Origin of the sequence: Undibacterium sp. GrIS 1.8 (genome assembly GCF_040544445.1) — a bacterium.
In the GTDB taxonomy this organism is placed as follows: Bacteria; Pseudomonadota; Gammaproteobacteria; order Burkholderiales; family Burkholderiaceae_D; genus Undibacterium.
In genome coordinates this window covers 1-115343 of record NZ_JBEONQ010000009.1, presented here as the reverse complement: position 1 = coordinate 115343, position 115343 = coordinate 1, and the positions used below count along the sequence as shown (strand labels likewise).

The window sequence follows — 115343 nt, the reverse complement described above, 5'->3', positions numbered from 1 at the left end:
TCTTTCAGCATCGTACCCAGCGTTACACCACGGGACAAGTGCGAACGGTATTTGACCCATTCAAAAAACTGGCTAGGGTCGTTTTCCAGCACGCCGCTGTTCAAGTGTTGCTGCATATCCAGCCAGGTTGCGTTTTGGGTCTCCCATACCTCGGTGGTCAGCGTGCCACGAACGGCGCGGGCGTTTTCGCGCGCTTCGGTCAGACAGGCTGCGATGGACGATGGATTGTCCGGGTCGCGCACCATAAAATCGAGGACGTCTTTCGCATTGAGTACACCGTATTTTTTATCAAATGCGGACTGCAATTCCGAAATGCCCAGCATCGCACGCCAGCCTTGCTCTGCACTCTCAATTGATTGCGGGAGCATCGATGTTTGAATATTCACATCCAGCATACGGGCAGTATTTTCGGCGCGTTCTGTATAGCGTGCCATCCAGAATAAGTGATCAGCGGTGCGGCTCAGCATAAATTTTCTCCAGCGCGGCAAGTTATTTGGGCATTCGATCGGACTTGATCCGGTCTGATATCAGCAAACGGATGAGGAAACTATTTTTCTAGTATCCAGGTATCTTTTGTCCCGCCACCCTGCGATGAGTTAACCACCAGCGAACCTTCTTGTAAGGCCACACGGGTCAAACCGCCAGGCACCATTGAGATGGTTTTTCCGGACAACACAAAAGGACGTAAATCAATATGGCGCGGCGCGATGCCACTCTCAACATAAGTCGGACAAGCTGATAATGCCAGCGTCGGTTGTGCGATATAGCCGTCAGGTTTGGCGAGCAGACGCTGGCGGAAATCTTCAATTTGCGCTTTGGTCGATGCAGGTCCTACCAGCATACCGTAGCCACCTGCGCCATGTACTTCTTTAACAACCAACTCAGGTAAATGCGCTAAGGTATAGGCTAAATCTTCGGGTTTGCGACATTGGTAAGTCGGGACATTATTCAGGATCGGTTGCTCAGCCAGATAGAACTTAATCATGTCCGGTACAAAAGGATAAATCGATTTATCATCTGCCACACCGGTGCCGATTGCGTTTGCTAGGGTCACGCGACCAGCGCGATACACCGACAACAAACCAGGCACACCAAGCGACGAATCCGGACGGAAGGCCAGCGGATCGAGGAAGTCATCATCCACCCGGCGATAAATCACATCGACGCGTTTAGGTCCGCGTGTGGTGCGCATAAATACTGCGTTATCGTTGACGAATAAATCTTTACCTTCTACCAGTTCCACGCCCATCTGCTGCGCTAAAAATGCATGTTCAAAATAGGCGGAGTTATACATCCCTGGTGTCATCACGACGATCGTCGGGTCATTCACGCCGACCGGTGCAACCGAACGTAAATTATCCAGCAACATATCAGGGTAATGATCTACCGGCGCAATTTTGTTACGGGCAAATAATTCCGGGAAAAGTCGCATCATCATCTTGCGATCTTCCAGCATGTAGGACACGCCAGACGGTACCCGCAGATTATCTTCCAGCACATAAAACTCACCGGCACCGGCGCGTACAATATCGACACCTGCGATATGGGCATAGATATCCGAGGCAACCGAAATACCTTGCATCTCTGGCCGATATTGCGCATTTTTATAAATTTGTTCAGCGGGAATAATGCCCGCCTTGATGATGTTTTGATCGTGATAAATATCATGAATAAACATATTCAAGGCTTTGACGCGCTGTACTAGACCAGTCTGTAAATGTGACCATTCGCTAGCAGGAATAATGCGGGGAATAATGTCAAAGGGGATCAGGCGTTCGGTGCCGGCATCGTCGCCATACACTGCAAAGGTAATGCCGACGCGACGGAATGTCAGATCAGCTTCTGCACGCTTACGTTGTATAGTCTCTGGAGATTGCTGCTTTAACCAGGTATTAAATTCGCGGTAGTGATCACGGATGTGATTTTCTATATTTGCTGCCGAGCCAGCTGCTGAGCTTGCTGACTCTACGCCATCAGCAGCCATTTCATTAAAAAATTTTGCCATGATGTGGTTTCGCTGTTATTTGAGTTTTACTATAGTTTTAGTTTCTACTATCAAGAACTATGCCAGTGTATTTTTGGCATTGCAAAACATACTTCAGGTTACGTCGTCTTTGGATCAAACCTAGATCAAACATCAGGGGCACGAATATAATCAATCAAGTCCACAGTGCGAGGATCTGGTGCAGGTGTCATTAGGCTGATCAGTACCATGCTGATGATTCCTGCCGGCACACCAAATACCCCGGCCGAAATCGGAGCGATATGCCACCATTGATTTAATACACTACCACCGAATAGTGGATGTGTGTTGAGCATGTAATAAACACACACAATAAAACCGACGCTGATACCTACAATGGCACCTTGTTGGTTCGCACGTTTCCAAAAGATGCCCAATACCAGTGCAGGAAACAGGGTAGATGCTGCCAGTGAAAATGCCGCACCGACTAACGATAAAATATCTGCAGGCTTAAGTGATGCCACATAAGCAGCGACTAGCGCCACCACCAATAATAGTAGTTTAGAAATAGTCACCCGCTTTTGCGTCGACGCATTGGGGTCAACAATTTTGTAATAAATATCGTGCGACAGCGAATTAGAAATTGTCAGCAGCAAACCGTCCGCAGTCGATAAAGCGGCTGCCAGACCACCTGCGGCAACCAGGCCGGAAATGACATAAGGCAAACCTGCAATCTCAGGTGTCGCGAGCACGACGATGTCACCATCAATCGCAATCTCTGCAAGCTGGACAATGCCATCGTGGTTGATATCAGTAATATTCACCAGCGGATTAAGTTTGTCGATGCTGGCCCAATAGGTGACCCATGATGGCAATTTAGAAAATTCGGTACCGACCAGTGAGGTATAAATATCGTACTTCACTAAAATCGCTAGAGCAGGGATCGTGATGTACAACAGCATGATAAAAAATAGTGACCAGAAGACCGACTCACGGCTCTCCCGCACTGACGGCGTCGTGTAGTAACGGATTAGCACATGGGGCAAAGCCGCAGTACCCATCATCAGGCAAAATACCAAGGCCAAAAAATTATTACGCTTGATGTCAGATTCGTTTTTGTCTTTTGCGGCATACGGCATGTAAGTAGTGACGCTGGGTTCTGCGCGTGCCAGATTGTTATTCTTGGCATCAGTCCATCGCAGCTGCGCCTCTTGCGGTGTTTTAGGATAATTGCTTAATACCCGCGCTGCTGCTTTGATTTCGATCAGTGAGGCATTGCCAGATTTAAGCTCATCTAGCTGGTGTTGTAATTCCAACCGTCCCTCTTCCCATGACGCAGGCAGATGCTGGATTTTTTGCTGGAACACCTCAGCACGTTGTTTAAAAATAGCCCGGACTTCTTGTTCTTTGGGATCACTAGCAAACAGCTTTTCTTTAACGCTTAATTGCGACAGTTTGGAACCGTAGGCAATTTGCGGGATCGGCATCTGGGTCTGTGTTTGAGCATGCTTTGCTGATAACCATGTGACCGGAATCATGTACGCAATAATGATGATGATGTATTGCGCAACCTGGGTCCATGTCACTGCCCGCATACCACCCAAAAAAGAGCAGACCAGAATACTTGCCAGACCTAAAAAAATGCCTATAGAAAAATCCACACCGGTAAAGCGCGAGGTGATTAAACCAACACCATAAATCTGGGCGACGACGTAGGTGAATGAAATAAAGATCGTCGCAATTACGGCTAGGACGCGCACGATATTGCTACCATTCGCGCCGGCATAACGGGTGCCTAAAAAATCCGCAATACTGTACTGCCCAAATTTGCGTATATAAGGTGCGATTAACAACGCAACCAAACAAAAACCACCGGTCCAGCCAATGATGTAGGCAAGACCATCAAAGCCCTGTAAATACAAGCCACCCGCAAGACTTAAAAAACTAGCTGCCGACATCCAGTCTGCCGCCGTTGCCATGCCATTAAAAACAGCCGGTACACGCCGGCCAGCGACATAGTATTCAGAAATATCCGAGGTGCGGCTCATGACGCCAATACCAGCGTAAATCACGATGGTAGAGAACATGAACAGATAACCTATCCAGGCACGGGGTACGCCTTCTTTTTCCAGTACCGCAAGGCTGATCAAAAATATGATGAACAGCAGCGTGTACCAGGCGTAATAGCGTGTTAGTCGCTTAGAAAATCCAGCCTGTGCCATTAGTGGCTGTCCTTTATTTGAGATAAATCAGGATTTTTTGCTGAAATTTCGGAGTGGTAAGCGTCTTCAACTTTACGCATCCACAGTGAGAAAACAGCCAGTAAAGCGACATAAAATAAAGTTAAGCCTTGCGCTGCCATATAAAAAGAAAATGGCCATCCAAAAAAAGTGTAGGCAGATAATTCTCTGGCAAAAAAGAGAATGCCAAAAGTCAAAAAAAACCAGCTCATCAACAAAAATGCAGTCAGGTATCTGGTACGCCTCCAGTGAGTAGCCGCAGTAGTTTTTGATTTGTTCAGCGGACTGATACTTTTATCAGTTTCCATTTCAAGGCTTTCAGGTCTTGGAGTCTAAATATTATTTGCGGATTATTTCTAAAATTTAGCTAGTATTAAGATATTTGGTATTAAGCTAGCTAATATCTCCAAGCAAACTGGCATGTGGATTCATCTGAAATGACACCCGGAATATGCAGCCTGGATAATGCGGATTTTGATTGCGTGGATTCGCCATAATGTCGATAGGCGCATTATGTTGCTGAGCAATTTCGCGTACGATAGAAAGCCCTAATCCACTGCCTTGTACATTGTTATCCAGAATACGATAGAAGCGTTCAAACACATGCTCATGTTCTGATACCGGAATCCCAGGCCCATTGTCTTCTACTTCCAATATCGCCAGCGCCTGCTCTTCACTCACCCGGATTCTGACGGTGACGCTTAAACCTTTTGGTGTATAGCGAATCGCGTTATCAATCAGATTGCTTAATAACTCGCGCAGCATCAGCGGACTGCCAAATATAAAAACAGGAAAATCTGGTTGCTCTAATCCCAGATCAACTTCATAAGAGAACGAGGTCTGTATCCAGTCATGTACGGTGCTGCGTACCAGCTCACAGAGCTCAATCGACTCTAAGGGTTTGGTGGCTGGCGTTTGATTTTCTGCCCTTGCTAAAGTCAGCAGTTGATTGATCAGGCGGGTAGCCGCCTCCGAACTTTTAGCTAGCTGCAAAAGTGAGCGATGGATTTCTGTCTGATCGGTCTGGCGCAAGGCTAATTCAGATTGCATGCGCATACCCGCCAGCGGAGTTTTCATCTGATGTGCTGCATCAGCGATAAAGCGTTTTTGGATGACGATAGTTTGTGCTAAACGTTCTAACATCTCATTGAGTGAGCGCACTAGAGGCGTGATTTCTTCCGGTACGTGGCGTGAGTCTATCGGGCTAAGATCGTCGGGCCGCCTGGCGCGTATTCTATGTTGTAATTCGGCTAGCGGCGATAGTCCGCGACTCAAAGCAAACCAGACTAAGGCAAGTGCTATCGGCAAAATAATAAATTGCGGCAGGATCACGCCTTTGATAATTTCATTTGCAAGTACGGCGCGTTTTTCTAAGGTCTCCGCAACTTGCACTAAGACTAGTTGGGATTCTTGTACTTGGCTTGAAGGTAGTGCTGCTTGCCCAGATTTATCTCCCGAATGATCTACTGAATTTCCAGTTAGTTTCGCGGCTACTTTCGCACTGATTTCTTTGTTAACTTTGTTCAGATTGATGTAGCTATATGCGACCCGAATATCGATGCCGTGTAAGTACTCATTTCTGATTTGTACGGTGCCCGGGGTAGGGCGGTCGTCTTCGGCTGGCACGGGCAAATCTTTATCGCCATCGATCAGATCGCCTTTGCTATTTTTGATCTGGAAATAAATACTATCCAAATCATCTGCCCGCAAAATGTCGCGGGCAGGGTTAGATAATTGCGTGACGACTTTGCCATCGACTTCTTTGACTTGCTGTGACAGCACCAGCACATTGTCTTCCAGCGCCCGGTCAAACGGTTGATTAGCAATCGATTTGGCGACCAGATACGTGATGGCGATGCTCATAGGCCAGAGCAATAACAGCGGTGCCAGCATCCAATCGAGAATTTCGCCAAATAGCGAGCGCTGGATTTTTTCTGGTGGTTGGCTGTGACTATTGGTATCGGCGTTTTTGCTGCCATGCTCACGAGCAATATGCTCCGGCGCTTGCGATGTCATCGCTACTTTTGCGCCGTCGTCATCCATCATGCTTGATCGTTAGTTGGTGTGGTGGTGGCAGTGGGGTTCGTCGAGGCAGCGACAAAAAACTTCTCCAGACAATATCCCAAGCCGCGTACTGTGGCGATGCGCACACCATCGATTTCAATTTTTTTTCTTAAGCGGTGGACGTAAACTTCAATCGCGTTATTACTGACTTCTTCGCCCCACTCGCACAGGTGATCTACCAACTGTTCTTTAGAGACTAATCTGCCTGTTCTTTGCAATAAGACTTCTAACAAACCCAGCTCCCGTGCAGACAAATCCAGCATTTGCTCATGGATGTAGGCAATTCTACCGACCTGGTCATAAGTCAACGGTCCGTGTTTGATCACGGTAGGGCCGCCACCGGCGCCGCGTCTGGTTAATGCTCTTACTCGGGCTTCCAGTTCTGATAAGGCAAAGGGCTTTGCCATGTAATCATCTGCACCCAGATCCAAGCCTTTGACGCGTTGTTCAATGGAGTCCGCGGCCGTTAAGATTAGCACCGGCAAATGGGAATTACGCGCACGCAAACGTCGCAATACTTCTAGCCCGCTGAGTCGTGGCAGACCTAAATCCAGTATCAGCAAATCAAAATCTTGGGTCGTTAAAGCCGTATCCGCTTCTTCGCCATTGGCGACACAATCGGTGGCATAGCCAGACTGCCTGAGCGAACGAGTCAGTCCGTCGGCAAGTACGCTGTCATCTTCGGCGAGCAATATGCGCATGGGGTATTTTCTTATAGTGTTTGTCTCTCAGCTTAGTTTATTGCGTTTAGCGGACTTTGTCACAGCAAGATGCGTGGTCTGCTGTGACAAGCTCTAAATGAATGGTTGCGGTCTCTTCTCGATACCAAAATGCGACAATTTGACGTAAGTCCGATTGGTATTCTTTCCGGAGATGAGCTGTTTACCGATGCGATTGAAAAATCTTGTCGAATTCGCCACCATCATCAAAATGCTTTTTCTGCGCATTTTTCCAGCCACCGAAAACTTCATCTACGGTAAACAAGGTAATTGGTTTAAACGACGTCGCATATTTTTTTGCAGCGATCGCCGAGCGAGGGCGCAAGAAATGCTTGGCGATAATATCTTGACCTGCTTCCGAGTATAAGAATTGCAGGTAAGCCGTTGCTTGCTTACGGATATTTTTCTTGTCCACGACTTTATCAACAACCGCAACGGGCGATTCCGCCAGAATAGATGAGCTTGGATAGACCACTTCAAAATTATCGCCAAACTCATTGCGTACTAGCTGTACTTCATTCTCAAATGTCACCAGCACATCGCCGATTTCACGTTGGGTGAACGTAGTAGTGGCGCCGCGTCCGCCACCATCAAGTACCGGTACGTTTTTAAAGAGTTTGGAAACAAAATCACGCGCCTGCGCCTCAGTACCGCCTTTTTTAATCACAGAACCCCATGCCGCCAGATAGGAATAACTACCATTGCCTGAGGTCTTAGGATTAGGAATAATGACTTTCAAACCTGGTTTGATCAAATCATCCCAGCCAGCAATTTTTTTAGGATTACCTTTGCGTACCAGATATACCATGGTGGAATAAAACGGCGCTGCGTTATTCGGAAAACGTTTTGCCCAATCAGCGGCAACTACACCTTGGTCGGCCAGGAAATCAATGTCATTAGCCTGATTCATGGTAACGACAGACGCCTCCAGACCATCGGCTACCGAACGCGCCTGTTTGCTGGAGCCGCCGTGTGATTGGTTGACGGTAATGGTTTCGCCTGTAGTTTTTTTCCACTCAGCGATAAAAGCTGGGTTGATCTCTTTAAACAACTCGCGTGTAACGTCATAAGACACGTTAAGCAATACAGTATCGGCGTGAGCAGCAGGTGCCGCCATGAAGATCGATCCCAATAACATTGCATTTGCCAGCAAAGGACGCACTGTGCGCTTCAGCACTGTTGAGTGAAATAGTGCAAAAGGGAGTTTGTTAGCTTGATGAATGGACATACATTTTCCTTCGTAAAAAAACTGAACTCATGAGAAAGACGATTTATTCTTAGGTATTCAATGAATATACTCCCATTAAGTATATTTAAGTTGTCCTTATAAAGTCTAGATAATAGGCATTATTTTGTTAATTTATAGGGGAGTATATTAAATTTTTTAATTTTCAGTACTTAATCGAGGTGGCTGACTTTCCTAGGCTTGTCCTAAGTCTCACTTCGCTGGCTTCCAGTTCCATACCTTATCACTGACCTTGATAGTTTTGGGAATCAGCTTTAATTGCGTGAAGATATCTGCCACGCGTTGCTGGTTGGCGATGACTTCTGGCGTGATCTTTTCATGCCAGATAAGTAATTGACCCAAGAACAAATCGACTTTTTCCATATGCGTAAAAGTCATATTAAAACGCGAAACTATTCGTTCTCCTTTCATTCTGTCCGATTTACTCTTCACTTCTCGAAAAATAATTTAGTTCAAGGACTGTAGATGAAACTGCCGCGCATCAATTCTCTTAAAAAGCTTGTTTTAGTAAGTTCATTGTCAATCGTTGCTGCTGCTGGAGCTCTTTCTGGTGTTGCACATGCTGCTGATGTTACTTTGCTCAATGTCTCTTACGATCCTACCCGTGAGCTGTATCAGGATGTGAATCAGGCATTTGCCAAGCAATGGAAAGCCAAGACTGGCGACAACGTCAGTATCAAACAATCGCATGGCGGTTCTGGCAAACAAGCTCGTGCGGTCATTGATGGTCTGGATGCTGATGTGGTGACACTGGCACTGGCCTATGACACCGATGCGATTGCAGCCACAGGTTTGCTGGACAAAGCATGGCAAAAACGCCTGCAACACAATAGCTCGCCATACACCTCGACGATTGTTTTTCTGGTACGCAAAGGTAACCCAAAGGGAATTAAAGACTGGGCCGATATTATTAAGCCGGGCGTCTCGGTCATCACACCTAATCCTAAAACTTCTGGTGGTGCACGCTGGAGCTATTTGGCCGCATGGGGTTATGCTCTGAAGCAGCCGGGCGGTAGCGAAGTCACAGCAAAAGAGTATGTATCTAAAGTCTTTAAGAATGTTCCTGTCTTAGATTCTGGTGCGCGCGGATCAACCGTCACATTTGCAGAACGCGGTATTGGTGATGTGCTACTGGCTTGGGAAAACGAAGCTTATCTGGCGCTTAAAGAATTTGGCGCAGATAAGTTTGAAATCATTACGCCGTCAATCAGTGTCCTGGCAGAACCACCAGTTGCCGTGGTCGATAAAGTTGTCGACAAACGGGGCACGCGTAAAGTTGCTGAAGCGTATCTGAGCTATTTGTACACGGAAGAAGCACAAGAAATTATTGCTAAAAACTACTACCGTCCAACATCAGAAAAAGCAGCACAAAGATATGCCAGCAATTTTGCCAAGATCAAGTTGTTCAATATTGATGACACTTTTGGTGGATGGACTAAAGCACAAAAAACACACTTTGCTGATGGCGGTATATTCGACCAGATCTATCAACCGAGTAAAAAGTAATTACGTTGAATTGACGCAAAATGATAGCCAACGTAGCGATAGATTTTTATCCGGTTCGATCATTTTTCGTCTGTTCCAAATTCACATCAGCAGACTGAAAAAGAGCATTTCATCATGACCATTTTATTACTCTCAGGCAGCCCATCTACACCTTCACGTTCCAGTCGCCTATTGCATTTTGTCGGCGATAAGTTGAGTGAGCTTGGTCATCATGTGATTCATATTTCATTGCGTGATTTACCTGCGCAGGCTTTGCTGCATGCAGATTTTAAAAATTCTGAACTGGCAGCGATTCGTCAGCAGATTGCAGAGGCAGATGCCGTCGTCGTGGCAACGCCAGTTTATAAAGCCGCCTACAGCGGTTTACTGAAATTATTTTTAGATATGCTGCCACAAGACGGGTTAAAAGATAAGCTGGTCTTGCCCATCGCGACCGGTGGTTGCCAGTCACATATGCTGGCACTCGATTATGCCTTGCGTCCGGTACTGGCAGCCCTAGATGCCAAGCATATTCTGCCCAGCGTTTATGCCACAGATGCTCAGATTGTATGGTCCGAGCAAGACGGTTTAAGACTCGATCCTGCTATCGAAAAACGTCTGCATATTGGCATACATCAATTGAATGAGGGATTGGCATTAAGTGAATTCAATCGCCTGAAATCTGCCACGGCTTTGCCATTAGCGCCTGTCGCAACTACCGCAGTTGCAACTACCGAAGTTGTAACTCATACCGCTGATCTCAATCGCAGTCATGCAGCAGAAAAGGTGTCCTGTACGGCTTAGTTTTTGATGGCTAAGCATCGTTCTTAGCGCGCCACTTGATTCATGTTGTAGTTATTTAGATGTTACCTATGCCGCTATAGATACTGCGGCAGGGATCATTACATCTCAACCCAGACAAACTAGAAAATATCATGAGTAAAGATCAAAAAAATCAGCATCAGCAGTTGTCAGTAATCTCAGTATTATCCGGTGGGCAGCAGGTAAAACGTCGTTCCCTGACGGCGTTATCAGCAGCAATTGCTGGCGTCATGGTTGGCGGTTCATTCAGCGTATTTCCCTCATTGGCTTCGGCTCAGGCGAAAACGGTATTACGTATCGGTTATCAAAAATACGGCACGTTGACCTTGTTAAAAGGGACGGGCGCATTGGATACCCGTTTGGCGGCACAAGGTATCGACGTTAAATGGACTGAATTTCCGGCAGGACCGCAATTGCTGGAAGGTTTGAATGTCGGCAGTATTGATTTTGGTACCGTGGGCGAAGCGCCACCGATTTTTGCTCAGGCTGCGGGAGCTGATTTGCTGTATGTCGGTAACGAACCGCCAGCGCCAGGTAGCGAAGCCGTGATCGTACCGAAAAATTCTCCATTAAAAACCGCAGCCGATCTCAAGGGGAAAAAGATCGTATTGAACAAAGGTTCCAATGTGCATTATCTGCTGGTCAAAGTGCTGGAGAAAGCTGGTATTGCCTACAAAGATATTGAAGTGATTTACCTGGCACCAGCCGATGCCCGCGCTGCCTTTGAGCGTGGCAGCGTCGATGCCTGGGTGATATGGGACCCATTTTTAGCTGCGGCGCAAAAGCAATTGGATGCCCGTATTTTGGTCGATGGCAAAGGTATCGTCAGCAATCACCAATTTTATTTAGCCGCCCGTCCGTACGCGCAAAAGCATCCTGATATTTTACGTATCGTCCTAGAAGAAATTGCTAAAGTCGATGAGTGGGGCAGTAAAAATCTGAAAGAAGTCACTGCCGTACTGACGGCACAATTGGGTTTAGACGCTTCTATTGTTGATCTGGCGACCAAGCGTTTTAGTTTTGGCGTCAAGCCGATTTCAGAGCAAGTCATTAAAGAACAACAAAGTATTGCAGACGTCTTTTTTGATCTGAAGTTGATTCCTAAAAAGATCAGCATTAAAGATGTCGTCTGGTTGTCACCTGGCACGAAGTAATCCATATCAGCTCAATCAAGATTAACAATGTCGCACTCAGATTTTCATACTAAAAATTCGTTAATGAAGTCGTCAATATTTTCAAGGATTTATCATGAGCTTTAATGTATTTTGGTTTATTCCCACTCATGGCGATAGCCGTTATTTAGGTACGGCCAAAGGTGCACGCCAGATCAATTATGACTATCTGCGTCAGATTGCGGTTGCTGCCGATACGCAGGGTTATGACGGTGTTTTGTTACCGACAGGACGTTCTTGCGAAGACGCCTGGGTAGTCGCTTCCAGCTTAATTGGCGCGACAAAAAATCTTAAATTTTTAGTAGCGATCCGTCCCGGTCTGAGTTCCCCTGGCTTATCAGTCCGTATGGCATCCACCTTTGATCGTTTATCAAATGGACGCTTGCTGATCAACGTAGTAACTGGCGGTGATCAGGGCGAATTAGAGGCCGATGGCTTGTGGGCAGATCACTCTGAGCGTTATGAAATCACTGACGAGTTTTTGCGGGTCTGGCGCGGCTCTTTAGCGGGCGAGGGCGCAGACGGTGCTAGCGGCGGTTTTGATTTTGATGGAAAACATATTAAGGTCAAAGGTGCAAAAACCTTGTATCCGCCGGTGCAAAAACCTTATCCGCCGCTGTACTTCGGTGGCTCGTCTGAGGCCGCGCACGAGCTGGCAGCCGAGCAGGTCGATGTATATCTGACCTGGGGTGAACCACCGGCAGCCGTCGCCGAAAAAATCAGGGACATGCGTGCACGCGCCGCCAAATATGGCCGTACTTTGCGCTTTGGTATCCGCTTGCATGTGATTGTGCGCGAGACCAATGACGCCGCATGGAAAGCCGCAGAAGAATTGATCAGTCATGTAGATGATGCGGTAATTGCCCGCGCGCAGGCCGCTTTTGCCAAAATGGATTCGGTCGGTCAGCAGCGCATGACTGCCTTGCACGGCGGTAAGCGAGACAAGCTGGAAGTCTCCCCTAACTTGTGGGCAGGCGTGGGTCTGGTACGCGGTGGAGCCGGCACCGCATTGGTGGGCGACTCAGAAACGGTTGCAGCCCGCATGCAGGAATACGCCGATTTAGGGATTGATACCTTCATCCTGTCTGGGTATCCGCATTTGGAAGAATCTTACCGTTTTGCCGAGTTGGTATTCCCACTGATTGGTAAAGCGCCGACTGCGGAAATCAGTACGTTGACCGGGCCTTTTGGCGAGATTATTGCCAATAGTATTGAGCCCAAAGTCTCGCAAAGTTAGATAGATGTTAGAGAGAAACTATGGAGCCCTTCATCACCGAAGCGTCAGATCAGATCGTTTTTGCCAGTAGCAGGCAATCTCGGCTACCTCTGCAAGCACAGACCAATAATGCCTTGGCAGGCAGTGGATTGGGTTTGCAACTAAGTAAGTATATGAAAGCAGTTGCCGCTTCGTCCTTGGGTTCATTATTACCTTGGGCAGTGCCCGTGTTCTTGATCGGCCTCTGGCAATTTGCGGCGCAGGTTGGCTGGTTATCCAGCCGGATTTTGCCTGAGCCTTGGGCAGTTGCAAAAGCCTTTTGGACGCTGGCGATTTCTGGTGATTTGTGGCTGCATACCAAGACCAGTTTGTGGCGTGCAACTTCTGGATTTATCATCGGAGGTGGTCTGGGTTTATTGCTGGGTTTGCTGACAGGCAGCTTTAAAATTGCTGAGACTTTGCTGGATACGACTTTACAAATGATACGCAATATCCCAGCACTGGCCTTGATTCCGCTAGTGATTTTATGGTTTGGGATAGAAGAAAGCGCCAAGTTATTTTTAGTATCGATCGGCGTGTTCTTTCCGATTTATTTAAATACTTTTCACGGCATACGCTCGGTTGATAAAGGTTTGATCGAGATGGCGCAAAGCTACGGCCTGTCTGGCTGGCCGCTGTATCGTGATGTGATTCTGCCGGGTGCGCTGCCCTCCATTTTGGTTGGGGTACGGTTTTCACTCGGTCTGGTATGGGTCTTATTAATCGTGGCAGAAACTATTTCTGCGCAAGCTGGGATAGGTTATATGACCATGAATGCACGTGAATTTTTACAAACAGATGTGGTACTGGTCGGGATACTTTTATATGCCTTGCTGGGTAAGCTGGCAGATGTGTTGTCCCGCGCCTTAGAACATCATTGGTTGCGCTGGCATCCCGGTTATCAAAGGAAAACATGATGAATCGCTACGCATTAATTCCTGGCTATACCCCAGAAAATACGTCGCCAGAGCATGCGGGTTTGAGTAATACAGCTCCTACAAGCAAGAACTTGGTTACGAATAGTGTCCACAATATTAGCGCGTTGAAGAAGGAACTCAAGGAGGAACTGGATAGAGACTGGAGCAACGCTGCCGCTGCGCAATGGCCTGATGAAAAACTATTGTCAGATCCATCCGGCACACCGGAGCTGCAAGAAGCTCAAGCCAAAGGCGCGGCAATACAACTGCGCGGTATTAAAAAAGTGTATGGCGAAAGACAAGTATTAAAAGCGCTGAACCTAGATGTAAAAGCGGGAGAATTTGTCGCCGTGATTGGTCGCAGTGGTTGTGGCAAGAGCACTTTGTTGCGCCTGATTGCGGGTTTAGAAAAGACAGACGGCGGTGAGATCAGTTTTAATCAGGGGCAAAAAAAGCCAGAGACCCGCGTGATGTTTCAAGATTCCCGCCTGCTGCCGTGGAAAAATGTACTCAGCAACGTAGCGCTGGGTCTGGAAAAAAGCAAGGGTGCGCTAGCCGCAAAAAATGCGCTGGAAAAAGTCGCATTGTCGGAACGTGCGACAGAATGGCCATCCGTGTTGTCTGGCGGTCAGCGTCAGCGCGTTGCCTTAGCACGCGCCTTGGTACACGAGCCAGAGTTGTTGCTGTTGGACGAACCCTTAGGCGCGCTGGACGCATTAACCCGCATCGAGATGCAAAGTCTGATTGAAGAATTATGGTTGCAGCGTGGCTTTACCGCTTTGCTGGTCACGCATGATGTGCAAGAGGCGATCGCCTTGGCTGATCGGGTGATTTTGATTGAAGACGGTCAGATCACCTTGGATGAACGGGTGAGTTTTGCCAGGCCACGGGCACGCGGTAATCCAGCTTTTGCCGAATTAGAAGAGCGGATTTTAAAACGGGTTTTACGTCATCCTGCATCTGTATTAGATGGGGAGCCGGACAACACAGCAGGTGATGTTTCTTTACTGCGCACAGTCAGTCAGGTGACTTGGGCGATTTAGATACTGGTAGTAGGTATTTTAAATTGTCCAGGTATTATCTGGACAATCGGGTGATTTTTATAATTTAACGGGGGAGTATCCTCTTATTCATCTTCATAGGAGTTATGATGAGTATTCAGGCAATCAATGTACGTAATCAATTTCGCGGCAAAATCAAGGCGATTATCGAAGGGTCCGTGGTCTCAGAAGTCGATGTGGAAACCCCGGCAGGGATTGTGACTTCTGTCATCACCACCCGCTCAATCAAAGATTTGGGCCTGGTCATCGGCACGGAAGTGGTCGCGCTGGTGAAGGCGACCGAGGTATCCATCGCTAAGTTATAAGTTCTTTTTGCGTCAAACACAAAAGCCCAGGCGTCTGTCAACAGATGCGTGGGCTTTTGATTTTGGCTTACTATCATTGTTGGTGAGGTCAGCTTCTGGCGCCGGTAGTATTGCAATAATTCAAAACGAAACTAAAAATATCCGCATACTTTTCCATTGCATATTTACGGTTGGTGGCGAAGTGGCCAGAGTCGTAATCTACTCGCAGCAAGATCGGTGTGCTCGCTGCGTTGGCTTCTTGCAAGCGTGCTGCAAATTTACCGATTTGCCATGGCTCGACGCGTAAATCATTTGCGCCTGTGAGTAATAAGGTGGCTGGATATTTGACCCCATCGCGCACCGCATGATACGAATCCATCGCTAGTAGCGCGTGGAACTCGTCTTCTTTTTTTACGGTGCCAAACTCGGCATCATTGCCCGGACCATTGGAGGTCAGTTCAAACCGTAAGGTATTGAATGCGCCAACTTCTCCGATGGCAGCGCCAAAGAGATCAGGTCGTTCCGTCATTGCTCGTCCCACCATGATCCCACCAGCTGAGGTGCCCCACAGCGCGACCTGTTTTATCGAGGTCCATTTCTCTTTGATCAAAAATTCTGCGACATCAATCGCATCCCGCCAGGTATTAGGCTTGGTCGCTTTTTGTCCGGCACGATGCCAGTCATCACCAAGCTCGCCACCGCCGCGCACATGGGCATATACGACGAGCCCGCCAGCATCTAATAAAGACAGTATTGAACTGTTATAGCCAGGATCCAGAATAGAGCCGTAAGAACCATAGGCGATCAACAGCACAGGCCGGTGACTATCGCGTTGCGTATCTTTGCGCGACAAAATCTCTACCGGTACTTTTGTGCCATCTCTGACGCTGACCGAGGTGCGGGTGGTGAGAAAATTCTTGGTGCTGTAGGGCGGCGCTTTGACCAGTTCTACAATGGTAGATGTGAGCATCTTTCCATCCAGATGATAGGACGTTGCTGGCGTTGTCAAATCATCGATCAGATACCAGAGACCGGTATGGTCAGGATTAGTCGCCAGACTCCATACCGAACCTTGCATCGGCATGTTGATTTTATCGAGTTTGCCCTTGGCGGAGAGTCGCATCAATCCACTGACACCATGTTCAAAGGTGCGGACATAGACGCCATCTTTTGCAGTGACAAATTCGTTGATGACGAAGCTGCCTTGGCTGATCACTTTGGTACTAGCGTCGATCTTGCCGTTTTGGGCGGAGAGTTTATACATCTCACCGCGATCAGCCCGTCCGTTGGCGAGAACATAGATATCGTCGCCAACAAGTTTGGCTTGTAGTACGCCATCTTTGCGGTTGGCGACTTTGCGCCATGCTGGTGACCCCTTCAACAAATCATCGTAGCGGCACACGTAGAGCGAGGCGATTTCATTGCCGTTACAAACATGGCTAGCCAGAACCCATTTGCTATGTGGTGCACTTGCCAGATGCGGCTGGTCATCTTCAATTTCTTCAAAATCTGGCCCTTCGCCGCTACGGAATAATTCAACATCCTTGCCTGCTTGTTTGCCTGCTTGATCGATACGATGCAGCCAGCAACTGCCGCCTTTGCCAAATTCTAGCGTACCGGGAACTGCATCAGCTCTCAGACGGTAATAGAAAAATCCCTTGCTATCGGCAGTCCAGCCAGTCCCGCGTGAAAAGATGCGGCTCACTTCTGTGGTGTCGCCCGTACTGACGTTGAGTATATAGCTGGTGGTTATTTCTGAGCCACCCTCAGAGACGCCATACGCCACATAATCGCCGCTTGGCGAGGGCATCGCATAATCCATAGTACGCGTGGGTTTTCCGGCTTCTACACCGACGGAGGGATCAAAGAGCAAACGCTCTTTGCCTCCGCCATCTCTGACAAACAGCGCGATTACTTGCGATCCTATAACCCGCTTCGAGACAAATAATTTATCGCCGGCGGATTGTATAAAGCCCAGCGTGTCCACTGCTTTGGTATAGGTCTCTAGCGACTTCATGAATGAGGCTTTGGCTGGCAAGGCTTCTAATGCGACTCGGGTGTAATTATTTTGCTCTTTAAGCCAGGTAGTCCATTCAGTGCTTGCAGGTTTTTGTTCCATCCAGCGGTAGGGATCAACAATTTGCATGCCCCAATAGGTATCGGTGACCGGTTCTTTTTTTGCAATCGGTGCCATCGCCAGCATGGCTTTGCCCGCACTGCTATCGGCAGCGAATGTTTTGCCCGAGACAAATAACAGACTGACCGCGGCGCTCAGCAGCGTGCGTCGTTTAAAGGAGGGGGAGTTTTCCACTGTGTTCATGCGTTTTCCTCAAAAAATTGAAAAGAACAATTGAAAAAATGAGTCTGCTTAGGTGTGTTGAAACCAAAACGGGAGGACACAAACCACAACACATGGAACCAGAATTGCCACCCTTAAATCCCAGCGATGCTTCACTGAGTCATTTAATTTGTTAAATATGTTGCAACTAAAAGAGTTTATCAAGCGTCTTTTAATGTATTGATTCATCGAACAAAATGATGTTCTTCGGAGCAAGCTTTGAATGCTCTCGCGTAAATGAAGTTGATGCTGGCAGGGAAGAATTGAGGAACAAAGATGCATGCAAATTAACGCGTTGCCAGATTCTATTAATTAATACTGCATAGGAGTATTTTAAATTATCCATATATTAATTGGACAATGAGCATTTTTTTATGAAAATTAGGGGGAGTATACGAAATAGTGCTCCCTTTGATCGAATCCGTGATGGCGATGAGACTGTTCGCCGGATGGCGTTCGGCTTAGCTTGCCGTTCTTGCCAATTGTCTTGGATGTTGTTGTTTTTTTGTAATTGGTTGGCATGCTCATCGTTGTTCGCCAAACGATGAGTCGCAAGCTAGCAACGGGATGGGGTAATCGAAAGACGCAGTTCGACAATGGCATGAAAAAAAATGACGATGCATCGTTCGTCTTTGCGATTCGCTTACAATCCGCACATTGCTAGCAATCTGACTAGCTGCCTAATCTGCCGCAAACATTTTAAGAAAATATGAAAGTTCTGTTAGTCGAAGACGATCCTATGATTGGCGAAAATATCCAGATCGCGATGGAAGGTGAGGCGATTTTGGTGGATTGGCTGACCGATGGTGCCGCCGCAGAAAACGCCTTACATCAGCACGCCTACGATGCCTTGCTACTCGATCTGAGTTTGCCCTCACGTGATGGCATGGACATTTTGCGTCAACTGCGTTCCCGCGGAGATGCGATCCCCGTGCTGGTGATGACAGCACGAGATACCGTCCCGCAGCGTGTGTTAGGTTTGCATAACGGTGCCGATGATTATCTGGTCAAGCCGTTTGATCTGGATGAGCTGATCGCACGCTTACATGCGCTGGTGCGCCGTGCCCGCGGACGGGTTGAACCTCTTTACCAACATGGCGATGTGCTGATCAATGCGATTACCAAAGAGGTTAGCAATAGCCAGGGACAAGTGATTTTGTCTTCGCGGGAGTGGGCTATTCTTGATGCGCTGATCACCAGACCCGGTGCGATTTTATCCCGTGGTCAGTTGGAAGAACGTTTGTTTGGCTGGTCGGGCGAGGTAGAAAGTAACGCGGTGGAAGTGTATATCCATGGTCTGCGTAAAAAGCTCGGTCAAAAATTTATCGTCAACGTGCGTGGTGTCGGCTATATGCTGGAGAAAAGCCAATGACGCCGATCAACACCGTCAAAGTGACGCGTTTGTCGTCCGTATTCCGCTCGTTTCAGTCATTTAGTACTTTTCGATCATTAAGGGTACGTCTGATTTTGTTATTTGGCGTTGCGATTTTTTTGGCTGCCGCGCTACAATTTGCGACGTCATTTCAGGCGGCGATGCGGCAGGCGAACAAACTATTTGATTACCACATGCAGCAAATGGCGCTGGCCTTGCAAGACAGAGATTTTGATGAGGCGCAGTGGCATACGATGCCCGGGATCGAAAGTAATAGTTTTGATTTTGTCGTACAAGTCTGGTCCGATAAAGGCGTGCGTGTCTATCAATCGCACACCTATCGTTTTTTGCCAAAGCAAGCGCCGCTGGGCTATTCCACCGTCACACTGGAAAATGGTGAGTAGCGGATTTATGCGGCACGAGCAGATAATCATGTCGTCCAAATTGCCCAAAAAATTGATGCACGCCGCAACCGCGCTTTGTCCTTGGTCACCAGCTCGCTGTGGCCGATTATTCCGGTATCGCTGTTATTGTTTGTCGCGGCTTGGTGGTTGGTGACCGCGGCACTCGCGCCGCTGAACCGGATCGGATTAGAGTTGGCTAACCGAAATGCCGATTCGATAGAGCCGGTATCCGATACCGGGGTGCCAGAAGAAGTATCTCTGCTAGTAACCGAACTAAATTCTTTGCTGGCGCGCATGCTACAGGCATTGCAATCGCAGCAGCGATTTGTGGCAGATGCCGCGCATGAATTGCGTTCGCCTATCACGGCGCTGCGCTTGCAAGTACAAACTCTGTCACGTTCAAAAGACGATATTGCGATTTCGCAAGCAGTGGGGCGCTTACTGGGCGGCGTCGATCGCGCCTCCCGATTGGTGGAGCAATTGCTGGCGCTAGCAAGGCAAGATCCGTCTTCTCAGAATGGCGAGTTGAGCAGGATTGCATTGACTTCTTGCGTTGAGCAGGCGATCTCAGACCTCGGCCCATTCGCGTTGTCTCGCCATATCCAATTGCATAGCAACACGCTAGTGGATTCTGGATCAAACTCAGAACCGGATATTGATATTTGGGGCAATGCCGATAGCCTGCGCATTATGATTTGTAATCTACTGGATAATGCTATCCGCTATATTCCTGAATCTGGACAAGTACAACTTGATATCCTAGCCACGGCGAATAAAGTCACACTGACTATCCAGGACTCTGGCAGCGGTATCCGACCGGAAGAACGTACTAGAATCTTTGATCGATTTTATCGTGTGCCTGGTACCTCACCCAGCGGTAGCGGATTAGGATTAGCGATTGCTAAAACGATTGTAGACCGACATAAAGCGACGATCAGCTTGGCAGATTCTAAGCTTGGTGGTTTGTCTGTGCAGATCGACTTTCCCGCATTGCCTGACTGAGATTGCTCGTCGTATCATCAATCTTTTTTTAAAAAATCGCCTGCATTTAAGTTTCGCCTAAGTCTTTTATTGGATCATTGGCGGTCTTTAAAGATGATACCGGTTGTTCAACAGCGCAAAAGATCAGCGCTTGAGCAAGGTATTCAAACTTTAAATTCATCCAAACACTACTAATTCAAACTGACTTTCAGAGGAAATTTACATGCGCGCTATTGCCACCTTCACCACTATCGTCTCTGGTGCTGTTCTTTTAGCAGCGTGCAGCTCACCAGTCAAAGTCGCTGACAAACCTGCAGAACCCGTTGCCGCAACACCAAAACCAACCGCTCCAGACACGCGCACCGTAGCAACGGTCGTCGCACCGACAGTCGATCCTTTAAACGATCCAAACAATATTTTGTCGAAACGCAGCGTCTATTTTGATTTTGATAAATACACAGTCAAGCCAGAATTTAGCGGCGTGGTTGATGCACACTCCAAGTATGTTGCGAGCAGTAAAACCCGGAAAATTCTGATCCAGGGAAATACCGATGAGCGCGGCGGCAGCGAATACAACCTCGCATTGGGACAAAAACGTGCAGAGGCAGTTCGCAAAGCGATGGCGTTGCTGGGAACGCCAGAAGCCCAAATGGAAGCAGTATCCTACGGTAAAGAAAAGCCTAAAGCGACTGGCAATGATGAGGCATCCTGGGCAGAAAATCGCCGTGCTGATATTGTCTACACTGCAAAATAAGTCGTGAGTAGTTGGTGATTTGTAACACTACGTTCGACAGTTGAATTTACAACTCTTTCTGCATTAAACTAACCGGAAAATCTCACAAAGGTTTTCCGGTTAGGCTCTGACCAGAGCTTTAGTAATTTTCAGATGTAATTCTTCAGATGACAATCTCCTAAATGAATAATTTGATTTCGCTGCGCGTCATTTCCTCACTCGTATTTCTCTTCTCCGTACAGTTCACCAGCTTAGCTAGCTTTGCAAACGCTGCGAACTCCCATAGCAAAGACGCCAGCACACTGCCATTTGGCTCGCAACATGCGATCGTGGTGGAGGATGGCACTGGCCGGATTTTGCTAGAAAAAAATTCCAAAGATATCGTCCCGATTGCCTCTTTAACCAAGCTAATGACGGCAATGGTCGTGCTGGATAGTAAGCCCAATATGGATGAGAAAATCTCCATAGAACTTGCCGATGTCGATATGCTTAAACACAGTTCTTCTCATGTACCCGTCGGTGCCAAGCTTGCCAGAAGCGATGTCTTGCAACTGGCGCTGATGTCGTCCGACAATCGTGCCGCCGCATCGCTTGCCCGCACTTATCCTGGCGGCACTACTGCGTTTGCCGCGGCGGTCAAAGCAAAAATTAAAGTCTTAGGCATGACCAACACGGTGATTAATGAGCCTACAGGACTCTCGCCGGGCAATACCTCTACTGCCGCAGATTTGATCAAAATGGCAGTAGCCGCTTCCCGTTACCCAGAGATTGCCGATATCACGACAGACCAATCTGATTTGATCAAAATCAACGGACGTAACGTCAATTTCCACAATACCAATCGTCTGGTTGGCAGCAAAGGCTGGGATATTCTCTTGTCTAAAACCGGCTTTACTAATGAGGCAGGCAATTGCCTGATCATGCGATTTAAGCTTGCCGGTAAAAAGGCGACCTTAGTGTTGCTGAACGCCAGAGCCAGTTCTTCCCGCTTTTTAGACGCCTTAAATATCCGCCGGTTTTTAGCAAAACATCCTGATGCACAGCCTGTCGTTATGTCTGCCGAGGCAATTGTCCCGCCGCTCCGATAGTACCTTTGGTGCGCCGTTGGCGCACCTGATAGAAAATATCGGTTAAATATACTCCCCATTATTTTTCTTAAATATGCCTGACTGTCCAATGATTATATGGACAATCTAAATATACTCATGTCGAGTATATTGATGGCAAAGTCTGATTTCTCGTTGCAACCCCCTGTTTACCTATCTTCCTGAATGGCCGCCCCGTGCATTTATGCAAATCTGTAGCGGCTTACGTCCATGTACTTTCTGCAAAAGAGTGCTATTTTCCAAGAACAACTTTTGCTTAAATTTTCGGTTCTGAATTCAGTCACAATTGTATTTTCCGTGCGGCAACAATTGCACAAGCCAAACTGCTTGATAAATATATTCGGACTTCAAATATGATGCTTCGTGGCATGCTGTATGCTAGTTTGCATCAGTCCTGACTTAAGTAGTTCGATGTTCTTTCTTGCAAAGAGGAAATCAAATGAAGCTAGCTAATATTAAAATCGGAGTGAAGTTGGGTGCCTTGTCTGGCATTCTTCTTTTGGCGGTGGTGAGTATTGGTATCGGTGGTCAAAGCGCACTGAGCCTTAGCAGTACGACCAATATTGCGAACATGCACAGAGACAATGTGCTGACGCAAACCGTGAATACCGCCAGAAAAGCTCAGGTCGAATTTAAGAAGCAAGTGCAAGAATGGAAAAATCTGCTACTACGCGGCAATGATCCCGCCAACTTCACCAAATATTCCGAAGCTTTTGTAAAGCAAAGTGAAGTGACGCAAACTAATCTTCAGCAATTGAAGAAGCTATTCTCTCAACTCGATTTAGATACCAAGATGGTGGATGAGGCGCTGACTACGCACCAGGAACTTCAGGGGAAATACCTTGATGCACTTAAAAAATACGATCAGGCCGATCAAAATAGTGCGCATATCGTCGATACCTTGGTCAATGGTATGGACAGACCGCCAACCCAAAAAATTGATGGCATCGTAGATTTTATTTTGGCGAAGGCGGATAGCCTGGTCGCAGAATCAGAAAAAGATGCTCAGGCACGTTATCAGTTTTCTTCCCGCTTACTCTGGAGTGGTATTTTGCTCGCCTTGGTGTTGGGCGGCACGATTACCTATTGGCTAATACGTGGCATCACCAGACCACTGCTCCAGGCAGTCAATATGGCGCAAACCGCAGCATCGGGTGATCTCACTTCAAAAATCACCGTCAACGGTACGGACGAAATTGGTCTATTAATGAAGTCCCTCAAAGAAATGAACCAGAGTCTGTCGAATATCGTCAACGAGGTACGCGGTGGTACTGATGCCATTCATGAGGCATCCTCAGAAATCGCTACCGGTAATCTGGATTTATCTGCACGAACAGAGGCACAGGCCGGATCGGTAGAAGAGACAGCATCTTCTATGGAGGAGCTCACTTACAATGTCCGGCAAAATGCCGGCAATGCGAGTGAAGCTAGTCGCATGGCAATTGTCGCGTCTGAAGTCGCCTCCAAAGGTGGATCAGTAGTCAGCCAGGTGATCGAGATGATGGCGTCGATTAACGAATCTTCCAAAAAGATTGTGGATATTATCGGCGTCATTGATGGCATCGCTTTTCAAACCAATATCCTCGCTTTAAATGCCGCAGTAGAGGCTGCCAGAGCTGGTGAGCAAGGACGCGGCTTTGCGGTGGTCGCATCCGAGGTACGCAATCTGGCGCAGCGTTCTGCCAGTGCTGCCAAAGAAATTAAAACCTTGATTAACGATTCTGTCAGCAAGGTAGAGGCGGGCGCTGTGCTGGTAAATCAGGCGGGTAATACGATGGTAGAAGTAGTCGAGAGCGTTAAACGCGTCAGCGATGTTTTGATCACAATCAACTCGACCAATCATGAGCAAAATACCGAGATCGAGCAAATCAGTCAGGCGATTAGTCAGATGGATAATGTCACCCAACAGAATGCAGCTCTAGTCGAACAAGCAGCGGCAGCGACCGAATCCTTGCAAGAGCAGGCGCAGCATTTAACTGCAGTGGTCAGTGTGTTTGTGACACATAAAAATACGAATCAGGCACCGGCAGCAAAGCGTATTGGGTCAAATCTAAAATTGATTCCAAGCTGATAAAAGATGGTTGTCTGGCGATTTATGTTTAGTTTTGTCAGTCATAAAGTAGTTCAAAAAAACAGGATTGTCTTTATTTTAGAATGCTTCGAAGCGCATCAGTCTGATGCGCCTGATTTTTATCTACCGACAGCGGCAGTATGTCTCACAACCCCGCTGCATCCTGTTAAGCTTTACATCCCTTAACTCTAACAATAAAAATTTCTATGATTGATTATCGTGAAATCACATTTCGACTCTTATCTGCTGTGCTTGTCGGTTGCATCATCGGGCTAGATCGCAATTTACATGGCAAGCCAACCGGGATTAAAACACTAGGTCTGGTGGCGCTAGGTGCATCGCTATTAACCATGGCGAGTATGGATTTTTCGCTCTCGCAAGGAAAATACGATCCATCCGCGGTGAGCCGCGTGATTCAGGGTGTAATTACTGGTGTCGGTTTTTTGGGCGCTGGCGTGATCATTCATGAAGCAGGAAATGATAGAGTTCGCGGACTGACGACTGCTGCATCTATTTGGGTGACTGCCGCACTGGGAATTGTATGCGGCATGGGATCATGGCAAATTGCTGGTGTAGCGATGATTATTGTGTTGATGCTATTTTTGATCGGCCGCCCATTAGAAAGAATGTTGCATCAAAAATGGCTGGATAAAAGTGTGGAAGAAAAAGCGGCAATCACGCGTCACGAAGAATAAATTTAAAATCAAATTCGCCAGCTCAATGATGAGTGCTTATTATTGAGTGGTAGCTTGAGCTAGACGCAAAGAGTGAATTTCCAAGATTCGTTCAATATATCGAGCGACAATAAAAACCGAGTAGCCAGTATCCTCGGCATCGAATTTAAGTTCAGTGAAGCTCTTCGAGAGTTCGTATCGTCTGATGACCTGCATGAGCCTGAACTCATCAAACAGTATCGTCAGAGCTGCAATTGCACACCCGGCAGGAAATGGTATCGAGCTCGCTTTGTCGTTTAATCCGTCGCTTCCGCCAGAGGCAGTAGGCAAGCAGCTTTTGAAACTTGTCGTATTTGCTGACCAGGCATAGGTTCACTTGGTTGGGCGTAGAAAGAAGTGACTATCTTTCGTTTACATGGAGAAGTAATATTTTTTACCTTAGTCAATTAAAACAGTAAGAAATTATCAAGGGGAATTATGACTACGTGGGAATACAAAATTGTTTCAATACATGCGAAACGTAGCTTTTGGACGGGGCAATTTGACTTGAAAGTGGTTGAGGATAAATTAAATTCCATGGGGCAGCAAGGCTGGGAATTGGTGAATATGGAGGGACTCAGTATGCGACATGCTATATCGCCCGTTTTGACGTTCAGGCGCGCGATATAGAGAGATGCCGATATAACCATTTGCGTGAGTGTTTCATTTGAGTAAAACTAGCAGTATTTGGCGCTTCCCGAGAGCTTCTTCCAGACCAATTTAGAGCTGAAGCCACAGCCTACCTGACGCAATCTGGCAGATGAAGTATATGCTACTGCGCTTATCTAGTACTTGCTTTTAATTATCAGCACTCAAAATCACCAGCATCATACGCTTTGCAATAAGTTTGCCAATCTTGATTGACTTGCGCAGCTGCTCCTTGCGCCAGAGTCAGCATTTGCTTACTCCATTTTTTCTGTTGTCCAAAGGCAATTAATTCATCTGCAATAGCAGAGCCTTGTCTGCCGGAACTACGCAAATGTGCCGATGCCACCAGCCCGCCCATGATCTTGATGACGTCTTGAATCTCCTGCATGGATGTTTTAGCTTTAGCTAGCGCGACCCGGTCTTCTGTCGGTAGCAAGGCACGTAGGATATAGGACTGCTTGCCGATATTTACTGGCTGTAGGAATGCCATAGAGACAGCTTGCATACGGCGCTGTAATGTAACGGTGCGCTCTGCGTCACTTTTCCACACTGGTTGTAATTTACTCAGTGCGCCTAAACAGGGAACCAATGAAGAAGGCAGTGCTTGTTTGAGGTCGAGTAAATAATTATTATCAGGACTTCCTTTACCTTGTACCAACAGAATATAGCGGTCTACGCCCAAGCTGCCAGTACCAGCAATGCGTTTGGCGACATCAATCACTTTAAAGAATTTTTTGTCCGTTTGTTTTTCTGCAAAAGCGGCCATCCATTCAAGAATCCGTTTACGCTGTTTGGGTGTTAGCGCTAGGGCGTGTACGCTATCAATAATCAGTTTCCGTTTTTTACCGACTAGGACACTGCGTTTGTTTAAAAAATCAGTACGTAGCCGATGTTTTACGCTATCTAGTAGCTGGTACACCATCCCACTAGTGTTATCGCGTTCCACCCAATAGCTCTTGCCATTAGCGAGCGCTATACGATAGGACTCGAGAAATATCTTACATAACGCAGTGGCATCGCTCGTCGCTACGCTGAGCGTAGGTGCTGCAATCAAAATGCTGGTAAGGGCACGAATTAAATCCCATGTGAGCGGTGCTAATGCAGCTTCGTCGAAGTCATTAATATCAAAATAAGCGAGCCGGTTATCACCTTTGTAGCTACCAAAATTTTCTAGATGCAGGTCGCCGCAACACCAGGTTAAAGGCGCTTGCTGTAATAATTTATGTTTAGGAAGCCGTGCATAGAATAGATGGCAGGTACCACGCAAAAAAACAAAAGGATCTTGGCGCATATTGTGATACTTCATTGTCAAGCGCTCGGAATCACGACCTGCGTTGAAGTTAAGAATGTTATCGACGATATTTTGCATAAGATTTTAATTATTTATAATGAATATTTTTGCAATCATATCGCATGACTTAATTCTCAAAATAGAAAACTTAATATTTGTTACGAAAAAAAGCCGCTCAGTGATGTGCTGAACGGCTTTTAAGGATATTGCATTTCGCCAGCCTTGCTGGCAGATGGTTGAAGCTTTATGCAGTCGCCGCACTCTTACGGCGGTATAGCACAAGTGTAGCAACTAAACCGCAAATGGCAGCAAATGTCATCCACAAACCTGGTGCCGCTTTGTCGCCAGTGACCTCAATCGCCCAAGTGGCGATGGCGGGTGTAAAGCCACCAAAAATGGCGGTCGCTAAACTATAAGCAAACGAGAAGCCAACGGTACGCACATCAACTGGCATCACTTCGGTTAAGGCCACGACCATTGCACCGTTATAACTGGCATATAAGAAGGAGAGCCACAACTCAACGATCAACATACGGTCAAAACTTGGTGCAGCTACCAGCCAATATATGGTTGGATAGGCAGTCAGGATAGTTAATGCAGTGAAGAAAACTAGTAGAGGACGACGACCAACCCGATCAGATAATGCGCCCATAATAGGCAGCCAGATGAAGTTGGAAATACCGACACAGAAAGTCACTACCAGGCTATCTTTGGTGGTTAATTTCAGGACAGTTTTACCAAAGGTCGGTGTGTAGACCGTGATCAGATAAAACGATACTGTCGTCATTGATACCAGCATCATACCTGCGACGATGATGCCCCAGTTTTTCTTCATGGATTGGAAAATCTGCGCTGTCGTCGGACGATGTTTACGAGCCAGAAATTCTGTCGTCTCTTGTAAAGAACGACGGATCAAAAAGATAAACGGTACGATCATGCAGCCAATCGCAAATGGAATACGCCATCCCCAATCAGCCACTTCCGTTGGTGACAGCCAATGGTTTAAACCATAGCCCAGCGCGGCTGCCAGGATAATTGCTACTTGCTGACTGGCGGATTGCCAACTGACATAAAAACCCTTATGTCCTGGCGTTGCCATCTCGGACAAATAGACCGATACGCCGCCCAGCTCTACACCAGCGGAAAAGCCTTGCAGCAAGCGACCGATCAAGACCAGGATCGGTGCGAGTATGCCGATGGTGGCGTAGCCCGGTACAAAGGCAATTAATACCGTACCCGACGCCATGATGGCGAGAGTAGTGATAAGACCTTTGCGACGACCAATTCTATCGACATAGGCGCCCAGAATGATCGCGCCTAGCGGACGCATTAAAAATCCTGCGCCAAATGTCATAAAGGTAAACATCAGCGAGCTGAAGTCATCTGCCGCCGGGAAGAAAGTCTTGGAAATATAGGTGGCGTAAAAGCCGAACAGGAAGAAATCAAACATCTCCAGAAAGTTGCCGCTAGTGACGCGGAAAACCATCCCGAGCTGCGATTGGCGTGGTGCTGCTGTCTCCATTTGCTGTCCCTTTAAGAGTAAAACTATTTTATTGTTGGCAAAGGATAAACCGGTATGCCAACTGTTATTTTAGCGATTGACTCTGCTACTGTATTAGCTATTAACTCAGCCAATAAGTGAGCTTTTATGTCAACGCTCTGCGAAGAATTACGCTTCGCATTCCCCTAGATCCTTGTCCAGAGTGATAAGCGGCAATTATAGCTGAGCGACTATTGCCCAGTGTGTCAGAAAGTAGTAAGTGAAAACCCGTAGCAATGGGGGCAACCATTATTACCGGGCACTTTTAAAAAACGATACCTTAGCGCAACGCGACTGGATTTTTAGAAGTTCCGATAAGTCCTAACTTAAGCCCTTTTGTGTTCGGTAGCAGACATACATGTAGCTACGCCACTCTTATCATCAGCTCTTCTGGCTATAGAGACATCGCATATTGCCTCTGCGCAGGTAATCAAGTTTTAGTGCAGATGTAATGTAAGTCCAGCGCAAATTCAACACAACATCAATGGAGTCCGCCTTGCTAAGACGAATTTTACTTTCTCTGGTAGCGACCATGATTGTCGCTGGTTTATGTGTTTATGGCGCATTCTGGCGGCCTTCTCTGGCAGCTACTCCGGTTCCCGCAGCCAACAGTTTTTCTCCGCAGTTAGTAGAAAAAGGTGCAGTGCTGGCAGGTCTAGGCAATTGTGCGTCTTGCCATACGGCCAAAGGCGGCAAAGCATTTGCGGGTGGTTACGGCCTGGCAACACCATTCGGCACAATTTATTCCAGTAACATCACGCCAGACCCGGCTACCGGGATTGGTAGCTGGTCGCAAGAGGCATTTAAGCGTGCTATGCATGAAGGCGTGCGTGCTGATGGCGCGCATTTGTTCCCCGCTTTCCCCTATACCCATTTCACCACGATCACGGATGAAGACGTGACTGCGCTGTATGCGTATTTGATGACCCGCCCGCCGGTTGTCGCTCCGGCCATTGCCAATACCGTGCCGTTCCCTCTCAGCTGGCGCCCGCTGCAAGCTGGCTGGAAGCTGTTGTATTTTAAAAAAGCCAGTTACGAAACTGAAGTCGGTAAAAGCGTTGATTGGAATCGTGGCCGCTACTTGTCTGAAGGCGTTGCTCATTGCGCCGCCTGCCATACGCCACGCAACAAGTTGGGTGCGGAGATAAAAAATTCACCCTACCTTGGTGCCAATATTGACGCATGGTTTGCACCTGCTTTAACTGCTGCCAATACCGCGCCTTTACCCTGGACTGAGGATGAGATTTATACCTACTTACGCAGCGGCATGACTGCTTTGCACGGCACTGCATCAGGTCCGATGGCAGGGGTTATTTATGACGGTCTGGCCAAAGCGCCGGACAGTGACATCCGCGCGATGGCGATTTATTTTGCGGACATGAATGGCAGTGCTCCCGATGCCAAACAGTCTAAATTGCTTAGTCTTGATACGATCAAATCGGAAGCTACGCTCGCAAAAATCATGTCAAAGTCGTCGCAAGTCGGTGGTCAATACAATGACCATGGAGCTAATTTATATCTTGCCGCCTGTGCCTCATGTCACTCCAACAGCAACGGCAAACCAGCCACTATCCGTCCAGAGCTTGGTCTGAATAGTGCATTGACCGCGGCGGAGCCGACCAATCTGATACAGGTAATTTTGCATGGCATCGCTAAGCGTGAGGCGCAGCCCAGTCTGGTCATGCCAGGTTTTGCCGCAACTATGAGCGATGACGATATCGCGCAAATTGCAAGCTATTTACGCCGTAGCCGCACCGAACTTGCGCCTTGGCCTGCGGTAGATGTGACGGTAGCAAAGCTACGTAAATCTTCAAAATCTGAATAAATGTTGCTTAGCGAGTTTTCTATCAACTTTAGTCACTAAATTTTTAATCATCTTTTACAACGAACCTATTTCGTGGAACGAGACCAGCATGAATAAATTGACCGTCAATGGTAAATCCGTCACCGTCGATGTTGATCCAGCGACGCCTTTGCTCTGGGTGATCCGGGATGAAATCGGTTTAAAAGGGACCAAGTTTGGTTGCGGTATAGGCATGTGTGGCGCCTGCACGGTGCATCTGGATGGCCGCGCTATTCGCTCTTGTATTACACCAGTCAGCGCCGTGACGGATGCGCAGATCACGACGATAGAAGGGCTGGGTGCGGGCTTGGGTGGAAGTGCCGGCTCCGGTGCAGACGGTCAGCATCCGCTGCAAATCGCATGGATAGCGACTCAGGCACCGCAGTGCGGTTATTGCCAGTCAGGACAAATTATGCAGGCGGCGACTTTATTAAAAGACTATCCGCACCCGACCGACGCCAATATTGACGCAGTAATGAGTGGCAATTTATGCCGCTGCATGGCGTATGTGAGGATTCGTAAAGCGATCAAGCTGGCTGCCGAAGGTACGCAAAGTACGAGTGTGCAAGAGACAAAACAGGAGCAGACCCATGCTTAATAAGTTACCCAAGGCTCTGTCCAATAAAGCGCAAGCAGACAATCAGCAAATATCTCTGCAGCGTCGCAGCTTTATGATCACCGCCGCCGGCGCTGGATTTACCCTGGCGTTTTTGCGGGCTGACATGTCATTTGCTGATACTGACTTGGCGGCTACAACGGGTACAAAATCTATTCTGCCGATGTTTGATCCCACCATCTGGTTTGAAATGGATCGTGATGGTCTGGTCACTGTGAATATCGCTAAGGCAGAAATGGGTCAGCATGTCGGTACCGCATTAGCGCGTATCGTCGCCGAAGAATTGGAAGTCAGCTGGGATGCCATCCGCTTACATTATGTAGACAGCGATCCTAAATGGGGCACCATGGTCACCGGTGGTAGCTGGTCGGTCTGGCAAAGTTTTGAGGCACTCAGCCGTGCCGGTGCCGCTGGTAGAATTGCGCTGATCGAAGAGGGCGCTAAACTCATGGGCGCGTCAGTAGATGCCTGTGAAGCACGCGACGGTGTTGTGCGTGCCGGTAGCAAGACGATATCGTATGCCGACATCATTCGCAAAGGCAATCTCAGTCGCAAATATTCACCAGAGCAACTCAAAGCCATCGTCCTTAAAACACCCGAGCAAAGGCGCTTGATTGGTCATGCTGATCTGACATTGCAAGCAATCGATATCCCCGCCAAAACCAATGGCAGTGCAGTGTACGGAATTGATGCTGTGATCGAGGGCATGGTCTACGCCAGACCGCGTTTGCCGCCTACACGCAATGGCTCCAAGGTCGTATCGATAGATGATTCTGCCGCTAAAGCGATCAAAGGGTATATCAAATCGATCGCATTAGACGATCCGTCAGACACGGTGCCTGGCTGGGTCATGGTGTTTGCTGATTCTTTTAGCGCTGCTAATCGCGCGGCAGAATTAGTCAATATTAAATGGAGCGCCGGTGCCGCTGCCACCGTATCAGAAGACGACATCATCGCGCATGGCACTAAGCTGATTGCCGATAAAGCAGTTGGTACGCTGGTCGTTGCTGATGGCGGTGTTGAAGATGCTTTTTCTAAAGCCAAGCAAACGCTGGAGCAAGATTACACCACCAGTACCGTGCTGCATTTTCAGTTAGAACCGGTCAACGCGGTCGCTCTATTTAAAGATGGCGTCTGGCATATTCATACCGGCAACCAGTGGCAATCGCTGATACTTCCAACTCTAGCTAAGGCACTCGGTGTGGCCGAAACCTCGGTCATATTGCATACCTATTTGTTAGGCGGCGGCTTTGGTCGTCGCTTAAATGGCGACTACGCCGTACCTGCTGCGCTGGCTGCTAAAGCGATAGGGCGTCCCGTCAAAATGCTTTGTACCCGCGCTGATGATGCTCGTTTTGATTCGCCCCGCTCGGCATCAATTCAGCATGTGCGGATGGCGTTTGGCGAGAATAATGCCGTGACAGCGATGGAGCATCATGCCTGCGCTGGTTGGCCTACACAGGTGATGATTCCCGCATTTTTAGCCAAGGGAAAAGATGGCAAACCTTACGATCCGTTTTCTATCTCTGGTGCTGATCATTGGTATACCGTTGGGGCGCATCGGGTACGGGCGATTTCCAATGATCTGGCGAACAGCACGTTTCGCCCGGGCTGGTTGCGATCAGTGGGACCTGGCTGGACTAACTGGGCGGTAGAGAGTTTTATGGACGAGGCAGCGCAGCTGATCAAGGCCGATCCGCTGACATTCAGATTATCGATGCTGGACGCCAAAGGGATCAACGCGGGCAGCGCACCGAACGCCGTTGGCGGTGCAGCGCGCTTGGCCAATGTACTTAAACGTGCTGCCGAAAAAGCGGGCTGGGGATCGGCAATGCCGCCGGATACCGGATTGGGCATCGCCAGCACCTTTGGGCAAGAGCGCGACATGCCAACCTGGACTGCGTGTGTAGCACGCGTCAAAGTAGACCGTAAAACAGGTATGGTCAAGGTGGAGAAACTCGTCATGGTGATTGACGCTGGCACCATCATTCATCCAGATGGCGCGCTGGCACAGGCAGAGGGTGGCGCTTTGTGGGGTGTGAGCATGGCATTACACGAGGGCACGACTTTTGTGAATGGTGAAGTCCGGGACACGAATTTAAATTCTTACACGCCTCTGCGGATGGCAGATGTCCCGGAGATGGAGTTTGAATTTGTCAGCAGTACAGAGACCGCAACTGGCATGGGCGAGCCACCGACAACGGTGGTGGCTCCCGCGATTGGCAATGCAATTTTTGCGGCGGTTGGCGTCAGAATGCGGCATTTACCGATGCGGGCAGAGGCGATTTTGGCGGCTTTGGGTAAAAAAGTTTAGGTAGCCAATTTTATTGTCTGGCACCCAGATAGCATGGCTTTTTTTGGGGTGAAACCTGAGAAATGACTAATGTGTTGAATATACTCCCCGGAAAATTTTTAAAATATGCCGTATTGTCCAATGATTATTTGGACGATTAAAATATACATATAGGGAGTATATTTATGGAGAAATTGATCAATGGCCGTTGAATCGGCTTGAATTACGCTACAAAGTAGCGTTGTCAATCGCTCTCAGTCAGCCTCAGGCGAACTGACATAATGGAATTCTGCCATCAAGCCGGACAAACTCCCTCGCTTGATCGGCACGGCAACTTGTCCTGGTGCTTGCAGTTCAAGCGCGGTTGGATGTGCCGACGCAAGATCATTCCCAGCGCTATCCAGCCATGTCATCAGCGACTCATCACTGACTGGTTGACCGTTCAGTTTGATCCATTCCAGGCAGCTTGCCATATCTCTGTCATCAACTTGCGCCAGCAGCTGATCTGCCGCTAGCAAAAATAATGTCCCTTGCTGACTCAGATAGGCGTGCTGTAAATGAGTCAGCGGCTCGCCGGTGTGCAAGACCAAACCTTGCGGCGTTACTCTGGCGATATACGGCGTTGCTTCCAGATCCAGATAGACCCGTTGCGGACCGTTTTGAAAATACCAGCGACCTTGCTCATCATGCTGATAATTACGATTGATAAAACCGAGCAAGGCAGCGTTGACGATCTTATCGCCTGGCAAATGCTGCGCTTGCGCGCGCTCATCCCGCATGCGCCAGTGGCCACGCGCATCCAAGGCCAGCCAGCCGAAGCAATGCGGTACATTCGGCCATTTTTGTAATGCGGCTTTGACGATGTCATCCATGAGCTACCTTCAAAATTCTAACGACCCCGTTCAAAGAAATGCAATATTTTTTCTGGCAGCCAATGCAAACTGCCAGGTGGTTTGCCCACTGCAAAGCCGACATGGCCACCATGTTTAGGGTAGTCTAGCGTAACATGTGACGAGGCCTTGTGCGGTAAATGGTGACCAGGTAAAAACGGGTCATTCAGCGCATTCATCACTAGTGTCGGTACACGGATATCGGGCAATACATGTTTGGCGCTGGCGCGATTCCAGTAGTCGTCGGTATCCAGATAGCCATGCAAAGGTGCGGTGACCACGTTATCGAATTCATATAAATTTTTGGCAGCAAGCAGCGCGTTGCGATTGAATAAGCCTGGAAACTGGTCCAGTTTTTTCAGACACTTTGGCTTCAGTGTTTTTAAAAACATCCGCGTGTACAGCATATTAAAACCGCTGGATAAAGACGCGCCGCCTTGCGCCAGATCCAACGGTGCTGAGATCGACACAGCAGCATCGACAATTGCCGCCTGATCCGGTGATTCACCCAGCCAGCGCAGCAAGGCGTTACCGCCTAGCGAGACACCGGCGGCGTAGAATTTACCACCGGGATGTTGCGTGCTATAGGCTGCTTGCAGACGTTGAATTACCCAGGCAATTTCTTGCGCATCGCCAGAGTGATAAAAGCGTGGCGCTTGATTTAATTCGCCAGAGCAGCCGCGAAAATGCGGCACCGCGCCGGACCAGCCCCGTTCTTTAACCAGTGCCATCAGCGCCCGTGCGTAGTGGCTGTCGCTAGAGCCTTCGAGGCCGTGGAACAGCACGACAAACGGCTGTCCGGCCTGACCGTCAACAAAGTCCACATCGATAAAATCACCATCAGGCGTGTCCCAGCGCTCGCGCCGGAAATCGACTTTGGGTTTGTTGATGTACAGGGCAGGGTAGATGGTTTGTAAGTGGCCGGACGGCAGCCATTTTGGAGCGTTGTACTTCATGTGTTTAGGTTTAGCCTGACTGATACAAAAATTTGATGTTCCCTTTAATGCAGCACGCTTGCTTTAAATAAATCTAAAGGTGCTTTTCCCGAGGCAACCGAGGCATGGTGTGCAGTAATCCGCCAGCCACGCGGGGTTTTGACATACACGTTGGTGGCTAAAATATGCACGTCCGGTGCAACATCATTATGTTGCTGCACGTTCTCGATAATATTGTGTACCGCTGTCAGCATATTGTGCGAGGCATGCAATTGGGCTGGACGGATGTGCACGCTGCCGCGCTCAAAAATCGCTTCCCAAGATGTGCGTATTGCCGCATGCCCGATCAATCTGGGGCCACCGGGATGGATGCAGACGATTTCCTCATCCTCCGCCCACAATGCCATCAAGGCATCCAGATCAGCGCGACTGATTGCGTCATAAAAGGCGCTTTCAATCTCGTCGGCACTTCCGTTCAATTGCTTTTTAGCTGGCATGATGGATTCTGTTTGAGGTTGTCGGCGAGGATGATGATAAATGATACTGGATAGGGGTATGTGGAAAAAATATCATATTGTTCAATCATTCTATGGAGTATTGAGCTATCAATGCCTATACTCCCTGATTTTCATATTAATGCGCTTTTAAAACAGTGCCCGGCGCTAATTTATATTGGGTGCCGCAATAAGAGCAAGTCGCTGAGCCACCATGGGATAAATCCAGATAAACCCGTGGGTGGGAGGACCATAAGGGCATCGCCGGATTTGGGCAGTGCGCAGGTAAATCCTTGGCTTGTAATTCGACGACAGCGGCTGGGGTTTTAGTTGGGGATGTGGTTGCAGACATAAAATTCTCCTGAGGTAAGACTTACACAAAAATGCTCCAGCTGCGTTGCAGCGACGGGTTTTAGTTACTTAGGGTACTAAAGTACTGCCTTTGTCGCTGCGCCTTGCCGGGACAATTTTATGCAAGTCTTTTAAATATACAAACTATGCAAAGTCCCATGATTTTAACGGATTGCGGCGTCTGTGCCTTGCGGTTTTTAGAAGTTTCCCCTTCGATGGCGGAAGTGATTTAGCGATTGCTGTCAGCATTGATTGGCTATCGTCGTTAAAATAAGTACCTTTTCTGATTTTTCAAAGCCCTCCATGAGTTTTCAATCTAAGCAACACGCCTTCCGCGAGGGACTTAAAATCGGCGTGCCAAGTTTGTTTGGGATTGGTGCATGGGGTTTGGTGGTGGGCGTTGCCATGATCAAAGCGGGTTTAACCGTGCCACAAGCTATTGGCATGACGCTGCTGGTGTTTGCCGGTTCTGCGCAACTCGCGTCTTTGCCTTTGATCGCTGTGCATGCACCCATCTGGGTTATTTTCGCCACGGCCTTGGTTGTTAATCTGCGATTTGTGATTTTTTCTGCGATTCTGGCACCACATTTCTCTCGCTTGCCTTTGCGGGTGCGCGCTTATCTGGGTTATTTTTCCGGTGACGTGTCGGTGGCATTTTTTATGCTGCGCTTTCCCCATTCTGATGTTCAGGAAGAAGTATCGTCTGAGCAATCAGTGGTGACACTTGAAAACAAGCTCGCCTATCTAAAGGGTCTGATCATGCCAAACTGGTCGGCATGGCAAATCGGGTCGCTGATCGGTATTTTACTGGGTAGTCAGGTGCCGATGAGCTGGGGATTGGGCTTTGCCGGTACGCTGGCAATCCTGTGCATTATGTTACCGCTGGTGATGAATAAGGCTGCCCTGGCAGGTGTGGTCGTGGCTAGTGTGGTTGCCTTGGTAAGCGTTAATTTTCCTTACAAGCTGGGACTGCTGATCGCCGTCATTGTGGGGATGATCACTGCCATGGTGGTGGAAGAGTGGCTGGAAACAATGCATAAGATTGATGCTAAGACTGACACTAAGACGGAAATTCAGACTGAAATTCAGCCCAAGACCGCCGCGCAATCTGTTGCCACCAACGAGGAGAAACGATGAGCGACCTTGAAATCTGGCTGGTTATTTTTGCATTGGCTGTTGCGACTTTTATTGCCCGCAGTACGTTTTGGCTGGTCGGGCATCACATTAATTTGCCAAAACGGGTACAAGAAGCCTTACGTTATGCGCCTGCCTGCGCCTTGGCAGCGATCATTGTGCCGGATGTGTTGCTTAGCAACGGCCAGTTATCGTTTGCGCTCGATAACCCTAAATTAATCGCTGCCATCGCCGCAGGTGGTTTCTTTCTGGTTAAACGAAATATGTTACTAACGATTTTCTTTGGGATGGCGGTGTACACCTATGTACGATTGGGATTGTGATTTTAATAGGACTTACGCAAAAATGCCCCAGCCGCGTTGCAGCGACAATTTTGCGTAAGCCCTATTTAATTGCAAATTTGCAATAAAGTGCACTAATTCCAGCTAAAAACGGTGTAGTCGGCGACGGGTGTTTGGTAGAATACGGGACTTAGATTTTTCTCCCACCTCTTTCATTCGCCAACTCCATGCAATTTAATCGACTCAGCGACCTGATCGCCGCCAATCAACTCCAGGGCAAACGTGTATTTATTCGGGCGGATCTCAATGTGCCGCAGGATGATCATGGCAACATCACAGAAGATACGCGTATTCGCGCCTCGGTTCCGGCGATACAACAAGCCTTAAAAGCCGGTGCAGCAGTGATGGTGACTTCGCATTTAGGACGTCCAACGGAAGGGGAGTTCAAACCTGCTGACAGTCTGGCACCGGTTGCCGTGCGTTTATCCGAGCTGCTGGGTGTGACTGTCGAGCTGAAACAAAATTGGTTGGATGGCGTGGATGTCGCGGCAGGACAAATCGTTTTGCTGGAAAATTGCCGCGTCAATCTAGGTGAAAAAAAGAACGACGATGCGCTGGCGCAAAAAATGGCAGCGTTGTGCGATGTCTATGTGAATGACGCGTTCGGCACTGCCCATCGCGCAGAAGCGACGACACACGGTATTGCAAAATACGCCAAAGTCGCTTGTGCTGGCCCTTTGTTGTCCGCTGAGCTAGACGCATTGGGTAAAGCGCTAGGTCATCCTGCACGTCCTCTGGTGGCAATCGTCGCGGGTTCTAAAGTCTCTAGCAAACTCACGATACTCAAATCGCTGGCGGACAAAGTTGACAACCTGATCGTCGGTGGAGGCATTGCTAATACTTTCATGCTGGCAGCTGGTTTAAAGATCGGCAAATCACTGGCAGAAGCGGATCTGGTGGATGAAGCCAAAGCCATTATCGATATGATGGCAAAACGCGGCGCATCGGTGCCTATTCCTACCGATGTTGTTTGCGCTAAAGAATTTTCTCCGACGGCTATTGCTACCGTTAAGTCCGTCAATGACGTTGAGGACGATGACATGATTCTGGATATTGGTCCAGTCACTTCTGCCTTACTGGCGGCGCAAATCAAACAAGCTGGCACCATCGTCTGGAACGGTCCGGTCGGCGTATTTGAGTTTGATCAGTTTGGTAACGGCACCAAAGTGCTGGCGCAGGCGATTGCAGACTCTAAGGGCTTTTCCATCGCTGGCGGTGGCGACACTTTGGCCGCGATTGCAAAATATCAGATCACAGACAAAATTGGTTATATCTCTACTGGCGGCGGTGCTTTCCTCGAATTTTTGGAAGGTAAAACCTTGCCAGCGGTCGATATTTTATTGCAACGAGCAGCAAAGTAATCAAATTAAGCAAGATGATCAAGTTGTAAGGCAAGGTAAAAAACTAAAAACCGATATCAATATCAGGAGACCAGATGGCACGCGGAACCAAGATTGTTGCAACGATAGGCCCAGCTTCCAGTGATTTGGCGACACTCAAGCGCATGCTGCAAGCGGGTGTCAATGTAGTACGTCTGAATTTTTCGCATGGCAAGGCGCAAGATCACATTGATCGCGCGACTCTGGTGCGCCAGGCCGCGACAGAGTGCGGTCGTGAGATCGCCATCATGGCGGATCTGCAAGGTCCAAAAATCCGTATCGGTAAGTTTGAAAACAGCAAAATTGAGATCGCTAACGGCGACAAGTTTATTTTGGATGCCGATTGTGGCATGGGTAATCAAGAGCGCGTTGGTCTCGATTACAAAGCCTTGCCACGTGACGTCAAGCCAGGCGACGTGTTGTTGCTCAATGATGGTCTGATCGTTTTAATCGTCGATAAAATTATTGGTAATGAAATTCACACGATTACTAAAATTGGTGGTGAGCTATCCAATAACAAAGGTATCAATCGCCAGGGCGGTGGTTTAACTGCCCCTGCTTTGACTGCCAAAGATATGGAAGATATTAAGACCGCGATGTCGTTTCGGGCAGACTACATTGCCGTGTCCTTTCCTAAAAACGCGACTGATATGGAAATGGCGCGCCAGTTATCTAATATTGCTGGTGAGGCTTATGGTCATAAGCCGATGATGATCGCTAAGATCGAACGCGCAGAAGCGATCCCGTTATTGCAGGAAATTCTCGACTCATCCGATGGCATCATGGTAGCGCGCGGCGATCTGGCAGTAGAAGTAGGTAATGCAGCTGTGCCTGCCCTGCAAAAACGCATGATCAAAATGGCGCGTGCTTCTAACAAATTAGCCATCACCGCAACACAGATGATGGAGTCGATGATTTTTAATGCGGTACCTACTCGTGCAGAAGTATCCGATGTCGCTAATGCCGTGTTGGATGGCACGGATGCTGTGATGACTTCCGCAGAGACCGCATCTGGTAAATATCCGGTAGAAACAGTCGAGGCAATGGCAGCGATTTGTGTCGAGGCGGAAAAATTCCAGGAGTGCAAACTGGATGCAGATTTTTTGAATCAGACCTTTACCCGGATTGATCAGTCTATCGCTTACGGTGCCTTATTCACCGCATATCACTTACGCGTAAAAGCGATTGTGGCGCTGACTGAATCCGGCTCCACCGCGCTGTGGATGAGTCGTCACAATATTGATATTCCTTTATTTGCACTGACGCCGAGTATCGCGACTCAGCGCAAAGTAGCTTTATATCGTAATGTAGAAACCTATACTTTGCCGCATTCAAGCGACCGCGAAGCCGTATTGAAATCGGCAGAAACTATCTTGCTGCAAAACGGCATCGTCACCAAAGGTGACATGATCGTTGTTACCTGGGGCGAGCCTATGGGGCAGGTTGGCGGAACCAATGCACTGAAAATCGTCAAAGTCGGAGATCATTAATTCTCGAATTAATTCTCTGTCAGCTTGAATGATTTTTTAATGCGGCATTGAGGTTTTTAATTCGAGGTTTTTAATTCTATATTTTTAATTCAAGATTTTTAATCGTACTCTGGAGTAAATTATGCCACTCGTATCTATGCGCCAATTGCTGGATCACGCCGCTGAAAATGGCTACGGCTTACCAGCATTTAATGTCAATAATCTGGAGCAAGTCACTGCCATCATGCAAGCAGCTGATGAAGTCGGCGCGCCCGTTATTATGCAAGCCTCCGCCGGTGCGCGTAAATATGCTGGCGAAGCTTTTCTGCGCCATCTGATCGAAGCTGCGGTAGAAGCGTATCCGCACATCCCGGTAGTGATGCATCAAGATCATGGCCAGTCGCCAGCAATTTGTATGGCAGCGATTAAATCGGGCTTTACATCGGTGATGATGGACGGTTCATTGATGGAAGACGGCAAGAGCGTTGCCAGCTACGAATATAACGTCGAAGTCTCGCGTGAAGTCGTCAAATTCTCGCACTCAATTGGCGTCACGGTAGAAGCAGAACTGGGCGTACTCGGCTCACTGGAAACCATGATGGGCGACAAAGAAGATGGCCACGGAGCCGACGGTAAAATGACCCGTGAACAATTGCTGACTGACGTCGATCAGGCCGCTGATTTCGTCAAGCAAACACAATGCGACGCATTGGCAATTGCAATCGGTACCTCACACGGTGCGTACAAATTTTCTCGTAAGCCTACCGGTGATATTCTGGCAATTGACCGCATCAAAGAAATCCACGCACGTATTCCGAATACCCATCTGGTAATGCACGGCTCCTCTTCAGTGCCACAAGAACTGCTGGAAGAAATTCGCCAGTTTGGTGGCGATATGAAAGAAACCTACGGCGTACCAGTAGAAGAAATCGTGATCGGTATCCAGCATGGCGTGCGTAAAATCAATATTGATACCGACATCCGTTTAGCAATGACCGGCGCAATCCGTCGTTATTTGTTTGAGAATCCAGGCAAGTTCGATCCGCGCGACTATCTTAAGCCAGCACGCGAAGCCGCTAAACTGGTCTGCAAAGCGCGTTATTTGTCATTTGGCTGCGAAGGTCAGGCAGCAAAGATCAAGCCTATGCCTTTGGAAAAAATTGCTGAACAATACAAAAAAGGTAGCCTGGCTCAGTTGGTTAAATAAGCCGGTAACTACTTAAGCAAAATCAGTGCAGCAAATCAGTAAATTAATTTGAAAAAGACGGGGCGCACAGTGCGCCCTGCGTACTTTTAAAAAGTAAATATTATGACGACGCAAATCAATTCCACTCTGCATTCCTTACCGCTGCTAGGCCGCGGGAAAGTCCGTGACAACTACGCTGTCGGCGACGACAAACTCCTGATCGTCACTAGCGATCGTTTGTCCGCGTTTGATGTGATCATGAATGAACCGATTCCTGAGAAAGGTCGCGTACTCAATCAGATGGCCAATTTCTGGTTTGAAAAACTCGGACATATCGTGCCAAATCATCTGACTGGTATTGCGCCGGAAAGCGTTGTCGCTGCTGAAGAAGTGGAGCAAGTGCGTGGTCGTGCGGTCGTGGCAAAACGCCTGAAACCCATCATGGTAGAAGCGGTTGTGCGCGGCTACATTATCGGTTCTGGCTGGAAAGATTATCAGGATACCGGTGCGATCTGCGGCATCACACTTCCAGCAGGTTTGCCACAGGCAGCAAAATTGCCTGCACCAATTTTTACCCCAGCGGCAAAAGCAGAAATGGGTGAGCATGATGAGAACATCAGCTACGCCAAAACAGAAGAGCTGATCGGTAAAGAACTCGCCGCAAAAATCCGCGACATCAGTATTCAGTTGTACACCGAGGCCGCAGAATATGCTGCTTCTCGTGGCATCATCATTGCGGATACCAAGTTTGAATTTGGTCTGGACGACGGCGGCGTGTTGCATTTGATGGATGAGGTTTTGACCGCAGATTCGTCCCGTTTCTGGCCAGCAGATTCGTACGCGACTGGTATATCACCACCGTCATTTGACAAGCAATTTGTGCGCGACTATCTGGAAACGATTACGAGTTGGAAAAAGACAGCGCCAGCACCAGCCCTGCCAGAAGCCGTCATTGCTAAGACTGCCGCAAAGTATCGTGAGGCACTGGAACGTCTGACTGGCGAAACGTTGAAGGCCTAATCATGAATCAATCAAGTAACGAGTCAACATCGCAATCATTGTCGATATCTCCGATCATCGGTATCGTCATGGGCTCTTCCTCCGATTGGGATGTGATGCAACATGCCGTCGCTGTTCTGAAAGAGTTTGGCATCCCTTATGAAGCGCAGGTCGTCTCTGCGCATCGCATGCCGGATGAGATGTTTGCCTATGCAGAAACTGCCAGAGCACGCGGGCTGCGCGCCATCATCGCCGGTGCTGGTGGTGCGGCACATTTGCCTGGCATGATCGCTGCAAAAACTATCGTCCCAGTGTTGGGTGTGCCTGTGCCATCAAAATATCTGCGCGGTGAAGATTCTTTGCTGTCGATTGTGCAAATGCCAAAAGGGATTCCGGTAGCGACGTTTGCCATTGGTGAAGCGGGTGCTGCTAACGCCGCACTGGCAGCGATTGCTATGTTGGCGACAACCGATGGAGATTTAGCACAAAAGCTGTTGGATTTTCGCCTGAAGCAAACACAAGTAGCACGTGACATGGTGTTGCCTGCTTAGTGTGTTTGTATGTGTTTGTATGAGTTGGTGTGGGTTGGTGTGGGTTGGTATAAGTTTATATTTGATGCGCCCGAGGCTAAATCACAGCGAAGTAATATTCAATTCATAATGCGAAATTAAAGGATTCGTCATTCCATTGCAGGCTGGAATCCAGCGAGGTACAGATGCAAAAAGATCAGACCAGATGCTGAATTTTACTATTGCGCGGACGATGAAGCCAGCAAGCTTTTTTTGCCTTTAAATAATACTCCCATAGTGTATTTTTAATTGTCTAGAGAATCACTGGACAGTCAGCCATATTTTGTAAATTTGGTGGGGAGTATATGATGCTTTGCATGGTTTCTCGCCAAATTATCGGATGTCGTGATGTGGTTGATCATCGCTTTGTTGCTACGCCGTAGTGCGAGTTTGTGTACTCTTTGTGTGCTGCTTGTGCGCACCTTTAATCCTGTTTTGACATTCAAATTCCGTTTTAGATTACGTTTTATATTTGCCTAACATCATGACTATCGATACCCAAACAACTCCGCGCCATCCCCTGTTACCGAACACCGAGCAAAGCTGTCTTGGCATTTTAGGTGGTGGGCAACTCGGGCGCATGTTTGCGCATGCCGCACAAACCATGGGCTATCAGGTCGCCGTATTGGAGCCAGAAGCGGGTTGTCCAGCGGGTCAGGTCGCCGAGCATCATATCCAGGCTGCGTATGACGACCCCGCCGGTCTAGCCGCATTACGCAAGCTGACCGGTGCAGTCACGACTGAGTTTGAAAACGTCCCTGCCAATAGTTTGACGATGCTGGCGCAAGACGGTTTCGTTGCTCCGTCTGGCGCTTGTGTTTCGGTTGCACAAGATCGTTTGCAAGAGAAAGATTTTTTCACCCGCTGTGCCATGCACACGGGCGTATTTCCGGCACCGCATGCACGTATCGAGAATCAGGACGATGTTGCTCTAATCAGCGAGGATTTATTACCCGGTATTTTAAAAACCGTACGCATGGGTTACGACGGCAAAGGTCAGGTCAGAGTGCGTAACCGGGATGAGTTGGCGCAAGCCGTCGCCGGTATGAACGGCCAACTCTGCGTATTAGAAAAAATGCTGCCGCTCGCATATGAAGTATCCGTGTTGGTCGCGCGCGGTGTTGATGGGCAAGCCGTGGTGTATCCGATTGCAGAGAATGTCCATCGCGATGGAATCTTGTTCACCACCACTGTCCCAAGTCCAAATGTGACGGATGGCGTAGCGCAAATTGCGCAAAAAGCGGCATTGGATATCATCGCCCAGCTAGCGTATGTCGGCGTCTTGTGCATAGAATTTTTTGTGCTGCAAGATGGCTCTCTGGTCGTCAATGAAATGGCACCACGCCCCCATAATAGCGGTCACTACACCATCAATGCCTGCGTCACCAGTCAGTTTGAACAGCAGGTGAGGGCATTGGCGCAATTGCCCTTAGGTAATGTACGTCAGCATTCGCCAGCGGTGATGTTAAATATTTTAGGCGACGTCTGGTTTGAAGGTGATGCTGTCAATCCACGCGAACCCGCCTGGGACAAACTACTCGCCTTGCCGGGTACGCATTTGCATTTATATGGCAAATCTGAAGCGCGACGCGCACGTAAAATGGGGCACGTCACCTTTGTTGCACCCAAGTTGGCGGACGCACAAGCGACGCTGGCACTTGCTTGCGACATTCTTGGCATTGCTAACTAATGTCAGACGAGTTTAAGATCAAATTACGATGAATAGCGAGACTAATTCAGCGATGTCAGCAACACTAACAGCAATGATCACCACAATAGAAACAGCCGCCCGGCAGCTGGAGTCTGGGCAACTGGTCGCCTTCCCGACCGAGACCGTATACGGCCTTGGTGCCGACGCAGAAAATCCCTCCGCCGTGGCAGCCATTTATGCCGCCAAAGGTCGTCCTGCTAATCATCCCGTGATCGTACATCTGGCGCCAGACGCGGACATTCACTACTGGGCTAAAGATATTCCGGTCGAGGCGCATCAGCTGATCTCCGCATTCTGGCCGGGACCATTGACCTTGATTTTGAAGCGTGCCGCGCATATCCCCGACGCGGTGTCTGGCGGTCAGGATTCGATAGGAATACGTTGTCCTTCGCATCCGGTTGCACAGCAGTTGTTACGCGCGTTTAAGAATGGCAAAGGTGGCATCGCAGCGCCATCGGCAAATAAATTCGGTCATGTTAGTCCAACCACAGCCCAGCATGTGCAAGATGAATTTCCAGCAGAGATTGCGAACCACGTGATCGCAGCAGTGTTAGACGGTGGTCAGAGTGAAGTCGGGATTGAGTCAACGATTTTGGATTTGACTCGACTCGCAACCCACGGCCCAGTGTTATTGCGTCCCGGGCATATCTCTGCCACCGAACTGGCAGGCGTACTAGGAATACAGCCATCCGCGCCTGATATCACCGCACCAAGAGCGTCGGGTACCTTGGATGCACACTATGCGCCAAACACGCCGGTTGTTTTAATCGCAGAAAACGCGTTGGAATTGACCATTCAGCAATTGCTGGATAGCGGCAAAAAAGTAGCGGTCATGCGCTACCAGGAACACGTTCAGCAAAACGTGCAGGCATTAAAAGTGATCGTTGCTGATCCGTCAGCGTATGCACATGATTTGTACGCTGGTTTACGTGAGCTGGATGCCGCGCATGCCGATGTGATTTTGGTAGAAATGCTGCCGGATGAGACTGCCTGGCAAGGCGTGAATGATCGTTTGCGCCGCGCAGCATTTGATTCGCGTGAGGTATTACAAACGCTGCTGGCTAATTGAATAAATGGGGCTGACCTAGCTTATTTGGCTTACGAGCTAGCTTATGGGTTTGCTTGACCAAGGTTTCACAGAAACCTTGCCGATTATTTATACAGCAGCTTCATCACCAGAATAAAGATTGCCAACACCAAGGTAATAAAATTGGCGATGATGATAGGCAGAGCGTTCAGCATCAAACCATACGCCAGCCACATCGCAATCCCGCCTACCAGAATGATGTACATGCCTAGCGATACTCCATCAGCCCGCTTACGACGCCAGGTCATCCATGCTTGGGGAATAAAGGCAGTTGTCGTCATGCTGGCGGCAATATAACCGATCAGGTCAGTCAGTTGAGGCATCATTTACTTGGCAGTATTGGTATGGTTGGTCTGGCTACAATGTGGACTGCGGCGGCAAAAACTGACCAGAATGATAAATTAGTGGCGCTTGCGGAGTAAATTCGCAATGCTCCACTTCACCGACAAAAATCACATGGTCACCTTCTGGATAGCGGCTGCGATTATGACACTCAAACCAAGCGGATGCACCAACTAAAATAGGATGTCCGGTGCGCGACAAACGATACTCAACGCCGTCGAACCGGTCTTTTTTGCGACTGGCAAATTGTTCCGCCAGCCTGGCCTGTTCGGATGACAAAATATTCACAACATAGTGAGAATTGCCGCTAAAGGCATCCATACTACTTGAGGTATTTGCCAGACTCCACAACACTAGCGGCGGATCGAGCGAAACTGAATTGAAGGAGCTGGCAGTCAGGCCTAAAAAAGTCCCGTCTGCCAGACGAGTCGTAATCACCGTCACGCCAGTCGCAAACTGCGACAAAGCCTGACGAAAGTGGGGAGTATCAAATTCGCGCTTAGCGGCGCGGGGGGAGCGAGTATGCATCGTGTTTCCAGATTTATTTTGGGCATTATGCCAAATAAGTCACCCAGACGTCAGCGTAACAAGCGGTTCAGCCCGCATGTGTTAAACTTGCGCCCTCAAAAGACCCTGCAAACGACCTTGCAGAATTTGCATAAGTTGTTGATTTGTTTGTCTATTTTGGAAGAGCTAATCCTATGTTGAGAATGCCTGTATTTTCCCTGCTGCGACGTTGTTGCGCAATGATGTTATTGGGTAGTTTAAGCTTGGTTTTGAGTGTGGCGCATGCCGATCCGCGCACTTTTCCTACTGGTACCAAGCGTGGTGTATTAACTGCCTCTGCCTACCCTGACATTGTGATTGATGGCAAGGTTCAGGTTACCCGGCCTTCTACCCGTATTTTTAACGAACTAGGTTTGCTGGTATTGCCCGCTACTTTGCCGAACGCCACCTTAAAGATTAATTATCTTGCGAATGAGTATGGTGAGATAGAGCGTATCTGGATTTTGACTGTGCAAGAAGCGAATGTGGATATAAGCAAACAACTAAAGCAAAACTAATGGGATTTCTAAAAACCTCTTACCCGAGCGCATCGCGTTGTTGCAAAGCCTCGCAATACCGACGTATTGCTATGTTTTGCGCCTAGCGCTGCATCTCGATTAAGAGGTTTTTAGAAGCTCCCCAAAGCAAAACTAAAACAAAACTAAATAAGTAATATTAAGAAGAATCAAACCGTCATGCCAAAAAAAGTATTTATTAAAACCTTCGGTTGTCAGATGAACGAGTATGACTCGGATAAGATGAACGATGTGCTCCATGCCTCCGAAGGTATGATCAAAACTGATAAAGCAGAAGATGCTGATGTCATTCTGCTCAACACGTGCAGCGTGCGTGAAAAAGCCTCTGAAAAAGTGTTTTCTGATCTGGGTCGTTTGCGTGAACTTAAGCGTAACAAGCCTGATCTGATTATCGGTGTCGGTGGCTGCGTCGCCTCGCAAGAAGGTGCAGCGATTATCAAGCGTGCGCCTTATGTTGACGTGGTGTTTGGTCCGCAAACTTTACATCGTTTGCCACAATTGCTGAATGATCGTCGTACCAGCGGACGTTCGCAAGTCGATATTAGTTTTCCTGAAATTGAAAAATTCGATCATTTGCCGCCTGCCAAAGTAGAAGGCGCGACTGCATTTGTGTCGATCATGGAAGGTTGCAGCAAGTATTGCAGTTATTGCGTTGTACCTTACACGCGTGGTGAAGAAGTCTCGCGTCCGTTTAATGATGTTCTGGCAGAAGTTGCCGGGCTGGCAGAGCAGGGCGTCAAAGAGATTTCGCTGCTGGGCCAAAACGTCAATGCGTATCGCGGCAAAATGGACGATGGCGAAATCGCCGACTTTGCGCTGTTGCTGGAATATATTGCCGAGTTCCCGCAGATTGAACGTATTCGTTTTGTCACCAGCCATCCTAAAGAATTTAACCAGCGCCTGATCGATGCGTTTGCCAAGATTCCTAAAATTGCGAATCATGTTTTCTTGCCGGCACAGCATGGCTCGGATCGTATCTTGTCCGCGATGAAACGTGGCTATACAGCGATTGAATACAAGTCTGTCCTGCGCCGCCTGCGCGCGGTGCGTCCTGATATTTCAGTCTCGTCTGATTTTATCGTTGGCTTCCCCGGCGAGACGCAAGAGGATTTTGATGCCTTGATGAAGTTGATTGACGACATCGGTTTCGATAACAGCTTTAGCTTTATTTTCAGCAAACGCCCAGGTACGCCGGCGGCCAGTCTGGCCGACGACACACCGCATGAACTCAAGCTAAAACGCCTGCAACACCTGCAAGCGGTGATCGACAGCAATACCAAAAAATATAGTAATGCAATGATAGGTACAGTGCAGCGTATTCTGGTCGAAGGGCCATCGGTTAAAGACCCGAATGAACTGCAAGGCCGTTCTGAGAACAATCGTGTAGTCAACTTTGCCGGGCCAGCAAGCCTGATAGGCCAATTGGTGAATACCCGGATTACAGAATCGTACAACTACTCCTTGCGCGGCGAATTAATGACCGAGATGCTGGAAGTCAATTGAGCTGACACAGATATCGTAAACACTCGATTAACCTGACATCAGAACCGTACTAACAATTTATTGATGAAACCAAAAATGCCTGTTCCCGTTTTGCACTTCATGCCGCAGCCGATGGACAACACCCGATTGGCGCATTTGTGCGGGCCTTTGGATGAAAACATGCGGCAGATTTCGGCCGCTTTGGATGTCAGTATTTTCCGGCGTGGTGATAAGTTTGTCGTTAGTGGTCACAATGCGCAAAATGCGCTGGACATCCTTGAGCATTTTTATACCAAAGCAAAAAAAATCATCTCCATCGATGAAGTGCAATTAGCTTTAGTGGAGCAACGGGCAACCAATAATGCCAAGGCTAAGTTGGCGAACAATTCTGGCGCGACCGCTCTTGTGGGCAAGACAACGAAAGCCAGCACAGCAAAAAAAATCGTCAAAGTAGTTGTACCAGTAGTTGCTGCCGATGATGCGGATGGTGAAGTTGAGTTTGACCTGGATGCAGCGGCAGAAAGCCCTATCCTTAAAACCCGCCGGGCAGATTTGCGTGGACGTACACCACATCAAAATCTCTACCTCAAAGCGATTGTTGAGCACGACATCACATTTGGCATAGGCCCTGCCGGTACTGGCAAAACTTACTTAGCAGTTGCTTGCGCGGTAGATGCTCTGGAGCGCGATGCGGTCAAACGCATAGTCTTGACCCGTCCTGCAGTCGAAGCGGGCGAGCGGCTTGGTTTTTTGCCGGGCGACCTGGCACAAAAAGTTGATCCTTATCTGCGACCTTTATACGATGCGCTGTACGACTTGCTTGGTTTTGATCGCACGCAAAAGATGTTTGAAAAACAGGCGATAGAAATTGCGCCGCTGGCTTATATGCGTGGACGCACTTTAAATCACGCTTTCATTATTCTGGATGAAGCGCAAAATACAACGCCAGAGCAAATGAAAATGTTTTTGACCCGTATTGGCTTTGGTAGTAAAGCCGTAGTTACCGGCGATGTCACACAGATTGATTTACAACGCGGTCAGCGTAGCGGTTTGGTTGATGCATGTCAGGTGCTAAATGAAGTCCGGGGCATCGGCTTCGCCCGCTTCACCAGTGCCGACGTGGTGCGTCATCCCTTGGTGGGCAGAATTGTCGATGCCTATGAAACAGCCAATGCACATAACGCCGATCTCGGCACCTTAAAACAAGCGACGCCGTTGAGTTCGGCGCACGGACGTAAAAAATAATGGCAGCAAAACACAAACTCAGTTTATCCGTTCAATATCCTGATCCTCGCTTAAAAGAAAATCTACCGCGGCCTCTGTTACGCAAAGCGATACAGGCGGCGCTGTTTGCTCCCGCAGAATTGACTTTACGATTTGTGGATGCAGAAGAAGGCCAGACCTTAAATCGTGACTATCGCGGCAAAGACTATGCGACTAACGTACTGACCTTTGCTTACACCGAAGATGAAGACGCCGAAGTGACGCAGGCAGACATTATTTTTTGCACGGATGTCTTACTGAGTGAAGCACAGCAGCAAAAAAAATCGGTAGAAGAACACGCGGTTCATCTGGTCGTCCATGGCGTTTTACACGCCCAGGGTTATGACCACGAGACCGACGAAGAAGCAGAAGAGATGGAAGCCTTAGAGATCGAGATTCTGGCTGACTTGGGTTGGCCAAATCCGTATTTGTAATCCTAGGTTGTAGGCGGTTGTCGCTATTTCTGAACGCTGAATCTGGTCTTGTCTTTATTCGAAATTAAATCATACTCCCACTATGTATATTTAATTGTCCATATATTAATTGGGCAATAAGCCTATTTTTACAAAAATGGTGGGGAGTATATTGATTTAAGCGGATTTTTGAACAAACCTCAGACTATCTCCTCCACAACTAAAAAGCGCTTGTACTTAACTCCCTCTCTCCCGCCACCGGGAGAGAGGGAGCATATATGCAGGCAGCTTATCTCTAGCTTATATGTGGCTTGTATTCAGCTTGTACTGAGCTTGTATTCAGCTTACATGCGGCCAAGTCAGATGCAATGTCACACTACTTTTCGATAATGACTGACTAGCAAATAGCTTTTCGCATACAGCGCAAATGCTAGCGCTGCCAATAATGCAAAGCCTGCAAAGAAGAACATTTGGAACGCAGTCACACTCATCCCTGTGCTTTGGATTTGCGTGGTGACTGCTTCACTCTTGACGCTAGAATTGGCTAACAGTACCCATAAGTTGCCGATGGTAACGGACAAATTCCAAAAGCTCATGATCACACCTTTCATCGCCAGCGGTGCCTGGCTGTAGGCGAATTCCAAGCCAGTTGCCGACACCAATACTTCGCCAAACGTCAGCAAAGCATAAGGCAAGATTTGCCAGGTGATCGACAAAGGATTGCCGCCGTCAATCGCCACTTGCATCAGACCAACGACGATCCACGCAAGCCCTGAGAAAGCAATCCCTAATCCCATACGGCGTAGGGCAGTCAGCTCAATACCCATGCGTTTTAAAATCGGGTAAAGGATCAGATTATTAAACGGGATTAACAACATCACCAGCATAGGATTTAAGGCTTGCATCTGCGCTGATTGAAACCAGTCCGGCTTGGTCATCTGATCTGCTTGTAAAATCCAGGTCGAGGCTTTTTGATCGAACAGCGACCAGAACGGCGTCACTAGCGCAAACACCACCAGCAAACGCAATACTGAGCGCACACCATCTACGGCTTCATCTGGATGCACGCCACGCGCACGATCCAGTTGTATCCAGGCGCCCAGCCCGCCAAAACTCAGCACTAGTACCAAGCCTAAACATAATGCTGCAACGATGCCGATATTGGGTGTCATCAATAAACCACCAACCGCAAGTACGCCACCCAGCGCTGCGAGGACGAGTCCATTGCGACTTTGTCCCGGTGCTGCACTCATCAACGCAGTGCGGACTACGTTTAAAAAGGAGTCAGGATTTTTCGCTACGGGAGGAACATGTATATAGCGTTTACGTGCCGACCAGAAGATGATCGTCGCAATCAACATCAAGATACCCGGAATGCCGAACGCCACGCTGGCACCAAACTGCTTCAGAAATATCGGCATCAGCAGCGACGCAAAGAATGAGCCGAAATTGATAATCCAGTAAAAGCCATCAAACACTTTTTGCGCCAGATGTTTATTGCTGCGATCAAACTGGTCACCCACAAACGACGCAACTAATGGTTTAATCCCGCCTGAGCCTAGCGCGATTAAAAACAATCCGGTGTAAAAGCCGTTGCGGTTATCGTCAAAAATCGCTAGACAAGCATGCCCAGCGCAATACACCAGACTCAGCCAGAACACACTGTTGTACTTACCGAAAAACCGATCTGCCAGCCAACCGCCCAGCAAAGGAAAAAAATACACGCCAATCACAAAGGTATGGAACACCTCTTTTGCCATATCTTTGCGCATCGCTTCTGGCATCGACAACAATAAACTCGTGATCAAAAATGGGGTGAGAATATTGCGCATGCCATAAAAGCTGAAGCGCTCGCAGCCTTCGCTGGCGATGATGTAGGGAATTTGCTTCGGCATTTTTGCCGGGTTTGTTGGCGTGTTGGTTTCTTCTATTGTTTGACTCATGCATTTCTCCATTTTTTAGTTTTATGGTGATGGACAACAAAACGGCCTCAGTCATTGCTGGGCCGTTTTATTTTTAGTGATCGAAGATATCAATGGATAATTGAGATTTAGAGCACTTGTCGCAGCAACGCAGTATCGCCAGTCGAACAAATGGATGTCAAGCAGTATGTCTAGGCAGTTCTGTGAGTTGTCAGACAAAGTGCCTGGATTACCTGGATTCGCTGCGTTCTAGTCGGTCTTTTCCTTTTGATGGAAGGGCGCAAACCAGCACACCAGAAATGAGGGGATTGTCGCGATCATCACAAACGTAAAGTAGCTGGTGTAGCCCAACAACTGTTGTAAGTGACCGCTGATAACGCCAGTCACCAGCATGCACAAACCCATTAAGCCGGTACCAAAAGCGTAGTGCGTTGTGGTGTATTTGCCCGGGGCCAGTTGCTGCATTAAATAAATCATGAAGCCGACTGAGCCAAATCCAAAAAAGAATTTTTCAATTGCCACACCGGCGGTAATCGCTAGCAGGCTGCTTGGCTGATACAGGCTCATCGGCAAAAATGTCACGTTAGGGATATTCACTGCGCAGCACAAGATAAATAAAGAAGGCTGTAAGCCACGGCGTGCCAGAAAAATTCCGCCAAGTACAGAGCCCAGCAGCACAGCGATCAATCCATAGGTGCCATAAATAATCCCCAGCAGCTCATTGGATAACCCCAAGCCGCCTTTAGCAATCGGATCGACCATAAAGAAGGGACCGATTTTTTCCAGAAAGCCGATACTCAGACGGAACAGAAAAGCAAATGCGATCATCAGCCAGACATCGCGCTTTTGGAAAAACGTGACAAACGAATCCCACATAATATGCAGCGCAGCACGGGCGCTGGTCGGCGTATTCTCGGCTTTGGCACCGTCGGGCATTACGCGCATGTGCCAGAACGCCATCAGAATAGTTACACCCGCAACGATGAAGAAAATGATCCTCCAGGCATCCACCCATTCCGGCCCGAATACTTTTGGGTCATGATGAAACACGTCAGCATGCAATTTGCCGCTCAGGTAGACCAAGCCGCCAGAAGCGATGATGGGGCCGATATTCCAGCTTAGTCCCTGTATGCCGCAATACAGTGATTGGGTTTTGCTGTCGAGCGAGGTGACATACACACCATCCGAGGCAATATCTTGCGTGGCGCCCAAAAATGAAATAATCCAGAACAACACCATCAAAATCGCCATATAACTAGGCAAGGACATCACGATCGCCACACCAAAAAAACCAAGCGCCACCGCAATCTGGGTGCAGATCACAAAAAACTTCTTGGTTTTATACATCTCCACAAACGGCGCGAATAGCGGCTTGATGGTGTAGGCCAATATTAGATAGCTGGCGTATTCCGCCGCTTTACCGTTGTCCATACCCATATTCTTAAACATGATAGCGGTCACGCTGGTGAGCGTCATATACGTCAAAGCCATCGTGAAATAACCGGTAGGCACCCAGAATAACGGAGAGCGTTTCACCTGAGTATGAGCGGTTTTTTCTGCAGGCGTATGCGTAGCAGGAGGTATTGCCGTGCCACCAGGCAGGGCGTCTGGAAGGGTGTTTTGCATGGTCTCGTCCTTAGGATGCTTTTTTGTTTGCAGTCTTTGCCGCAAACTATTTTATTGCCAGATTTTTAAGCGTAATTCAGGCACAAATGACGCCAGTCAAAATTTATGAAATCCTTTTCAAGAAAGCAGAATAGCATGATCTTTGACTTCGCTTGGGGATTTTTTCTGGTACTAAGTGACGTATTTAAGCTCGTGTTGTTGGCAGGGGGAAGACCCTTACCTCTAATCATGCAGCGGCGTGTACCGGTGTGTTGACATTCCATCCCGTCACCAGCGGCACCAGCAAATCTAAAATCATTAAAATGAAATCCAATGCTGAAATAGCCCAATGTCTGTTCAGAAAGCTTATTTTTGTGTTCTTACTATTTTTTTGAAAGTGTCTGATTATGATGATTCGTCTGATTTATGCGAGCCGCGCAGTTAACCTCGGCCCCGCAGATGTAAAAGATATTTTGGCAAGTTCCCGCCGCAACAATCAGAAACTCGCAGTGACCGGAGCACTGAGTTTATCCAACGGCATCTTTTTGCAATGCCTGGAAGGTGAGCGCTCCGCAGTCAACGCGGTTTACCACCACATTTTGCGAGACAAACGTCACACCAAGCCCGAAGTCCTGTCCCTGGAAGAAATTACTCAACGCCAGTTTACAAGCTGGAACATGGGTTTGATTGCCTCGACCACAGAAAACACAGTCTTGTTCCTGAAGTATTCTCCAACTGCCGAATTTGATCCCTACGGCATGTCAGCACCTGCACTCAAAGAGTTTTTTACAGAGGTTATGAGCAGCGCGCGTTGGCTTAGTTAGTGTTGAGTAAGGCTGCGTTTAACAAGCACACAAACACCCGTAGGCGCGATTAGCGCAGCGTAATCGCGCATTTATTTACTGAGATGCTAGGCAAATCTCTTGGTTCCTATACGTACCGTAGTCCAGTTTTTTCAATTGCGTGGGATCAGGCTGCGCTAATCTCCCCCTGCGATTTCTGTGCTACTTGATGTAAGGATTTCAACGACGCTGAATTAATTGCTTCCGTCTTGGCATTCTGTTAATTTAGTATTTTCCACTTGTCACTTGGAACCTCCAAGTTAGCCACCATGAAAACTCTATTGATCACTGTCGCCTTATTGTTCGGCGCATGTAATATCGCCACGGCTGGATTCGTCGATTTGTTTAATGGCGTGAAAGTTGGTAGCCAGCTCCCGGAGAGTGACCTCAAGTATCTAGCGAAAATACCCGACAAAAACGCGAATCTGACTCTCATCGATTTTTGGGCGACTTGGTGCGTGCCCTGTCGAGAATCGATTCCAATGCTCAACGCATTACATGCAAAGTTTGCGTCAGAAGGTTTTGAGGTAATCGGCATTACCAAAGAGTCAGAAGAAGTCGTAGCGCCGTTTTTAGAGAAGATGCCGATTCTTTATCCACATGCAGTCGAAGGTGCCAAGAGTCTTCACAAAGCCTTGGGAATCAAAGCATTACCCTATGCGATCTTTGTCAACAAAAGCGGCAAAATCCTATGGCGCGGTCAACCTTCAGAAATCACAGAATCACTAGTCCAGTCTTTACTTGCCAAGAGCGGCGGTTAAGCTTTCGGTGTAGCTGATTGGCATCGGTACAGGTGCGTTGAACGCACCGCATTATTGAATACTCCTGGTAGGTATATTTAGACGTCCAAGTATTACTTGGTCAAGAAGCCTAAATGTTTATAAATGATGGGGAGTATATGTAATGTCTCGTAGATTAGGCTACGTCTATAGGTCCAATGTTTTCACCTAAGTTCCAATGTAGGGCTGAAAATTCTAGTCCGACTTGACCCTGTTCCACAGCAAAAATTAGGCAAAGGCGATGATATTTTGATGCAAGGCTAGACAAGTTTTGTACATGATTTAGCACCTAAAACTCGCCTTGCAGTTGTACAGCTTTAGCCCTCCCGTGTATTCTTGACTCTCCAGCCAATTCGTCTCCGTCGACACCAATGAAACTTTCCTACCTACTCTTTGCGCTACTTCCGATCATGACAAGCACCCACGCCCAAACCGTTTTCCATCCAGACGACATTCCACTAATAACCGTTTCGCCGGGAGTGCAATTAAAAGAACTCACTGGCCGCAGTGCGATGCCGGGCGCCAAGACGGATCATGGTAGCGTTGCGTTATTCCACTTGGAACCGGGTCGCGCCAGCGCATGGAGCCACAACAAAGTGGGCGAGGAATCTTTCTTTATTCTCAAAGGTCATGGCGAGGTCTGGACAGGGACTACGGCACACGCAGTGCGCCCCGGCTCGTTCATCATCATCCCGCCCAGTGTTGTGCGCTCTATCCGTGCAAGCAAAGGTGAAGCACTGGAGTTTTATGCCATCACCACACCCGCCTGGACTAGTGACGACGATATATTGACTCCTGCTCCTGAGGGGGCGCCGAAGTAAATGCTAGATGTTAATTCTATCTTGTAGATTTTCTTTAAAAATCAGACTACTTTAGATGTGATATGTGAATCTAATTTCAATGCGCCGACTAGTATCGACATGCGTGCAATTACGCTGCGCTAATCGCACCTACGATCTTTGGCAGGCAGCGCTTTCATACAAGCCAAATCAACCTACTTGCTTCACCGCCGCTTTCGACGCAGTCATATAATCCTTTGCACATAAATGTCCTATCAGCGTGCGATGTGGTGGCAGGTTTGCCAGTGCGCGTTGTGACATCTGGGCGATCATCTGAAACTCTTTTTTTGCTTCTTCAAAGCGTGGGTAAGAGACTGTGTTGGCGTTGAGTTTGGTCTGAAATTCCATTCCGTACAGCACGTATTGCCAGCTGGATGGCGGGTACATCTCGAGGTCGATGATAAAGTCTAAACGGTGGGGTGGACGGCAGCGCCACATTGCGAGTTTTTCTTTCAGTGTGTCGGGGATTGATGCGGGATTGGTGTTATCCGTCCAGAATGTGCTGTCGGTGCGCTGGCTCAGGCAGTAGTGCATTTTGACAAAATCGACGATACGTTCGTAGCGTTCTTTCATTTGATGATTGAACAGTTTGGCGACTGGCTCCAGGTCGCCGTTGAAGGGGAACAGGAAGCTAACCAGATAGGCTGCGGTTTCGATCAGGCCAATGCCAGAGGCCTCCAGAGGTTCTAAAAATCCGCCCGACAAGCCGACTGCGACACAGTTTTTTACCCAGTGTGCTTCTCGATAACCGACATTGAGTTTGAGTGATCTTGGTGTCAAATTCTCGTTCCCTGCGCCGATATAGTCGCGCAATACTTGTTCTGCTCGGGTATCGTCGGTGTGGCGGCTGGAGTACACATAACCAACCCCGCGGCGCTGTTGTAAGCCTATGTCCCAGATCCACCCTGCCTCTTTGGCGGTAGAAATTGTATAGGAGGGGATTGCTGTATCGGCTTGTGGATAAGGCACTTGCACTGCCAGCGCGCGATCGGCAAACAGGACATCATCTACCTTATGAAATGGTGAGCCTAAAGCCTCGCCGATCAGCCTGGCTCTGAAGCCTGTGCAGTCGATATACAGGTCGGCTGTTAGCCTACCAGCCTCTTGTGTGACGATGGCGCTGATGGCGCCATAAGCGTCCAGTTCGACTTGCTTAACATTGGCCAGAATATGTTTTACTCCCAGCGATTTTCCATGATCGGACAGCAGAGTAGCGAAGCGTCCTGCGTCGAAGTGATAGGCATAATTCATTGGACCTAAAAAGTCGCCGTCGTCCATGCGCTTAGGTGCATGCGAGGCATCAGCGACACGCTTTTGCATGGTCGCCGCTTCGGCAAAAGGTACACCCGCACCCGCAGCACCTTGCAACCAGTAAGGCAATAATTCGGGACCGCCAGCACGCTGGCTGGGTAAGCTGAATGGATGAAAATAATGATCGATGCCTACTGCACCTTGTGGCCGTACCCAATCTACAAATTTAATACCTTGTTTAAAGGTCGCGTTGCATTCCCGTACAAACCGCGCTTCATCAATACCAATCGCTGCCAGCGTGCCGCGTATCGAGGGGAAGGTGCCTTCGCCGACGCCGAAAATGCCGATTTCTTTGGATTCCACCAGCGTGATTTGTACGCTCTCACCCGAGGTAGCACCAACAGTTTTGGCGAGAAATGCCGCAGTTAGCCAGCCAGCGGTGCCGCCGCCTACGATTAAAACTTGTTTGATCGGGTTCATGACGTAGCCTAAGAGTTGGAAGGTGGAGGTAATTATCAAGTCTTGTAATTGTTTAGCAGCAACATCACAAAAGGCAACAATCGCACATTGAAAACAAATGATTTGGTTTTTTTAATTGACTTTGATATTAAATAATCGCTATTATGAAATCGGTTTCAAAATATGAAATCGGTTTCAAAACATAATTCTAACATCATCGCATTCATGCAGATGAAATGAACCTAGCACAGGAGACATATGAAAATCCGTACCCCCACGTCCCGAAAAATCTCGGGCTCACCTATCCATTTAGCTGTACTCACCTTGCTAGCGGGCATTAACTCTGCTCATGCGCAAGTTGCGCAGCCCGTTGCCCCAGTTGCTCCGGCAGCAGATTCTGCTGCGATTGCAGAGGTGATTGTCACAGGTACCAAGCGCGCTACGTCCTTGCAGCGTACGCCAGTGGCGATTACGGCGATCAACGCTGCTGCACTCGATGATGCGCATGTACAAACAATACAAGATGTCGTCAATCTGGTACCAGGCTTCCAGGCGACTACGCAGGGCGATCACGGTGTCATCACCATGACTTTGCGCGGTGTTGGTAACGATAGTGCCAAGACAGAATACGCCGATCCAGAAGTCGCTACTTTTGTGAATGGCATTTATTCACCACGCCCTGAAGGCGCAACCTCGTTGCTGTTTGATCTGGACGCGATTGAAGTATTGCGCGGTCCACAAGGTACTTTATGGGGGCGTAACTCCTCCGTTGGTGCAGTGAATATGCAGACGGTCAAGCCAGTGCTGGGCGACCACTCAGGCAATTTTGAAACTGGTGTTGGCAGCTACAACCGTTTCGGCGTGCGTGGTGCTTTTAATATTCCACTCAACGACACGATGGCCTTGCGGGTAGCAGTAGTGCATGAGCAGCATGATGGCTATGTTGATTATCAGAATGCGCCGAATCCTTCTCTTGCCAGTCAGCAAGCTGCCTATATTGCTGGTGGTGGAACGTTGAGCACATTCCAGCCGATCAATTCCAATTTGTTTATTCAAAATGGTTCTGCTAAAAAATATGGTGCACAAGATCAGACCGCTGCGCGCCTGAGCTTGTTGTGGAAGCTGACGCCTAATCTGAAGTGGGATGTCTCTTACGAAAAATACATGGATCGCGGTACACCAAATATGAATCTGATGCAAACACCGCGTCCGGGTCAGGATTTTTGGTCTGCATTGATTGACACTGCGCCGTCCGTCCACCGCGATACAGATTCATTCCGCAGTCGTCTGGATTATGCGATTGGCGACAGCATGTCCTTGGCCTATATTGCAGGGTACTCACGCTTCAGCGGATCATCGACCTTTGATCAGGATGGCGGTGCCAGTGTGCCGACTAGCTTCAACACCGGCGCGACCTATCAGGCCGACAATACCGTATCGTCGCACTATGTGAATTACAGTCACGAAGTCGAATTGCAATCCGTCGGTAAAAAAGAAGTCGACTGGTTATTAGGTTTGTACTATGCCGCAGAAACCAACGATATCCGCTTTGATATTCCTATCTTTAACGGTACGCAACAAGGCACGGTTGGCTGGCAGGGTTCGTTTATTCAACCAAAAGAAACAGTTGAATCGAAAGCTGCTTTTGGTCAGGCGACTTGGAATGTGAACGATAGTTTGCATCTGACTGGCGGTATCCGTTATACCGCAGACTACCGCACTAACGTTGGTGGTCGCGGTTATGGCTGGGCATATGATGGCGCACCGCAAATTCCGGTTAACCCAAGTGTGAATCCAGCTGCGCCTGGTTCTGGTTTTGGTGTCCCTAGTCAAAACGATGGTACTTTTAGCGGTAATAAAACCACTGCCCTAGCACGAGTTGGTTATGACATCGATCGTAACAACATGGTCTATGCCAGCATTTCTACCGGCTATAAATCAGGTGGTTTACAAGATGGTGGCAAGCCATACGGCGCAGAGACTTTGACCAATTATGAGCTGGGCTCCAAGAGCACTTTCTTAGGCGGCACGGTCAAGATGAACAATGCGCTGTTCTATGAAAACTTTAAAGGTTTCCAATTCAGCGCACCAGTGACCAACCCAGATGGCAGCCATTCTCTAGTGACATCCAACGCCGATGGCGCCAAGATTTATGGCTTTGAATCTGAAATCGCTGCTAGGTTGACACCCGCCGATAAAGTCCAGTTATCTCTTGCAATCACCCGTACTGAGCTGGGACATTTAATCGGCGGCAGTAATGATTACGTCTTGCCTGTCTGCGCTGTCCCGGGTATCAGCAACTGTTTAGATGTGACCGGTAATGAGATGCCGCATGCGCCTAAGTTCTCTGCGCAAGCTCAGTATCAACATACGTTTAACATGGTAAATGGTGCTACCTTGACGCCGCGCATCAGCATGCATTACGAGACCGCAAGCTGGCTCAGTGTATTTAATCTCGGTGACGGCGATAAACAAAAATCCTATACAAGAACTGATCTGGGTTTGCGTTACGCCTCAGGCAAGGCCTGGTACTTTGATGCTTTCGTTCGTAACGTAGAAAATTCCAACATCAAAACCAGTGCGCAAAATAGCTTTGGCGGTGTGTGGCAATCTCAATATCTGCCACCACGTACTTTTGATATTAATGCTGGTGTAGAGTTTTAAATTTTTTAGTTCGTCTTGCTACCTTTGGTAGTTCAATGCCCTCGTTCTTCACCAAGGATGAGGGTTTTTTTTATTTAAAACTTACGCGAGACTGTCCCAACTCCGTAGTAGTAACTCGCCTAACTAAAGTGCTGTCGTCGTATCGATATTCAAAAGGGTCAGGGCGTCATTCCGGCATGGTTTTAGCCGGAATCCAGCGACGGTTGTTGAGTCGTACCCTAGACTTGAAAGTGACGATGCTGATTATCAGGATAACGACACGGGATTCCGGCTAAAACCATGGCGGAATGACATAAAAAAGCAATGCATTACTAACAAAAGAATCAACAATATTTAATCTGAATATGTCATGTTGATATATATACTCGTAGTATGTATATTTTAGTCGTCCATATAATCATTGGACAAAAAGGCATATTGTTAAAAAATAATTGGGAGTATATTTAATTTCTCTGCTAAATTTCCTTAGCCGGCTTCCACTTTAAGCGCAATTTTGACGATGTGTTTGATCCCATATTTGATTCAATTTGTACTGCTCTTCCCCCAATATGACGAGAATAAAATAATGAGCGTGACTGAAATTTTTTTGATCGCAATGGCGATTATTTTTACCGTGCCTTACCTGATCTGGCGCGTTGGCAGAACTGATTATTGGGCGCCCTTAGTCGTAGTGCAGATCATCACCGGCATTGTCTTAGGGCCAGGCGTATTGGGCGCAGCTTTCCCCGACTATTATCAATTTGTATTTAACCCGCAGGTGACCTCTGCGCTGAATGGGATTGCCTGGTGGGCGGTGATGGTATTTGTGATGATTGCTGGCGTTGAGTTAGATCTTAAAAAAATGTGGCGTTACAAACGAGAGAGCGCGATAACTTCAGGCCTTGCACTTGGTATGCCGCTGTTGTTCGGTTGTGTCGCCGCAGTCTGTTTACTCAATCTGAGCCAAGGCTGGATGGGAACTAAAGCCACTACCTGGCAATTTGTCCTTGGCATAGGCATGGCCTGCGCAGTGACGGCATTACCCATTTTGATTTTGCTGATGGAAAAACTGGCGATCTTACGACAGCCCATCGGCCAACGTATTTTGCGTTACGCCAGCCTGGATGATGTCGCGATCTGGGGCGTGCTGGCATTGATTTTGTTGGACTGGACGAGAGTCGGGCGGCAAGCTTTATTTTTAGCTGGATTTGCGTTGGCGAGCTATCTATTCCGCCGTTTGATGCGCAAGCTGCCAGAGAGTGATCGCTGGTATGTTGCCTTTATCTGGCTGGCGGTATGCGCTTATTTTGCCGACTGGTCTGGTTTACATTTTATGGTTGGTGCGTTTTTGGCGGGCATGGTGATGGATAGTGACTGGTTTAATCAGGCTGACATGGATAAGCTGCGTCATTTTGTATTGATGATTATGATGCCGGTATTTTTCTTGAGTACCGGCTTACGGACTAACTGGCAGCTCGGTGGAACGACCGTATTTATTGCGGCAGGCTTATTATTGCTGGCGTCGGTAACGGGCAAACTGGCAGGCATTCACATTGCCGGAAAAATCCTTCAATGGGAAAAAGGTGAGGCATCGATCATAGGTTGGTTATTGCAAACCAAAGCGCTGATTATGATTATTTTTGCGAATGTATTACTAGATAAACAAATCATTACCAGTGAAACGTTTACCGCGCTGTTAATGATGGCTGTTGCCAGTACCATGCTGACGGTACCGATGGTAGCGCCTCAATTACAAAAAATGAAGGCATTGATTTTTCGGACAACCTGATGAGATTGATAGCGTCAATATCTGTATGACTTTATCAAAATACGGTTGGGTGTATTCATCATAAAAATGGGCAAAGAAATTAGTTTTTCTTTGCCCATTTTATTTTTAAAACTAAGCGTTTAGCGAAGATTTTCACACCGGCCGCTAGACTTTATTCAGCCCGGGATAAACGCTGAGTCCCTACAAAATCGCGGTACCAAAGTGCGCTGTCTTTGAGCGTTCGCTCTTGTGTGTCGTAGTCCACATACACCAAGCCAAAACGCTTGGCGTAGCCGGAGTTCCACTCAAAGTTATCCAGCAAACTCCAGTAAAAATACCCTTGTACATTGACACCTTGTTCGATCGCTTTTTGCAAGGCGTTCAGATGCAAGCGAACGTAGTCTATGCGTGCTTGGTCATGAATTTTCCCATCAACTATTTGATCTGCAACGGCCATCCCGTTTTCAGTAATATAAATTGGTGGTAAGTCTTTATATTCTTCGTTTAGTTGTAATAGCAAGTCAGTCAGACCATCAGGATAAATTTCCCACCCCATATCGGTAAAACCTAATTTACCTTCGGGTTTTTTAGGCGGATTATCCGTACTGATAAAAGAACGGAAATAATAATTGACACCTAAAAAATCGATGGGTTGCTGAATGTCAGCCATGTCATTAGCGTGTACGTCAAACTTACTCATGTCCATGCGATCAAGCGCTTTTTGCGGGTAGCGACCTTTAAAAATCGGGTCCATAAACCATTGCACCGAGCGTGCGTATTCCCATTCCGCCTCTGCTTTATCGGCGGCTGAGTCGGTTGCTGGCATAGCCGTCCATTGGTTTAAAACGATACCTAATTTTGCGGAACTATCGATCTTTTGCAGAGCCTGACGCATCGCTTTCATTGCCCATCCATGCGATAACAATAGGTGATGAGATACCTGAATTGATGCAGCGGTGTTTGCAATGCCGGGTGCAAATTGCCCGTTACCAAAACCGAGATTAGCAGTACACCAGGGTTCATTATGAGTGGCGATGGTGGCTACCCGGTTGCCAAAGCGACGCGCTACTTCTGCCGCATAGTCAGCAAAACGGGCAGGGGTGTCACGATGGAGCCAGCCGCCCTGATCTTGCAAACCTTGCGGTAAATCCCAGTGATACAAAGTCACATGCGCCAGAATATTTTTCTCGGCCAGTCTGGCGATCAGATTGGAATAAAACTCAAAGCCTTTTTCATTCCATGCGCCATAGCCCAAAGGCTGCACACGTGACCAAGAGATAGAGAAGCGATATGCGCTGACATTGAGCGAGGCGATGATGTCGATGTCTTCGGCGTAGCGATGATAATGGTCGCAAGCGACGTCGCCGGTGCTGCCATCGATGATCTTGCCGGGTGTATGTGTAAAGGTGTCCCAGATAGAGGGCCCGCGTCCGTCAACGGCGGCAGCACCTTCAATTTGGTAGGCGCTGGTTGCCACACCCCAGGTAAATGCGGGAGAAAATTCTGTTGCTGAGTCGTGATTTTGCATGTGTAGGTCTCATATATTTCTTTTGTTTGAAATCGTTTTCACGAGTGCTTAGAATTTAACATTGGGGATATCGTCTGTCAATCAACAATCTTTATTTTCATTGCGTTTTTTGGATGGCGCTTAGCTGCAGTGAAAGCTTTCATCTTGAAGCTGCGGTCAGAGGGGAACGGATGGGGAAGATGGTTTTATTTATGATGAGTTGATCAATTCATAAAACCTTGAATAATCCATGTTATTCTCGCTACGAAAAGCTTTTCACAGGCTTACCTAGATATTCATCATCAATTCATCGTTAATTCATCTTCAATTCGCATAGTTGAGAAGGCACACGTGGTCGAGAAACAAATCAATACCGATTCGGATAACAATGCTTCAAGCAATAATCCAGTGACTTTGATGGATGTGGCGCGTCAGGCGGGCGTTTCGCCCAGCACGGTGTCACGGATTTTGAATGGCACAGCCAAAGTCTCTGCGGATAAACGTAAAGCAGTAGAAACTGCCATTGAGCAGATGCACTTTGAGCCAAACCAACTGGCACAAAGTCTTAAAAGTGGTCGCTCGATGACGATCGGTATCGTCGTACAAGATATTTCCAGTCCGTTTTTTGATGAGACCTTACGTGGTGTTGATGATGGTTTAAAAGGTACTGGTTATGCCTCCGTGATCGTTAGTGGGCATTGGGATGCGCAAGAAGAGGCGGCCAGGATTAAGTTATTGCTAGCGCGCAAGGTGGATGGGATTATTTTGTTGTCCGGCCATATTGCGGATAAAGACGTGCTGCATTTTTCGCATCAAAAGCCCATCGTCGCGACGGGGCGTGCATTGCAAAGCGAGACGGCGATTGGATTTAAGCTAGACAATGAAAACGGTGCCTACCTTGCTGTGCGCCATTTAATTGAGTTAGGACATCGTCGCATTGCCTTTGTCACTGGCCCTGCCGATAACTCTGATGCCAGCGAACGGTTGCTCGGATACCAGCGCGCACTCAAAAGCGCCAATCTGGAATTTGATGCGAACCTGGTGGTTGAAGGCGATTTCCATGAGGCCAGCGGTTTAGTGGCAGTCAATCGTCTGTTTGATACTCAGCAGCAGTTTAGCGCCGTGTTTGCCGCGAATGACCAGATTGCCTATGGTGTACGGCTGAGCTTGTACCGCAAAGGGATACGGGTACCGGATGATATCTCCCTGATCGGCTTCGATGATTTGCCCGGCTCGCTTTACACTACACCGCCGTTGACGACGATACATCAGCCTTTGTATGACATGGGATTACTGGCAACGACTACTTTACTCGGACTGATCAGCGGTAAAAAAGTGGATGTCGAGCTGCCCAAGTTGGAATTGATTGTCAGAGAAACTACACGTCGCTTCAGATGATGTCGCCGCTTTATGACATTCTTGATACAAAAAAGAGCTAAAAATCAGGCTTAAATTTGTTCTAAACCGGCATCGAAGTTTGGGACTGATCTGTATTTGCTGTATCCTATAGTATTGAAACAACGGCTTTAAGCCCACTATGCAAGAGCACTCTAGTAGCGTCAGACCATCTGACGTTAAACCCCACAGGTCATTGTTTGAACGTTTGACCGCACTGATTTCCCCCGAACCTGAGAACCGCGCTGAATTGCTGGAAGTTCTGCATGACGCGCAAGAACGTAATCTGATTGATGCCGATGCACTGGCAATGATCGAAGGTGTGTTCCAGGTGTCTGATCTGGCTGCACGCGACATCATGGTGCCGCGTTCCCAGATGGACGTGATTGATATTTCCAAACCCATAGCAGAATGGATGCCCGAAGTCTTATCGACGGCGCATTCCCGCTTCCCTGCGGTGGAAGGCGATAGAGATAAAGTGGTTGGCGTGCTATTGGCAAAAGATTTGTTGCGGTACTACGCAGAAGAGTCTTTTGATGTCCGAGTGATGTTGCGCCCGGTGGTGTATATCCCGGAATCCAAGCGCCTGAATATTTTGTTGCGGGATTTTCGCGCTAATCGCAATCACATGGCAATGGTGGTGGATGAATACGGTGGCGTTGCAGGTCTGATTACGATTGAGGATGTGCTGGAGCAAATTGTCGGCGATATTGAAGACGAATATGACTTCAATGAAGAAGAAGACAATATTATTGTCCTCGATAATAACGGCGACGGCGTGCGCTGGCGTGTGAAAGGTTTGACCGAGATTGAACAGTTTAATACCGCGTTGGGTACCGATTTTTCAGACAAAGTAGTCGATACCATCGGCGGCTTGGTCACCAATCATCTGGAACGGGTACCGCACAAGGGTGAAGAATTTAATATTGGCAATCTGCATTTTGAAGTCTTGCGCGCCGATGCCCGTCAGGTGCAGATGTTGTTAGTGGAAAAACGGTCTTTGGTGCAGACTGATGATGATTGAATCCATCGTTCATCGTTGTATTCATAGAATTGTTTTCTGTTGCCCAGCTCGTACTCATTTGCAGATTCTCTGATCTTGTTTTCATTTCATTCCCCTCCATTTCGTTCATCCATCTTGCTGGCTTTGCTGGCAGGTGGTTTGAACGTATTCTCTTTTTCTCCCTATCATTTGTGGTCACTTCAGATCATCAGTCTCGCACTGATTTTTTGCTTGAGCTATTCCGCCAGTACATGGACTTTGCGACGCCAGTGGATGCTGGGTTGGGCATATAGTTTTTCCTGGATGTTTTGGGGTGTGCGCTGGTTGATGGTGGCGATGACTGATGCTGGCGGTATGCCGTGGTTGCTGGCATTGGCCGCAGTCGCTTTGTTTGCCGCTTATTTGGCTTTGTACGCCGGTCTGGCCTTGTCGCTGGCTCATTACCTACGCAAGCGTTGGCAGCTATCATTGGTCGCATCCTTGCTATTCGTGCTGCCATCGCTTTGGAGTTTGTCGGAGTTGCTACGGGGCTGGATATTTACTGGCTTCCCGTGGCTGGTGTCGGGCTATGCACATACCGCGAGCCCCTTGGCTGGCTATGCTGCCGTCTTTGGCGTGTATGGATTGGGATGGTTGAATGCCTTAATCGCAGGCGCCGTGGTTTTATTGATGCTTAAAAAATCCTGGTGGCCTGCATTGCTTGCTGGCGTTGCCTGTCTATTTTTAGTCGGCATCGGTTTGCGAGTCGTGGCATGGACACAGCCATCCGGCAACCAGATCAGTGTCAGTTTATTACAAGGTAATGTAGCGCAAGATATCAAATTTGATCCGGAACATGTGAATGACTCGCTGCGCTTGTATCACGACCTGATATTGACCGCGCCAGCCGATTTGGTAGCGACACCAGAGACCGCCTTACCGGTATTGTCCAGCCAATTACCACCGGATTATTTGCCGATGTTAAATGCCTTTGCACAAGACACTGACAGTCATCTGGTCATTGGTTTGGGGGTCTATGACGGCGGCGACAAATATACCAATAGCGTTTTAGGCTTGTCGCGCCAGCATGCGGTACGCGGCTATCGTTATGACAAACATCATCTAGTGCCGTTTGGCGAGTTTGTCCCGTTTGGTTTTAAATGGTTTGTGAATCTGATGCAGATTCCGCTGGGTGATTTTTTTGCTGGCAATGTTTTGCAAGAAGCCATGCAGATAAAAGATCAATGGGTATTGCCCAATATTTGTTATGAAGATTTGTTTGGTGAAGAAATCGCGCACCAATTGTCGGCAGCGTCGCATAGCCCATCCATATTATTAAATGTATCTAATATTGCCTGGTACGGTGATTCGATTTCTATCCCGCAGCATTTACAGATATCGCAAATGCGGGTGCTAGAAACCGGGCGGCCTATGCTGCGTTCTACCAACACCGGTGCGACGGCGGTGATTGATGCGCAGGGGATTGTGACTGCTCAGTTAAAGCCTTTAACCAAGGATATCTTGCGCGCCAAAGTACAAGGTACCAGCGGCCTGACGCCGTATGTGCGTTGGGGCAATGCAGGTATTCTTGCGCTCATCATCTTGAGTCTACTGGCGGCGTATTTTTTGTCACGGAAAAACGTACAATCCTGATTTGAATCTAAATCGTATTCCTTATCCCATCGCAGCGATCTTTAAAAAAGTGTCACTGCGTTTTGTGACAGCGCATCGGCTTCTGCATTTTTTTTGCGGGGAATCCAGATCAAACGAATATCAGTGAATTTCGCTATCAATTGCTTGGCTTGTTCGCACTGCTCTTGCAGTGTTGAGCATGCGGGCAAGCTCACGGTGTTTTTCTTGCTGTGGGTGCGGTCGGCGTTGACGCTGTCTATCACGGTGCGGCTGTCACCAAACACAACAAGTTTGGCAGGGCGCTGTTCTAACGCGCAGGCTAATACCGCGTTTAGCGCATAGAATTCTGCCTCGTTACTATCACCGTAGCCCATCGCCCGGCTGATTTCTATCTTTATTCCTGATGGGCTGACTACGACGCCACCGATACCAATTTTGCCCGGATTAGGATGTGCTGAACCATCAAAATAAGCCTGCCAGGTGTCAGCACCCAGTCCGTTGATAGCGCAGTTGCTTTGCTTATTACTTTGCTTATGTTGGGCTAATTTTTCAGCCTGTAGTTGTTGACGTACGATATGACGAGCACGAATTTTTTCCTGCTCCAATAATCGTATAGCAATAAGATTTTCTAAGCCTTTTTCACCTGCTATGTTGAACAGGATTTTTTCTAATGCGTGTTCTTGTGCCTGCTCCAGGTTTTGCGATTCAGTGATGTTGGCTTTTGCTAAGCGCTGGCTTTTCGTTAGTTCTGCTTTAAACGCAATAGCAAGAAGTTGATCATGTGTAGGCATACTGCGGGATTTATTTTTTTTGAAAATTGGCTTAGTTCGGTACTATGAATATAGTAGTCACCGTACTTCGCAAGTGTGCCATCATTTGCAAGATGCGTACTTAAAAAAGAATTTTGGAGCACATAATGACCTATAAAGAAAACACCAACGACAGTGCCGCTTTTCTACCAGTCGGCATGATTGCCAATGCAGGCACTTATGGACAAGCGATAGAAATGGCAGCAGTGCGAAAACATAGCGCTGATGCTGATGCTGGCTCTGGTAGTGCAGGCTGGGCACCGTTTCATTACGAAAAAATTTCTGATACAGAGTATGTCTGCACTGGCGGATACGCGATTGGTAGCGGTGGCTACAAAAAATGGCCAGAGCCGCATACGACTGTCGTCGTTTCTATCTCAGAGATTGAACATACGCTGAGTTTGTTATTAGAAGATGCGCAAGATAAAGAGGACGTCATTGCAGATATGAGGGCGCCAGGCAGTTTTGCATCAAGCCAATCTGCCAAGGTCAGCTCGCCTCAATTACCCAGTCCATCAGAGCCCACAACGCCGCCAAAATACTTAACCGTCGTGCTGCAATTACCCAATGATAAAGAAGGACAGCAGCGGATTAAAGATGCTTTCAAAATTGATGAATTATTTTTTGGTGCGCTGGTGACATCCATCTCCACCCGCGCACCAAACTGAATTATTCCTTAGGTTTTTATTTAGCCCAGCCAGCCGGACGTGCCAGCGTAAAATTTTCTGTCGCGTTCGTCCTGCCGTACCAGTCCGCACCCATGCGCGACACCAGATCTAATTTGACCGGATCAATTTGGCCATCTGCGGTGACAATACTGTCATCCACATGTGCTGCGACGACTTCACCAAAGACCACATAGCAAGTTGGCGCATGTTCTGGGTAGGGCATCAGCTTTGCCAGTCTGCATTCAAAACTGACAGGCGCGCCGTCCACTCTGGGTACGCCAATAAATTGTGACGGCAGAGACTTCACATTACATTGTTCAAACTCACTGGTTTCTGCGTCGTAACCAAATGAGGTTTCGTTCATCAATTGCACCATGGGGAATGACACCAGATTGACGACAAATTCGCCAGTCTCCTGGATATTGCGTACGGTGTCTTTCATACTGCCGTCGCTATTGACCAAAGGTGAAATCATCAAGGTCGGCGGCGATGCCGTAATCATCTGAAAAAAACTAAACGGCGCGAGATTAGTCAGGCCATTTTTCCCTTTAGAAGAAACCCATGCAACCGGACGCGGCGTAATGGTAGAGCCCATCCAAAAATAAGCGAGTCTTGGTGCTATAGATGAAAAGTCGATCAGCATGGAATTCCTTTAATTTGCTATTCAATTTGTACAGCGAGAATGCGGTAAGTCGTTTGATGATTGCCTGCTTTGGAAGAGGCGTAATTAAATATACTCCCCTACTTTTTTGATAAAAAACCGTAGATGTCCAGTTTTTCTATGGACAATAAAAATATACTGCATAGGGTATATCTTTATTCAATTCGTCCCATTACTATTTTCTGCTTATGTTGATTGAAGCTGACCACGAATAATCAAGTCAGCCAATTCACTTTCGGAAATTTCTCCCTCACATAGTCCGGCATGCTGGTGACTTCTGCTTTGGCATAATCATAAAAAATAAATCCTGATTTTGCCATCGCAATCAGACGCTGGTCGCTGGGGCGGGTGATGCGGAAAGTGATATCGCCGCCATATTTATTGAAATCCATGACGCCAACTTCAAACAACAACTGATCGCGTGCGTGCGCTTCGGATTTGTAGGTGGTCGCCAGGTCGGTGATGATGGTGCCCGGGCCGACGCCTTTGGTTTCGCCAATCCCAAATTCAAACATAAACCTGGCTCTTGCCTCAGAGATCATGGAAATCATCGAGTCGTTGCCAAGATGGTTTGCGCTATTGATGTCGGTCACCCTTACTGTCAGCAGGGTGGAGTAGTAGTACTGATCTTCTGGGAAATGGAGTGTTAGGCGAGCCATGGCTTTTAAGATTTATATAAACGACTGATTCTACCCGTTTGTGATTCGCAGGAATTGTTGTGATTTCTTCAAAATCCATTGCAGGCAAGAAATAAATATCCAATGCGCTTTGGATTTTTTGTTGTTAATATTCAATGCGCTTTGATAAAAAACAGAAATTTTTAATTATTTATGTAGTATGACTACATAAAGTGACTAGGCTTGTGGGTGATTAGCAACGGTTAAGAGTGATATTTTCATTCTTAACGCAATATATTCGACGAAATATCAATTATTTGATTTGACATGTAATTTAGTATTAGTACAGAATCTGGTTCGGGGCATCAAATTCCGGATTTTAATTAGAGCGTTTGAGCTGCCAAGATTTTGCTGTTGGAATCGTAGTTTTATAATAAAAAACCAAGGAGACGAGTAATGACTAGCTTTCAAAAAAAGCGAGGCGGGAGTGTTGCCTTCAATCGCTTCGTATTTAACGTAACCCCTATCGCTGCAGCTTGTGCATTGCTGCTATCCACATCCACTGCGGTCTATGCGCAACAAGCCGGCACCCCAGCTGCTGCTACCGCTGCTACCAAAGCAGACGACGGTAATGTGGTTGTTGTTACCGGTATCCGTAAGGGTATTGAGGATGCGATTTCAGTAAAGAAAAATTCTAATTCTATCGTCGAAGCAATTTCTGCTGAAGACATAGGCAAGTTGCCCGATACCAGTATTGCCGAATCCATTGCCCGTTTGCCTGGCTTAGCCGCGCAACGTGTTGCAGGCCGCGCTCAGGTCATCAGCGTTCGGGGTTTATCTCCGGATTTTGCCACTACGTTATTGAATGGCCGCGAGCAAGTCAGCACCGGCGACAACCGCAGTGTTGAGTTTGATCAATACCCTTCTGAATTGCTGAGCGGCGTGACTGTGTACAAAACCCCTGACGCTGGTCTAGTAGGGCAGGGTTTGTCTGGTACGATCGATTTACAAACAGTGCGTCCGCTGGATTTTTCTACCCGTACAATTTCTTTAAATGCTCGTGGCGAGAAAAATTCCATGGGATCGATTGCTAATATTAAAGATACTGGCCATCGCATCAGCGCAAGTTACATCGATCAATTTGCCGATCGTACGATTGGTATTGCCATCGGTATTGCAGATCTGGAGTCGCCGGTGTTGGATAATGAGACTGGTACTTATGAGCCGTTTAGTCAAAGTTCTGTCTCTGGCGTTCCTCCTGGTACCTACGTTACTGCGGGTGTTAAATCACTGGCGAAGAGCGGTACCTTAAAGCGTACTGGCATCATCGGTGTATTGGAATATCGTCCGTCAAAAATGTGGAGAAGTACGCTGGATATATTCAGTTCTACTTTTAAACAAGTTGATACCAATAATCAATTTGAAGCCAACTTAGGTGGCTATAACGGTAGCAACAATCCACAAGGATTTAATTACAGTTCGGTCAATGTGGTTAACAATACTTTGCTCGGTGGCGTTGCAACCGGAGCATACCCACTGGTACGCGGACAATACAATAACCGCGAAGATTCTATCCATACTGCTGGCTGGGGTAATAAATTTACTTTCGACAAATGGTCATTATTAGCAGACGTTAATTACTCTGAAGCTAAGCGTGATGAGCTGTATCTTGAAAACAATTTACAACTGAGAAATCCATCTGGCGGACCGCTCAATGACCCAGCCCTGACAGTCGGCTGGGTACCAGGCAGTTTTGCTACCTTGTCGGGCAAGTTAAATTATAGTGATCCGACTCAGCTGTATACCGGTAACTCGATTTATGGCTACGGCAGTACCTATGCACCACATCTTAAAGACGTTTTAAAGAGCTTTAAAATGGTTGCAACAATGCCGGTGCCAGCGATGCTCGACAATGTTTTTGACAATGTAGATGTGGGTGTCAATCGTAGTGATCGTACTAAAACTAAACGTCAACCAAGTGGTGCGCTGACCGCTAGCGGTAGTCCAACTATTTCTAGCGATTTGTTGTATGCCCCGGTCAATCTTGGTTTTGCTGGTAGCGGCATTGTTCCTTCCTGGAATGTACCTGGTGTCATCGCGAAATACTTTGATCCAATTACCTACAACTTGACCAATAATAGCAACACGATTTCACGTGCTTGGGATGTCACTGAGAAAATCACGACCTCTTTTGTTAAAGGTAATATTGACTCTCAACTCGGTGGTGTTTCGCTCCGTGGCAATATCGGCGTACAAGTGATCAATACTGACCAGTCATCGGCATCGCTGTATTCCGATCCTAGTGGCGCTGCTCATCCATATACCGACGGAAAAACTTATACCGACGTGCTGCCAAGTATGAATCTGGTCTTTGGTTTGCCTGACCAGCAAACTTTACGTTTTGCATTAGCAAAACAAGTTGCGCGTCCGCGCCTGGATCAGTTAAATGCCGGCTTTGAGTTTAAAGTGGATGCCTCTACCAGATTGCCTGGTGGTAGCGGTGGTAACGCACAGTTAGAGCCTTGGCGTGCTACTGCTTTAGACATCTCTTATGAAAAGTATTTCGGTACTAAAGCTTATTTCGCTGCAGCCTTTTTCTACAAAGACTTGAAGAGCTATATCTATGATTATTCGGAAACTCGTGACTTCTCCCAGTTCACACCGGGAACTGTAGCGATATCTAATTTTGGTCAATATAACTCTCCTAAGAACGGCCAAGGTGGTTCGCTCAAAGGTCTGGAATTATCAGCATCAGCACCGCTGAATCTGATCTCCTCAGCGCTTGATGGATTTGGTGTCACTGCTAGTACGACATTTACTGATAGCTCGATTAATATTCCTCAAGTGAACGATACTATCGGCAAAATTCAATTGCCTGGCCTGTCTAAGAATGTCACCAATCTCACGCTTTACTATGAGAAAAAAGGCTTCTCAGCCCGTATCGGTCAACGTCGTCGCTCTGACTACGTTGGTGAGATCGGTAACTTTGCCGGTGATCGTCAATTGCGTTATGTCGTTGGTGATAATGTCACTGACTTCCAAATTGGTTACGCGTTTGAAGACGGTCCATACAAAGGTCTGGGCATCATGTTGCAAGTCAATAATCTGACCAATGCAGCCTATGAAACCTACGCAAATAGCAAAGATCGTCAGTTAGAGTATGCAAAATACGGACGTATCATGTTGTTAGGCGCCAGCTACAAGTTTTAAGTAACACTAAAACAGTCCTCGCAGACTCCAAGCTGCGGGGACTTGTTTTTAGGACTTAGGCTAAATCGTTTCAGCAGCAATTTAATACCAACTGCGCGAATAATTTTGCATCAGTCTTAATCTCGTTATTCTGTTGGACGTTACTTAAAAAAACCAGGAACAAGCAAGCATGCAATCATCGACAAACAAGCCTAGGCTTTCGTTCTGGCAGTTGTGGAATATGAGTTTTGGTTTCTTCGGCATTCAATTCGGCTTTGCCTTACAAAACACCAATACCAGCCGGATTTTTTCCACCTTAGGTGCTAACGCGGATGATCTCGCCTTGTTCTGGCTTGCCGCACCGATCACGGGTTTGCTAGTACAGCCGGTGATAGGCTATCTCAGTGATAATACTTGGCATCCATTTTGGGGGCGTCGTCGTCCATTTTTCTTTGTCGGTGCTTTATTAGCATCGGTTGCGATGTTCCTGATGCCTAACTCCAGCATGTTATGGATGGCGATTGCTGTTTTGTGGATGATGGATTCTGCGATCAATATTTCGATGGAGCCATTCCGCGCTTTTGTCGGTGACAAACTCAATCCTTCGCAACAGACGGCGGGTTTTGCGATGCAGACTTTTTTGATCGGATGCGGCGGTGTGATAGCCTCCCTGTTGCCAAGTTTGCTGACCAATTATCTCGGCGTCAGCAATGTTCCGGTTGATGGGGCTATACCGGATACGGTGCGTTATTCCTTCTATTTTGGTGGCGCTATCTTTGCGTTGTCGGTGATGTGGACTGTATTTACGACGAAAGAAATACCGCCAACTGATTTAGAGAAATTTCGCCAGGAACGTAAAAATAACCAAGGTTTTGCAAGAGCTATTACAGAAATTTTGGGCGGCTTTCTCAAGATGCCAAAAACCATGGTGCAACTGGGATGGGTGCAGTTTTTTACTTGGGTCGCTTTGTTTTCTATGTGGGTCTACACCACACCATCGATTGCCGAAATCGTATTCCATAGTACCGATGCTCAATCTGCTGCTTATCAAGAGGGTGGTAACTGGGTTGGCATTATGTTTGGTGTATATGGCGGCGTATCCGCGATAGCTGCTTTTATCTTACCGATCCTGTCGCGTATGACTAGCCGTAAATTCGTTCATATGATCTGCCTGATGATAGGTGGCGTCAGTCTGGTCAGCATCTTTCTTATTAGTTCCAAACAAATGTTGTTGTTGCCTATGGTCGGCGTAGGGATTGCCTGGGCAAGCGTATTGACGATGCCTTATGCCATTCTGGCTGGCGCTTTGCCTGCTAATCGCATGGGTTATTACATGGGTTTGTTTAACTTTTTTGTCGTGATTCCGCAAATTGTGGCTGGCTTTGTATTGGGCGCGATGTTGAAACATTTGTTCAATTATCAATCAGTCAAAGTTCTGATGCTAGGTGGCTTTTGCATGATCCTCGCAGGCATATTGACCATGTTTGTTAAAGACGTTGTAGAACAGTCGTAGTGACATTCTTTCTGAATAGAATTGGCATGAATTTTTTTGCGATCGTATTTTCTCTGGCACTATTTTTTGTCAATGTCTTTGACAGCCTTGTCTATGCGGCAGACATGTCAGCCACGACAAAAGAACAGTTACCGAAAACATCGAAAAAAGCAGCATTCGTATGGAATAACGCCACTATATATTTCTTGCTGACGGATCGGTTTTATAACGCGAATCCGACTAATGATCTTGCCTATGAACGCAAAAATGATGCTGCAAAGTTACGCGGATTTGCAGGTGGTGATCTGGCAGGCATTACAGAAAAAATCAAGCAAGGTTATTTTAAAAACTTAGGCGTCAACGTCATCTGGATCACACCGCCTGTCGAGCAAATTCACAGCGCGACTGATGAAGGTATTGGCTTGTCTTACGGTTTCCACGGTTACTGGGCGCGTGACTTTACTAAGGTAGATGCTAACTGGGGTACAGAAGCCGACATGCGCAAGTTGGTTGATACCGCTCACGCTAATGGAATCCGTGTACTGCTCGATGTGGTGATGAATCACACCGGCCCAGTCACCGAGGTAGATCCTCAATGGCCCAATGACTGGGTGCGTACTTCGCCAGTTTGTACTTATAAAGATGTAGCAACTACCGTCAATTGCGTACTGGTTAAAAATCTGCCAGATTTTCGTACCGAAAGTAATGCCAATGTAGCGTTACCACCAGCCTTAGTCGCCAAGTGGAAATCTGAAGGACGCTACGAGCAGCAAGTCAGCGAGTTGGATTCGTTTTTCAAACATACGGGCTTCCCTCGCGCACCACGCTATTACCTGATGAAATGGCATGCCGATTGGGTCAGAAAATATGGTATCGACGGTTTTCGCGCCGATACGGTCAAGCATGTAGAACCCGGTGTCTGGAAAGAGCTAAAACAAGTAGCCAGCGCCGCGTATGAGGATTGGAAACGGGACAATCCTGATAAAAAATTAGGTGACGATCCTTTTTTTATGACGGCAGAAGTGTATGGCTACTCCATCGCCAGTGGACAGCAATTCACTATGGACGGTGGTAGCCAAGTGAATTTTTATCAGAATGGTTTTGATAGCATTATCAACTTCGGCTTTAAGACCGATGCTAAGAAAAATATCGACGTCTTGTTTAGCGAGTATTCAGAAAAACTCAATATGCCGGATAGTCCTTTACACGGATATTCCGTCCTCAACTATGTTAGTTCGCATGACGATTTAAGTCCGTTTGACCGGGAACGTAACAATCCGTTTGATGCGGGTACCCGACTATTGCTGAGCCCCGGTGCCGCACAAATTTACTACGGTGACGAAACTGCCCGCTCTTTATCAGTCGCTGGTGCGCAAGGGGATGCCAATTTGCGGTCCATGATGAACTGGGATGAGCTGACGCAAAAAAAATCGAGATTTCATTACAACATCGCAAATGTGTTCCAGCATTGGAGCAAGCTGGGATTATTCCGCCAAGCGCATGTCGCAGTGGGCGCTGGCGTGCATCAAAAAATATCAGATAGACCGTATATTTTTAAACGGATTTATCAGCATGATGGCATCAACGACAGAGTGGTAGTAGCGCTCGATTTGCCGATTGGTGAGAGCGTAGCAATTCCCGTTACGGGCGTTTTTCTTGATGGAGAAAAATTGAAAGACTATTACTCAGGACATAGTGCCATCGTCGTTAATGGCATGGTGAAGTTTGATAGCAAGAATAATATGGTGCTGATTGGTAAGGATGAACATCCGCCTGCTAGATCGGATGGAAATTAAGATGAAAAATCAACTAAAACGCCCAATCATTGGCAACACTGTATTCTGCATAGTAGCCGCCTTAGTTGTTCTAGCGATACAACTGACACAGCCAGCTTTTGCTCAAAACAGAGGAAGAGTACTTGAGGTCGTTGCTGATAAGGGTAGTTACTTAGAACTGACGACCAACGATGGTCTTTATCAGATCAAGCCATATTCTGACAAGATTATAGAAACCACGTTTATCCCCAAAGGACAAAGTTTTATCTCCGGGTCACATGCAGTTGTGTTGTCACCCGCCATGCTTAAAACTAGTGTTAGCAATACAGACGTTGCTGTCGATTATGCTGTCGGCTCCGGTGTTGGCTCCAGTCTGACCGGTATGGTGGTAAACATCACCAAATCGCCTTTTCAAATCAGTTACGCCTATAAAGGCAAGCAACTCATTTCTGAAAAAAATGGTTACAGCAAACAAGATACCTCTGAAGTACTAGACTTTAATCTGGATGCAACGGAAGCGCTGTACGGTGCAGGTGCGCGTGCATTAGGGATGAACCGCCGTGGTAATCGTCTGCCACTCTACAACAAGGCGCATTACGGTTATGAGGATCGCTCTAGTCAGATGAATTTTTCTATTTCTCTGATATTTTCGTCTAAACGATACGGCATTCATTTTGATAATGCGCCGATTGGCTATCTAGATCTGGATAGTAAAAAAGAGAATGTACTCGCTTATGAAACCATCAGCGGCAGAAAAACATATCAGATTATTGCTGGCGATAGCTGGGACGATATTATTGGTAACTACACCAGTTTGACCGGCAAGCAACCGTTGCCGCCACGCTGGGCTTTCGGCAACTTCGCCAGTCGCTTCGGTTACCACAGCGAAGCAGAAGCACGCAAAATCGTAGATCAATTTGCTGCTGAAAAAATTCCACTGGATGCCATCATTTTTGATTTGTACTGGTTTGGCAAAGACATCAAAGGCACGATGGGCAACCTAGAGTTTGATCGGGATAACTTCCCGCATCCTCAGGAGATGATTGCCGATTTTGCTAAAAAAGGCATAAAAACTATATTGATCACAGAGCCGTTTATCTTGACGACTTCCAGTAAATGGAACGAGGCAGTAGAGAAGAAAATTCTCGCAACAGATAAGAATGGAGCACCATTTGTCTATGATTTTTATTTTGGACACACAGGGCTCATCGATATTTTTGACCCGAAAGCAAAAGACTGGTTCTGGTCGATTTATAAAAATTTGAAGAGAGATGGTGTCGCTGGTTGGTGGGGTGATCTGGGCGAGCCAGAAGTGCACCCGTCTGACTTGCAGCATAAGACGGGCTCGGCAGATCAGCTGCATAATATTTATGGACACGATTGGGCTAGGTTGATCGCAGAGGGATACCAAAAAGAATTTCCGGAAGAGCGTCCCTTTATTTTGATGCGTTCTGGCTACTCCGGCTCGCAACGGTTTGGCATGATCCCCTGGTCGGGCGACGTGAACCGCACTTGGGGTGGCTTGCAGAGTCAGCCAGAGATTGCATTGCAGATGGGGATGCAAGGTTTGGCATATATGCACTCAGACTTGGGTGGATTTGCGGGTGCCAATTTGGATGATGAGCTATATGCGCGCTGGTTGCAGTACGGCGTATTCCAACCGATTTTTCGTCCACATGCCCAAGAGGAAGTCGCCGCAGAACCGGTTTTAAGAAGCACATCCGCAAAGGCTCTAGCAAAGGCGGCGATTGAACTGCGTTATCGCATGCTGCCGTATAACTACACGCTGGCGTTTGAAAATAATCAGCGTGGCCTGCCGCTGATGCGACCCATGTTGTATGAAGAGCCGGACAATCCTGAGATGCGCGGCGTATCTGATCGTTATTTATGGGGGCATGATTTTTTTGTGTCGCCCGTACTCAAAGCCGCTGTCAAAGAGCAGACGATTCGTTTTCCTGCGACCAATCACTGGTTTGATTTTTATACTGATCAAAAATATGTCGCTGGTAGTACTGGATCAGTTGCGATTGTGCCTGAGCACATCCCCGTATTTGTCAGAGCAGGTGCCTTTATCCCTATGGCAAAGTTGGTCCAAACCACCAGAGATTATTCGACTAAAGAACTTGATCTGCATTATTACTACGATTCATCTGTACCGCATAGTCGCGGTCAATTGTATGACGATGATGGTTTGACATCCGCCGCTTTCGAGAAAGGTCGATATCAACTTTTACAGTTTTTTGGCGATACCGCTGTAGACAATAATCACCAAAAAATCACGGTACAGCTGAAGACGGAAACGGGTTTGAATTATCAGCCTGTTGATAGAAAAATTGAATTGATCATGCATAACATTGCTACTGCGCCGAACTGGGTCAAGGCAAAAAACCGGTCTTTGCCATTTAAATGGAATGCGGTAAAAAAACAATTATCAGTCTTGGTCAACATACCAGCAAGAACAGAGCAGACCGTCGTAGTGCAGATCAACTGAAGTAAAAAGTCATCCGCAAAAGTAGGACAACAGTTGGCAAATACGTCAGTAAATTAGTAAGCAAATAAAGTAAGCAAATAAGTAAGCAAATAAGTAAGCTTCAGCAAATTTAAAAGTAGTCTCATTTTTGAAGTAACCGACACCAATGAATCTTAAAAGCCTCGCTAAAAATCTGGGTATTTCCGAAACTACGGTGAGCCGCGCTCTGAACGGCTATCCAGAGGTTAGCGAGAAGACTCGACAGCGTGTAATGGCGGCAGCCAATGCAGCGGGATATCGTCCCAATCCGATGGCGCGGAGTCTGGCAGTCGGGCGCACTAATGTGGTTGGCATGATTCATCCTTTGCTGCCGAACGATTTAGGCGATCCTATGTTTATGTCTATCGTCGACGGGATGTCGTCCGCGCTGGAGTCCAGACAAATGGATTTGATCATTGCGCCGGTGTCGCCTGCGAATGAGTTGCGTGCCTACCAGCGTATGGTGCAAGAGCGTCGGGTCGATGGTTTGATCGTTTCCCGTACCCGTTTATATGACGAGCGGATTGCTTACTTAACCGGACACGGCTTGCCATTCGTCGCGCATGGACGCACACAGGTTAATGAGCCGCACGCCTGGTTTGATTATGACAATGAGTCTGGTATGCAGACTGCTGTTCAGTATTTGCTCTCGCACGGACACCAGCGTGTCGGCCTGATCAGTGCGCCTTTGGAAATGAACTTTGCCCGTCAACGTTACAACAGCTTTATCGAGGCAATACAAAAGGCGGGCTTACAACCGAATCCCGCGCATCTGATCGGCGATAGTAACGACAGACGCCGAGGGTATCAGGCGATGCAACAAATACTTGCCAGCCCCTTACCACCAACCGCAGTCATCGTCGATAACCAGATGTCTGGCGTGGGCGCCGTACGCGCTTTGCTGGATGCGGGTATTCAGATTGGTACCGATATATCGATCATCGTCTGGAGCAAGATGGAAGATTCCCTGGCGGGCTACAACGTCACCACGATCGATCAGCCAAATCCTGATCAGGCAGGTAGCCGAATGATAGAAATGTTGATGTCCTTATTGGATGGAACGCCGCCAGAAGAATTACAAGTGCTGTGGCAGCCGATACTTTTGCCGGGCGATACGGTAAGAGAGTGCCGCCATAGTTGAGCCGCTGCTATTAAAGAAGTCAGACTTAAGAAGCCAGACTTAAGAAGCCAGACTTAAATAAAGCTGTTACAAAAGTTGTTGAATAGTGCAGCGACCACCACCTGTTTTATGAATGATTTCAACATGACTGCAACAACCAAGCGCGACATTCCGCTAGCCACGATCTCTGCAACAAATACTGAGTGGTGGCGCGAGGCCATCATTTATCAGGTCTATCCACGCAGCTTTTTGGATACCAATGGCGACGGTGTCGGTGACTTACCCGGCATTACTGCCAAGCTAGATTACATCGCCAGTCTGGGTGTTGATATTGTCTGGATTTCTCCTTTCTTCACTTCGCCGATGAAGGACTTTGGTTATGACGTGGCGGACTATTGCGATGTTGATCCCTTGTTCGGTACTCTGGCTGATTTCGATCAATTGGTGCAGCGTGCACATGCGCTGGGTCTGAAGATTATGATTGACCAGGTACTGTCACATACGGCAGAAAATCACCCTTGGTTTACTGAAAGTCGCAAGAACCGTACTAATCCAAAAGCGGACTGGTATGTCTGGGCAGACCCGCAGGCCGACGGTACACCACCGAACAATTGGCTCTCGATTTTCGGTGGCTCTGCATGGCAATGGGACACTCGTCGTCTGCAATATTATCTGCATAATTTTTTAACCAGTCAGCCAGATATGAACTTCCACCAGCCCGCGGTGCAGCAGGCGCATCTGGATAATATGCGCTTCTGGCTGGAGCGCGGTGTTGATGGTTTTCGTATGGACGCTTGTATCTTCCATTTCCATGATCAGCAATTGCGCAGCAATCCACCGGCGGCCAAGCAAAATACGATTAGTGTAGCGGCCTCCAATCCGTATGGAATGCAGGCACATATTTATGATAATACGCAGCCAGAAAATCTCGCCTTCTTTCAAAAAGTCCGTACCTTATTAAATGAGTATGGTGCCATCTCGATTGGTGAGATTGGCTCTGATGACGCGTTGGGTGTAATGGCGGCCTATACCGCCGACAACGACAAATTACAGATGGCATACAGCTTTAATTTACTGACTACAGAAAAATCTGCACGTTATATCCGCTCTCAGGTAGAAGAATTTGAAGCACGCGTGGTTGGCGGTGGTGCGTCGTGGTCGGTCGGCAATCATGATGTTGCACGTGTCATGACGCGCTGGGGTGGCGCGCAAGCAACGCCCGCTTTTGCCAAAGTTGTCCTCGCCATGCAACTAGCCTTAAAAGGTACGCCATGTCTGTACCAAGGTGATGAGCTGGCATTGACAGAGGCCGATGTTCCCTTTGAGTCATTACGCGATCCGGTAGGGATTACCTTCTGGCCAGAAGCCAAAGGTCGTGACGGCTGCCGCACGCCTATGCCTTGGAACAAACTCGAGGCACACGCGGGTTTTACGACGGGCACTCCGTGGTTACCCGTGCCAGCAGAACATCTGGCTGTTGCTGCGTCTGAACAGGAATCTGACCCCGCTTCGGCACTGAACTTTACCCGTAACATTATTCGCTGGCGAAAACAGCTCCCGCAACTGACCGGCGGCGAGATTACATTTTTTGATGCGCCTGAACCTGTATTGGCCTTGAGCCGGACATTGCCTGATTCCCCTCAGATATTGGCTGTGTTTAATTTGGGAGGGGATGAGGTTGAATTTACTTTGCCAGTCGCCGCCAATTTTGATGCATTGACAGGGCATGGATTGCCGGGCGATGTCGCTGGAAGCTTAGTTAGTTTACCCGCCTACGGCGCCTGGTTTGGTATTGCCAGAACTTAGCAGAGGATAAAAACTCTCTCTCGCCATCGGACGAGGGAGTTGGCAGATCATTTCTTTCATCTTTTTTTAATTTATATACTGGGATACAGTATTTTAAATTGTCCATATAAAGTCTGGACATTAATGCATAAAAGTGCCAATACTCCCCTTATTTTAATTAATTTAGCCATAATCATGCACCTCAAAAATGATAAAAAATCAAATGATGTTGGACGCTTTGCGCAGAGTTGTGTAGCTGCTTGCTTATGCACCTGTCTGATTTTTTTTAGTAGCTTTGGTGTGATTCAAGATGCCGCTGCCAGCGTAAATCTAGCCGCACCATCTCAAAGAATAAATCCCACATTAGACGACTGCAATAGCCAGCAGTTTCAGACGGTTTTACGTCCTGCTAGCATTGACGCCAGTGCTGCCACAAACGAGGCGCGTGCGGTCTGGTTGAATCGTCAGTTGATAGCTTGGCCGGGAGTTAACTTTACTTCTGGTCATTTCAAACTGGTCTATTCTGCTACAGCGCAATTGGCGGCGAGCATTGGCGCAAAAGTGACGGGCGCGGATGGTGTGCTCACTTTGTCCGTCGCTGATGCGGCTTTGCCGGAGCCTCTTGCTACCCGCTTTAAATACCTTGCTGAGGGAGTGGTGTTGGGAGTCAAAGCAGATGATCTTGGCAAAATCGCGGCTTTGCAGAGACAGCAAGTATTTCTGGTACAAGAGAATGCCGATGGCATCGTGATAGCCGCAAGCTCGCTGCAATTGGCAGGGGTCTTAGATGATCTGTATGCACCGGCAAGCGAGCTGACTTCGCTTGGTGTGAGCTTGACTAAAAGTACCAGTCGCATGAAGACTCAAGCGAAGACCCAAGCAAAGACTCAAACGAGATTTTCTTTGTGGGCGCCGACGGCACAGCGGGTATGGGTTTGTACTTACGATAGCGGCGCGGGTGCGGCACATCGCTTAGACGCCATGCAATCAGATGTAAAAACGGGTGCGTGGAATGCAAGGATATCGACCAATCTCTCTGGACAGTATTACCGCTATCTTGTGGATGTGATCGTGCCTCATGTTGGCTTGGTGCGCAATCGGGTGACCGATCCTTATTCCATCAGTTTGACCACCGACTCCAAGCGCAGCTATATCGCTGATCTGGCAGCATCTCAATTGCAGCCAGCCGGATGGAGAACCCAGGCGGTAACAAAAAAAATATCGACGCAGACTGATATGGTGGTGTATGAATTGCACGTGCGTGATTTCTCCATCAACGATGCTTCAGTCAGCAAACAACATCGCGGTAAGTACATGGCGTTTACTGAGGCTAATTCCAATGGTATGCGTCACTTGAAAGCGTTGGCGCAAGCGGGACTGACCGATATTCATTTGTTGCCAGTTTTTGATTTTGGTAGTGTCCCTGAAAAGAATTGTGTCACCCCGAAGATTGAATTTAATGCGACTGATCCTGCCAGTGAGATACCTCAAGCCGAAGTCACGGCACATGCAGCCGAGGATTGTTTTAACTGGGGTTACGACCCGACGCATTACGGCGCACCTGAGGGGAGTTATGCGACAGACGCAGCTGATGGCGCTGTGCGTATTCTTGAATTGCGCAATATGGTTCTGGCCTTGCACCAAGCGGGTTTACGCGTCGGTATGGATGTGGTCTATAACCATACTTATGCATCCGGGCAAAAAGAAAAGTCTGTGTTGGACAGAATTGTTCCGGGTTATTACCACCGCTTAAACGAGCGTGGTGCAGTCGAGCAATCAACCTGTTGTGATAATACTGCGACTGAAAACAGGATGATGGGCAAGCTCATGGTTGATACGGTAGTGCAGTGGGCAAATGCGTATAAGATCGACTCATTCCGGTTTGATTTGATGGCACATCAACCGCGTGCAGTCATGGAACAACTCAAAGCAAAACTACTCGCCAGCGTGGGGCATGACGTACAACTGATAGGCGAGGGTTGGAATTTTGGTGAGGTTGCGAACGGTGCCCGCTTTATACAGGCGTCGCAACTGTCATTAAATGGTTCGGGTATCGCCACATTTAGTGATCGCGCCCGTGATGCAATTCGCGGAGCCGGATCGTCCGAATCGGGTGATAATCTAATTCGTAAACAAGGTTATATCAATGGTTTATTTGTTGATCCTAACGCTATTAACTCTGCGCTTAATTCTGAACCTGAACATCGTGTCACTGCGACAGATTTAATGGAGGCAGCGGACATGGTGCGGGTCGGACTAGCGGGGTCAATTCGTGACTATACGATGCTGACGCGACGTGATACGACTTTGCATCTGGAGCAGATTCCCTACGGCGATCAGCCAGCCGGATATGTCAGTCAGCCTAGCGAAGTCGTGAATTATATTGAGAACCATGATAACCAGACTCTGTTTGATATCAACGTCTATAAATTACCACTCACTACCAGTAAAGACGACAGAGTGCGGGTACAGATGTTGGGCGCGGCAATCAACGCATTTAGTCAAGGCATTGCTTACTTTCATGCCGGGATCGATACGCTGCGATCTAAATCGATGGACAAAAATAGCTTTGAATCGGGCGACTGGTTTAACCGCCTGGACTGGACTTATACCGATAATTATTTTGGTACTGGTCTACCACCTAAACCCGATAATGCGGTCGATTATCCGTTGATCCGTCCTCTGCTATCAAATCCTGCGATCAAACCTGATCCGCAGAATATTGCGATGGCGCGCGATATGTTCCGTGATTTGCTGCGTATTCGAGCTAGCTCTTCGTTATTCCGGTTGCGGACAGCGGCAGACATCCGGCAGCGCCTGCATTTTTATAATACCGGATCAGGACAAAATCCTGCGGTGATTGCGGCGCATATTGATGGTGTTGGTTATCCTGATTCAGGATTTAAATCGCTGATGTATTTCATTAACGTCAGCAAGGAATCACAACAACTGGTGATCGCGGAGCAGGCCGGCAAGACATATCAATTACATCCGGTGCAGAGCAACAAGTCAGCAGCCGATCCGCGCCCGGCGGCGTCTGCCAAATATGTTGCGGCATCAGGAGAATTTACTATTCCGGCGCGGACTGCGGTGGTGTTTGTGGAGTCACTTTGATTTCCTAAAGTGCATTACTCAACATGCTGCTCAATCGCCATGGCAGCGCCGCTCAATGCTGCTAGCGTATCAATAATTAATACGGTAGGAATACCTTCGAGATAGCTGCGCAAACGACCTTTTGCTTCAAAGCGCTCACGAAAATCCGAGGTAAAGAAATAATCACCCAGGCGCGGTACGATGCCGCCGCCGATATACACGCCGCCGCGTGCGCCGAGTATCAAGGCCACGTTACCGGCGAAACCGCCTAACATGGCGCAGAACACGGCTAAGGTTTTGCTGCAAACATTATCGCTGCCAGACAGGCCATGTTCTACGATCGCTTCAGAAGTAGTATGTGCTGACTTGATCTGCATCACTTTGCCAACGGCACTATGCAATACAGGCAAGCCTATACCCGACAATAAGCGTTCTGCTGAGACATGCGGATACTGCTGGCGGACATGGTGCAATACCGCGCTTTCAAATTCATCGACCGCTGCTAATGTCACGTGGCCGCCTTCGCCAGGTATGGCCACCCAACCGCTTTTCGTCTCCACTACGCTTGCTACACCTAGACCCGTACCCGGCCCGATCACCGCCAATGTGCCATGTTGGGTTGGTAGTGCGCCGTTAGTTTTTAACTGAGATGCTTGCAGTCGCGGTAAGGACAGCGCCAGAGCTTCAAAGTCATTGAGCACCAGAAAGCTGTCTAGTTGCAATGCTGCTTTAACAGCCGCTTGAGAAAAACTCCAATGACTATTGGTGAAGGCAACTTTGTCGCTGGCTACCGCAGTGGCGACGGCAAATGCAGCACAGCGTGGTGGCTGATAATCCTCATTCAGCTTGTTCGCGATCAAGCTCAAATACGCTTTGGTTGCTGCGATAGGATCGACATAATCTTTAACGGGCAGGGTGCGCACATGCTCAACCCCGGTAGCTTTATCTGCTATCCAGCCAAAACGCGCATTGCTGCCACCGATGTCCGCGACCAGCCAAGGGAAAAGATTATCAGAGAGTTTATTGTTTGAAGTTGAAGTCATCACACTAGAGAAAAAGAGGTCACAAAAAGCTGAATGTTGGCGTAATGTAGCAAAACTACAAAAAAATCGCAAGAAATTGAAAGAAAAGTTTTAAACTAAGCAGCTCGTTATGCATTTGTTATGCTTTAATGAAATTTTAGCTAGTTTGTCAAAATAGGTATTGCTGCTAAAAAATGACTGTGGAGTGAAGCGATGGTCAATTATGAAAACTGCTTGCATTTTATATTTGTAGCTTAGCTACAGATATCGTTCGATTTTGTTGCTTTTCAGTATTTTTATCGTCAAATATCGCTACTACACGCCAACAACTATCGTTTGCAAGCACACCGGACTACAATAATAAGATTAGATTCAGAATCACTAGTGCTTGCCTCAATTTAGGTTAGGCAGGCTCACAATAAATAATAAAGAGATCTCATGCAGCCATTCGTGCAAGCTTTCGATAGTCCACGCTTAATCGCCGATATTGGCGGAACCTATGCCCGTTTTGCGCTGGAGATGGCAAAGGGCGATTTTCAACATATCAACTCTTTGCGCTGCGCTGATTACCCTGATTTTCAGGCAACCGTATCAGCGTATCTTGCAACTGTTGTGGCAACGAATCCGGCTATTCATGTAGAACATGCTGCCGTAGCGATTGCCAATCCTGTGGATGGCGATCAAGTCAGTATGACCAATTATCACTGGCAATTTTCGATTGAAGAAATGCGCTTGAGATTGGGTTTAGACACACTGGTCATTGTGAATGACTTTACCGCCTTGGCAATGGCGCTGCCCCGACTGGATGCAAGTGATGTGCGTCAGATTGGCGATGGCGAGCCGGTGCAGAAAAGTGTGATCGGTCTGCTAGGGCCGGGTAGCGGCTTGGGCGTATCTGGTTTGATTCCGTCTGGCGATGGCTGGATTTCGCTCGGGTCTGAAGGCGGACATACCAGTTTTGCGCCGCGAGATGAGCGAGAAATTGCCGTGCTGCGCTATGTCTGGAAGCAGTACGAACACGTATCTTTCGAGCGCTTGGTGTCAGGTCCTGGATTGGAACTAATTTATCGTGCGTTGGCCGACCTGACGGGTGTAGCGCCGCTGGCGCTGGCGGCACCCGATATTACGCAACGTGCGTTGGATAAAACCGATGCGGTTTGCATGGATACGCTGGATGTATTTTGTGCTCTGCTTGGTACGGCGGCGGCCAATTTGGCCGTGACGCTGGGCGCATTTGGTGGCATCTATATCGGCGGGGGGATAGTGCCGCGACTGGGAAGTTATTTTGATGCGTCGCGTTTTCGATCCCGCTTTGAAGAAAAAGGGCGATTCAGTCGCTACGTCGGATCGATTCCCACTTATGTCATCACGGCTGAGCAGGCGACGTTTATCGGTGCCTCCGCCATTTTAGATGCGCAATTACGCACGTTGAAAGCAGACCCCGGTTCTGCCATTTTGGGTCAAATCCGCCGTGCGCGGGATGAGTTGTCGCCAGCAGAATTACGCGTTGCAGAGCATGTATTAGCCCATCCACGTTCAGTCCTGAATGATCCTATTGCAGAAATCGCCCGTGCTGCCGATGTCAGTCAGCCGACGGTGATCCGGTTTTGTCGCTCGCTGGGTTGCGAGGGTTTATCTGACTTTAAGTTACGCCTGGCCTCCGGTTTGACCGGTACCGTGCCAGTCACCCATGTGCAGGTGACCAATGATGATTCCGCCTTAGAGCTGGGTGCCAAAGTACTGGGTAATACGGCATCCGCCATTTTGCAAGTACGTAGTCAGTTGAATCGCGACATGATAGACCGCGCGATTGAAATGATCGTCCATGCAAACCGGGTCGAGTTTTATGCGATTGGTCATTACGGTGTGGTGGCGCAAGATGCGCAGTTTAAATTTCTGCGCTTAGGAATTCCCTGTGTTGCCCAGACCGATTCGCGTTTGCAATTGCTGGCGGCTAGCGTGCTCAAAGCGGGCGATGTGGTCGTTATCAGCAGCAGCAGCGGACGTTTGCCGGAGTTATTAGAGGTCGCAGAAAAAGCGCATGAGCGCGGTGCGACCGTGATTGCCATCGCAGCCAGCCAATCACCACTGGTGCGCAAAGCAGATGTCGCTTTGATTGTCGATCATGTTGAAGACGTCTCCACGCATTTGCCGATGGTCAGCCGGATTTTGCATTTGCTGGTGATTGATATGCTGGCAGTCGGCGTTGCGATGCGCCGCAATCCGGACGGCGGCAGCTTGCTGGGTGGTGAAGCCAATGAGCGATTGGACGAAACCAGTTCTGTCCTGGTGAAGAAAGCGATTTCGCCACGCGGGGGACGGGGTGATGCCATTGGTAGTAAAGCAAATGCTAGTGCATCACCATTAGCCAGACTAACGTCGCACAGCCGCTAATCCACCGTTCTCTTAAATGACCAATCGCTATCATTCACTGCGACGGTCATAGCTATATTCGTCGCTACATTCACCGCTGCAATAGTGGCGGTGAATTCCATCTTTAAGAAATAATACTCCTCATAGGTATATATTAGTTGTCCATAGAATCATTGGACAACAAGGCATATTTTTTAAAAATGAGGGGGAGTATATTGATTGGCTAGTTCTGTTTTGGTCAAACTTAGTACCAAAACCATTGACGTATTTGATTAGTCTGCGGCTACGGTTGTTTGATAAATCTGGCTTCAACACGCTTATTCTTTGACTTCTTGTTAATATACTTACTGTATTTCTTGAGCAAGTGAGCGGCTTCTTTAATCGTGCTCATTTTGACTAATCTTGATCCAACTTCCATCGAGGTTTTACCATGCGTCGTTTTGCTTCCCGTCGTCTTGTTTTTCGTGGTCTTGTTTCCCGTTGTTTTGCTCCGATGTACTACCATGCTGCGGCCGTATCGCTTTCTGCGTTTGTATTGATGCCCGTTTCTTTTGCAACCACCCCGGCTCCGGCAGCGCCGCCCTCCGTATCCTTAACACCTTCGACTATGCAAACTACGACACCACCAGTTGCCGCACAACGTCCGTATCAGGTTGAGTCGCCAAATGGCTCGCGTAATGACCCCTATTATTGGATACGCGACGATAAGCGGGAGTCGCCAGATATGCTGGCGTATCTCGCCGCAGAAAATGCCTACTTCACCAGCCAGTCAGCGGCATATCAAGGCTTAACTGAGAAGCTGTACCAAGAGATCGTTGGCCGCATCAAGCAAGATGACAGTACCGTGCCGTTTAAAAAAGGACATTATCAGTACTACACGCGCTTTGCCAAAGGTGGCGAATATCCACTCTTTGCGCGCAAACCAGCCGCTGGCGGTACCGAGCAGATCATGATTGACGGCAATCTGGAGGCAGAGAAAAAGAGTTACTTCGATATCGGCCAGCGGGCCGTCAGCAGCAACGAGCAACTATTGGCGTATCTGGAGGATGACAGTGGTCGTCGTCAGTACACTTTAAAATTTATCGATCTCAAAACCGGTAAAAAACTCCCAGACCAAATCACCGGCCTCGCTCCGCAAGTCGCCTGGGCGGCGGATAATAAGACTGTGTTTTATATCGAAAATGATCCGGTCACGCTATTGACCACCAGGGTTAAAAAACATGTGCTCGGTACTGATGTCAGCAAAGATGTGGTGGTCTATACCGAAGAAGATCACAGCTATTACATGGGCATAGGCAGCACTGGCGATGATCGTTATATTGCGATAGAACTGCGCAGTACAGAGACCACTGAAACCCGGATTATCGATGCAAAAAATCCAGATGCAGCACCTGTCGTCATGGCTGCACGTAGTGCTGGCGTTAAATATAATGCAGACCATATCAATGGTCGCTGGATTATTTCTACCGACTGGCAAGCACCTAATTATCGTCTGATGTCTGTGGCCGATGATCAAATCGGTGATCGCAGTAAATGGCAAGAACTGGTGCCACATAATAAGGCGGTATTCATCCAGAATTTTGCTCTGTTTAAAAACTATATCGCCATCAATGAACGTTCAGAAGGTTTATTGCGTATCCGTATCATGCCTTGGAGCGCATCAGGTAAATCAACTTTTATCAAGTCAGATGAGCCTGCGTATGCCGAGAGTTTTGGCATCAATGCCGAGCAAAATACGGACGAGCTGCGCTATAGTTATAGCTCACTGACGACACCTGCCAGTGTCTATGCAGTGAATATGAAAACCGGGGTACGCAAACTATTGAAAGAGCAGCCAGTTCTCGGTGGATTCAAAAAATCAGACTACGTCACCGAGCGCGTTTGGGCACCGGCAAAAGACGGTACGTCTATTCCGGTCTCACTGGTCTACCGCAAAGGGTTTAAAAAAGACGGCACTGCGCCTTTGTACCAATATGCCTATGGCTCTTATGGCGCGTCGACTGATCCGGTATTTCGTCCTGGCGTAATTTCTTTGTTGGATCGTGGATTTGTCTACGCGATTGCGCATATCCGCGGTGGTCAGGAGATGGGGCGCGACTGGTATGAGAACGGTAAGCTACTCAAAAAGAAAAATACGTTTACGGATTTTATTGACGTAACCGATTATTTAGTCAGCCAGCACTACGCCGCAAAAGATAAAGTGTTTGCGATGGGCGGCAGTGCCGGTGGCTTACTAATGGGAGCGGTGGCGAATCTGGCAGGTGAAAAATATGCCGGAATGATTGCGCATGTGCCGTTTGTCGATGTGGTCACGACGATGCTCGATGAAAGTATTCCACTCACCACCAACGAGTTTGATGAGTGGGGCAATCCTAAACAAAAAGCGTCTTATGATTACATGCTGTCTTACTCGCCTTACGACAACATCGCGCATAAAAATTATCCGCCTTTATTGGTCACTACGGGTCTGTACGACTCGCAAGTGCAATATTACGAGCCGACTAAATGGGTAGCGAAATTGCGTGCAGCAAAAACCGATCAAAACCCGCTGCTATTCAAAGTCAATATGGAAGCAGGGCACGGTGGAAAATCAGGCCGCTTTGTGCGCCAGCATGAGACCGCGGAAGAGTATGGATTTGTCTTACATCAGTTAGGCATTTCTCAATGATCGAGTAACTGATCTGCGAGATGGAGTAGGTCTGTGGCATGAAAGGTATTTTCCGCAACCGGCGAAATATCATTGGATTGCTTAGCACCGTACTCCATCGGTCTTTCTATAAACGCAGTCTGCAATCCAGCGGCACGCGCCGCCGCCAGATCACTCTGGTGTGCGGCGACTAACATCACTTGCGCGGGTGCCACGTCAAACAATTCTGCCACGCCCAAATAGGTTGCCGGGTCTGGTTTGTATTTCTTAAAAATTTCTGCCGACAAAATACAATCCCAAGGCAAGCCGCCATGCTTCGCCATATTGGTCAGCAAGCTCACATTGCCGTTGGATAAAGTACAAATCGTATAGTGCGATTTCAACTGACTCAGAGCTGCAACGCTCTCTGGCCACGGGTCTAATTTGTGCCAGATTTTGTTCAGGTCTTGCCGTTGTGATTCATCTAAATGATCCAGCCCAAACTGCGGCAAGATATCGTCCAGAATCAAACGGTGCAGAGCATCAATTTTCATCCACGGCAAGATGCCTGACATGACTTTTTGCATCGCCGGAACATAACCAGAACGCCAGGCTAAGGCAAAGCGATCACCATCTACTTCCGGTGCGATCCGCTGCATTTCTTTGACGATGCTGCCATGCCAATCGACCACCGTGCCGAATATGTCGAATGCGAGTACCCTAATGTTCTTGTGCATTGATTGCATGTATGTGTCTCCTATTGATAGGTAATTTGTTTTACAGGCAATTTATCACAATGAAGATGAACTTATCGTCAACCTATCTTAACTCCCACACAAGCCGGATTATTGAATGAAAAATCAACAGGAAAATAGCGCGATGACCGCCACTCATTTAAACGCCAACGAGAATATTGTTGAGGCGTCTAAAAAAATGACGCAGCCGGTTCGTCGTCTGAGTCCAAAAAAATTATTACTCAGTAAATGGACCGCGGTATCGCCACGCAATAAAGAAAAGCATTTTATGGTGACCAAATTAGTTTCACCTGATGATTTGGATCATTCCGGTTTGTCCAATGCGCCGGTAGAATTGATTGAGCTAGAGGCGGTGTACTCCAAGAATGTCATCAGACTGGCCTGGCGAGAACTCACCGACAGTAATTTATGGCACCAAGGGTGGAAATAATTTTTTAGAGGCCAGAGCATAAAAAATGATCAAAAAATCAGCAGTCTTTTAGTTTTATTGCGGCCTCAGTACAACGTAATTGCATCTCAATTACCGCGTGATTTCAGCATCATCTCAGTAGCGTTTCGGTATCGTTTCGGTATCAATGCGCGATACAACGAAATAACATCATGTTTATAAGTAGTAATGCGTAGTTGGCAGATTTATGCATGCAAATTTTTCACCAACTCTTTAATTTCTTTTCACTTTGGATTAAATTTCTCTATGCCAAAATCTTTTTGCTAAAAATTGTTCACTTAAACTAGCTTTGTCTTTGATCATGGCAGTTGTATCGCTTTGAATTAGTTTAAATTCAGTCCAAACCTGATGCATTTTTTTTAGATCCCTGATCGCGGATAACATGTTTTACATTGCTCGCAAGTGGTTTTTTTTTGCAGTAAATAGTTTTTTTAGTTTGGCTTTTCTGCTGTAAATTAGAAGTACTAAAATAAGTACTAGATGGATCAAAGTAAGTGCTGATCACAGCACTAAAACAATATAAACGGAGGACGACATGTCATACAAATTCAAGAAAATCATCACAATTGCTGTTGCGGCAGCCCTTACAAGTTTGTCATTGTCAGCAATCGCTGCTGACCCAATCAAAATCGGTGTATCCGGTCCCTTCACCGGTGGTTCTGCACCGATGGGCGTGTCTATGCGTGATGGCGTCAAACTCGCCGTGGCAGAGATCAATGCCAGCGGTGGTGTGTTAGGACGCCAATTCCAGATCGTAGAGCGTGATGACGAAGCAAAAAATGAGCGCGGTGTGCAAGTCGCGCAAGAATTGATTAATAAAGAAAAAGTCGTATCCACAGTCGGTTTTGCGAATACTGGCGTCGCCCTTGCTGCACAACGCTTCTATCAAGAAGCCAAAATCCCGGTCATGAATAACGTGGCAACCGGTAGTGTGGTGACCAAGCAGTTTGCTGATCAGCCAGAAAACTATATTTTCCGCAATGCAGCTTACGATACGATCCAGTCTGCCATGATCGTTGACGAGGCCGTGACTAAGCGTAAGTTAAGCAAGTTAGCGATCCTGGCCGATTCCACCAACTACGGCCAGTTAGGTCGTGAAGATTTGGAAAAGACGCTGGAGAAAAAAGGCTTGAAAGCAGTCGCTGTTGAAAAGTTCAACATCAAAGATGTGGACATGACAGCGCAATTGTTAAAAGCCAAGCAAGCCGGCGCACAAGCGATTCTGACTTACGGTATTGGTCCAGAGTTGGCGCAAATTGCCAATGGGATGGAAAAGCTGAATTGGAAAGTACCAATGATCGGTAGCTGGACACTGTCTATGGGTAATTTCATCGACAATGCAGGTAAAAATGGTGAAGGCGTCATGATGCCGCAAACCTTTATCCAGCAGCCAAATACGCCAAAACGTAAAGCATTTATCGATGCTTATGTAAAAGCCTACAACCCACCAGGCGGTCGCATCCCATCGCCTGTATCCGCAGCACAGGGCTACGATTCCATTTACTTATTGGCTGCTGCGATCAAGCAAGCAGGTACCACGGATGGCTCCAAAGTACGTGAGGCTTTAGAAAATCTGCAAGCTAAAGTCGATGGTCTGGTCACGACTTACGACAAGCCATTTACCAAAACTGATCACGAAGCCATCAAGGCGGGCATGCCAGTCATGGGCGCGGTCAAAGAAGGTCACATCGTACAAGTTCAATAAGCAATTAGGTCTCGCTTCTGTCTATAAAATCTAACATCCCACGATTCGTATACCTTACAGATCGTGGGATGTTTCTTATTCTTCACTAGCGTTTTGCGCTCAGGATTATCATGGATATTGTCCTTCAATTAGTGTTCAGCGGTATTGCGCTGGGCATGATTTACGCCGTCATTGCGTTCGGCTATCAACTTACTTTTGCCACGTCTGGCACACTCAATTTCGGTCAGGGTGAAGCGCTGATGCTAGGTGCTTTGGTTGGCCTTAGTCTGGTCGGCAATATTCACGGCGGGCCGTATCTCAACTATTGGTTGATGATCCCCATCGTGATTGCGTTTGGCGCTTTGCAAGGTATGGTCGTAGAGTGGATTGGTGTCCGCCCTGCGATTAAAATTAAATCAGAATTCGGCTGGATTATGTCCACCATTGCACTCGCGATTATTTTTAAAAACGTCGCCGAAAATATCTGGGGCAAAGATGATCTGACTTTCCCTACGCCCTTGTCCGCAACACCGTTCCAGGTATTTGGCGCAAATATTCAACCAATGCAGGTCGTGGTTGTGCTGGGTGCATTGGCGATGATGCTGGCAGTGGAATTATTCAATCGCAAATCGATTTATGGTAAAGCGGTTGTCGCCACATCCAATGACCGTGACGCTGCTGGTCTGATGGGTATTAATACCAGCATGGTGATTACATTTTCTTATGCGTTGTCGTCAGCCACGGCAGCGTTTGCAGGCGTGCTGGTCGCGCCATTAACTTTGACCGGTGCCACTATGGGTACGGCGCTGGGTTTAAAAGCCTTCTCCGTGGCGATTATCGGTGGCCTGACTTCTGGCATGGGCGCGATTGTCGGCGGCCTGATTTTGGGCGTGGCTGAAACGCTGACGGGTTTTTATATTTCCACAGGTTACAAAGAAGTCCCAGGTCTGGTCTTGTTGCTCTTGGTATTAGCGATCAAGCCAGCCGGTTTGTTTGGCAAAACTGCGATTAAGAAGGTCTGATCATGAGTTTGATTACAGATAAGAAGACCTTATTGATTTCTATCGTTGGACTGGTGGCACTAGCGGTCTTCCCGATTGTTGCGCATAACCCTTATTACATACATCTGGCTGAAACGATTTTGATCTATGCGATCTTATTGTTTGGTCTGGATATTGTGGTCGGATATACAGGTCAGGTGTCGCTCGGTCATGCCGGTTTATTTGGTATTGGTTCGTACACTACTGGCGTACTGTATTTTAAGTTCGGCTTGCCATTCTTACTCGCCATGCCTGCCAGTATTGCCGTGACGGCCTTGTTTGGCGCCTTGCTTGCCTTGCCTGCCTTGCGCGTGACGGGGCCGTATCTGGCGATGGTGACCTTAGCCTTTGGTACGATTATCCAGATTCTGATCAATGAAATGACCTTCCTGACAGAAGGCCCGATGGGTTTGAAAGTCGCTAAGCCGATCTTCTTCGGCACCAAGATCAGCGAAGTCGGTTTCTTTTATCTGGTCGCGGTGATGATGGTCTTGTCCCTCATCGTCGTACACCGGATATTAAAGTCGCATTTGGGGAGGGCATTTCAGGCTTTGCGCGATGGTCCGATTGCATCAGATTGCATGGGCGTATCGGTGTATCGCTACAAAGTCTATGCCTTTGTGATCAGTGCGGCGCTGGCGGGGTTGGCAGGGAGTTTATATTCTTATTCAGAAGAATATATCTCGCCAAATACCTACAACTTTGAACTCACGATCATGTTTTTACTGGCCATTATTATGGGCGGTCGCAAAACCCGCAGCGGTGCTTTGTTAGGCGCACTGATCGTCGTGATGTTGCCAAGCTTGTTAGCAGATATTGATCTGTTCCGCAAGATCGCTACTGCCGCTGCGGTGATTGGCGTTGTTGCTAGCGCTTTCTTGTTGATGAAAAAGCGTACCACCATCCGTAATATCATCGTGCCGTTGGTTGCGACGATAGGCATGGCAATATTTTCCTATCGTTTAGAAAATATCACTGACTGGCGTCTGACGATTTTTGGTTTGATGACTTTGTTTGTGGTGTATTACCTACAAGATGGCATCATCGGATTTTTACGCGGACTGGTCGGTACCCGCTCGGCATCTGCTGATCAAAACGTGGTTGCTGCAGATGAAAGCAAAGCCTGGAGTCTGGTCGATAATAGCGCGGCGATCAGTGGTCATCTGCTGAAAGCTAAGCAAGTGTTGATGCAGTTCGGTGGCTTAAAAGCCTTAAATCAAGTGGATCTGAATATCACCAAAGGTACCGTACACGGTCTGATCGGACCCAATGGCTCTGGCAAAAGTACGATGATGAATGTCTTGACGGGTATTTATAAACCGACCGATGGTAGTGTGGAATTTAACGGCAAAGTCATCTCAGGTACGACGCCTTCGGAGATTGCTTTAGGTGGTGTCGCAAGAACTTTTCAGAATGTGCAATTGTTTGTTGAGATGACGGCGACCGAGAATATTCTGGTGGGTTTGCATCACACCTTCAAAAGTAATGTGTTGGATGTGATGCTGAACACGCCTCGTTATCGTCGGGAAGAACAAGACGCCAGAACCCGTGCCGCAGCGATTTTGCAATTTATGGGCTTGGCTGATTTAAGTGTGGAAGAAGCGCGTAATCTGCCTTACGGCAAACAACGTATGCTGGAGATCGGTCGCGCGCTTGGACTCAATCCGCAATTGTTATTGCTTGATGAACCAGCCGCTGGCTTGACTGCACCCGATATCAAAGAGCTGATCGCCATCATCCGAAAAATTCGCCAGCACGGGATTACGATTATCCTGATCGAGCATCACATGGATGTAGTGATGTCGATTTGCGATACCGTCACCGTACTTGATTTTGGTCAGAAGATTGCAGAAGGCAAGCCAGCCGAAGTACAGGCCGATCCAAAAGTGATCGAGGCTTATCTTGGCGGATCTATCGGTGATGAGACATCGCCTGAAATCGCCATCGAGAATTCTTCGGAATCGACTTCATCTACTGTTAGCCATAGTTAGCAGACAAGGAACTGATATGTTATCTATCTCTGATTTACACGCCGGCTATGGCAAGGTGCAAGTGCTGCATGGTATTTCTCTGGAAGTACCTAAAGGTAAAGTCGTTACACTAATTGGCTCCAACGGCGCTGGTAAAACTACGACCATGCGCGCCATCTCTGGCATGCTTAAACCTAAAACGGGCAGCGTCAAACTGGCCGGTAAAGATGTTACTGGTCTGGAGTCGCACAAAATTGCTCGTGCAGGTCTGGCGCACTCGCCAGAAGGACGGCGGGTTTTTTCGACGATGAGCGTGACAGACAATTTATTGTTAGGCGCATTCCCACGCTTCACCCGCTCACGTCCTCGCGGCGACGTCGCAGCTGATCTGGAAAAAGCGCTGGAGTTATTCCCTCGCCTCAAAGAACGCCAGCACCAACTCGCTGGGACTTTGTCCGGTGGAGAACAACAAATGCTCGCCATGGCGCGTGCAGTCATGTTGAATCCAGAAGTGATTTTGCTGGACGAACCATCAATGGGCTTAGCACCGATTCTGGTGGATGAAGTTTTCAGAATTATTCTGCGCCTAAAAGAGCAGGGCGTCACCATGCTGCTAGTAGAACAATTTGCTGCCGCCGCATTAAACGTGGCAGATTATGGCTACGTTTTAGAGAACGGCAGAATCTCGGTACACGGCCCGGCTGAGAGCTTGAAGAACGATCCGGCAGTCAAAGCAGCTTACCTCGGTGGCGGCGATCACGGCCATGCCTGATACGATCAATGGGCGGCGAAATCTGTTTGTCGTCGCCTCGTTGATGATCTTTTATGTATAGCGATTGTATATATACTCCTGATTAGTATATTTTATTGTCCATATAATCATTGGACAATAAGGCATATTTCTATAGTTTATGAGGGAGTATATTGATTTTGACTAATGCAGACGCTTTCGGGCGTCTGTAATTTTTTATGCCTACCACTTTGACATTAGCCTGATTATTTGCCGAGTCCTAACAGGTACGATCGCATCGCGCAATCGCACCTATGGCATCTGGTATCGGCCAAAATATCATTCAGGGAAACGGGTCAAACGTTTTGCATCCTTCGGTATTTGATATTGTGCGACATTCATTTGCATCGCTAGCAAGGCATAGTAAGAGTTAATTCCGGTCAGATCGACCACACCTTTTTTACCGAATCGTTTATCTGCGCGCTGGAAAGTGCGGTCGGAGACGCGTTTATTTTTGTGTAGTTCAGTCGAGAAGTCGTAGACGATTTCTTCATCCTCGCTCATGCCCACCGGACGGATACCGTCGGCGATTGCATCGGCGATAGCTGGTTTGATGCCAGCTTTTAGTGCGATTGGATAATGCACATACCATTCAAAATCTTGTGTCCATTCGCGTGCGGTGATTAGGATTGCCAGCTCGCTTAAGGTATTGCCGATGGCAGAGTGATAGCGCAGATAGTCGCCCATGGCTCGGGCTTGCGTCATGACTTGCGGGCTATGCATTAATGGTTCAAACGGGCCGAAAACAGGTACTTTGCGGGTGGCTAAAAATTCTTCAGCAGCTTGTTTTTGTTCCGGCGTGTATTGATCTGGCGGGATGGTCGGCAGACGGTCGCTTGCGTATGCTGCGCTGGCAATTAAGCCTGCTGCTATCCCGGATGTGATACCAGATGCGATTTTATTTTTCATGTTGTCTCCTCAGACGGTGGGTGGATTAGTAGCTTACATTTTGGGTGAAATTTCCGTTTGAAATGCATGACTTATTTTACGTTTCTTACTAGAATAGGCTTTCAATCAAACTGACGCTTTAACCATGTGACGATGCCATCGATGCTACGGAAATCAGCCACCGAACGGCACGCAATCTGTGGATGCCGTGTTTGTAGCATGCGCGATAAAGCAGAGCCTGGCCCTAATTCTAGCGCGACGGTTACGCCAGCTTCAGCACAGGCATCCATGCAATCACTCCATTGGATAGGTTCTGCTAACTGACGTGATAAATGCGTGATGGCGATTGTCTTATCGGTGATCGGAACTGCCGCTATCCCTGATAAGACGGGACAGCTAGCCACCGTAAAATTGATGTCTTGCAGCGCAGTGAAAAAAGGAGAAACCGCATGTGCCATCTTGGAAGTGTGGGATGCGATATCAATGGGTAATGACTGTATTTTTCCGCCCGCGGCTTGAACTACTTGACCCACCGATGGAAATGCCGATTGTTGTCCGCCTGTAATGCAACTATCTTCGCCGGTGATGATAGCCAATTGAAAATCAAATGGATGAATCAACTCTTGGATTCTGTTAATGGACAAACCGCTGATCGCTGCCAGAGTCTGTTGCGGCGATTCTGCCAGACAGGTATCCATTAAGCTCGCTCGGTTTCTCGCTAAGTCTACCGCTTGTTTAGCGCCGAGCATGCCCGCCACGCTGTACGCTGCAAGCTCACCTATGCTGTAACCGGCAACCAGACTCGGTGCAGGTATGCGCTGTTTGATCGCTTCCCAAATACCGAGCGCGCTGGCAACAATCATCGGTTGCGCGATACGGTTAGCGAATAAGAGCTGCGGCGTCGATGCGATGGCATCAAAGGGCAGATCAAAGCTGTCGATCAAGGCTCGGGCCTTGTCGTTTGTGCGCGCCAGATCAAACATCGCCGATGTCTGATTACCTTGCCCCGAGCACAGAATGAGCAGCCGATCCGTCATTTTTTCGACTTATCCAAAACTGCCTCAGCGGCGTTGCAGCGACAATTTTGTGTAAGTCCTAATTTGTTCTCACTATCGTTAGCGCGCATTCTATTAGCAGTGATTGCATCGGAACTTATTGCATGCACCAGGCAGCTCGCAGCAAGCAAATCCGCAGCGCCTCCGGGGGATAATTTTTTAGCGATAAAAATGCGATGACAAGCTAAGCCGTGTGCGTACCAATCTGGATGAGCGGTTCCACCAAGGCTCATAAAATGTTGCGCCTGATGTTTGACGATGGCCGCACCTTCTGCACCGCCACGATGGTAGACATTGGTGTCGCTGATATACGCCATTAAGGCGAACAGGGCATCAATTTTTGCATGGTAGATACTGCGCCCGGCAGCGAGGGTTGCTTGTAACGCGGGTACACCAATCTCAAATACGGATGGCAGGCCAAGGGCGGCCTCTTCACGGGCGCCACTTGCACCATGTAGCACACCAACCTTAACACCGTAAGATGGAGAACTTAACTCTACAGATGGAACTTGCATGTGCCTTTGTAATTCATCACCCCAGCATGTTAATAAAGTGTGGCGGATACTAGCTGGTGATAGTAACTGTCGTTGAACTTTAGCATGCCCGATAGCGGCGCAAAGTAAGCCTAGGCTAAAGATTGCGCCACGATGGGTATTAATCCCCGCGGTGGCCTGCATCATCTTTTTTTCAGCGACGATGCCCAGCTTTTTTAGTGAATTAAAAGAAGCTCCAGTCATACCTGCTAAGCTAATTTCTTTATAGTAGCCACGTAAAGAAAACAGGCTGCGCATAAAGGTACTGGCGGTCATATCTTGATGACTGCCGCTATCTACCAACGACACCAAACCTGGTTTGGGGTATAGCGATAATTCTGTGTACAAACAGCGCACGGCCTGACGCGCAAGTAATGCCGCAAAGTCGCGATGAGCAACATCAACACTGATTTTCTCAGCGTCGTCACGATAAGCTTGCGACATCAATGCCGGCATCTTCGGCACTATCTCTATACTGATTTGACGCATGACTTTTTTCCCAGACTGCTCAGCAATGAGGCTGTGGACGCTAACCGTACGGTATGCATTTCTTTCACTAATACATGTGCTTGCCGGCCTATAGCGCTAAGCCATTCTTTCCATGATACGGCCTGGTCGCCCGGGAAAATAATTTCTCCGTCTAGCGGTAGGATTTTGGCAGATTCTGATAATAGCAATAATCCAGTCTGCAATTGCTCGATATTTTCAGGATAAAAAAGGACATCAATATCCGATGTCGTACTCAGATAAATCTGCTTAGTCAGTGTTTGTAAAGCGAGTGATCCGAAGACATGAAGGCGTAAATTATTTGCTTGCAAGGCTAGCTCGGCTAAGCCTTGCTGCCATTCGCCAGGCGCAGCGCTGATGACGGATGATAAAGGTAGTGCTGGTGTCGTTTTTTTGATATCAGTGACGGCGCAACGCAAAGCGATTCGTCTTTTCTCACCAGTTAACGGATGCGGTGGCATAGCTAGCCCTAAGCAGATTTGATCCGTGTTGACACCGATATCAGCATCAGCACGCCTAACGACCAATGGCCAGTCTTGGTTTTGCCAAAGCTTGACGGCTTCTAGCTGATCGTCGGCCGCAGTCATACTCGGTTGAACAATAAGCTGACTACTACGTTGACCACTAAGCTGGTCAATAAGCTGCTGCCAGCCTCGATCGGATAGCCAGACCAGATCATGCCGTGACATCATGATGCCAGACTATTTTTGCCAGAAAGTATTGCATCGATTACAGGTTGAGCCAGCTTACGGCCGCTGCGTGCCAACCCTAAACCACTACGCTGATCGCCGCCTCGATTACCATCCACTTGTTGTTGTAACGCCAGTTCTAATTGAGCAGATAAATTATCGTGCCAGATCGCCTCAATGCCACCCATACGTAAATAATTTTCTGGACCTGGTGCAAAAACCGGATTGCTACTAGCGAGGGCAATTAATCGTTCTTCCGGCACTTTAGTGATCCTCGCCATAGCGGGCAAGCCCATGACCCGGATAGTAGAATCTGGCAAGGCATAACAGGCATCCGCCATTAAGCCACTGGTAATAAATCCACCTGACAAAGCCTGGTCATACACCAGACCAAGTATGGGATGGCCTTGACGCCGGGCCAGATCGACGCATTTTCCTAAATGTGCCATGTAGCTATTAATCCCCAGCATCTCATCACGGTGACGTAAACGTTGTCCTTGCGTATCGACCATAATCAAGATCGGACGCTGCGGATGTTCGCGCACCGTATCAAGAACAAAGCGGGCTTGTGCCAGCGCGATTTCAACACCAATTGGCTCGTGCTCGCAGGTGCCGACGACGGCAATAGTGCCGATGCTGGTCTGGGCGCTACCTGATAAGAAATGATCGAGTTCTGTAATCGTATGGCCGAGCGGAAATAGCTTAGTCGCGATCGTTTGCCAATGTATGGATGGCGCTACTGCCGATGCTTTTGCTGATAACTGCGTTTCAGAATTGACAGGCTGTACCATTACCGCGCTCCTAAACGTAGATGATCAACCGTCGTAATGAACTGATCCACCTCTAATAGCGGAAGCAGTTCTGGCTCGGCAACACCTAACTTGCGCCAGATATCTAGCGGATCAATCAGCTCACCAAATTGGCTTATACGTTGCGTGAGCAGACTTTGCTCTTGTTCTAGCGCCGCCAGTGTTAACTCCACCTCTTGCTGGTTGCAAGTATCGATTGCAGCAATCGCAGCATCGCGGAATGCTGGGACAGAATCTGCAACGATCATCTGACAATCACCTAATAAAAATCGATGCTTACCACCTGTCGTGCGCCACACCAGTGCTCTGTCACGCGAATCAAATTCTTCTACACCATTGGCTGTTTCAATCACTTCTGGACCTGACATCGCAAGACGTGCTTCTTCTGACATGACGATGATATTTGCACAGCGGGCAACGATGCCCATACCGCCAAAACAACCGTTCGAGCCGCCGATTAATACGACTACCGGGACGCCAGCGGCACGCGTATCCAACACCGCCCGCATGACTTCTGATACAGCGATCAGCCCCGCATTGGCCTCGTGTAAGCGGACGCCACCTGATTCAAGCAACAACACAACTGCATGGGCATGTTCTGCAACGGCACGACGTAACATCCCGACGAGTTTTGCGCCATGCACTTCACCGACGGCGCCGCCCATGAAGCCACCTTCTTGTGCAGCGATGAAGACAGTTTTTCCACCCAGTCGTGCACTGCCGATGACCACGCCATCATCAAATGACACAGGAGCATTCAGTTGTCCTAAATGGGGGCTGACGACACGTGCCGAAGGCGGTAAAAATTCTTCAAAACTATTCGCATCAAATAAGGCATGCACTCGCTCACGCGCATTGGATTCCAGATAACTCATGAGGCTTCTCCGGCAGTTTTTCCTAGCATAGCTTCAACCGCTTGATCCAGACGCAGACTCACGACCGCAGGCGTCGCGCCCATATCGTTAATCGTAATGCGGGTCTCGGTAAGCTGCCAGCGGTTGTGGAAGTCTTGCATAACCGCTTGCCAGATTGCACCAAAGCCGGTGGCGGCTGTTTTGATTTCGATTGTGCAGGCACCATTTTGTGGAGTGCTTTCAATCAGCACCTCCAGATTGCCGGAACTGACAACGCCTACCAGTTCAGCCGTATTATTTAAATGACGGTTGCCATTTTCGAATCGATAATTTAAGGTTTCCATTGCGGCTTTCTTCTCAGCTATTCACTTCTATTATTCTTTTCTACTATCCGCCTACCAATTTCTAAAACGCTTTGGCGGGTTATACAAACCGCCAGAGGCGCGCACCAGATCTTTCATCGATTTTGCGGCGAGCAAACTACGGGTGGCCTGACGTTTATCAATGCCAATGTCCTCGGCGCGCTGAATGATGCCGCGATCGCGTAAATTTTCTACCATACGCTTGTCGCGTGCGATGCCAACGGCGGTATAGCCTGCCACACCACGGATTGCCTGTTCGCGCTCTTCATCCGTGCGGCACAATAAGAGATTTGCGATGCCTTCTTCCGTCAAAATATGTGTCACGTCATCGCCATAAATCATGACAGGTGGAATCGCCATTTTGGCTTGTTCCGCTAGTTCCCATGCATCGAGTTTTTCGACGAAGGCTGGTTGCATATGTTCGCGAAAGGTTTCGACAATTTGTACGACTAATTTTTGTCCGCGCGGGATCAGAATTTTCCCTTCCCGCGCTTGCTGTCCGGCTTTTAACCATGCCGGGCTGGCGTGTCGTCTGCCACGTGCATCTGCGCCCATATTCGGCGCACCGCCAAAGCCCGCGATTCGTCCCAAGGTCGCGGTGGAGGAATTGCCTTGTAAATCAATTTGCAAAGTCGAACCGATGAACATATCGCAGGCATATTGTCCCGCTGCTTGGCATAGGGCGCGATTACTGCGCATTGAGCCGTCAGGTCCGACAAAGAACACATCGGGCCGGGCACGGATATAGTCTTCCATACCTAGTTCTGAGCCGAAGGAATAAACAGATTCGACAAAGCCAGCCTCAATCGCGGGGATTAAAGCAGGGTGGGGATTGAGTGCCCAATGACGTCCGATTTTACCTTTGAGTCCCAGTGACTCTGCATAGGTTGGTAACAATAATTCGATGGCGGCGGTATCGAAGCCGATACCGTGATTGAGTCTTTGTACGCCATACTCCGCGTAAATACCTTTGATCGCCATCATCGCCATCAGAACTTGTATCTCTGAAATCTGCGCTGGGTCACGTGTGAATAAAGGTTCTATGTAATATGGATTAGGTGCTTGCACGACAAAATCAACCCAGTCGCCCGGAATATCTACTCGCGGTAGTACATCGACAATCTGATTCACTTGCACAATCACGATGCCATTTTTAAATGCGGTAGCCTCGACGATGGCGGGTGTATCTTCTGTATTAGGTCCCGTGTATAAATTACCGTGACGATCTGCCACCTCCGCTGCGATCAGACAGACGCGGGGTGTCAGGTCGATAAAGTAGCGACCAAATAATTCGAGATAAGTATGGATCGCACCGATGTTTAACTTGCCTGAGCTGACCAGTTTAGCGACTCGTCCGGCCTGTGGGCCTGAAAAAGAAAAGTCCAGCTTTGATGCAATGCCGCGTTCAAATACATCCAGATGCTCGGGCAAGGCGATGACTGATTGCAGCATGTGGAGTTGATTGATTTTTGTCGGGTCAAGCGTTGCCAGCGCTTTGCCTAAAAAATCAGCTTGCTTTTGATTATTTCCTTCAAGGCAGACCCGATCACCGCATTCCAATACCTGATGCAGTAAATCAGCGATACGTGAGGCTGGCAAAACTTTACCGTTTAAGGCTTCACCCAGCGACGACCGGGCGCGCTGCAGACGTTGACGTCGATTATCTTGCAAACTATTCCACGCAGTGGGTCGCGCACTTGATCGTTCATTTATATGAGCATCAGAAAATTGACTCATTTCGCTCCCATAATCATGGTAGGCAAGCCCGTTGAAATCCCTGGAAACAAGCACAACAACAGTACTGCCAGAAACATCAGCGCGACAAATGGCATCACGCCCCGGATCACATCCTTTAGCGGGATATCTGGTGCGATGTTCTTAATCACAAAAATATTTAAACCAACGGGTGGATGGATTAGTCCCATTTCCATCACCACTGTCATGACAATCCCAAACCAGATCAGATCAAAACCTGCGGCTTTTAGCGGCGGCAAAATAATCGGAGCGGTCATCAAAATAATCGATACCGGCGGTAAGAAAAAGCCAAACACAATCACCATCGTGAGTATCACCGCCAGTAACACCCATTTTGATAAATGCATATCAACAACCCATTGCGCCGCAGACTGGCTGATATGTAAATAGCTCATCACATAGGAATAGAGTAAGGACATGCCAATGATCAGTAGCAGCATGGTGGATTCTTTGACGGTTGATGTCAGAATCGGACGCAAATCTTTTGGTCGCCATACACCGTACACAATGGCGATTAAAGCCAGCGCTAATAACGCGCCCAGACCTGCGGTTTCTGATGGTGTCGCAAAGCCACCATACAGCGCAACCATCACACCGATCAGTAAAATGACGAAGGGCAATACACGTGGCAGCATTTCTACTTTTTGCGCTAGTGTGAAATGTTCTTTTTCAAGATAGGCAGATCCAGTCCCGGTCTGATTGAATACCGCTAATGCCATACGATATTCTTTGCGTGCCCGATACACGGCATAACCAGCAAATAAAAATACCAGCAACACACCAGGACCGACGCCTGCTAAAAACAAACGGCCCAAAGATTGTTCCGCAGCGACCGCATACAAAATCATCGTGATCGATGGCGGTAATAAAATGCCCAAGGTGCCACCCGCCGCAATGATGCCTGCTGCAAAGCCAGGCGAATAACCACGTCTGCGCATTTCAGGAATCCCCGCAGAGCCAATTGCAGAACAAGTTGCAGGTGATGAGCCAGCCATTGCCGCAAATAAAGCGCATGCAACCACGTTGGCAATGCCAAGACCGCCAGGTACTTTGTGTAACCAGGTATGGATCGCAGAATAGAGGTCTTTACCAGCTGGAGATTTGCCGATAGCCGCACCTTTTAAGATGAATAGCGGGATCGACAATAAGGTGATGGATGCCATTTCTTCATACACGTTTTGGGTCACGGTATCGAGCGAGGTTGCAGGCATAAAAAAATACATAAAACTGGTAGCGACGATGCCTAGCGCAAATGCAATCGGCATGCCGGAAAACATCACTACCAATGTCACGGCGCCGTATAACGCGCCTAATGTTAGCGGGCTCATATGTCGCTCCGTTTTGCTGGCGATGCGTTAGTCACTCGCGCTAATACCTGCACAAAAATCTGTAACGTCAGTAAGCTCATACCAAACGCCATCATTCCGTAAGGTATCCATAGCGGTGGTGCAAAAGTGGAGGTGGTGGTCTGGCCATCGACAAAGGCTTCATGCCATAAGGTCCAGGATTTCCATGAGAAGAACAAGCAAAACAAAAACGACAATACATCCACTAACAACATACGAAATGCATTTACCCGCGCTGGCAGCAATGAAGACAGCGCTTCAATCCCGATATGTCCGCGAAATGACTGTACATAAGCGGTACAGAAAAAAGTGACACCGACCAGCATGAACACCGATGCTTCATCCTGCCAATCGGTCGGTGCGTTAAAAAAATACCGGCTGACCACCGAATAGGTGAGTACGCAGGCAGTTAATACCAATGCTAGCAAGGATAAATTCATGAGCAACATATTGAATTTATCCATTGCCCAAGATATGCCTGCAACGATCTTATTATCCGGCACTGCCGGTCCTTTGGCAGGCTCTAACTCAAAGCCGTGGCTCATAGAGTTTTCTCCGCCAGCTTCAGCAATTTGGCGCAGTTCTCATTTTTCTCGCCATAGTCTTTCCACGCCGTCGTGCGAGCGATTGATTGCCACTTCTTTAAAGCAGCCGGGTTGAGATCAGCCACTTTTGCGCCTGCTTTTTGGTACACCGCAGCGACCAGCGAATCATCTAGCTGCGCAGATTTACGGGCGAAGGCTTCCATCTCTGCGCCGACTGCCATGATCGTCGTTTGTTGTTCTTTGCTGAGTTTGTCAAAGATTGCTTTCGACATCATTAGCGGCTCAAACATAAACCAGTAAGCACCTGCACGACCGGTGGTCAATGCTTTAGATACCTCCTCCAAGCGAAACGAAATCAATGAAGTGGACGAGGTCAGTGCCGCATCCATCGCACCGGTTTGCATCGCGGCATAGATCTCATTGGAGGGCAGGGACACCACCGCCGCACCGGCTGCTTTCAAAATCAAATCCATCTCGCGGGAGCCTCCGCGTATCTTCATTCCCTTTGCATCATCCGGATCGATAATCGGTTTGCCACGGGATGCAACACCGCCTGCTTGCCAGATCCAGCTGACGACGACAATGCCTTTGTCTAGCAAAATGCGGTTTAACTCTTTACCGACCTCAGCGTTTTTCCAGCCGTAGCCCTGTTCATACGAAGTCACCAGACCAGGCATCAGTCCGATATTGACCTCTGGCACTTCTCCACCGGCATAGGACAGCGGCACCAGCGACAAATCTAATGCACCTTTGCGCATGGAAGAGAACTGAGCATTGGTCTTCATCAGAGACGATCCGGGGTAAATCTCAAACTTCAGGCTACCTTTCGACCGCTTTTCGACTTCGGCTGCAAACATACGGCACAAGCGGTCTCTAAAATCGCCTTCAGTCACTGTGCCGCCAGGGAACTGATGCGATATTTTTAAAGTGGACGTTTGCGCCCAGGCTGTTTGCATAGAAAGTAGCGGGGTAGCGGCAATGGATGCCATAGCACCGAGGACGGTTCTGCGTTTGGATAATGTGGACATTCTGTCTCCTGCTGGATAGTAAAGTTGCAACTGAGGTTGCAACTAAGGTTGAGAGCATTACAATGATTTTTATCTATTTGCATGCAAGGTTTCTTTTTATGTATGCAAGATATATACTTAATAAATGCAATGCAAGTACAAATTGTTTTTTATAATAAGAAAAAATTTACCAGGGATACCATTTGTCTATCGTCGACACTATTAATAAAATCGGTAACAAAAGCAGCGATAAGCTTAGTGATAAGGCCGATAATAAAAATCGCTCGGAATCCTTACGGGAATCGATTGAAGAAATGATCGCTGTAGGGACGCTGCTTCCTGGGCAGCATCTGGATGAGACCGAACTAGCAACGCAGTTTGGCGTATCACGCACGCCGATCAGAGAAACTCTGATTCAGCTGGCATCAATGGGGATTGTCGTTATTCGCCCCAGGCGCGGTGCGGTTGTGGCAGAACTGGGGCCGCAGCAATTGGTAGAAATGTTTGAAGTCATGGCTGAGTTTGAAGCGATGTGCGGCAGACTCGCCGCCAGACGCATGACCGTAGAGGAACATCAGAACCTGCTGGCAGCACATCAGGCATGTAAGGACGCCAGCTTGGCACAAAATTCTGACGATTATTTCTACTGCAATGAAACCTTCCATCAGATTATCTACAAAGGCAGTCACAATGCTTTTCTGGCTGAGCAAGCGCTCGCCTTACATCGCCGCCTCCGGCATTACCGGCGTTTGCAATTGCGGGTGAGGGACAGAGTTGGCGCATCGTTTTCTGAGCACGACGGCGTGGTGCAGGCGATTCTCGCTGGTAATGGCGATTTAACAGCAGAGTTGCTCAGAGGTCACATCATGATTCAGGGCCAGCGTTTTGCCGATCTGATGGCGTCCTTACCTAAGTTAAATCCATAGACGTTATCGTTTAAACCGGTGATATCGGGCGGGTAAATACTTACGATTTACTTGCTTAGTTAGATCTTAAATAAATATACTCCCCCTTAATTTTTAAAAATATGGCTTATTGTCCAGTAAGTATGTGGACAACTTAAATATACATACCCAGAGTATATATGTGGCCTATGCGTTAGCTTATGTATTATTCCTGCGAGGGAATTCCCACGCGCTTTCAACTAAGCCGGGCGGATTCAGATAAACCGGGCGCAGAGCCTTGTCAAATGCCAGCGATGACCCATATCAGTCAGACGTTTGGTCGCAGCTAATAAATGGGCAATGGCTATCTCCATCATCGTGGCGATGACGGATCAAACAATGCCCGTCAGATGTCCACAAGCTGAACAATAGTGCGCCAGTGCAGCTAATTTCGATCACGGTTACACTAGGCAAAGTAACAAGTCATTAAAACTCTGTTTGCTCTTAGTGAGCCCCCTAAGAATCATTATTAGCAAACATTAATCTCAACCCGAAAGTTATTCACATGTCCGATTTAATTCAAAAGCTGGAATGGCGTTATGCCGCAAAAAAGATGAACCCTGCCAAAGCGGTTCCGCAAGAAAAAGTTGACCGCATTCTGGAAGCAGCGCGCCTGACCGCGACTTCCAGCGGTTTGCAACCTTACGAAATCTTCGTCGTTACCAATCCAGAAGTCCGTGAAAAAATCAAACCAGTTGCATGGAACCAAGGCCAGATCACCGATTGCTCACACCTGTTAGTGTTCGCCGCATGGGACAACTACACGGTAGAACGCATCAACATGATGTTTGATCTGACCAACGACATTCGTAATTTTAAAAACGAAGGTTGGGAAAATTATCGCCAAATGCTGCTCAACACCTACCCAAAACGCGATGCAGAAGTCAATTATCAACATGCAGCGCGCCAGGCCTACATCGGTCTGGGATCAGCACTGATTGCCGCCGCATTTGAAGAAGTTGACAGCACGCCGATGGAAGGTTTTGACCCTGCCGCAGTTGACGAAATCCTTGGACTCAAAGCACACGGTTTGCGCAGCGTTGTGATTTTGCCGTTGGGCTATCGCGAAGAAGACAAAGACTGGTTAGTTAACCTGAAAAAAGTCCGTCGCCCAACCGACAAGTTTGTGACTGAAGTGAAGTAAATCGACTATGTCGCTAGCTGCGGGTAAGGCATTCGTAGCTAGCGACAATCGGAGCAGAGTAGATCACCTTAATCACGCCAGTTGACCGGACCCTACTCTGTTCTTTGTTCTAATTTTTAATCGCATTTTCAGGCTAATTTTCAAGCTAGCTGAGCTGAAGCTTTTCTGCCGCGTACTTCGCTGCCAGCTGCAGATTTTTCAAATCCCGCTCTACCAATTTGTCGTCTGCCTTAGAACTAAAGCAGCAAAATGTGCCATATACATTGCCATCAGACAGAATAATCGGCGTGGCAAGATAAGAACCTATCTTCAGATGCGTCTTCGGTATTTCTATCTCTTGGGCTAGCTTCGGCGCGTCATTAATAATTTGTGGCAAGCGTCCATCCACAATCCGTTGGCACCATGTTGCCTCCAAAGGATCAGCTTGGCCTGCACTCAAGATCGGCGCATTGTCGCGACATTCAACTTGTCGTATCACCCGCATGCCATCCACAAATTCAGACACAAACACAACATCCATCTTAAGTTTTTCCAGCACAATTTTTAAGACTTCCTGAACCGAGTGATGAATCAACTCATCCGACGTATCCGCAGTCGCAACCAATAATTCGGATAGCTGCACCGTCAGATCGTTAGGGTCTAAGCCTTCTTCATATCTTGAAACGGCTTGATTGGATTTATGAGCATCAGCAGGCGTCACATGCACAAGCGAGTCCAGCGTAAATACCTTCAATTGCGAGTGCGCGCCAGCTCCCCATGTACACTCAGCCAGATCATGTTTATTGCCGAGAATAGCCTCAATCGTCATCAACTCCCCACCATCACGGAGTTGGACAATATCGCCAATTTTAAAAGTAATGATAGGTGGACTTGAATAATATGTTTTAATCCTTGTGGATGCTATTGTTTGAAGTAATTTTTTATGATTATGGATTTAAATATGGATGCAAAAAATATTCTTTTAGAGGCTATTTTTTGGAATTGAATATTCTTGGTCGAATTATGTATAAATTCTTACTTGAGAGGCTCTGATATTTTTATTTTAAAATTTAATGAAAAAATATTACCGCATTCTTCATCAAAGCTTATTAAACGGTGACGCATAGCGTTCATTTGTCAGCTTTTGAGCATTCAAAGGATATTCGTGTAGAGCAGCTATATGGGTATGCATTAAATGGTGAGGCGTAATTATTAAGTATCAAAACAAGGTTGATGCACATTCCTAGATAGTCAGTGTACTAGTGCGTTGAATAAAGGCGGCCGCTGTTTTCGCAGAGTGTTAACGTAGAAGTGAGAAGTGCATAACGTATTAAACCCATAGACTGTTGGGCGTCTCTTTTTCGGTTTACTATCTTGGTTGCGGTTATCCGTTAACATCGGACAACAGCTCGAAAGAACTTAGCGCCCTAGAGTTGGGCATTAGAAAATAATTTACCGAGGTGCAAGTGAAAGTTCAAGTAGAGTTGCCGGCTGATCAACTGATCGATTTTTGGAGTTTTTGTAAAGCGATCGCCCAAGCACTTTGTCCTGCCGGCGAGCAAGAACTAAAAGGAATTGATTGTATTGTTGGGAAGATGGTAACGAGTAATATCGCTAAGAGTGCACCCGTATTTGGCGAAGAGAAATGGCCAATCTCCGCTGGCTTGCAATGTGTGCTGCTTTCCGAAGACGGTTGCACGCTTGATCAACTACGGAGGGATCAGCCAGACACTGTGGCATCGTCTGCGCCTCAAATCCCATTCGGCAATGAGTTGCACTACGACATGGTTGAACTCACGCTACCATACAAGCTCACGGACAATGATCGCGAGGTGATGGAAAAACTACTTGTGGACTTACCCTCATTACATTATCCAATGTCGGACTATGGGATGGAGTCCTTTCTTAGTGCCTACTCCAGCCTGCCGAATCGACCAGAGTGGAAACCTGTTTTAGTTGACGCCAAGACCATCGAACGACGTCAGGCGGAGCAGGACACGGTCATGATCCATCATCAAAGGGTACTTCAGGATGAGCTAGCGCGCGAGCGACTCTCGGCAGTCGATGCGAACCATGTTTCTGTGGCCAGATTTGGTATAGGGACCTATTTGCCTAAAGGTCAAGCAATTGCCTATTTGGAACGATGTGGTATTTTGCACGTCGAAAAGAGAGAGGTCAGCGACCGCGACGTGCAAACTGAAATATCTATAATTGATCAAGAATCACTAAAGGCAAAGCGGAGTGCCTTACGCAAACCCAAGCTCACCAAAAAGGATAAGCAGGAGATAGTAAAACGGCACGATGAACTTCAGCGAAAAGGGGTTAACAATTTCTCTCAACAACTCGCAGAGCAATTTGGTATTAGCAGCGGGTACGTCCGAAGAATAGTACGCGAAGCCAAGGATAAGCCGAATATTAGCCAAGTCGTCAATAAGTGGCCGGCATCTTCAACTAAGATGAGCCTGTAGTTTTCCGCGGAGTTCCACCTTAGTTCCGCCTTAGTTCCGCCCTGGACTTCGTTAAGCCTTGTCAGATCAGGGCAAGCAAGGTTTTTCAAAAATTGCTTGCGCGGAACACGAGTTCCGCCCGGATCATCTATCACATACGGCACAAGCCGGACCAAGGTGGGCGACGTTTGTAGCGTCGCTTGCCATAATTTGTGATGGAAAACTCATGACTACTCATACACTCAAGATGGCGGAAGTTTTGCCAAAATTGAATCCAACCTGCATTATCTCGGATGACTCGACACCGACGCTCCGTCAGCTCGGTAAGGCTCTCCAAATTCTTCGCATGAAGCAACTGGTTCAGCGCACGCAATTGTCGCGCGCTACCCTATATGTGCTGATGTCGACGGACCAGACTTTCCCGCGGAAAATCAAATTGTCGGCGCGCACCGTGGGCTACCTTGAATCTGATGTCGATGCATGGATCGCTGCGCGTGCAGAATCGTTCCTTAACGTGCAATAAGGGGAGCGAGATGAACACAAATACAAATACAAAGTTTCAGTCTGCCTCCCTCACGAGCACAGTTGGTGATTCGACGCGTTTTCTAGTTGTCAAGCTGACAGCGTCACAAAAGCTCGCGCTTTTGGTTGCCATTGCGGCTACCTTGGCGTCACTCGGCATCGCCATCTACACTGGTTGGCAGTCAAGCGGCCTTCTTATTGAGAGACTCATACGCATTGCGCTGATTGGCGTTGCCGTTTTGTTCGTGCATTGGCTACCAGCGGGGCTGCATGAATTACGTGGCTTAGTTCAAGTTGCTGCTTTCACGTTGTGGCTTGTCGCGACTTTGGTCGTATTGCACGGGCAAATCACATTCTTCATGATTTCGCAACGACATGCTGGCGATCTGCGCGTAGCGACGATCCAGACACCCTCAGTGCCTTTAATGGCTAGCTCTCTCTCTGGACGCTCACGAACTGATATTGCGAAAGAGAAAACGAAGGTCATCTCTGACCTAGCTCGCGCCCAATTACAACGTTGTCTAGGTGAGTGTACAACCCTCAACGTACGTCGGGCACGTTTGGCCGCAGAGATCATGGCATTAGATGCAGAAGCTGACGAGGCGAAGCGCTATGAAGCCATGGATGATCGGCGCAATTCGCAAGCTGATCGCGTCGACGAGTTACGTGCGTCATTACGTGCCGATCCAGTCGCTTTCTCGGTCGCGACTTGGATCGGAGTTACCGAACAATGTCTTGCAATGGTCATAGGTCTCGCCTACGCGGTCGTGCTCGAGGGTACTGCTGTCTTGGGGTGGATTATGGTATCAGCAGCGTTGGGTCGTACTGCAGGTCGCAATGTAGTCGTATCCGACAGCATACTCGGGGTGCTTGAACACGATCCTGCTGTGGAGATTGATTCAAGTCGCGGTGTTATATCTAACGATGACAAACTTGTAGAACGAGTTCGTGCGGCAGTCGTAGCTGGTGAACTTCAACCAACGCAATTTTCAATTCGCGAGTTTCTGGGTTGCGGACAGCCTAAAGCGGGGAGGGTGAATCGTCTCTATGTCGCCCGATACTGCTCGGTGAATGGTTAAGGAGAATCGATCATGCCAATTATTGAATATAAAAACGGATATGCCGCTTATCAATGGCCGCACTGGCAAAGTTACTATCCGACGGACTCATTTCCGGCCTTGCTTCGCGAGCCTATCCTTGAAATCAGCGCGATTCACCGGACGCCTGTTGAATTGGCCGCACATGCCGCACTTGGGGTTGTGTCGCTCGCATGTCAACATTTTGTCAACGTCCAGTGTCCATCCTACGATCCTGCACCGGTGTCGCTTTTTTTGATGGGGGTTAGCAAGTCCAGCGGTGGAAAGTCTGTCGTAGAACAACGCTTCCTGCGGTCAGTGTTGGCGTTTGAACGCAAGCAAAAAGCGGAGAACGTCGTAAAGAAGTCAAATTTCCGTATGCGTCCGACAGTCCCACCTAGACGATCAGCAAACAACCGATTTTGCCCGCAGCGGCAACAATTCATCAATACGATTATTTTTACAGGTAGGGAGTTTTTCCAAAGTTTCTTTAAGCCAGGCAAGCGGTTCGATGTTATTCGCTTTGG

At 48.0% G+C, this 115343-nt stretch carries 99 protein-coding genes and 1 pseudogene (1 of these 100 running past the window's edge); 61 read left to right on the top strand and 39 right to left on the bottom strand.

Annotation, left to right across the window (positions count from 1 at the left end; all coding sequences use genetic code 11):
- The 8 genes from AAKU64_RS06350 to AAKU64_RS06315 form a co-directional block, all read right to left on the bottom strand.
- Nucleotides 1-467 carry the 5' portion of an alpha-E domain-containing protein gene (locus AAKU64_RS06350; protein ID WP_354361867.1) on the bottom strand. 484 nt of this gene lie to the left of the window's left edge, so 467 of the gene's 951 nt are visible here — the first part of the coding sequence; the start codon lies at nt 465-467; its stop codon lies off the left edge, out of view.
- Nucleotides 468-547: 80 nt separating this feature from the next.
- On the bottom strand, nt 548-2005 hold the full coding sequence (locus AAKU64_RS06345) for a circularly permuted type 2 ATP-grasp protein (RefSeq protein ID WP_354361866.1): 1458 nt from the start codon (nt 2003-2005) through the stop codon (nt 548-550).
- A gap of 125 nt (nt 2006-2130) precedes the next feature.
- Nucleotides 2131-4185, bottom strand: coding sequence for a sodium:solute symporter family protein (locus AAKU64_RS06340; RefSeq protein WP_354361865.1), 2055 nt, complete (start codon nt 4183-4185; stop codon nt 2131-2133).
- Entirely contained in the window at nt 4185-4511 is a 327-nt protein-coding gene (locus tag AAKU64_RS06335) for a DUF4212 domain-containing protein (RefSeq protein WP_354328781.1), read from the bottom strand. The genes AAKU64_RS06340 and AAKU64_RS06335 overlap by 1 nt, the downstream gene beginning before the upstream one ends.
- An 85-nt stretch (nt 4512-4596) precedes the next feature.
- A complete protein-coding gene (locus AAKU64_RS06330; RefSeq protein WP_503012693.1) occupies nt 4597-6249 on the bottom strand; it encodes a sensor histidine kinase in 1653 nt (550 codons plus the stop codon).
- A complete protein-coding gene (locus AAKU64_RS06325) occupies nt 6246-6968 on the bottom strand; it encodes a response regulator (protein ID WP_354328780.1) in 723 nt (240 codons plus the stop codon). The genes AAKU64_RS06330 and AAKU64_RS06325 overlap by 4 nt, the downstream gene beginning before the upstream one ends.
- Before the next feature lie 181 nt (nt 6969-7149).
- Complete coding sequence (locus AAKU64_RS06320; RefSeq protein WP_354361883.1) at nt 7150-8124, bottom strand: sulfate ABC transporter substrate-binding protein; 975 nt, start codon at nt 8122-8124, stop codon at nt 7150-7152.
- A 300-nt stretch (nt 8125-8424) separates the two neighbouring features.
- A complete protein-coding gene (locus AAKU64_RS06315; protein ID WP_354361864.1) occupies nt 8425-8610 on the bottom strand; it encodes a hypothetical protein in 186 nt (61 codons plus the stop codon).
- Nucleotides 8611-8697: 87 nt separating this feature from the next.
- On the opposite strand from AAKU64_RS06315, the gene AAKU64_RS06310 reads away from it, so the two are divergent.
- The 7 genes from AAKU64_RS06310 (at nt 8698) to AAKU64_RS06280 (ending at nt 15249) form a co-directional block, all read left to right on the top strand.
- A complete protein-coding gene (locus AAKU64_RS06310; protein WP_354361863.1) occupies nt 8698-9738 on the top strand; it encodes a sulfate ABC transporter substrate-binding protein in 1041 nt (346 codons plus the stop codon).
- A gap of 114 nt (nt 9739-9852) precedes the next feature.
- A complete protein-coding gene (gene ssuE / locus AAKU64_RS06305; protein ID WP_354361862.1) occupies nt 9853-10521 on the top strand; it encodes an NADPH-dependent FMN reductase in 669 nt (222 codons plus the stop codon).
- Nucleotides 10522-10652: 131 nt separating this feature from the next.
- Nucleotides 10653-11693, top strand: a complete 1041-nt coding sequence (locus AAKU64_RS06300) for a sulfonate ABC transporter substrate-binding protein (protein ID WP_503012692.1) — start codon at nt 10653-10655, stop codon at nt 11691-11693.
- A 94-nt stretch (nt 11694-11787) separates the two neighbouring features.
- The gene (ssuD, locus tag AAKU64_RS06295) at nt 11788-12948 is read left to right on the top strand and encodes an FMNH2-dependent alkanesulfonate monooxygenase (protein WP_354361861.1); all 1161 of its coding nucleotides are present in this window, start codon (nt 11788-11790) and stop codon (nt 12946-12948) included.
- A gap of 152 nt (nt 12949-13100) precedes the next feature.
- The gene (ssuC, locus tag AAKU64_RS06290; protein WP_354361881.1) at nt 13101-13883 is read left to right on the top strand and encodes an aliphatic sulfonate ABC transporter permease SsuC; all 783 of its coding nucleotides are present in this window, start codon (nt 13101-13103) and stop codon (nt 13881-13883) included.
- A complete protein-coding gene (locus AAKU64_RS06285) occupies nt 13883-14926 on the top strand; it encodes an ATP-binding cassette domain-containing protein (RefSeq protein WP_354361860.1) in 1044 nt (347 codons plus the stop codon). The genes ssuC and AAKU64_RS06285 overlap by 1 nt, the downstream gene beginning before the upstream one ends.
- A gap of 107 nt (nt 14927-15033) precedes the next feature.
- Entirely contained in the window at nt 15034-15249 is a 216-nt protein-coding gene (locus tag AAKU64_RS06280; RefSeq protein ID WP_322120047.1) for a TOBE domain-containing protein, read from the top strand.
- Nucleotides 15250-15337: 88 nt separating this feature from the next.
- Here the strand turns inward: AAKU64_RS06280 and AAKU64_RS06275 are convergent, their stop codons facing one another.
- A complete protein-coding gene (locus AAKU64_RS06275; protein ID WP_354361858.1) occupies nt 15338-17548 on the bottom strand; it encodes a prolyl oligopeptidase family serine peptidase in 2211 nt (736 codons plus the stop codon).
- A gap of 727 nt (nt 17549-18275) precedes the next feature.
- Between AAKU64_RS06275 and AAKU64_RS06270 the strand changes: the two genes are divergently transcribed.
- The 9 genes from AAKU64_RS06270 to AAKU64_RS06230 all read left to right on the top strand — a co-directional run bounded on the left by AAKU64_RS06270 (nt 18276) and on the right by AAKU64_RS06230 (nt 25576).
- Entirely contained in the window at nt 18276-18938 is a 663-nt protein-coding gene (locus AAKU64_RS06270) for a response regulator (RefSeq protein WP_354361857.1), read from the top strand.
- Nucleotides 18935-19342 carry a hypothetical protein gene (locus AAKU64_RS06265; protein WP_354361855.1) on the top strand — a complete coding sequence of 136 codons (408 nt, stop codon included), beginning with the start codon at nt 18935-18937 and terminating at the stop codon, nt 19340-19342. The genes AAKU64_RS06270 and AAKU64_RS06265 overlap by 4 nt, the downstream gene beginning before the upstream one ends.
- 75 nt (nt 19343-19417) lie before the next feature.
- Entirely contained in the window at nt 19418-20344 is a 927-nt protein-coding gene (locus AAKU64_RS06260; protein ID WP_354361853.1) for an ATP-binding protein, read from the top strand.
- 202 nt (nt 20345-20546) lie between these two features.
- A complete protein-coding gene (gene pal, locus AAKU64_RS06255) occupies nt 20547-21077 on the top strand; it encodes a peptidoglycan-associated lipoprotein Pal (RefSeq protein WP_354328770.1) in 531 nt (176 codons plus the stop codon).
- Between the two features lie 161 nt (nt 21078-21238).
- Nucleotides 21239-22144: a serine hydrolase gene (locus AAKU64_RS06250; RefSeq protein WP_354328769.1), complete on the top strand. Its 906-nt coding sequence runs from the start codon at nt 21239-21241 to the stop codon at nt 22142-22144.
- Nucleotides 22145-22601: 457 nt separating this feature from the next.
- Nucleotides 22602-24233 (top strand): methyl-accepting chemotaxis protein, encoded by a 1632-nt coding sequence (locus AAKU64_RS06245; RefSeq protein WP_354328768.1) that lies wholly within the window; start codon nt 22602-22604, stop codon nt 24231-24233.
- Between the two features lie 206 nt (nt 24234-24439).
- Nucleotides 24440-24928, top strand: coding sequence for an MgtC/SapB family protein (locus AAKU64_RS06240; protein ID WP_354328767.1), 489 nt, complete (start codon nt 24440-24442; stop codon nt 24926-24928).
- 193 nt (nt 24929-25121) lie between these two features.
- Nucleotides 25122-25277, top strand: coding sequence for a hypothetical protein (locus tag AAKU64_RS06235; protein WP_354328766.1), 156 nt, complete (start codon nt 25122-25124; stop codon nt 25275-25277).
- Nucleotides 25278-25384: 107 nt separating this feature from the next.
- Complete coding sequence (locus AAKU64_RS06230; RefSeq protein ID WP_354328765.1) at nt 25385-25576, top strand: DUF4177 domain-containing protein; 192 nt, start codon at nt 25385-25387, stop codon at nt 25574-25576.
- 175 nt (nt 25577-25751) lie between these two features.
- On the opposite strand, the gene AAKU64_RS06225 is transcribed toward AAKU64_RS06230, so the two are convergent.
- On the bottom strand, nt 25752-26963 hold the full coding sequence (locus AAKU64_RS06225; RefSeq protein WP_354328764.1) for a DUF2252 domain-containing protein: 1212 nt from the start codon (nt 26961-26963) through the stop codon (nt 25752-25754).
- A gap of 166 nt (nt 26964-27129) precedes the next feature.
- A complete protein-coding gene (locus tag AAKU64_RS06220; protein WP_354328763.1) occupies nt 27130-28407 on the bottom strand; it encodes an MFS transporter in 1278 nt (425 codons plus the stop codon).
- Between the two features lie 514 nt (nt 28408-28921).
- Here AAKU64_RS06220 and AAKU64_RS06215 point away from each other — a divergent pair.
- The 3 genes from AAKU64_RS06215 (at nt 28922) to AAKU64_RS06205 (ending at nt 33198) form a co-directional block, all read left to right on the top strand.
- Nucleotides 28922-30250 carry a cytochrome c gene (locus AAKU64_RS06215; protein WP_354361851.1) on the top strand — a complete coding sequence of 443 codons (1329 nt, stop codon included), beginning with the start codon at nt 28922-28924 and terminating at the stop codon, nt 30248-30250.
- An 88-nt stretch (nt 30251-30338) separates the two neighbouring features.
- Nucleotides 30339-30866: a (2Fe-2S)-binding protein gene (locus tag AAKU64_RS06210; protein WP_354361849.1), complete on the top strand. Its 528-nt coding sequence runs from the start codon at nt 30339-30341 to the stop codon at nt 30864-30866.
- The gene (locus tag AAKU64_RS06205; protein WP_354361847.1) at nt 30859-33198 is read left to right on the top strand and encodes a xanthine dehydrogenase family protein molybdopterin-binding subunit; all 2340 of its coding nucleotides are present in this window, start codon (nt 30859-30861) and stop codon (nt 33196-33198) included. The genes AAKU64_RS06210 and AAKU64_RS06205 overlap by 8 nt, the downstream gene beginning before the upstream one ends.
- Nucleotides 33199-33431: 233 nt before the next feature.
- Here AAKU64_RS06205 and AAKU64_RS06200 read toward each other — a convergent pair whose 3' ends face one another.
- From AAKU64_RS06200 to AAKU64_RS06185, 4 genes are all read right to left on the bottom strand, one after another.
- Nucleotides 33432-34049 (bottom strand): DUF2946 family protein, encoded by a 618-nt coding sequence (locus AAKU64_RS06200; RefSeq protein WP_354361845.1) that lies wholly within the window; start codon nt 34047-34049, stop codon nt 33432-33434.
- 17 nt (nt 34050-34066) lie between these two features.
- Complete coding sequence (locus AAKU64_RS06195) at nt 34067-35023, bottom strand: YheT family hydrolase (protein WP_354361843.1); 957 nt, start codon at nt 35021-35023, stop codon at nt 34067-34069.
- A gap of 44 nt (nt 35024-35067) precedes the next feature.
- Nucleotides 35068-35499 carry a YybH family protein gene (locus AAKU64_RS06190; protein WP_322120030.1) on the bottom strand — a complete coding sequence of 144 codons (432 nt, stop codon included), beginning with the start codon at nt 35497-35499 and terminating at the stop codon, nt 35068-35070.
- Between the two features lie 136 nt (nt 35500-35635).
- On the bottom strand, nt 35636-35848 hold the full coding sequence (locus AAKU64_RS06185; protein WP_322120029.1) for a zinc-finger domain-containing protein: 213 nt from the start codon (nt 35846-35848) through the stop codon (nt 35636-35638).
- A gap of 302 nt (nt 35849-36150) precedes the next feature.
- Between AAKU64_RS06185 and AAKU64_RS06180 the strand changes: the two genes are divergently transcribed.
- The 9 genes from AAKU64_RS06180 to AAKU64_RS06140 all read left to right on the top strand — a co-directional run bounded on the left by AAKU64_RS06180 (nt 36151) and on the right by AAKU64_RS06140 (nt 45704).
- Nucleotides 36151-36984 (top strand): AzlC family ABC transporter permease, encoded by an 834-nt coding sequence (locus AAKU64_RS06180; RefSeq protein WP_354361841.1) that lies wholly within the window; start codon nt 36151-36153, stop codon nt 36982-36984.
- Nucleotides 36981-37304: an AzlD domain-containing protein gene (locus AAKU64_RS06175; RefSeq protein WP_354328756.1), complete on the top strand. Its 324-nt coding sequence runs from the start codon at nt 36981-36983 to the stop codon at nt 37302-37304. Before AAKU64_RS06180 ends, AAKU64_RS06175 begins: the two co-directional genes overlap by 4 nt.
- Nucleotides 37305-37489: 185 nt before the next feature.
- Entirely contained in the window at nt 37490-38683 is a 1194-nt protein-coding gene (locus AAKU64_RS06170) for a phosphoglycerate kinase (RefSeq protein ID WP_354361839.1), read from the top strand.
- Between the two features lie 74 nt (nt 38684-38757).
- Nucleotides 38758-40191, top strand: coding sequence for a pyruvate kinase (gene pyk / locus AAKU64_RS06165; protein ID WP_354361837.1), 1434 nt, complete (start codon nt 38758-38760; stop codon nt 40189-40191).
- A 121-nt stretch (nt 40192-40312) separates the two neighbouring features.
- Nucleotides 40313-41377 (top strand): class II fructose-bisphosphate aldolase, encoded by a 1065-nt coding sequence (fba, locus tag AAKU64_RS06160; protein ID WP_322120024.1) that lies wholly within the window; start codon nt 40313-40315, stop codon nt 41375-41377.
- Between the two features lie 102 nt (nt 41378-41479).
- The gene (locus AAKU64_RS06155) at nt 41480-42376 is read left to right on the top strand and encodes a phosphoribosylaminoimidazolesuccinocarboxamide synthase (protein WP_354361835.1); all 897 of its coding nucleotides are present in this window, start codon (nt 41480-41482) and stop codon (nt 42374-42376) included.
- 2 nt (nt 42377-42378) lie between these two features.
- Nucleotides 42379-42906, top strand: a complete 528-nt coding sequence (purE, locus tag AAKU64_RS06150) for a 5-(carboxyamino)imidazole ribonucleotide mutase (protein ID WP_354361833.1) — start codon at nt 42379-42381, stop codon at nt 42904-42906.
- A 502-nt stretch (nt 42907-43408) separates the two neighbouring features.
- Nucleotides 43409-44614 carry a 5-(carboxyamino)imidazole ribonucleotide synthase gene (locus AAKU64_RS06145; protein ID WP_354361831.1) on the top strand — a complete coding sequence of 402 codons (1206 nt, stop codon included), beginning with the start codon at nt 43409-43411 and terminating at the stop codon, nt 44612-44614.
- A 28-nt stretch (nt 44615-44642) separates the two neighbouring features.
- Entirely contained in the window at nt 44643-45704 is a 1062-nt protein-coding gene (locus AAKU64_RS06140; protein ID WP_354361829.1) for an L-threonylcarbamoyladenylate synthase, read from the top strand.
- Between the two features lie 83 nt (nt 45705-45787).
- Here AAKU64_RS06140 and AAKU64_RS06135 read toward each other — a convergent pair whose 3' ends face one another.
- On the bottom strand, nt 45788-46045 hold the full coding sequence (locus AAKU64_RS06135; protein WP_322120019.1) for a SemiSWEET transporter: 258 nt from the start codon (nt 46043-46045) through the stop codon (nt 45788-45790).
- Nucleotides 46046-46079: 34 nt separating this feature from the next.
- Nucleotides 46080-46592, bottom strand: a complete 513-nt coding sequence (locus tag AAKU64_RS06130; protein ID WP_354328751.1) for a flavin reductase family protein — start codon at nt 46590-46592, stop codon at nt 46080-46082.
- 173 nt (nt 46593-46765) lie between these two features.
- Here AAKU64_RS06130 and AAKU64_RS06125 point away from each other — a divergent pair, with 173 nt between their 5' ends.
- From AAKU64_RS06125 to ybeY, 4 genes are all read left to right on the top strand, one after another.
- Nucleotides 46766-47128: a hypothetical protein gene (locus AAKU64_RS06125; protein WP_354361827.1), complete on the top strand. Its 363-nt coding sequence runs from the start codon at nt 46766-46768 to the stop codon at nt 47126-47128.
- A gap of 177 nt (nt 47129-47305) precedes the next feature.
- Complete coding sequence (gene miaB, locus AAKU64_RS06120; protein WP_354328750.1) at nt 47306-48649, top strand: tRNA (N6-isopentenyl adenosine(37)-C2)-methylthiotransferase MiaB; 1344 nt, start codon at nt 47306-47308, stop codon at nt 48647-48649.
- A gap of 63 nt (nt 48650-48712) precedes the next feature.
- Nucleotides 48713-49873 carry a PhoH family protein gene (locus AAKU64_RS06115; protein ID WP_354361825.1) on the top strand — a complete coding sequence of 387 codons (1161 nt, stop codon included), beginning with the start codon at nt 48713-48715 and terminating at the stop codon, nt 49871-49873.
- The gene (gene ybeY / locus AAKU64_RS06110) at nt 49873-50325 is read left to right on the top strand and encodes an rRNA maturation RNase YbeY (RefSeq protein ID WP_322120012.1); all 453 of its coding nucleotides are present in this window, start codon (nt 49873-49875) and stop codon (nt 50323-50325) included. Before AAKU64_RS06115 ends, ybeY begins: the two co-directional genes overlap by 1 nt.
- Nucleotides 50326-50675: 350 nt before the next feature.
- Here the strand turns inward: ybeY and AAKU64_RS06105 are convergent, their stop codons facing one another.
- Both AAKU64_RS06105 and AAKU64_RS06100 read right to left on the bottom strand, forming a co-directional pair.
- Nucleotides 50676-52247 (bottom strand): POT-type proton-dependent oligopeptide transporter, encoded by a 1572-nt coding sequence (locus AAKU64_RS06105; RefSeq protein WP_354361824.1) that lies wholly within the window; start codon nt 52245-52247, stop codon nt 50676-50678.
- A gap of 228 nt (nt 52248-52475) precedes the next feature.
- Nucleotides 52476-53717, bottom strand: coding sequence for an MFS transporter (locus AAKU64_RS06100; RefSeq protein WP_354361880.1), 1242 nt, complete (start codon nt 53715-53717; stop codon nt 52476-52478).
- 521 nt (nt 53718-54238) lie between these two features.
- Here AAKU64_RS06100 and AAKU64_RS06095 point away from each other — a divergent pair.
- The 3 genes from AAKU64_RS06095 (at nt 54239) to AAKU64_RS06085 (ending at nt 56273) form a co-directional block, all read left to right on the top strand.
- The gene (locus tag AAKU64_RS06095; RefSeq protein ID WP_354361822.1) at nt 54239-54655 is read left to right on the top strand and encodes a BLUF domain-containing protein; all 417 of its coding nucleotides are present in this window, start codon (nt 54239-54241) and stop codon (nt 54653-54655) included.
- A gap of 287 nt (nt 54656-54942) precedes the next feature.
- Nucleotides 54943-55434 (top strand): TlpA family protein disulfide reductase, encoded by a 492-nt coding sequence (locus tag AAKU64_RS06090; protein WP_354361820.1) that lies wholly within the window; start codon nt 54943-54945, stop codon nt 55432-55434.
- A 428-nt stretch (nt 55435-55862) separates the two neighbouring features.
- On the top strand, nt 55863-56273 hold the full coding sequence (locus tag AAKU64_RS06085; RefSeq protein ID WP_354361818.1) for a cupin domain-containing protein: 411 nt from the start codon (nt 55863-55865) through the stop codon (nt 56271-56273).
- Between the two features lie 168 nt (nt 56274-56441).
- On the opposite strand, the gene AAKU64_RS06080 is transcribed toward AAKU64_RS06085, so the two are convergent.
- On the bottom strand, nt 56442-58022 hold the full coding sequence (locus tag AAKU64_RS06080; protein ID WP_354361816.1) for a tryptophan halogenase family protein: 1581 nt from the start codon (nt 58020-58022) through the stop codon (nt 56442-56444).
- A gap of 237 nt (nt 58023-58259) precedes the next feature.
- Here AAKU64_RS06080 and AAKU64_RS06075 point away from each other — a divergent pair, with 237 nt between their 5' ends.
- Both AAKU64_RS06075 and AAKU64_RS06070 read left to right on the top strand, forming a co-directional pair.
- Nucleotides 58260-60665, top strand: a complete 2406-nt coding sequence (locus AAKU64_RS06075; protein ID WP_354361814.1) for a TonB-dependent receptor — start codon at nt 58260-58262, stop codon at nt 60663-60665.
- Between the two features lie 565 nt (nt 60666-61230).
- Nucleotides 61231-62433, top strand: coding sequence for a cation:proton antiporter (locus tag AAKU64_RS06070; RefSeq protein WP_354361812.1), 1203 nt, complete (start codon nt 61231-61233; stop codon nt 62431-62433).
- A gap of 151 nt (nt 62434-62584) precedes the next feature.
- Here the strand turns inward: AAKU64_RS06070 and AAKU64_RS06065 are convergent, their stop codons facing one another.
- On the bottom strand, nt 62585-63940 hold the full coding sequence (locus AAKU64_RS06065; protein ID WP_354361810.1) for a GH1 family beta-glucosidase: 1356 nt from the start codon (nt 63938-63940) through the stop codon (nt 62585-62587).
- Between the two features lie 330 nt (nt 63941-64270).
- Here AAKU64_RS06065 and AAKU64_RS06060 point away from each other — a divergent pair, with 330 nt between their 5' ends.
- The 3 genes from AAKU64_RS06060 (at nt 64271) to lnt (ending at nt 67949) form a co-directional block, all read left to right on the top strand.
- Nucleotides 64271-65317 carry a LacI family DNA-binding transcriptional regulator gene (locus AAKU64_RS06060; protein WP_322120002.1) on the top strand — a complete coding sequence of 349 codons (1047 nt, stop codon included), beginning with the start codon at nt 64271-64273 and terminating at the stop codon, nt 65315-65317.
- Between the two features lie 139 nt (nt 65318-65456).
- Nucleotides 65457-66338 (top strand): CorC family transporter, encoded by an 882-nt coding sequence (locus AAKU64_RS06055; protein ID WP_322120001.1) that lies wholly within the window; start codon nt 65457-65459, stop codon nt 66336-66338.
- Nucleotides 66339-66413: 75 nt separating this feature from the next.
- A complete protein-coding gene (gene lnt / locus AAKU64_RS06050) occupies nt 66414-67949 on the top strand; it encodes an apolipoprotein N-acyltransferase (RefSeq protein ID WP_354361808.1) in 1536 nt (511 codons plus the stop codon).
- 41 nt (nt 67950-67990) lie between these two features.
- Here the strand turns inward: lnt and AAKU64_RS06045 are convergent, their stop codons facing one another.
- Nucleotides 67991-68719, bottom strand: coding sequence for a ribonuclease HI family protein (locus AAKU64_RS06045; RefSeq protein ID WP_354361806.1), 729 nt, complete (start codon nt 68717-68719; stop codon nt 67991-67993).
- 125 nt (nt 68720-68844) lie between these two features.
- Between AAKU64_RS06045 and AAKU64_RS06040 the strand changes: the two genes are divergently transcribed.
- Entirely contained in the window at nt 68845-69405 is a 561-nt protein-coding gene (locus tag AAKU64_RS06040) for a hypothetical protein (RefSeq protein ID WP_354361804.1), read from the top strand.
- Between the two features lie 16 nt (nt 69406-69421).
- Here the strand turns inward: AAKU64_RS06040 and AAKU64_RS06035 are convergent, their stop codons facing one another.
- Complete coding sequence (locus tag AAKU64_RS06035; protein WP_322119997.1) at nt 69422-70048, bottom strand: flavin reductase family protein; 627 nt, start codon at nt 70046-70048, stop codon at nt 69422-69424.
- Between the two features lie 233 nt (nt 70049-70281).
- Nucleotides 70282-70725 carry a thioesterase family protein gene (locus AAKU64_RS06030; protein WP_354361802.1) on the bottom strand — a complete coding sequence of 148 codons (444 nt, stop codon included), beginning with the start codon at nt 70723-70725 and terminating at the stop codon, nt 70282-70284.
- Nucleotides 70726-71139: 414 nt separating this feature from the next.
- Here AAKU64_RS06030 and AAKU64_RS06025 point away from each other — a divergent pair, with 414 nt between their 5' ends.
- The 7 genes from AAKU64_RS06025 to pulA all read left to right on the top strand — a co-directional run bounded on the left by AAKU64_RS06025 (nt 71140) and on the right by pulA (nt 85667).
- Nucleotides 71140-73893 carry a TonB-dependent receptor gene (locus AAKU64_RS06025; RefSeq protein WP_354361800.1) on the top strand — a complete coding sequence of 918 codons (2754 nt, stop codon included), beginning with the start codon at nt 71140-71142 and terminating at the stop codon, nt 73891-73893.
- 169 nt (nt 73894-74062) lie between these two features.
- Nucleotides 74063-75385, top strand: a complete 1323-nt coding sequence (locus AAKU64_RS06020; RefSeq protein ID WP_354361798.1) for an MFS transporter — start codon at nt 74063-74065, stop codon at nt 75383-75385.
- Between the two features lie 26 nt (nt 75386-75411).
- The gene (locus tag AAKU64_RS06015; RefSeq protein ID WP_354328733.1) at nt 75412-77160 is read left to right on the top strand and encodes an alpha-amylase family glycosyl hydrolase; all 1749 of its coding nucleotides are present in this window, start codon (nt 75412-75414) and stop codon (nt 77158-77160) included.
- Between the two features lies 1 nt (nt 77161).
- Nucleotides 77162-79630, top strand: coding sequence for a glycoside hydrolase family 31 protein (locus AAKU64_RS06010; protein WP_354361796.1), 2469 nt, complete (start codon nt 77162-77164; stop codon nt 79628-79630).
- 145 nt (nt 79631-79775) lie between these two features.
- Nucleotides 79776-80789 carry a substrate-binding domain-containing protein gene (locus AAKU64_RS06005; RefSeq protein ID WP_354328731.1) on the top strand — a complete coding sequence of 338 codons (1014 nt, stop codon included), beginning with the start codon at nt 79776-79778 and terminating at the stop codon, nt 80787-80789.
- A gap of 123 nt (nt 80790-80912) precedes the next feature.
- Nucleotides 80913-82574, top strand: a complete 1662-nt coding sequence (locus AAKU64_RS06000; RefSeq protein ID WP_354361794.1) for an alpha-amylase family glycosyl hydrolase — start codon at nt 80913-80915, stop codon at nt 82572-82574.
- 174 nt (nt 82575-82748) lie between these two features.
- Nucleotides 82749-85667, top strand: a complete 2919-nt coding sequence (gene pulA, locus AAKU64_RS05995; RefSeq protein ID WP_354361792.1) for a pullulanase-type alpha-1,6-glucosidase — start codon at nt 82749-82751, stop codon at nt 85665-85667.
- Between the two features lie 14 nt (nt 85668-85681).
- Here the strand turns inward: pulA and glk are convergent, their stop codons facing one another.
- Complete coding sequence (gene glk, locus AAKU64_RS05990) at nt 85682-86689, bottom strand: glucokinase (protein WP_354361790.1); 1008 nt, start codon at nt 86687-86689, stop codon at nt 85682-85684.
- A 417-nt stretch (nt 86690-87106) separates the two neighbouring features.
- Between glk and AAKU64_RS05985 the strand changes: the two genes are divergently transcribed.
- Both AAKU64_RS05985 and AAKU64_RS05980 read left to right on the top strand, forming a co-directional pair.
- Nucleotides 87107-89062, top strand: coding sequence for a glucokinase (locus tag AAKU64_RS05985; protein ID WP_354361788.1), 1956 nt, complete (start codon nt 87107-87109; stop codon nt 89060-89062).
- A 409-nt stretch (nt 89063-89471) separates the two neighbouring features.
- Nucleotides 89472-91709, top strand: coding sequence for a S9 family peptidase (locus tag AAKU64_RS05980; protein WP_354361786.1), 2238 nt, complete (start codon nt 89472-89474; stop codon nt 91707-91709).
- Here the strand turns inward: AAKU64_RS05980 and AAKU64_RS05975 are convergent.
- Nucleotides 91703-92413 (bottom strand): haloacid dehalogenase type II, encoded by a 711-nt coding sequence (locus AAKU64_RS05975; protein WP_354361784.1) that lies wholly within the window; start codon nt 92411-92413, stop codon nt 91703-91705. The two genes, AAKU64_RS05980 and AAKU64_RS05975, sit on opposite strands and share 7 nt — an antisense overlap.
- Before the next feature lie 106 nt (nt 92414-92519).
- Between AAKU64_RS05975 and AAKU64_RS05970 the strand changes: the two genes are divergently transcribed.
- The 5 genes from AAKU64_RS05970 (at nt 92520) to AAKU64_RS05950 (ending at nt 98336) form a co-directional block, all read left to right on the top strand.
- Nucleotides 92520-92852, top strand: coding sequence for a TIGR02450 family Trp-rich protein (locus tag AAKU64_RS05970; RefSeq protein WP_354328724.1), 333 nt, complete (start codon nt 92520-92522; stop codon nt 92850-92852).
- A 553-nt stretch (nt 92853-93405) separates the two neighbouring features.
- Complete coding sequence (locus AAKU64_RS05965) at nt 93406-94575, top strand: ABC transporter substrate-binding protein (protein WP_354328723.1); 1170 nt, start codon at nt 93406-93408, stop codon at nt 94573-94575.
- A 110-nt stretch (nt 94576-94685) separates the two neighbouring features.
- A complete protein-coding gene (locus AAKU64_RS05960) occupies nt 94686-95576 on the top strand; it encodes a branched-chain amino acid ABC transporter permease (protein WP_354328722.1) in 891 nt (296 codons plus the stop codon).
- A 2-nt stretch (nt 95577-95578) separates the two neighbouring features.
- A complete protein-coding gene (locus AAKU64_RS05955; protein ID WP_354361782.1) occupies nt 95579-97585 on the top strand; it encodes a branched-chain amino acid ABC transporter ATP-binding protein/permease in 2007 nt (668 codons plus the stop codon).
- 16 nt (nt 97586-97601) lie between these two features.
- A complete protein-coding gene (locus AAKU64_RS05950; RefSeq protein ID WP_323492449.1) occupies nt 97602-98336 on the top strand; it encodes an ABC transporter ATP-binding protein in 735 nt (244 codons plus the stop codon).
- Nucleotides 98337-98633: 297 nt separating this feature from the next.
- Here AAKU64_RS05950 and AAKU64_RS05945 read toward each other — a convergent pair whose 3' ends face one another.
- From AAKU64_RS05945 to AAKU64_RS05895, 11 genes are all read right to left on the bottom strand, one after another.
- Nucleotides 98634-99263: a carboxymuconolactone decarboxylase family protein gene (locus tag AAKU64_RS05945; RefSeq protein ID WP_354328720.1), complete on the bottom strand. Its 630-nt coding sequence runs from the start codon at nt 99261-99263 to the stop codon at nt 98634-98636.
- Between the two features lie 101 nt (nt 99264-99364).
- Nucleotides 99365-100279, bottom strand: a complete 915-nt coding sequence (locus AAKU64_RS05940; RefSeq protein WP_354361780.1) for an ACP S-malonyltransferase — start codon at nt 100277-100279, stop codon at nt 99365-99367.
- Complete coding sequence (mdcB, locus tag AAKU64_RS05935) at nt 100276-101319, bottom strand: triphosphoribosyl-dephospho-CoA synthase MdcB (protein WP_354328718.1); 1044 nt, start codon at nt 101317-101319, stop codon at nt 100276-100278. The genes AAKU64_RS05940 and mdcB overlap by 4 nt, the downstream gene beginning before the upstream one ends.
- A complete protein-coding gene (gene mdcG / locus AAKU64_RS05930) occupies nt 101301-102029 on the bottom strand; it encodes a malonate decarboxylase holo-[acyl-carrier-protein] synthase (protein WP_354361778.1) in 729 nt (242 codons plus the stop codon). Before mdcG ends, mdcB begins: the two co-directional genes overlap by 19 nt.
- Nucleotides 102026-102754, bottom strand: a complete 729-nt coding sequence (locus AAKU64_RS05925; RefSeq protein ID WP_354328870.1) for a biotin-independent malonate decarboxylase subunit gamma — start codon at nt 102752-102754, stop codon at nt 102026-102028. Before AAKU64_RS05925 ends, mdcG begins: the two co-directional genes overlap by 4 nt.
- 62 nt (nt 102755-102816) lie before the next feature.
- A complete protein-coding gene (locus AAKU64_RS05920; protein ID WP_354328716.1) occupies nt 102817-103710 on the bottom strand; it encodes a biotin-independent malonate decarboxylase subunit beta in 894 nt (297 codons plus the stop codon).
- Nucleotides 103707-104033 carry a malonate decarboxylase acyl carrier protein gene (mdcC, locus tag AAKU64_RS05915; RefSeq protein WP_354328715.1) on the bottom strand — a complete coding sequence of 109 codons (327 nt, stop codon included), beginning with the start codon at nt 104031-104033 and terminating at the stop codon, nt 103707-103709. The genes AAKU64_RS05920 and mdcC overlap by 4 nt, the downstream gene beginning before the upstream one ends.
- A 51-nt stretch (nt 104034-104084) precedes the next feature.
- Nucleotides 104085-105788, bottom strand: coding sequence for a malonate decarboxylase subunit alpha (mdcA, locus tag AAKU64_RS05910; protein WP_354361776.1), 1704 nt, complete (start codon nt 105786-105788; stop codon nt 104085-104087).
- Entirely contained in the window at nt 105785-107134 is a 1350-nt protein-coding gene (locus tag AAKU64_RS05905; RefSeq protein WP_354328713.1) for a TRAP transporter large permease, read from the bottom strand. The genes mdcA and AAKU64_RS05905 overlap by 4 nt, the downstream gene beginning before the upstream one ends.
- Nucleotides 107131-107697 (bottom strand): TRAP transporter small permease, encoded by a 567-nt coding sequence (locus AAKU64_RS05900; RefSeq protein WP_323492459.1) that lies wholly within the window; start codon nt 107695-107697, stop codon nt 107131-107133. The genes AAKU64_RS05905 and AAKU64_RS05900 overlap by 4 nt, the downstream gene beginning before the upstream one ends.
- The gene (locus AAKU64_RS05895; protein ID WP_354328712.1) at nt 107694-108725 is read right to left on the bottom strand and encodes a TRAP transporter substrate-binding protein; all 1032 of its coding nucleotides are present in this window, start codon (nt 108723-108725) and stop codon (nt 107694-107696) included. The genes AAKU64_RS05900 and AAKU64_RS05895 overlap by 4 nt, the downstream gene beginning before the upstream one ends.
- A gap of 209 nt (nt 108726-108934) precedes the next feature.
- Here AAKU64_RS05895 and AAKU64_RS05890 point away from each other — a divergent pair, with 209 nt between their 5' ends.
- Together AAKU64_RS05890 and AAKU64_RS05885 are read left to right on the top strand one after the other, a co-directional pair.
- Nucleotides 108935-109630, top strand: coding sequence for a GntR family transcriptional regulator (locus tag AAKU64_RS05890; RefSeq protein ID WP_354328869.1), 696 nt, complete (start codon nt 108935-108937; stop codon nt 109628-109630).
- A 523-nt stretch (nt 109631-110153) separates the two neighbouring features.
- The gene (locus AAKU64_RS05885) at nt 110154-110792 is read left to right on the top strand and encodes an NAD(P)H-dependent oxidoreductase (RefSeq protein WP_322119968.1); all 639 of its coding nucleotides are present in this window, start codon (nt 110154-110156) and stop codon (nt 110790-110792) included.
- A gap of 145 nt (nt 110793-110937) precedes the next feature.
- Here AAKU64_RS05885 and AAKU64_RS05880 read toward each other — a convergent pair whose 3' ends face one another.
- Nucleotides 110938-111630 carry a GAF domain-containing protein gene (locus tag AAKU64_RS05880; RefSeq protein WP_354361879.1) on the bottom strand — a complete coding sequence of 231 codons (693 nt, stop codon included), beginning with the start codon at nt 111628-111630 and terminating at the stop codon, nt 110938-110940.
- A 607-nt stretch (nt 111631-112237) separates the two neighbouring features.
- Here AAKU64_RS05880 and AAKU64_RS05875 point away from each other — a divergent pair.
- The 4 genes and pseudogenes from AAKU64_RS05875 to AAKU64_RS05860 all read left to right on the top strand — a co-directional run.
- Nucleotides 112238-113239 (top strand): hypothetical protein, encoded by a 1002-nt coding sequence (locus AAKU64_RS05875; protein WP_354361774.1) that lies wholly within the window; start codon nt 112238-112240, stop codon nt 113237-113239.
- A gap of 205 nt (nt 113240-113444) precedes the next feature.
- Nucleotides 113445-113741 (top strand): helix-turn-helix transcriptional regulator, encoded by a 297-nt coding sequence (locus AAKU64_RS05870; protein WP_354361772.1) that lies wholly within the window; start codon nt 113445-113447, stop codon nt 113739-113741.
- A 10-nt stretch (nt 113742-113751) separates the two neighbouring features.
- Nucleotides 113752-114819 carry a hypothetical protein gene (locus tag AAKU64_RS05865; RefSeq protein WP_354361770.1) on the top strand — a complete coding sequence of 356 codons (1068 nt, stop codon included), beginning with the start codon at nt 113752-113754 and terminating at the stop codon, nt 114817-114819.
- Nucleotides 114820-114831: 12 nt separating this feature from the next.
- A pseudogene (locus tag AAKU64_RS05860) lies at nt 114832-115137 on the top strand (DUF3987 domain-containing protein); the annotation flags it as partial.
- An 84-nt stretch (nt 115138-115221) separates the two neighbouring features.
- On the opposite strand, the gene AAKU64_RS05855 reads toward AAKU64_RS05860, so the two are convergent.
- A partial coding sequence (locus tag AAKU64_RS05855; RefSeq protein WP_354361878.1) for a transposase domain-containing protein occupies nt 115222-115343 on the bottom strand: 122 nt, incomplete at its 5' end.

Bases quoted from the DNA above. Each gene is read 5' to 3' on its own strand.
- ybeY (WP_322120012.1), top strand. From the start codon at position 49,873: ATGGCAGCAAAACACAAACTCAGTTTATCCGTTCAATATCCTGATCCT.
- AAKU64_RS06195 (WP_354361843.1), bottom strand. From the start codon at position 35,023: ATGAAGTACAACGCTCCAAAATGGCTGCCGTCCGGCCACTTACAAACC.
- AAKU64_RS06100 (WP_354361880.1), bottom strand. From the start codon at position 53,717: ATGGCTTTGACGTATATGACGCTCACCAGCGTGACCGCTATCATGTTT.
- AAKU64_RS05960 (WP_354328722.1), top strand. From the start codon at position 94,686: ATGGATATTGTCCTTCAATTAGTGTTCAGCGGTATTGCGCTGGGCATG.
- AAKU64_RS05905 (WP_354328713.1), bottom strand. From the start codon at position 107,134: ATGAGCCCGCTAACATTAGGCGCGTTATACGGCGCCGTGACATTGGTA.
- glk (WP_354361790.1), bottom strand. From the start codon at position 86,689: ATGACTTCAACTTCAAACAATAAACTCTCTGATAATCTTTTCCCTTGG.
- AAKU64_RS06185 (WP_322120029.1), bottom strand. From the start codon at position 35,848: ATGTCTGCAACCACATCCCCAACTAAAACCCCAGCCGCTGTCGTCGAA.
- AAKU64_RS06240 (WP_354328767.1), top strand. From the start codon at position 24,440: ATGATTGATTATCGTGAAATCACATTTCGACTCTTATCTGCTGTGCTT.
- AAKU64_RS06030 (WP_354361802.1), bottom strand. From the start codon at position 70,725: ATGGCTCGCCTAACACTCCATTTCCCAGAAGATCAGTACTACTACTCC.
- AAKU64_RS06040 (WP_354361804.1), top strand. From the start codon at position 68,845: ATGACCTATAAAGAAAACACCAACGACAGTGCCGCTTTTCTACCAGTC.
- AAKU64_RS06140 (WP_354361829.1), top strand. From the start codon at position 44,643: ATGAATAGCGAGACTAATTCAGCGATGTCAGCAACACTAACAGCAATG.
- AAKU64_RS06270 (WP_354361857.1), top strand. From the start codon at position 18,276: ATGAAAGTTCTGTTAGTCGAAGACGATCCTATGATTGGCGAAAATATC.
- AAKU64_RS06275 (WP_354361858.1), bottom strand. From the start codon at position 17,548: ATGAACACAGTGGAAAACTCCCCCTCCTTTAAACGACGCACGCTGCTG.
- AAKU64_RS05940 (WP_354361780.1), bottom strand. From the start codon at position 100,279: ATGACGGATCGGCTGCTCATTCTGTGCTCGGGGCAAGGTAATCAGACA.
- AAKU64_RS06085 (WP_354361818.1), top strand. From the start codon at position 55,863: ATGACAAGCACCCACGCCCAAACCGTTTTCCATCCAGACGACATTCCA.
- AAKU64_RS06155 (WP_354361835.1), top strand. From the start codon at position 41,480: ATGACGACGCAAATCAATTCCACTCTGCATTCCTTACCGCTGCTAGGC.
- AAKU64_RS05955 (WP_354361782.1), top strand. From the start codon at position 95,579: ATGAGTTTGATTACAGATAAGAAGACCTTATTGATTTCTATCGTTGGA.
- AAKU64_RS06180 (WP_354361841.1), top strand. From the start codon at position 36,151: ATGAGTTTTCAATCTAAGCAACACGCCTTCCGCGAGGGACTTAAAATC.
- AAKU64_RS06020 (WP_354361798.1), top strand. From the start codon at position 74,063: ATGCAATCATCGACAAACAAGCCTAGGCTTTCGTTCTGGCAGTTGTGG.
- AAKU64_RS06265 (WP_354361855.1), top strand. From the start codon at position 18,935: ATGACGCCGATCAACACCGTCAAAGTGACGCGTTTGTCGTCCGTATTC.
- AAKU64_RS06135 (WP_322120019.1), bottom strand. From the start codon at position 46,045: ATGCCTCAACTGACTGACCTGATCGGTTATATTGCCGCCAGCATGACG.
- AAKU64_RS06285 (WP_354361860.1), top strand. From the start codon at position 13,883: ATGAATCGCTACGCATTAATTCCTGGCTATACCCCAGAAAATACGTCG.
- AAKU64_RS06330 (WP_503012693.1), bottom strand. From the start codon at position 6,249: ATGATGGATGACGACGGCGCAAAAGTAGCGATGACATCGCAAGCGCCG.
- fba (WP_322120024.1), top strand. From the start codon at position 40,313: ATGCCACTCGTATCTATGCGCCAATTGCTGGATCACGCCGCTGAAAAT.
- pyk (WP_354361837.1), top strand. From the start codon at position 38,758: ATGGCACGCGGAACCAAGATTGTTGCAACGATAGGCCCAGCTTCCAGT.
- AAKU64_RS06315 (WP_354361864.1), bottom strand. From the start codon at position 8,610: ATGACTTTTACGCATATGGAAAAAGTCGATTTGTTCTTGGGTCAATTA.
- AAKU64_RS06115 (WP_354361825.1), top strand. From the start codon at position 48,713: ATGAAACCAAAAATGCCTGTTCCCGTTTTGCACTTCATGCCGCAGCCG.
- mdcC (WP_354328715.1), bottom strand. From the start codon at position 104,033: ATGGAAACCTTAAATTATCGATTCGAAAATGGCAACCGTCATTTAAAT.
- AAKU64_RS06230 (WP_354328765.1), top strand. From the start codon at position 25,385: ATGACTACGTGGGAATACAAAATTGTTTCAATACATGCGAAACGTAGC.
- AAKU64_RS06310 (WP_354361863.1), top strand. From the start codon at position 8,698: ATGAAACTGCCGCGCATCAATTCTCTTAAAAAGCTTGTTTTAGTAAGT.
- AAKU64_RS06225 (WP_354328764.1), bottom strand. From the start codon at position 26,963: ATGCAAAATATCGTCGATAACATTCTTAACTTCAACGCAGGTCGTGAT.
- AAKU64_RS05885 (WP_322119968.1), top strand. From the start codon at position 110,154: ATGTCCGATTTAATTCAAAAGCTGGAATGGCGTTATGCCGCAAAAAAG.
- ssuE (WP_354361862.1), top strand. From the start codon at position 9,853: ATGACCATTTTATTACTCTCAGGCAGCCCATCTACACCTTCACGTTCC.
- AAKU64_RS05920 (WP_354328716.1), bottom strand. From the start codon at position 103,710: ATGAGTTATCTGGAATCCAATGCGCGTGAGCGAGTGCATGCCTTATTT.
- AAKU64_RS06170 (WP_354361839.1), top strand. From the start codon at position 37,490: ATGCAATTTAATCGACTCAGCGACCTGATCGCCGCCAATCAACTCCAG.
- AAKU64_RS06340 (WP_354361865.1), bottom strand. From the start codon at position 4,185: ATGGCACAGGCTGGATTTTCTAAGCGACTAACACGCTATTACGCCTGG.
- AAKU64_RS06145 (WP_354361831.1), top strand. From the start codon at position 43,409: ATGACTATCGATACCCAAACAACTCCGCGCCATCCCCTGTTACCGAAC.
- AAKU64_RS05865 (WP_354361770.1), top strand. From the start codon at position 113,752: ATGAACACAAATACAAATACAAAGTTTCAGTCTGCCTCCCTCACGAGC.
- AAKU64_RS05975 (WP_354361784.1), bottom strand. From the start codon at position 92,413: ATGCAATCAATGCACAAGAACATTAGGGTACTCGCATTCGACATATTC.
- AAKU64_RS06235 (WP_354328766.1), top strand. From the start codon at position 25,122: ATGAGCCTGAACTCATCAAACAGTATCGTCAGAGCTGCAATTGCACAC.
- AAKU64_RS06345 (WP_354361866.1), bottom strand. From the start codon at position 2,005: ATGGCAAAATTTTTTAATGAAATGGCTGCTGATGGCGTAGAGTCAGCA.
- AAKU64_RS05900 (WP_323492459.1), bottom strand. From the start codon at position 107,697: ATGAGCCACGGCTTTGAGTTAGAGCCTGCCAAAGGACCGGCAGTGCCG.
- purE (WP_354361833.1), top strand. From the start codon at position 42,379: ATGAATCAATCAAGTAACGAGTCAACATCGCAATCATTGTCGATATCT.
- AAKU64_RS06000 (WP_354361794.1), top strand. From the start codon at position 80,913: ATGACTGCAACAACCAAGCGCGACATTCCGCTAGCCACGATCTCTGCA.
- AAKU64_RS06005 (WP_354328731.1), top strand. From the start codon at position 79,776: ATGAATCTTAAAAGCCTCGCTAAAAATCTGGGTATTTCCGAAACTACG.
- AAKU64_RS06065 (WP_354361810.1), bottom strand. From the start codon at position 63,940: ATGCAAAATCACGACTCAGCAACAGAATTTTCTCCCGCATTTACCTGG.
- AAKU64_RS06080 (WP_354361816.1), bottom strand. From the start codon at position 58,022: ATGAACCCGATCAAACAAGTTTTAATCGTAGGCGGCGGCACCGCTGGC.
- AAKU64_RS06015 (WP_354328733.1), top strand. From the start codon at position 75,412: ATGAATTTTTTTGCGATCGTATTTTCTCTGGCACTATTTTTTGTCAAT.
- AAKU64_RS05950 (WP_323492449.1), top strand. From the start codon at position 97,602: ATGTTATCTATCTCTGATTTACACGCCGGCTATGGCAAGGTGCAAGTG.
- ssuD (WP_354361861.1), top strand. From the start codon at position 11,788: ATGAGCTTTAATGTATTTTGGTTTATTCCCACTCATGGCGATAGCCGT.
- AAKU64_RS06325 (WP_354328780.1), bottom strand. From the start codon at position 6,968: ATGCGCATATTGCTCGCCGAAGATGACAGCGTACTTGCCGACGGACTG.
- AAKU64_RS06125 (WP_354361827.1), top strand. From the start codon at position 46,766: ATGTTGAGAATGCCTGTATTTTCCCTGCTGCGACGTTGTTGCGCAATG.
- AAKU64_RS06320 (WP_354361883.1), bottom strand. From the start codon at position 8,124: ATGTTATTGGGATCGATCTTCATGGCGGCACCTGCTGCTCACGCCGAT.
- AAKU64_RS06095 (WP_354361822.1), top strand. From the start codon at position 54,239: ATGATGATTCGTCTGATTTATGCGAGCCGCGCAGTTAACCTCGGCCCC.
- AAKU64_RS05985 (WP_354361788.1), top strand. From the start codon at position 87,107: ATGCAGCCATTCGTGCAAGCTTTCGATAGTCCACGCTTAATCGCCGAT.
- AAKU64_RS06130 (WP_354328751.1), bottom strand. From the start codon at position 46,592: ATGCATACTCGCTCCCCCCGCGCCGCTAAGCGCGAATTTGATACTCCC.
- AAKU64_RS06075 (WP_354361814.1), top strand. From the start codon at position 58,260: ATGAAAATCCGTACCCCCACGTCCCGAAAAATCTCGGGCTCACCTATC.
- AAKU64_RS05970 (WP_354328724.1), top strand. From the start codon at position 92,520: ATGAAAAATCAACAGGAAAATAGCGCGATGACCGCCACTCATTTAAAC.
- AAKU64_RS06070 (WP_354361812.1), top strand. From the start codon at position 61,231: ATGAGCGTGACTGAAATTTTTTTGATCGCAATGGCGATTATTTTTACC.
- mdcA (WP_354361776.1), bottom strand. From the start codon at position 105,788: ATGAGTCAATTTTCTGATGCTCATATAAATGAACGATCAAGTGCGCGA.
- AAKU64_RS05965 (WP_354328723.1), top strand. From the start codon at position 93,406: ATGTCATACAAATTCAAGAAAATCATCACAATTGCTGTTGCGGCAGCC.
- AAKU64_RS06045 (WP_354361806.1), bottom strand. From the start codon at position 68,719: ATGCCTACACATGATCAACTTCTTGCTATTGCGTTTAAAGCAGAACTA.
- mdcB (WP_354328718.1), bottom strand. From the start codon at position 101,319: ATGCGTCAAATCAGTATAGAGATAGTGCCGAAGATGCCGGCATTGATG.
- AAKU64_RS06300 (WP_503012692.1), top strand. From the start codon at position 10,653: ATGAGTAAAGATCAAAAAAATCAGCATCAGCAGTTGTCAGTAATCTCA.
- AAKU64_RS05945 (WP_354328720.1), bottom strand. From the start codon at position 99,263: ATGAAAAATAAAATCGCATCTGGTATCACATCCGGGATAGCAGCAGGC.
- AAKU64_RS06175 (WP_354328756.1), top strand. From the start codon at position 36,981: ATGAGCGACCTTGAAATCTGGCTGGTTATTTTTGCATTGGCTGTTGCG.
- AAKU64_RS06035 (WP_322119997.1), bottom strand. From the start codon at position 70,048: ATGCTGATCGACTTTTCATCTATAGCACCAAGACTCGCTTATTTTTGG.
- AAKU64_RS06210 (WP_354361849.1), top strand. From the start codon at position 30,339: ATGAATAAATTGACCGTCAATGGTAAATCCGTCACCGTCGATGTTGAT.
- AAKU64_RS05870 (WP_354361772.1), top strand. From the start codon at position 113,445: ATGACTACTCATACACTCAAGATGGCGGAAGTTTTGCCAAAATTGAAT.
- AAKU64_RS06055 (WP_322120001.1), top strand. From the start codon at position 65,457: ATGCAAGAGCACTCTAGTAGCGTCAGACCATCTGACGTTAAACCCCAC.
- AAKU64_RS05895 (WP_354328712.1), bottom strand. From the start codon at position 108,725: ATGTCCACATTATCCAAACGCAGAACCGTCCTCGGTGCTATGGCATCC.
- AAKU64_RS06090 (WP_354361820.1), top strand. From the start codon at position 54,943: ATGAAAACTCTATTGATCACTGTCGCCTTATTGTTCGGCGCATGTAAT.
- AAKU64_RS06335 (WP_354328781.1), bottom strand. From the start codon at position 4,511: ATGGAAACTGATAAAAGTATCAGTCCGCTGAACAAATCAAAAACTACT.
- AAKU64_RS06025 (WP_354361800.1), top strand. From the start codon at position 71,140: ATGACTAGCTTTCAAAAAAAGCGAGGCGGGAGTGTTGCCTTCAATCGC.
- AAKU64_RS06250 (WP_354328769.1), top strand. From the start codon at position 21,239: ATGAATAATTTGATTTCGCTGCGCGTCATTTCCTCACTCGTATTTCTC.
- ssuC (WP_354361881.1), top strand. From the start codon at position 13,101: ATGAAAGCAGTTGCCGCTTCGTCCTTGGGTTCATTATTACCTTGGGCA.
- AAKU64_RS06190 (WP_322120030.1), bottom strand. From the start codon at position 35,499: ATGCCAGCTAAAAAGCAATTGAACGGAAGTGCCGACGAGATTGAAAGC.
- AAKU64_RS06105 (WP_354361824.1), bottom strand. From the start codon at position 52,247: ATGAGTCAAACAATAGAAGAAACCAACACGCCAACAAACCCGGCAAAA.
- pulA (WP_354361792.1), top strand. From the start codon at position 82,749: ATGCACCTCAAAAATGATAAAAAATCAAATGATGTTGGACGCTTTGCG.
- AAKU64_RS06280 (WP_322120047.1), top strand. From the start codon at position 15,034: ATGAGTATTCAGGCAATCAATGTACGTAATCAATTTCGCGGCAAAATC.
- miaB (WP_354328750.1), top strand. From the start codon at position 47,306: ATGCCAAAAAAAGTATTTATTAAAACCTTCGGTTGTCAGATGAACGAG.
- AAKU64_RS06200 (WP_354361845.1), bottom strand. From the start codon at position 34,049: ATGGATGACATCGTCAAAGCCGCATTACAAAAATGGCCGAATGTACCG.
- pal (WP_354328770.1), top strand. From the start codon at position 20,547: ATGCGCGCTATTGCCACCTTCACCACTATCGTCTCTGGTGCTGTTCTT.
- AAKU64_RS06220 (WP_354328763.1), bottom strand. From the start codon at position 28,407: ATGGAGACAGCAGCACCACGCCAATCGCAGCTCGGGATGGTTTTCCGC.
- AAKU64_RS06010 (WP_354361796.1), top strand. From the start codon at position 77,162: ATGAAAAATCAACTAAAACGCCCAATCATTGGCAACACTGTATTCTGC.
- AAKU64_RS06205 (WP_354361847.1), top strand. From the start codon at position 30,859: ATGCTTAATAAGTTACCCAAGGCTCTGTCCAATAAAGCGCAAGCAGAC.
- AAKU64_RS06245 (WP_354328768.1), top strand. From the start codon at position 22,602: ATGAAGCTAGCTAATATTAAAATCGGAGTGAAGTTGGGTGCCTTGTCT.
- AAKU64_RS05980 (WP_354361786.1), top strand. From the start codon at position 89,472: ATGCGTCGTTTTGCTTCCCGTCGTCTTGTTTTTCGTGGTCTTGTTTCC.
- mdcG (WP_354361778.1), bottom strand. From the start codon at position 102,029: ATGATGTCACGGCATGATCTGGTCTGGCTATCCGATCGAGGCTGGCAG.